Source organism: Shinella yambaruensis (assembly GCF_022899355.1).
Classification (GTDB): domain Bacteria; phylum Pseudomonadota; class Alphaproteobacteria; order Rhizobiales; family Rhizobiaceae; genus Shinella; species Shinella yambaruensis.
The window spans coordinates 275196-386845 of sequence record NZ_JALJCK010000005.1 but is presented as its reverse complement, the minus strand read 5'-3'; the positions used below and the strand labels follow the sequence as shown (position 1 = coordinate 386845).

The 111650-nt window shown below is 65.4% G+C and carries 111 protein-coding genes, 1 tRNA gene and 1 pseudogene (2 of these 113 cut by a window edge); 63 read left to right on the top strand and 50 right to left on the bottom strand.

Annotation, left to right across the window (positions count from 1 at the left end; translation table 11 throughout):
* Both MUU56_RS14525 and MUU56_RS14520 read left to right on the top strand, forming a co-directional pair.
* Positions 1-331 carry the 3' portion of a L,D-transpeptidase gene (locus tag MUU56_RS14525; protein ID WP_398432389.1) on the top strand. The gene continues 323 nt to the left of window position 1, outside the view, so only the last 331 of its 654 coding nucleotides appear in the window; the start codon falls outside the window, past its left edge; its stop codon occupies positions 329-331.
* 91 nt (positions 332-422) lie between these two features.
* The gene (locus tag MUU56_RS14520; RefSeq protein WP_244767988.1) at positions 423-1622 is read left to right on the top strand and encodes an amidohydrolase family protein; all 1200 of its coding nucleotides are present in this window, start codon (positions 423-425) and stop codon (positions 1620-1622) included.
* A 423-nt stretch (positions 1623-2045) separates the two neighbouring features.
* On the opposite strand, the gene MUU56_RS14515 is transcribed toward MUU56_RS14520, so the two are convergent.
* The 3 genes from MUU56_RS14515 to MUU56_RS14505 all read right to left on the bottom strand — a co-directional run bounded on the left by MUU56_RS14515 (position 2046) and on the right by MUU56_RS14505 (position 6481).
* Positions 2046-4607 (bottom strand): GcvT family protein, encoded by a 2562-nt coding sequence (locus MUU56_RS14515; RefSeq protein ID WP_244767987.1) that lies wholly within the window; start codon positions 4605-4607, stop codon positions 2046-2048.
* 170 nt (positions 4608-4777) lie between these two features.
* A complete protein-coding gene (locus MUU56_RS14510; protein WP_244767986.1) occupies positions 4778-5380 on the bottom strand; it encodes a glutathione S-transferase family protein in 603 nt (200 codons plus the stop codon).
* 96 nt (positions 5381-5476) lie between these two features.
* Positions 5477-6481, bottom strand: coding sequence for a GlxA family transcriptional regulator (locus MUU56_RS14505; RefSeq protein WP_244767985.1), 1005 nt, complete (start codon positions 6479-6481; stop codon positions 5477-5479).
* 107 nt (positions 6482-6588) lie between these two features.
* Between MUU56_RS14505 and MUU56_RS14500 the strand changes: the two genes are divergently transcribed.
* Positions 6589-7053, top strand: coding sequence for an SRPBCC domain-containing protein (locus tag MUU56_RS14500; RefSeq protein ID WP_244767984.1), 465 nt, complete (start codon positions 6589-6591; stop codon positions 7051-7053).
* Positions 7054-7055: 2 nt separating this feature from the next.
* Here MUU56_RS14500 and MUU56_RS14495 read toward each other — a convergent pair whose 3' ends face one another.
* From MUU56_RS14495 to MUU56_RS14485, 3 genes are read right to left on the bottom strand one after another with little or no spacing between them, the layout of a single operon-like run.
* Positions 7056-7475 carry a GFA family protein gene (locus MUU56_RS14495; protein WP_244767983.1) on the bottom strand — a complete coding sequence of 140 codons (420 nt, stop codon included), beginning with the start codon at positions 7473-7475 and terminating at the stop codon, positions 7056-7058.
* Positions 7472-7945 (bottom strand): SRPBCC family protein, encoded by a 474-nt coding sequence (locus tag MUU56_RS14490; RefSeq protein ID WP_244767982.1) that lies wholly within the window; start codon positions 7943-7945, stop codon positions 7472-7474. Before MUU56_RS14490 ends, MUU56_RS14495 begins: the two co-directional genes overlap by 4 nt.
* Positions 7946-7959: 14 nt before the next feature.
* A complete protein-coding gene (locus MUU56_RS14485) occupies positions 7960-8283 on the bottom strand; it encodes an ArsR/SmtB family transcription factor (RefSeq protein ID WP_244768119.1) in 324 nt (107 codons plus the stop codon).
* A 151-nt stretch (positions 8284-8434) separates the two neighbouring features.
* On the opposite strand from MUU56_RS14485, the gene chrA reads away from it, so the two are divergent.
* Positions 8435-9835 carry a chromate efflux transporter gene (gene chrA, locus MUU56_RS14480; RefSeq protein ID WP_244767981.1) on the top strand — a complete coding sequence of 467 codons (1401 nt, stop codon included), beginning with the start codon at positions 8435-8437 and terminating at the stop codon, positions 9833-9835.
* Positions 9836-9838: 3 nt separating this feature from the next.
* On the opposite strand, the gene MUU56_RS14475 is transcribed toward chrA, so the two are convergent.
* A complete protein-coding gene (locus tag MUU56_RS14475) occupies positions 9839-10408 on the bottom strand; it encodes a helix-turn-helix domain-containing protein (RefSeq protein ID WP_244767980.1) in 570 nt (189 codons plus the stop codon).
* 398 nt (positions 10409-10806) lie between these two features.
* Between MUU56_RS14475 and MUU56_RS14470 the strand changes: the two genes are divergently transcribed.
* Positions 10807-10953 carry a DUF1127 domain-containing protein gene (locus MUU56_RS14470; protein ID WP_244767979.1) on the top strand — a complete coding sequence of 49 codons (147 nt, stop codon included), beginning with the start codon at positions 10807-10809 and terminating at the stop codon, positions 10951-10953.
* A gap of 418 nt (positions 10954-11371) precedes the next feature.
* Here the strand turns inward: MUU56_RS14470 and MUU56_RS14465 are convergent, their stop codons facing one another.
* From MUU56_RS14465 to MUU56_RS14420, 10 genes are all read right to left on the bottom strand, one after another.
* Positions 11372-12082, bottom strand: a complete 711-nt coding sequence (locus tag MUU56_RS14465) for a ParA family protein (protein WP_244767978.1) — start codon at positions 12080-12082, stop codon at positions 11372-11374.
* Positions 12083-12204: 122 nt separating this feature from the next.
* Positions 12205-13293, bottom strand: coding sequence for a protein-glutamate methylesterase/protein-glutamine glutaminase (locus MUU56_RS14460; RefSeq protein WP_244767977.1), 1089 nt, complete (start codon positions 13291-13293; stop codon positions 12205-12207).
* Positions 13293-14126, bottom strand: coding sequence for a CheR family methyltransferase (locus tag MUU56_RS14455; RefSeq protein WP_244768118.1), 834 nt, complete (start codon positions 14124-14126; stop codon positions 13293-13295). Before MUU56_RS14455 ends, MUU56_RS14460 begins: the two co-directional genes overlap by 1 nt.
* Positions 14127-14160: 34 nt before the next feature.
* Positions 14161-14655 carry a chemotaxis protein CheW gene (locus tag MUU56_RS14450; protein ID WP_244767976.1) on the bottom strand — a complete coding sequence of 165 codons (495 nt, stop codon included), beginning with the start codon at positions 14653-14655 and terminating at the stop codon, positions 14161-14163.
* 2 nt (positions 14656-14657) lie between these two features.
* Positions 14658-16463, bottom strand: coding sequence for a methyl-accepting chemotaxis protein (locus MUU56_RS14445; RefSeq protein ID WP_244767975.1), 1806 nt, complete (start codon positions 16461-16463; stop codon positions 14658-14660).
* Positions 16464-16647: 184 nt separating this feature from the next.
* On the bottom strand, positions 16648-18345 hold the full coding sequence (locus MUU56_RS14440) for a methyl-accepting chemotaxis protein (protein ID WP_244767974.1): 1698 nt from the start codon (positions 18343-18345) through the stop codon (positions 16648-16650).
* 17 nt (positions 18346-18362) lie between these two features.
* Positions 18363-18875, bottom strand: coding sequence for a chemotaxis protein CheW (locus MUU56_RS14435; RefSeq protein ID WP_244767973.1), 513 nt, complete (start codon positions 18873-18875; stop codon positions 18363-18365).
* A complete protein-coding gene (locus MUU56_RS14430; RefSeq protein WP_244767972.1) occupies positions 18872-20866 on the bottom strand; it encodes a chemotaxis protein CheA in 1995 nt (664 codons plus the stop codon). The genes MUU56_RS14435 and MUU56_RS14430 overlap by 4 nt, the downstream gene beginning before the upstream one ends.
* Positions 20863-21231 (bottom strand): response regulator, encoded by a 369-nt coding sequence (locus MUU56_RS14425; RefSeq protein WP_244767971.1) that lies wholly within the window; start codon positions 21229-21231, stop codon positions 20863-20865. The genes MUU56_RS14430 and MUU56_RS14425 overlap by 4 nt, the downstream gene beginning before the upstream one ends.
* Positions 21231-21557: an STAS domain-containing protein gene (locus MUU56_RS14420; protein ID WP_244767970.1), complete on the bottom strand. Its 327-nt coding sequence runs from the start codon at positions 21555-21557 to the stop codon at positions 21231-21233. The genes MUU56_RS14425 and MUU56_RS14420 overlap by 1 nt, the downstream gene beginning before the upstream one ends.
* A gap of 365 nt (positions 21558-21922) precedes the next feature.
* Here MUU56_RS14420 and MUU56_RS14415 point away from each other — a divergent pair, with 365 nt between their 5' ends.
* From MUU56_RS14415 to modC, 4 genes are all read left to right on the top strand, one after another.
* Complete coding sequence (locus MUU56_RS14415; protein ID WP_244767969.1) at positions 21923-23647, top strand: chemotaxis protein; 1725 nt, start codon at positions 21923-21925, stop codon at positions 23645-23647.
* Between the two features lie 250 nt (positions 23648-23897).
* Entirely contained in the window at positions 23898-24671 is a 774-nt protein-coding gene (modA, locus tag MUU56_RS14410) for a molybdate ABC transporter substrate-binding protein (RefSeq protein ID WP_244767968.1), read from the top strand.
* Between the two features lie 168 nt (positions 24672-24839).
* Positions 24840-25541, top strand: a complete 702-nt coding sequence (gene modB, locus MUU56_RS14405) for a molybdate ABC transporter permease subunit (protein ID WP_244767967.1) — start codon at positions 24840-24842, stop codon at positions 25539-25541.
* On the top strand, positions 25538-26611 hold the full coding sequence (gene modC / locus MUU56_RS14400; RefSeq protein WP_244767966.1) for a molybdenum ABC transporter ATP-binding protein: 1074 nt from the start codon (positions 25538-25540) through the stop codon (positions 26609-26611). The genes modB and modC overlap by 4 nt, the downstream gene beginning before the upstream one ends.
* A gap of 3 nt (positions 26612-26614) precedes the next feature.
* On the opposite strand, the gene MUU56_RS14395 is transcribed toward modC, so the two are convergent.
* Together MUU56_RS14395 and aptA are read right to left on the bottom strand one after the other, a co-directional pair.
* A complete protein-coding gene (locus MUU56_RS14395; RefSeq protein WP_244767965.1) occupies positions 26615-26974 on the bottom strand; it encodes a winged helix-turn-helix domain-containing protein in 360 nt (119 codons plus the stop codon).
* A gap of 87 nt (positions 26975-27061) precedes the next feature.
* On the bottom strand, positions 27062-28399 hold the full coding sequence (aptA, locus tag MUU56_RS14390) for an omega-aminotransferase AptA (protein ID WP_244767964.1): 1338 nt from the start codon (positions 28397-28399) through the stop codon (positions 27062-27064).
* Positions 28400-28544: 145 nt separating this feature from the next.
* Between aptA and MUU56_RS14385 the strand changes: the two genes are divergently transcribed.
* On the top strand, positions 28545-29093 hold the full coding sequence (locus MUU56_RS14385) for a cupin domain-containing protein (protein WP_064328967.1): 549 nt from the start codon (positions 28545-28547) through the stop codon (positions 29091-29093).
* Positions 29094-29146: 53 nt separating this feature from the next.
* Here the strand turns inward: MUU56_RS14385 and MUU56_RS14380 are convergent, their stop codons facing one another.
* From MUU56_RS14380 to MUU56_RS14360, 5 genes and pseudogenes are all read right to left on the bottom strand, one after another.
* Positions 29147-29335, bottom strand: a complete 189-nt coding sequence (locus tag MUU56_RS14380; RefSeq protein ID WP_244767963.1) for a YegP family protein — start codon at positions 29333-29335, stop codon at positions 29147-29149.
* Between the two features lie 476 nt (positions 29336-29811).
* Positions 29812-31008: pseudogene (locus MUU56_RS14375) on the bottom strand (tyrosine-type recombinase/integrase).
* Positions 31005-31295, bottom strand: a complete 291-nt coding sequence (locus MUU56_RS14370) for a HigA family addiction module antitoxin (RefSeq protein WP_244767962.1) — start codon at positions 31293-31295, stop codon at positions 31005-31007. Before MUU56_RS14370 ends, MUU56_RS14375 begins: the two are co-directional and overlap by 4 nt.
* Before the next feature lie 11 nt (positions 31296-31306).
* Positions 31307-31588 (bottom strand): type II toxin-antitoxin system RelE/ParE family toxin, encoded by a 282-nt coding sequence (locus MUU56_RS14365; protein ID WP_244767961.1) that lies wholly within the window; start codon positions 31586-31588, stop codon positions 31307-31309.
* A gap of 63 nt (positions 31589-31651) precedes the next feature.
* Complete coding sequence (locus tag MUU56_RS14360; RefSeq protein WP_244767960.1) at positions 31652-32095, bottom strand: Arc family DNA-binding protein; 444 nt, start codon at positions 32093-32095, stop codon at positions 31652-31654.
* 182 nt (positions 32096-32277) lie between these two features.
* Here MUU56_RS14360 and MUU56_RS14355 point away from each other — a divergent pair, with 182 nt between their 5' ends.
* The 4 genes from MUU56_RS14355 to MUU56_RS14340 all read left to right on the top strand — a co-directional run bounded on the left by MUU56_RS14355 (position 32278) and on the right by MUU56_RS14340 (position 33603).
* On the top strand, positions 32278-32412 hold the full coding sequence (locus MUU56_RS14355; RefSeq protein WP_317633322.1) for a hypothetical protein: 135 nt from the start codon (positions 32278-32280) through the stop codon (positions 32410-32412).
* Complete coding sequence (locus MUU56_RS14350; protein WP_244767959.1) at positions 32409-32816, top strand: hypothetical protein; 408 nt, start codon at positions 32409-32411, stop codon at positions 32814-32816. Before MUU56_RS14355 ends, MUU56_RS14350 begins: the two co-directional genes overlap by 4 nt.
* A gap of 179 nt (positions 32817-32995) precedes the next feature.
* The gene (locus tag MUU56_RS14345; protein WP_244767958.1) at positions 32996-33208 is read left to right on the top strand and encodes a hypothetical protein; all 213 of its coding nucleotides are present in this window, start codon (positions 32996-32998) and stop codon (positions 33206-33208) included.
* Positions 33209-33312: 104 nt separating this feature from the next.
* On the top strand, positions 33313-33603 hold the full coding sequence (locus tag MUU56_RS14340; protein ID WP_244767957.1) for a hypothetical protein: 291 nt from the start codon (positions 33313-33315) through the stop codon (positions 33601-33603).
* Between the two features lie 414 nt (positions 33604-34017).
* Here the strand turns inward: MUU56_RS14340 and MUU56_RS14335 are convergent, their stop codons facing one another.
* On the bottom strand, positions 34018-34170 hold the full coding sequence (locus MUU56_RS14335; protein ID WP_244767956.1) for a hypothetical protein: 153 nt from the start codon (positions 34168-34170) through the stop codon (positions 34018-34020).
* Positions 34171-34380: 210 nt separating this feature from the next.
* Between MUU56_RS14335 and MUU56_RS14330 the strand changes: the two genes are divergently transcribed.
* The 5 genes from MUU56_RS14330 to MUU56_RS14310 all read left to right on the top strand — a co-directional run bounded on the left by MUU56_RS14330 (position 34381) and on the right by MUU56_RS14310 (position 40068).
* The gene (locus MUU56_RS14330) at positions 34381-36168 is read left to right on the top strand and encodes an AAA family ATPase (RefSeq protein ID WP_244767955.1); all 1788 of its coding nucleotides are present in this window, start codon (positions 34381-34383) and stop codon (positions 36166-36168) included.
* Between the two features lie 287 nt (positions 36169-36455).
* Positions 36456-37007: an alpha/beta hydrolase gene (locus MUU56_RS14325; protein ID WP_244767954.1), complete on the top strand. Its 552-nt coding sequence runs from the start codon at positions 36456-36458 to the stop codon at positions 37005-37007.
* A gap of 6 nt (positions 37008-37013) precedes the next feature.
* Positions 37014-37382, top strand: coding sequence for an alpha/beta hydrolase (locus MUU56_RS14320; RefSeq protein WP_244767953.1), 369 nt, complete (start codon positions 37014-37016; stop codon positions 37380-37382).
* 187 nt (positions 37383-37569) lie between these two features.
* On the top strand, positions 37570-39219 hold the full coding sequence (locus MUU56_RS14315; protein ID WP_244767952.1) for a hypothetical protein: 1650 nt from the start codon (positions 37570-37572) through the stop codon (positions 39217-39219).
* Between the two features lie 210 nt (positions 39220-39429).
* The gene (locus tag MUU56_RS14310; RefSeq protein WP_244768116.1) at positions 39430-40068 is read left to right on the top strand and encodes a thermonuclease family protein; all 639 of its coding nucleotides are present in this window, start codon (positions 39430-39432) and stop codon (positions 40066-40068) included.
* Positions 40069-40139: 71 nt separating this feature from the next.
* Here the strand turns inward: MUU56_RS14310 and MUU56_RS14305 are convergent, their stop codons facing one another.
* The gene (locus MUU56_RS14305) at positions 40140-40577 is read right to left on the bottom strand and encodes a hypothetical protein (RefSeq protein ID WP_244767951.1); all 438 of its coding nucleotides are present in this window, start codon (positions 40575-40577) and stop codon (positions 40140-40142) included.
* A gap of 16 nt (positions 40578-40593) precedes the next feature.
* Positions 40594-41022, bottom strand: coding sequence for a cupin domain-containing protein (locus MUU56_RS14300; RefSeq protein ID WP_244767950.1), 429 nt, complete (start codon positions 41020-41022; stop codon positions 40594-40596).
* 214 nt (positions 41023-41236) lie between these two features.
* On the opposite strand from MUU56_RS14300, the gene MUU56_RS14295 reads away from it, so the two are divergent.
* The 5 genes from MUU56_RS14295 (at position 41237) to MUU56_RS14275 (ending at position 45075) form a co-directional block, all read left to right on the top strand.
* Positions 41237-41623, top strand: coding sequence for a hypothetical protein (locus MUU56_RS14295; RefSeq protein WP_244767949.1), 387 nt, complete (start codon positions 41237-41239; stop codon positions 41621-41623).
* Positions 41620-41901, top strand: coding sequence for a hypothetical protein (locus MUU56_RS14290; RefSeq protein ID WP_244767948.1), 282 nt, complete (start codon positions 41620-41622; stop codon positions 41899-41901). Before MUU56_RS14295 ends, MUU56_RS14290 begins: the two co-directional genes overlap by 4 nt.
* A gap of 102 nt (positions 41902-42003) precedes the next feature.
* A complete protein-coding gene (locus tag MUU56_RS14285) occupies positions 42004-42363 on the top strand; it encodes a DUF1515 family protein (RefSeq protein ID WP_317633321.1) in 360 nt (119 codons plus the stop codon).
* Positions 42364-42580: 217 nt separating this feature from the next.
* Positions 42581-44464 (top strand): right-handed parallel beta-helix repeat-containing protein, encoded by a 1884-nt coding sequence (locus tag MUU56_RS14280; RefSeq protein ID WP_244767947.1) that lies wholly within the window; start codon positions 42581-42583, stop codon positions 44462-44464.
* 185 nt (positions 44465-44649) lie between these two features.
* Entirely contained in the window at positions 44650-45075 is a 426-nt protein-coding gene (locus MUU56_RS14275; RefSeq protein ID WP_244767946.1) for a hypothetical protein, read from the top strand.
* Between the two features lie 213 nt (positions 45076-45288).
* On the opposite strand, the gene MUU56_RS14270 is transcribed toward MUU56_RS14275, so the two are convergent.
* A tRNA-Gln gene (locus tag MUU56_RS14270) sits at positions 45289-45362 on the bottom strand.
* Between the two features lie 249 nt (positions 45363-45611).
* Here MUU56_RS14270 and MUU56_RS14265 point away from each other — a divergent pair.
* Genes MUU56_RS14265 through MUU56_RS14255 form a run of 3 tightly spaced genes read left to right on the top strand, consistent with a single transcriptional unit; the run spans position 45612 to position 48258 of the window.
* Positions 45612-47162, top strand: coding sequence for a Ppx/GppA phosphatase family protein (locus MUU56_RS14265; protein ID WP_244767945.1), 1551 nt, complete (start codon positions 45612-45614; stop codon positions 47160-47162).
* Positions 47159-47875, top strand: coding sequence for an RlmE family RNA methyltransferase (locus MUU56_RS14260; protein WP_244767944.1), 717 nt, complete (start codon positions 47159-47161; stop codon positions 47873-47875). The genes MUU56_RS14265 and MUU56_RS14260 overlap by 4 nt, the downstream gene beginning before the upstream one ends.
* The gene (locus tag MUU56_RS14255) at positions 47875-48258 is read left to right on the top strand and encodes a VOC family protein (RefSeq protein WP_244767943.1); all 384 of its coding nucleotides are present in this window, start codon (positions 47875-47877) and stop codon (positions 48256-48258) included. The genes MUU56_RS14260 and MUU56_RS14255 overlap by 1 nt, the downstream gene beginning before the upstream one ends.
* 485 nt (positions 48259-48743) lie before the next feature.
* Here the strand turns inward: MUU56_RS14255 and MUU56_RS14250 are convergent, their stop codons facing one another.
* Positions 48744-50153, bottom strand: a complete 1410-nt coding sequence (locus tag MUU56_RS14250; protein ID WP_244767942.1) for a DHA2 family efflux MFS transporter permease subunit — start codon at positions 50151-50153, stop codon at positions 48744-48746.
* A 305-nt stretch (positions 50154-50458) separates the two neighbouring features.
* On the opposite strand from MUU56_RS14250, the gene MUU56_RS14245 reads away from it, so the two are divergent.
* The 5 genes from MUU56_RS14245 to MUU56_RS14225 all read left to right on the top strand — a co-directional run bounded on the left by MUU56_RS14245 (position 50459) and on the right by MUU56_RS14225 (position 55198).
* Complete coding sequence (locus tag MUU56_RS14245) at positions 50459-51454, top strand: MBL fold metallo-hydrolase (RefSeq protein WP_244767941.1); 996 nt, start codon at positions 50459-50461, stop codon at positions 51452-51454.
* Positions 51455-51718: 264 nt separating this feature from the next.
* Complete coding sequence (gene guaB, locus MUU56_RS14240; RefSeq protein ID WP_244767940.1) at positions 51719-53215, top strand: IMP dehydrogenase; 1497 nt, start codon at positions 51719-51721, stop codon at positions 53213-53215.
* Positions 53216-53362: 147 nt separating this feature from the next.
* Positions 53363-53722 (top strand): hypothetical protein, encoded by a 360-nt coding sequence (locus tag MUU56_RS14235; RefSeq protein WP_244767939.1) that lies wholly within the window; start codon positions 53363-53365, stop codon positions 53720-53722.
* Positions 53723-53819: 97 nt separating this feature from the next.
* The gene (locus tag MUU56_RS14230; protein WP_244767938.1) at positions 53820-54239 is read left to right on the top strand and encodes an MAPEG family protein; all 420 of its coding nucleotides are present in this window, start codon (positions 53820-53822) and stop codon (positions 54237-54239) included.
* 83 nt (positions 54240-54322) lie between these two features.
* On the top strand, positions 54323-55198 hold the full coding sequence (locus tag MUU56_RS14225) for a dienelactone hydrolase family protein (protein WP_244767937.1): 876 nt from the start codon (positions 54323-54325) through the stop codon (positions 55196-55198).
* 21 nt (positions 55199-55219) lie between these two features.
* Here the strand turns inward: MUU56_RS14225 and MUU56_RS14220 are convergent, their stop codons facing one another.
* Complete coding sequence (locus MUU56_RS14220) at positions 55220-55792, bottom strand: GNAT family N-acetyltransferase (RefSeq protein ID WP_244767936.1); 573 nt, start codon at positions 55790-55792, stop codon at positions 55220-55222.
* Positions 55789-56742, bottom strand: coding sequence for a LysR substrate-binding domain-containing protein (locus MUU56_RS14215; protein WP_244767935.1), 954 nt, complete (start codon positions 56740-56742; stop codon positions 55789-55791). The genes MUU56_RS14220 and MUU56_RS14215 overlap by 4 nt, the downstream gene beginning before the upstream one ends.
* Positions 56743-57016: 274 nt before the next feature.
* Here MUU56_RS14215 and MUU56_RS14210 point away from each other — a divergent pair, with 274 nt between their 5' ends.
* Positions 57017-57313 carry a DUF1127 domain-containing protein gene (locus MUU56_RS14210; RefSeq protein ID WP_244767934.1) on the top strand — a complete coding sequence of 99 codons (297 nt, stop codon included), beginning with the start codon at positions 57017-57019 and terminating at the stop codon, positions 57311-57313.
* Between the two features lie 153 nt (positions 57314-57466).
* On the opposite strand, the gene MUU56_RS14205 is transcribed toward MUU56_RS14210, so the two are convergent.
* The 6 genes from MUU56_RS14205 to MUU56_RS14180 form a co-directional block, all read right to left on the bottom strand.
* Positions 57467-58312: a DUF937 domain-containing protein gene (locus MUU56_RS14205; protein WP_244767933.1), complete on the bottom strand. Its 846-nt coding sequence runs from the start codon at positions 58310-58312 to the stop codon at positions 57467-57469.
* Between the two features lie 83 nt (positions 58313-58395).
* Positions 58396-59769, bottom strand: coding sequence for a glutamate--cysteine ligase (locus MUU56_RS14200; protein ID WP_244767932.1), 1374 nt, complete (start codon positions 59767-59769; stop codon positions 58396-58398).
* 164 nt (positions 59770-59933) lie between these two features.
* Positions 59934-60671, bottom strand: coding sequence for a 16S rRNA (uracil(1498)-N(3))-methyltransferase (locus MUU56_RS14195; protein ID WP_244767931.1), 738 nt, complete (start codon positions 60669-60671; stop codon positions 59934-59936).
* Between the two features lie 10 nt (positions 60672-60681).
* Positions 60682-62178 (bottom strand): inorganic phosphate transporter, encoded by a 1497-nt coding sequence (locus tag MUU56_RS14190; protein WP_244767930.1) that lies wholly within the window; start codon positions 62176-62178, stop codon positions 60682-60684.
* Positions 62179-62422: 244 nt separating this feature from the next.
* Complete coding sequence (locus MUU56_RS14185; RefSeq protein ID WP_244767929.1) at positions 62423-62926, bottom strand: NUDIX hydrolase; 504 nt, start codon at positions 62924-62926, stop codon at positions 62423-62425.
* 80 nt (positions 62927-63006) lie between these two features.
* The gene (locus MUU56_RS14180; protein ID WP_244767928.1) at positions 63007-63801 is read right to left on the bottom strand and encodes a FadR/GntR family transcriptional regulator; all 795 of its coding nucleotides are present in this window, start codon (positions 63799-63801) and stop codon (positions 63007-63009) included.
* Between the two features lie 142 nt (positions 63802-63943).
* Between MUU56_RS14180 and MUU56_RS14175 the strand changes: the two genes are divergently transcribed.
* The gene (locus MUU56_RS14175) at positions 63944-65221 is read left to right on the top strand and encodes a DUF3422 family protein (protein WP_244767927.1); all 1278 of its coding nucleotides are present in this window, start codon (positions 63944-63946) and stop codon (positions 65219-65221) included.
* Positions 65222-65313: 92 nt separating this feature from the next.
* Here the strand turns inward: MUU56_RS14175 and MUU56_RS14170 are convergent, their stop codons facing one another.
* Positions 65314-65805, bottom strand: coding sequence for a hypothetical protein (locus MUU56_RS14170; RefSeq protein WP_244767926.1), 492 nt, complete (start codon positions 65803-65805; stop codon positions 65314-65316).
* Positions 65806-65969: 164 nt separating this feature from the next.
* Positions 65970-66866, bottom strand: a complete 897-nt coding sequence (locus MUU56_RS14165; RefSeq protein ID WP_244767925.1) for a LysR family transcriptional regulator — start codon at positions 66864-66866, stop codon at positions 65970-65972.
* Positions 66867-66970: 104 nt separating this feature from the next.
* Here MUU56_RS14165 and MUU56_RS14160 point away from each other — a divergent pair, with 104 nt between their 5' ends.
* The 3 genes from MUU56_RS14160 to glcF all read left to right on the top strand — a co-directional run bounded on the left by MUU56_RS14160 (position 66971) and on the right by glcF (position 71082).
* Complete coding sequence (locus MUU56_RS14160; RefSeq protein ID WP_244767924.1) at positions 66971-68407, top strand: FAD-linked oxidase C-terminal domain-containing protein; 1437 nt, start codon at positions 66971-66973, stop codon at positions 68405-68407.
* Positions 68404-69603, top strand: a complete 1200-nt coding sequence (locus MUU56_RS14155) for an FAD-binding protein (protein ID WP_244767923.1) — start codon at positions 68404-68406, stop codon at positions 69601-69603. The genes MUU56_RS14160 and MUU56_RS14155 overlap by 4 nt, the downstream gene beginning before the upstream one ends.
* 180 nt (positions 69604-69783) lie before the next feature.
* Positions 69784-71082, top strand: a complete 1299-nt coding sequence (glcF, locus tag MUU56_RS14150; RefSeq protein ID WP_244767922.1) for a glycolate oxidase subunit GlcF — start codon at positions 69784-69786, stop codon at positions 71080-71082.
* Positions 71083-71375: 293 nt separating this feature from the next.
* Here glcF and MUU56_RS14145 read toward each other — a convergent pair whose 3' ends face one another.
* Complete coding sequence (locus tag MUU56_RS14145) at positions 71376-72083, bottom strand: L,D-transpeptidase (protein WP_244767921.1); 708 nt, start codon at positions 72081-72083, stop codon at positions 71376-71378.
* Between the two features lie 131 nt (positions 72084-72214).
* Positions 72215-72955: a L,D-transpeptidase gene (locus MUU56_RS14140; RefSeq protein ID WP_244767920.1), complete on the bottom strand. Its 741-nt coding sequence runs from the start codon at positions 72953-72955 to the stop codon at positions 72215-72217.
* Between the two features lie 223 nt (positions 72956-73178).
* Here MUU56_RS14140 and MUU56_RS14135 point away from each other — a divergent pair, with 223 nt between their 5' ends.
* Positions 73179-73805: a DNA-3-methyladenine glycosylase I gene (locus tag MUU56_RS14135; RefSeq protein WP_244767919.1), complete on the top strand. Its 627-nt coding sequence runs from the start codon at positions 73179-73181 to the stop codon at positions 73803-73805.
* A gap of 158 nt (positions 73806-73963) precedes the next feature.
* Positions 73964-74182, top strand: a complete 219-nt coding sequence (locus MUU56_RS14130) for a hypothetical protein (RefSeq protein WP_244767918.1) — start codon at positions 73964-73966, stop codon at positions 74180-74182.
* 70 nt (positions 74183-74252) lie between these two features.
* Here the strand turns inward: MUU56_RS14130 and copM are convergent, their stop codons facing one another.
* Positions 74253-74630, bottom strand: coding sequence for a CopM family metallochaperone (copM, locus tag MUU56_RS14125; RefSeq protein WP_244767917.1), 378 nt, complete (start codon positions 74628-74630; stop codon positions 74253-74255).
* A gap of 61 nt (positions 74631-74691) precedes the next feature.
* On the bottom strand, positions 74692-75012 hold the full coding sequence (locus MUU56_RS14120) for a hypothetical protein (protein ID WP_244767916.1): 321 nt from the start codon (positions 75010-75012) through the stop codon (positions 74692-74694).
* A gap of 352 nt (positions 75013-75364) precedes the next feature.
* Between MUU56_RS14120 and hisS the strand changes: the two genes are divergently transcribed.
* From hisS to MUU56_RS14085, 7 genes are all read left to right on the top strand, one after another.
* On the top strand, positions 75365-76888 hold the full coding sequence (hisS, locus tag MUU56_RS14115; protein WP_244767915.1) for a histidine--tRNA ligase: 1524 nt from the start codon (positions 75365-75367) through the stop codon (positions 76886-76888).
* A 205-nt stretch (positions 76889-77093) separates the two neighbouring features.
* On the top strand, positions 77094-78227 hold the full coding sequence (locus MUU56_RS14110) for an ATP phosphoribosyltransferase regulatory subunit (protein ID WP_244767914.1): 1134 nt from the start codon (positions 77094-77096) through the stop codon (positions 78225-78227).
* Entirely contained in the window at positions 78224-78919 is a 696-nt protein-coding gene (hisG, locus tag MUU56_RS14105) for an ATP phosphoribosyltransferase (protein ID WP_244767913.1), read from the top strand. Before MUU56_RS14110 ends, hisG begins: the two co-directional genes overlap by 4 nt.
* A gap of 1 nt (position 78920) precedes the next feature.
* Positions 78921-79472 carry a class I SAM-dependent methyltransferase gene (locus MUU56_RS14100; protein ID WP_244767912.1) on the top strand — a complete coding sequence of 184 codons (552 nt, stop codon included), beginning with the start codon at positions 78921-78923 and terminating at the stop codon, positions 79470-79472.
* A gap of 75 nt (positions 79473-79547) precedes the next feature.
* The gene (locus MUU56_RS14095) at positions 79548-80255 is read left to right on the top strand and encodes a glutathione S-transferase C-terminal domain-containing protein (RefSeq protein ID WP_244767911.1); all 708 of its coding nucleotides are present in this window, start codon (positions 79548-79550) and stop codon (positions 80253-80255) included.
* Between the two features lie 93 nt (positions 80256-80348).
* Positions 80349-81566: an NAD(P)/FAD-dependent oxidoreductase gene (locus tag MUU56_RS14090; protein ID WP_244768115.1), complete on the top strand. Its 1218-nt coding sequence runs from the start codon at positions 80349-80351 to the stop codon at positions 81564-81566.
* Between the two features lie 185 nt (positions 81567-81751).
* The gene (locus MUU56_RS14085) at positions 81752-84550 is read left to right on the top strand and encodes a bifunctional diguanylate cyclase/phosphodiesterase (RefSeq protein ID WP_244767910.1); all 2799 of its coding nucleotides are present in this window, start codon (positions 81752-81754) and stop codon (positions 84548-84550) included.
* Between the two features lie 200 nt (positions 84551-84750).
* Here the strand turns inward: MUU56_RS14085 and MUU56_RS14080 are convergent, their stop codons facing one another.
* The 3 genes from MUU56_RS14080 to groES all read right to left on the bottom strand — a co-directional run bounded on the left by MUU56_RS14080 (position 84751) and on the right by groES (position 87783).
* The gene (locus MUU56_RS14080; RefSeq protein WP_244767909.1) at positions 84751-85197 is read right to left on the bottom strand and encodes a hypothetical protein; all 447 of its coding nucleotides are present in this window, start codon (positions 85195-85197) and stop codon (positions 84751-84753) included.
* 595 nt (positions 85198-85792) lie between these two features.
* Positions 85793-87433, bottom strand: a complete 1641-nt coding sequence (groL, locus tag MUU56_RS14075; RefSeq protein ID WP_244767908.1) for a chaperonin GroEL — start codon at positions 87431-87433, stop codon at positions 85793-85795.
* 53 nt (positions 87434-87486) lie between these two features.
* Positions 87487-87783 (bottom strand): co-chaperone GroES, encoded by a 297-nt coding sequence (groES, locus tag MUU56_RS14070; RefSeq protein WP_119254427.1) that lies wholly within the window; start codon positions 87781-87783, stop codon positions 87487-87489.
* 319 nt (positions 87784-88102) lie between these two features.
* Here groES and MUU56_RS14065 point away from each other — a divergent pair, with 319 nt between their 5' ends.
* From MUU56_RS14065 to MUU56_RS14040, 6 genes are all read left to right on the top strand, one after another.
* Entirely contained in the window at positions 88103-88951 is an 849-nt protein-coding gene (locus tag MUU56_RS14065; RefSeq protein ID WP_244767907.1) for a TIGR01459 family HAD-type hydrolase, read from the top strand.
* 14 nt (positions 88952-88965) lie between these two features.
* A complete protein-coding gene (locus MUU56_RS14060; protein WP_244767906.1) occupies positions 88966-89946 on the top strand; it encodes a bifunctional riboflavin kinase/FAD synthetase in 981 nt (326 codons plus the stop codon).
* Positions 89947-89978: 32 nt separating this feature from the next.
* Positions 89979-90239 carry a hypothetical protein gene (locus MUU56_RS14055; protein ID WP_244767905.1) on the top strand — a complete coding sequence of 87 codons (261 nt, stop codon included), beginning with the start codon at positions 89979-89981 and terminating at the stop codon, positions 90237-90239.
* A 125-nt stretch (positions 90240-90364) separates the two neighbouring features.
* Complete coding sequence (gene ileS / locus MUU56_RS14050; RefSeq protein ID WP_244767904.1) at positions 90365-93256, top strand: isoleucine--tRNA ligase; 2892 nt, start codon at positions 90365-90367, stop codon at positions 93254-93256.
* Between the two features lie 169 nt (positions 93257-93425).
* On the top strand, positions 93426-94040 hold the full coding sequence (locus MUU56_RS14045; protein ID WP_244767903.1) for a hypothetical protein: 615 nt from the start codon (positions 93426-93428) through the stop codon (positions 94038-94040).
* Between the two features lie 4 nt (positions 94041-94044).
* The gene (locus tag MUU56_RS14040) at positions 94045-94530 is read left to right on the top strand and encodes a GNAT family N-acetyltransferase (protein ID WP_244767902.1); all 486 of its coding nucleotides are present in this window, start codon (positions 94045-94047) and stop codon (positions 94528-94530) included.
* 55 nt (positions 94531-94585) lie between these two features.
* On the opposite strand, the gene MUU56_RS14035 is transcribed toward MUU56_RS14040, so the two are convergent.
* On the bottom strand, positions 94586-95029 hold the full coding sequence (locus MUU56_RS14035) for a nucleoside deaminase (protein ID WP_244767901.1): 444 nt from the start codon (positions 95027-95029) through the stop codon (positions 94586-94588).
* Positions 95030-95099: 70 nt separating this feature from the next.
* Here MUU56_RS14035 and MUU56_RS14030 point away from each other — a divergent pair, with 70 nt between their 5' ends.
* The 3 genes from MUU56_RS14030 to MUU56_RS14020 are packed head-to-tail and all read left to right on the top strand — an operon-like array spanning position 95100 to position 98465.
* Entirely contained in the window at positions 95100-96989 is a 1890-nt protein-coding gene (locus MUU56_RS14030; protein ID WP_244767900.1) for a pseudouridine synthase, read from the top strand.
* Positions 96990-96995: 6 nt separating this feature from the next.
* Positions 96996-97556 (top strand): 16S rRNA (guanine(966)-N(2))-methyltransferase RsmD, encoded by a 561-nt coding sequence (gene rsmD / locus MUU56_RS14025; RefSeq protein ID WP_244767899.1) that lies wholly within the window; start codon positions 96996-96998, stop codon positions 97554-97556.
* A gap of 42 nt (positions 97557-97598) precedes the next feature.
* On the top strand, positions 97599-98465 hold the full coding sequence (locus MUU56_RS14020; protein ID WP_244767898.1) for a patatin-like phospholipase family protein: 867 nt from the start codon (positions 97599-97601) through the stop codon (positions 98463-98465).
* Between the two features lie 205 nt (positions 98466-98670).
* Here the strand turns inward: MUU56_RS14020 and MUU56_RS14015 are convergent, their stop codons facing one another.
* On the bottom strand, positions 98671-100455 hold the full coding sequence (locus tag MUU56_RS14015) for a monovalent cation:proton antiporter-2 (CPA2) family protein (protein WP_244767897.1): 1785 nt from the start codon (positions 100453-100455) through the stop codon (positions 98671-98673).
* 110 nt (positions 100456-100565) lie between these two features.
* On the opposite strand from MUU56_RS14015, the gene MUU56_RS14010 reads away from it, so the two are divergent.
* From MUU56_RS14010 to lpxK, 6 genes are all read left to right on the top strand, one after another.
* Positions 100566-101912, top strand: a complete 1347-nt coding sequence (locus tag MUU56_RS14010) for a TldD/PmbA family protein (RefSeq protein WP_244767896.1) — start codon at positions 100566-100568, stop codon at positions 101910-101912.
* A gap of 4 nt (positions 101913-101916) precedes the next feature.
* Complete coding sequence (locus MUU56_RS14005; RefSeq protein ID WP_244767895.1) at positions 101917-102723, top strand: 3'(2'),5'-bisphosphate nucleotidase CysQ; 807 nt, start codon at positions 101917-101919, stop codon at positions 102721-102723.
* Positions 102724-102784: 61 nt separating this feature from the next.
* Positions 102785-103021 (top strand): DUF4170 domain-containing protein, encoded by a 237-nt coding sequence (locus tag MUU56_RS14000; RefSeq protein ID WP_244767894.1) that lies wholly within the window; start codon positions 102785-102787, stop codon positions 103019-103021.
* A 108-nt stretch (positions 103022-103129) separates the two neighbouring features.
* Positions 103130-104443 carry a lipid IV(A) 3-deoxy-D-manno-octulosonic acid transferase gene (waaA, locus tag MUU56_RS13995; RefSeq protein WP_244767893.1) on the top strand — a complete coding sequence of 438 codons (1314 nt, stop codon included), beginning with the start codon at positions 103130-103132 and terminating at the stop codon, positions 104441-104443.
* Between the two features lie 13 nt (positions 104444-104456).
* On the top strand, positions 104457-105191 hold the full coding sequence (locus MUU56_RS13990; protein WP_064329209.1) for an HAD family hydrolase: 735 nt from the start codon (positions 104457-104459) through the stop codon (positions 105189-105191).
* Between the two features lie 331 nt (positions 105192-105522).
* Positions 105523-106563 carry a tetraacyldisaccharide 4'-kinase gene (gene lpxK / locus MUU56_RS13985; protein ID WP_244767892.1) on the top strand — a complete coding sequence of 347 codons (1041 nt, stop codon included), beginning with the start codon at positions 105523-105525 and terminating at the stop codon, positions 106561-106563.
* A gap of 73 nt (positions 106564-106636) precedes the next feature.
* On the opposite strand, the gene MUU56_RS13980 is transcribed toward lpxK, so the two are convergent.
* Together MUU56_RS13980 and mutL are read right to left on the bottom strand one after the other, a co-directional pair.
* Positions 106637-106870 carry a DUF2093 domain-containing protein gene (locus tag MUU56_RS13980; RefSeq protein ID WP_244768114.1) on the bottom strand — a complete coding sequence of 78 codons (234 nt, stop codon included), beginning with the start codon at positions 106868-106870 and terminating at the stop codon, positions 106637-106639.
* A 206-nt stretch (positions 106871-107076) separates the two neighbouring features.
* Complete coding sequence (gene mutL, locus MUU56_RS13975) at positions 107077-108885, bottom strand: DNA mismatch repair endonuclease MutL (protein WP_244767891.1); 1809 nt, start codon at positions 108883-108885, stop codon at positions 107077-107079.
* Positions 108886-109192: 307 nt separating this feature from the next.
* On the opposite strand from mutL, the gene MUU56_RS13970 reads away from it, so the two are divergent.
* Positions 109193-110890, top strand: a complete 1698-nt coding sequence (locus tag MUU56_RS13970) for a response regulator (RefSeq protein ID WP_244767890.1) — start codon at positions 109193-109195, stop codon at positions 110888-110890.
* 140 nt (positions 110891-111030) lie between these two features.
* Positions 111031-111650 carry the 5' portion of a putative bifunctional diguanylate cyclase/phosphodiesterase gene (locus tag MUU56_RS13965; protein ID WP_244767889.1) on the top strand. It continues 736 nt past the right edge of the window, so the window shows 620 of its 1356 coding nt (coding positions 1-620); it begins with the start codon at positions 111031-111033; its stop codon lies off the right edge, out of view.

Below are 111650 nucleotides of genomic sequence, written 5' to 3'. Positions count from 1 at the left end.
CATCCAGTACAAGCGGCAATGGCCGCGCTGGACCCCGCCGGACGAGATGGTCGCCCGCCAGCCGGAACTGGAGCCCTACAGCATCGCGAACGGCGGCATGGAGCCGGGCCTGAAGAACCCGCTCGGTGCCCGCGCGCTCTACATCTTCCAGAACAACGAAGACACGCTCTACCGCATCCACGGGTCTCCGGAATGGTGGACGATCGGCAAGTCCGTCTCCTCCGGCTGCGTGCGCATGCTGAACCAGGACGTCATCGATCTCTACGACCGCGTGCAGAACGGCACGCCCATTCTGGTGCTGGGTGCTGCCGCCGTTGCCGCGGCCTATTGACTGCATACGATTTTCGCGCCTTATTGCGTACAATATTTGACCTGCCTGCAACCGGGCGGGTCAGGTCGTATGCAGATGGAGACGCGATGCCATGGCCGAGATCGAGACTCTTTTCACCCGTGCGACGCTGTCGGACGGTTCGCTGAACGATGTCGGCGTTGCCGGCGGCCGCATCGTCGCCATCCGGCCAGCGGGCACGCTTGCGGACGCGGCCCGGCAGGTGGACATTGCCGGCGCGTTGCTGGTGCCGGCCTTCGTCGAGGGTCATATCCACCTTGATACCAGCTTCTACGGCGACAAATGGATCCCGCACAAACCCTGCACCAACGGTTTTGACGTCCACGAGCGCGTCGCCTTCCAGGCTCAGAACATGGCAGAGGCCGCGCCGATGGACGAGCGCGCCCGCAAGCAGCTGGAACTCTGCGTCTCGAACGGCTCCCTCCAGATGCGCAGCCACGTCATGGTGGATGGCTCGGTCGGGCTGAAGTCGCTGGAGACGATCCTCGGCATCCGCGAGGAATACCGCGATGTCATCGACATCCAGCTCGTCGCCTTCCCGCAGAGCGGCATCCTGAAAAGCCCCGGCACGCCGGACCTGCTGGACGAGGCGATCGCGCTTGGCGCCGATCTCGTCGGCGGCCTCGATCCGGCGAGCTTCGACCGCGATCTCAAGGGCCATCTCGACGTCGTCTTCGGTGTCGCTGAAAAGCGTGGCGTCGGGGTCGATATCCACCTGCACGATTTCGGTTCGCTGGGCGCCTTCACGGTGGAGGAAATCTGCGCGCGCACCGTGGCGCTCGGCTTGCAGGGCAAGGTGGTGATCAGCCATGCCTATGGCCTCGGCGATCTCGATGCCGACGCCGCCCGCCGCATCGGCGCAAAAATCGCCGCCGCGGGCGTCTCGATCATGACCAACGCCCCGGGCGACCACGTCTTCCCGCCGGTTGCGCTGCTGCGCGCGGAAGGCGTCAACGTCTTCGCCGGCAACGATAATATCCGCGATTCCTGGTGGCCCTATGGGGACGGCGACATGCTCGCCCGCGCCATGATGATTGGCTACCGCTCCGGCTTCTACACGGACGATGATCTCACGGCCGCCTTCGACGTGGTGACCGCCGCGGGCGCGAAGGCCCTCGGCCTCGAAGGCTACGGCATCGCCCTCGGCGCCAGGGCCGATTTCGTGACGCTCGCCGCCGAGCATGTGCCGGAGGCCGTCGTGGCGGTGCCCAAGGGGCGGCTGGTGTTCAAGGCAGGGCGGCTGGTGGCGGAGAACGGGGCGCTGGTGCGGTAGAGCAGGTTTTCGCGCGGGCAGGGGGCGTGGAAGGTGGCCGACCGTCGCCCCCGTCTCCTCCGTTCTCCATGTTCGTGTCTGCCGCTGCACACCCCGCTATCCTGTCTCCCAAAATCCTACCGCCCTTCCTGGCCCGTCTGCCTTCTGCCGCCCGCATTCCATTGGTTCGCCCACCTCTCCTTCGTCATCCTCGGGCTTGACCCGAGGATCCAAGCGACACGGCGCGCCTTGAGTTTGGCACGTGGATCCTCGGGTCAAGCCCGAGGATGACGGGGAGAGGGCAGCGGGTGAAGATGAGAGCATAGGCAGGGGGCGGCGATGGAATGCGAAGAGACAAGAAGAGCCTCGCGTAGACCGACCAAGCAAAAGGGCGCGCCCGCTTTCGCCGGCACGCCCTTTCCTTTTTGACGTCCCCGAACCCGCTTACGTGCGCGGCTTCAGGTTCTCGGGATCATAGAGCGGCTTGTAGCCGATGCCGACCACCTCGACCGGGTAGGTCTCGGCGAAATACTCGATCTCGAGCTGGCGGCCTTCCTGGCAATAGGCGTGCGGCAGGTAGGCCAGCGCGATGTTCTTGCCGATCGTCGGACCGAAGGCGATGGAGGTCGTGTAGGAACGGCGGCCGAGCTCGTCGACCAGCACCTCGCCGGTTTCCGGGTCGATGACGGGCAGGTTGCCGAGCGGGTAGCGCTTGACGCCGTTCCTGTCGGTATTGTCCGTCATGACCAGCGTGCAGAGCATGGCGGGCTGATGGTCGCGTGCCTTGTATTCCAGGTGCTTCGCCTTGCCGCGGAAATCCGCTTCCTTGACCTTCGGGCGGGCAAGGTCGGCCTCGATGAGGTTGTACTGGGTGAGAAGGTCGGCGTTCTGGAGACGCAGGCTCTTTTCCATGCGGCGCGAATTGGCATAGGTCTCGACGCCGAAGGCCATGACCCCCGTTTCGCGCAGCGCATCCCAGACGGCAAGGCCGTCCTCGTATTTCATGTGCAGCTCCCAGCCCTGCTCGCCGACATAGGAGATGCGGAAGGCGGTGACCGGCTTGCCGGCGATCTCGATCTGCTTGATGGCGGCGAAGGCGAAGTTCTCCAGGTCGAGCCCGGCCGGGTCCGCCACCACCTTCTTCAGCGTCTCGCGGGCATTCGGGCCCCAGATGCCGATGGTGATGAACTTCTCCGAGACGTCGGTGATGGTGACGTCGAGCCCGCGGTCTTCGGCGACGCGCTTCATGTAATGGAAGTCGCGCGGGCCGGCATCGGCGCCGTTGACGAGGCGGCAGCGGTCGGCCATGCGGAAGACGGTGAAGTCGGCGCGCACCATGCCCTCGTCGTCGAGGAAGTGGGTGTAGATGCCCTTGCCGATATTCGCGTCGCCGCCGATCTTGGCCGCGCAGAGCCATTCCAGCAGTTCGACATGGTCGGGCCCTTCGATATCCACCATGTGGAAATGCGAGAGGTTGACGATGCCGCAATCCTCGCTCATCGCCAGGTGCTCGGCATTCGACACGCGCCAGAAATGGCGGCTGTCCCATTCGTTCTCGCGCACCGGCACACGGTCGCCGTACTTTTCCAGCAGGTGCTCGTTGGCCTTGTAGCCATGCGCACGCTCCCAGCCGCCGAGCTCCATGAAGTAGCCGCCGAGCTCCACTTCGCGCTCATAGAAGGGCGAACGCTTGACGTTGCGGCCCGTGGCATAGGGCTCGCGGGTGTGCACGGCCGGGAAGTAGATCTTCTGGGCAGCCTCGTAGGTACGGCCCTCGATGAACTTTTCCTCCAGCTGGTGCGGGTAGAAGCGGGCATAGTCGATCGAATTGTGGTCGACCTCGGTGCGGCCGTCCGTCATCCAGTCCGCGATCAGCTTGCCGTAGCCGGGGCCGTCCTTCACCCAGATGGCGACGCAGTACCAGAGGCCGCGCACCTTCTGGCTCTCGCCGCAGGAGGGGCCGCCGGCGGCGGAAACCTGCAACAGGCCGTTGAACGAATGACCCTCGTTGTAGCCGAGTTCGCCGAGGATCGGCGTCAGTTCCATGGCGCGTTCGAGCGGTTCGAGGATCTGCTCCATGTCGAGGTCGCGCTGCGAGGGGGAGAGGCGTGCCTCGTGCTTTTCGAGAATGTCGCGCGGATGGCACAGGCGCGGATTGGTGGTCTCGTAATAGCCCCACTCGATCTGGCCGCCCTCGGTGGTCTTCGGATCGCCCGTATCGCGCATATAGGCGGAATTGCCCTGATCGCGCAGAAGCGGAAAGCCGATCTCCTTGCCGGTGCCTTCGAATTCGTTGTACGGGCCGAAGAAGGTGAGCGGGTGATCGACCGGCATGACGGGAAGATCCTCGCCGACCATTTCGGCGATCAGGCGGCCCCAGATGCCGGCGCAGACGATGACATGGTCGGCCATGATCGTGCCGCGATGGGTGACGACGCCCTTGATGCGCCCGCCCTCAACGATCAGCGACTGGGCCGGCGTGTTGCCGTAGACCTGCAGCTTGCCGGATCTTTCGGCGGCGTCGACCAGCTTGCCGGCAACCGTCTGCGAGCGCGGGATGACGAGGCCGGCGTCCGGGTCGAACAGGCCGCCCATCACCTGGTCTTCCTCGATCAGCGGGAACTTCTCCTTGATCTCGGCCGGCGAGACATAGTGCGCGCGCGTGCCGAAAGCCCGGGCGGAGGAGAGCTTGCGCTTGATCTCCTCCATCCAGGCATCGTCGCCGGTGCGCGCGACCTCCAGGCCGCCGATGCGGGCGTAGTGGCCCATCTTCTCGTAGAAATCGATCGAATACTGGGTGGTCCAGACCGAAAGATAGTCGTGGCTCGTCGTGTAGCAGAAGTCCGAGGCGTGCGCCGTCGAACCGATATCGGTGGGAACGCCCGACTTGTCGATGCCCACGATGTCGTCCCATCCCCGCTCGATGAGATGATGGGCGATCGATGCGCCCACGATGCCACCCAAACCGATGATGACGACCTTCGCCTGTTGCGGAAACTCTGCCATGTGCTGGACCCCGATGAAATGTTGCTGCCGATTTTAGGGCCTGCTTTCCCGCCAGTGCAGCCTGTCTGCGACTCGCCAGCGACCAGTTCCGACAGTCGCCGGAACCGGACCCGTAGCAAGGCCCTCACGCCGGCGGATCGTCGGGCGGGCGCAACGCTTTTCCTCAAGGCTCAGGCGGCTCCGCCCAGTGGTGCGACACCCTCCTTCGCCAGCGCTGTCCTCACCGCCGGCCGCGCCTCTATCCGGCCCGCCAGCGCCTGCAGCGTCTCCGGCAGGGTGATGCCGCACATCGCGGCCCAGCGCGCCATCACGTAGAAGAAGGCATCCGCGGCCGAAAAGCGCGCGCCGAAGAGATAGTCGCCCTCGATGCGCGTGGCGATCCAGCCGAAGCGGCGGGTGAGCGTTTCGGTCAGCCAGGCCTTCTCCTCCTCGTTCTCGGTGAAGAACAGTCGCACGAAGGGCTTCTGCAGTTCCGTCGAGAGGAAGGCGAGCATCTGCAGGTGGCGCGTGCGGCCGAGCGGCCCGTCCGGCACGAGGCCGTCGCCGGCAAGGGCGATCCAGTCGAGCAGCGCGACGTTTTCCGTCAGGAGGAGGCCGTTATCGAGGCGAAGAGCGGGCACGTAGCCGTTCGGATTGACCGCCTCATAGCTGCTGCCGTCCTCCAGCGTGTGCTGGAAGATGTCGACCTTGTGCGGCCGGAAGGAAAGGTCCGCCTCGTGCAGCAGGATATGGGCGGCCTGGCTACAGGCGGTGGGGGCGTAATAGAAGTCCATGTCGCGTCTCCTCGTGTTCCGATGAGGCGAGTGTGCCGGCGACGGGGCTTGAAGGTCAGAGGCAAACGGGCTGGTTTCGGGGCAAACCGGCCATCGTCAGCCGAGGGTGCGAAGGCGGTTGCGCTGGCGGTACTGCGCCGGCGTGACGCCGACGCGGCGGCGGAAGAGCTTTCGGAAGAAGGTCGGATCGCCGTAGCCGACCGCAACGGCGATGTCCTCGATGGCGTCCGGCCCGGTCTCCAGCATCTGCTTGGCCTCCTCGATGCGCATGGCCTGCACATAGTCCACCGGCGCATAGCCGGTGGCGGCCTTGAACTGGCGCTTGAAGGTGCGCTCCGCCATGCCGGAGCGCGCCACCATGGCGGCCACCGGATTGGGGGCGGCATAGTTGTCGGCAAGCCAGGTCTGCACGTCGGCGATTGCGGCATTGCCGTGCTGGCGCGGCCGGGCCATGGAGGCGAAGGGGAGTTGCCCGTGGCCCCGGTCGCCGATCAGGAAGAGCCGGGCGATGCGCGTCGCTTCCTCGGCTCCGCAGAAACGGCCGATGAGGTAGAGCGCGAGATCCTGCCAGGACGTGGCGCCGCCAGTGGTGATCAGCCGCCCGGCGCGGCCGCTGTCGCAGAGAATGCGCTCCGGCCGGAAGGTGACCTTCGGATAGTGGTCGCGGAAAAGATCCGCCATGATCCAGTGCGAGGCGGCCTCCGTGCCGTCGAGCAGCCCGGCTTCGGCCAGCAGCACCGCGCCGCTGCAGGCCGAGCAGACCAGCGCCTCCGCCTCGATATGCCGCCGTACCCAGGCGATCTCCCGCCGCCAGCGGCCGGCCGGCGACAGGCCCGGATCGAGATGGATGTCGCAGACGACGACGATATCGGCAAGGCCGCCGGCAAGCCCCTGCTGCGGGGTCACGCTGAGGCCGCTGCCCGTCGCGTGGGTGCGGGTCTCCGCGGCGACGAGCACCGGATTGAGGGGACGCAGCGCCTTCGGGCCGCGGCCGGCCTCGCCGAGGATCTCGTGCAGGCCATAGGGTGCCATGGTGCCGCTTTCCGGCAAGGCGAGGATGGCGACGGTGAGGGGGCTGGTCGGCTTCGGACGTGTCGGCATGGCGCAAGATTGGCACATCCGCCCCGAAAGTGTCGAGAACGTCTCTACCGGCCGGGCCAGGAGCCGGCCATGCTCTTCCCCGTTCCACCAACAGGAAGGAGAAGACCATGTCCATCGAACACGGCACCGTCGATATCACCAGAACCTTCGCCGCGCCGGCCGCGGCGGTCTTTGCGGCCTGGTCGCAGCAGGCTGCGCAGGAGGCCTGGGGCGATCCCGGCCCGGACTGGCAGATGCGCTTCGAGCGCTTCGGCTTTGCAGTCGGCGAAAGCGATCTCTGCCGCTTCGGCCCCAAGGGCGGGCCCGTCTATCTCAACGAGAACCGCTATCTGCAGATCCGGCCGCAAGAGCGCATCGCCTATGCCAGCCTGCTCCGGGAGGACGGCACGCTCACCTTCGCCGGCACGGTCGTCGTGGCCCTCGAGGCGGTCCCGGACGGCACGCGCATGCGGTTTGTCGAGCAAGGCACCTATTTCGACGGCCGCGACAAGGCTGAAGACCATCAGGCCGGCTGGCAGGCCATGCTGGAGGCGATGGACCGCTACCTCCGGCAGCAGGCCCGCGCGGCGTGAGGTCAAAGATGGGCGTGGTGCGGCGGCGGGTTCTCGTAGTCGTCCACCATGCCGTTCTCGTAGATGACGGGCGCGGCGCTGAGGTCCCCTTCGGACACGTCGTCCAGCGTGCCGGCATTGATGCAGTAGAAATGCCCCATGAAGGTTTCATGGTAGCCGCGCGAGAAGGAGCGGACGCCGCAGTTCCCGCAGAAATAATGGTCGACATCGCCGTCCGGCCAGCTCGAATCGGCGGCGCGGTAGGTGAGGAGCCGGCCCTCGCCGGACAGCAGCTTGAAATCCTCGCGCTTCGTGAAGGTCTTCAGCATGCGCGTGCGCCGGCAGAAGGAGCAGTTGCAGCGCCTCAGGCCCTCGTCGAGGTCGAGCAGGCATTTGTAGCGGACGGCGCCGCAATGACAGCTGCCGTGATAGGTCCTTTTCATCGCTCTTCTCCTCCGCTGCGTTCTTGCAGGATGCAGGCGACCAGCCGGTCGAGGCATTCGCCCCAGCCCTCGGCATGGCTGTCGCGGGACTGGATGGTGTCGAACGGCGTCTGGGCGAAGGTCAGCCGGGTCTTGCCGGCAAGGTCCTTGAAGGTCACGGTCACCAGCGTGTCCGGCCCGTCCTCCGCCGTCCAGCGGAAGGTGAAGACGAGGCGGCGGTTTTCCGTGATCTCCCGGTAGACGCCGCCCATCGGATAGTCGTCGCCGTCCGGCGAGCGGATCACCGCCGACCACGCGCCGCCCGGGCGAAAGTCCATGCGCACCGCATGGGCCGTGAAATCCTTCGGCCCCAGCCAGCGGGCAAGGTGCTCCGGCGCGGTCCACAGCTTGAAGACGAGGGCGACGGGCGCCTCGATTAGGCGCTCGATGGAAAGGCCGATGGGCTCTGCGGTTCCGGCTGTGTGTTGCATGGTGGTCGTCCTCCTCAGCTCTTCTTGTCCGGCTCGCCGGTCTGCAATTGCCTGACGTAATCGTCGAGCCGGTCGAAACTCTGGTCCCAGAAGCGCCGGTAATGGGCGATCCAGCCGTTGGCCTCCTTCAGCGGCCCCGTCTCCAGATGGCAGGGGCGCCACTGGGCGGTGCGGCTGCGGGTGATGAGGCCTGCCGCCTCCAGCACCTTCAAATGCTTCGAAACGGCGGGCAGGCTCATCGCGAAAGGGGCGGCGATCTCGTTCACTGTCGCATCCCCTTCGGAAAGCCGTGCCAGGATCGCCCGGCGAGTCGGGTCCGCAAGGGCGGCGAACGTCATGCTCAGCGGATCGCTCACATCATTTATCCATAAGGTTAATTAACTAATGAGTTTAATAATGCCAGCATCCTCATCCGTCAAGCCCTCCCGCGCCTTGACAGGGCAGGGGACGGCTGCGATCGATCGCGACGGCAAGGGGGAAGGACATCCGATGAACGATCATGCGGCACCGCCGCCCCATTCGCCCGGCACCGAAGGGCACGGCGTCCCCCTCGGCGAGGCGCTCCGCGTCTGGGCGCGCGTGGCCGCGCTCAGCTTCGGCGGCCCCGCCGGGCAGATCGCCGTGATGCACCGCATCGTCGTCGACGAGAAACGCTGGATCGGCGAGAAGCGCTTCCTCCACGCGCTGAACTACTGCATGCTCCTGCCGGGACCGGAGGCCCAGCAGCTCGCCGTCTATATCGGCTGGCTGATGCACCGCACGGCGGGCGGCCTTCTCGCGGGCCTGCTCTTCATCCTGCCCGGTTTCCTGTCGATCCTCGCACTGAGCTATGTCTACGTCCTCTTCGGCGATGCCGGCGTGGTCGGGGGCCTGTTCTTCGGCCTCAAAGCGGCGGTGCTCGCCGTCGTCGTGCAGGCGGTGTTCCGCATCGGCCGCCGCGCGCTCGTCAATCCGGCGATGATCCTTCTGGCCGCCGGCGCCTTCGTCGCCATCTTCGCCTTCAAGGTGCCGTTTCCGCTCATCGTTCTCGTCGCCGCCATTGTCGGCTATCTCGGTTCGCGATCCGGCTCCCGCCTCTTCCGCACGGCAGGCGGCCATGCGGCGTCGGGTGCGCAGGTTTTGCGGGACGAGGATTCGCTGCTCGGCGAGGCGACGCCCGCCCATGCGCGGCCCCATCCCGGCTGGTCGCTGAAGATCTCGGCGGCGCTGCTCTGTCTCTGGCTCGGCCCCGTTGCGGCGATCTGGTTCTTCGCCGGCGGCAACGATGTCTTCGCGCAGGTCGGCATCTTCTTCAGCAAGATGGCGGTCGTCACCTTCGGCGGCGCCTATGCGGCGCTTGCCTATGTCGCGCAGGAGGCCGTTCAGCACTATGGCTGGCTGCGGCCCGGCGAAATGCTCGACGGCCTCGGCATGGCCGAGACGACGCCGGGGCCGCTCATCATGGTGCTGCAATTCGTCGGCTTCCTCGCCGCCTATCGCGATCCCGGCGGCCTCGATCCCTTGGTGGCGGCGACGCTCGCGGCGACCCTCACCACCTGGGTCACCTTCGTGCCCTGCTTCCTCTGGATCTTCCTCGGCGCGCCCTTCATCGAAAAACTGCGCGGCAATGCGGCGCTGTCCGGCGCCCTGTCGGCGATCACCGCCGCCGTGGTCGGCGTCATCCTCAACCTGGCGGTCTGGTTCGCCTTGCACACGCTGTTCGGGGAGGTCAGGGTTCTCGCCGCAGGCCCGCTGCGCCTCGAGCTGCCCGATCCGTCGACGCTCATCCTGCCGTCGGCCCTGCTCGCCGCCGCCGCGGCCTACGCCCTGTTCCGTCTCGGGGCCTCGGTGCTGCTGACGCTCGCGCTTTCGGCGCTCGCCGGCATGGCCTGGATGCTGGCGGCGGGATGAGGGTCAGGAGATCACGTTGCGCACGAAGCGCACGGGCACGGTGCCGGGATTGGCATAGGCATAGGCCTGGTCGGTCGCATAGATGGTGAAGCTGCCCGCGGCGAAATCCCTGGCGATGCCCGAAAGCTCGAGCCGCAGCGTCCCCTCGGTCACGAACAGCATTTCGTGCCAGCCGGTCGGGTCGGGTTCGGCCGCATAGCGCTCGCCGGGGCCGAGCGACCAGAGCCACATCTGAGCCTCCGCCGTCGCCGGCGCCGTGCCGAGCAGCACGGCGGTGCTTTGCGCATCGCTTCCCCGCCAGGTCACCTCGTTGATCTCCGCAGAGGGCGCGCGGGCCGGATCGCGCACGAGATCGACGAAGCGCACGCCCATGGCGGCGGCCAGCTTGTCGAGGCTCGACAGGCTGATATTGGCATCGCCCCCCTCGACCGCCACGATCATGCGCCGGCTGATGCCGGAGGCCTGCGCCAGCGCCGCCTGGCTGAGCCCGGCCGCCTGGCGAAGGCGGCGCAGGTTGCCGGAGACATGGGCGAGCACGTCGCCCCGTTCTTGACCCTGCAGATTGTCGCTCATGTCGTTCCGTCATCGAAAGGGCGGCGCTGCCGCGGGACGCCTTCTTAGAGCAAGTCCGGCAAAAGTGCGAAGCGCTTTTGCTGTGGAGATTTGCAAAGGACCGGGAATGGCAAGGGTAGGCATTTTCGACGCCCCGGACAGCGAAATGGGCCTCTTTCGGCCGGTTTTGCCGTGGCGCACGCCAAAAAATCGTATTTTTTGCAGAAAACAGCCTCGCATTCGCCCTCTGAGCTGCGTGCAACCTTAACAGAAGATGACCAGACCCATGCGCCGTTTGCATGGGTGACGTGCCAGCTTAGCGCTGTTCCGCATTGCAACATAAGCCTATAAGACGGTCATCGAAAGACGCGGCGCCACGGACCGGTGCCGAACAGAGAGCCTCCGGAAAGGGGATCATCATGAACATGGCACGTTCCTTCAGCAATTGGCGCAAGTACCGTCAGACCGTCAACGAACTCGACCGCATGACCGCCCGCGAACTGCGCGATCTCGGCATCGAGCGTTCGGAGATCAAGGCCGTCGCGCGCGCGGCCGTCGGCTTCTGAGCGACACGCCGCCAACCGGCAGAATTCGAAGACACCCGCCTCCGGCGGGTGTTTTTGCATGTGCGAAGAGAATCCGGCGCGAGCCGGCGGCCTGGCGATATTGAGACATACGCTACGCGCATAACGCATAGCTGCCTTGCAAAACGATGCCTATCAAATAATCAAGAATCAGCTATAGTCATACTTATCGAAGCAACGTACCTCCTCCCACGAAGCTTCGATGATTGCAGAAGGCCCACTCCTCCTCCCAGGGCCGACTGCGGGAATGGCGGCACTCCTCCTCCCAGTCGCCATTCGGTTCTATCGGAAAGCCTGCCGCACCTCCTCCCGCGGCAGGCTTTTCCATTTCTGGACCCCTGTTTTCTTCCTTATGAAAAAGGCCGCGCGATCCGCGGCCCCTGCAAAAGAGTGTAAAGCCTCAGGCGACGTTGCTCAGCCTCTCCGCCCCGGTCGGGCGCAGGGCCGCTGGGATCTGCTGGAGCACTTCCAGCGCAAGCGCCCTCGCATTCTCCTGCGCCTTGTCCAGATTGCTGACGCGCCGGCCGTCCATCGTATAGAGCGTGCCGCCGCAGCCGAAGATATCGCGGAACGCCGAGCGTTCGATGATCGGCGTCTGCAGGAGATGCACGCGGCGGGCGGCGAGCAGGTCCTTGACCGCATGCATGGCGCGCGTCGTCACCATGGAGTTGACGCGGGTGAGCACGACGGAATGGCGGATGCGGATATCGGCCTTGTCCTCCAGATACTGCAGGAGTTCGATGACATTCGCGCCGCCCTGCGCGTCCATGGCGGAACCCTGCACGGGAATGAGCACGTAGTCGGAATGGCCGACGGCCTTGGCGAGCAGCGAACTGCGCGAACCCGGCAGGTCGATCAGCACGAAATCGGCGCGCGCCTTCTCGTCGGCCAGCTGCCGGTCGATCGTGCCCATGGTGACATAGGGCACCACGCAAAGGCGGTTGCCGAGCACGCCTTCGGAATTCTCGTGCCAGCGGGTGATCCAGTGCTGCGGGTCGGCGTCGAGCACCGAGACGCGGAAGCCGAGGCGGGCAAGCTCGGTCGCAAGCAGCAAGACGGCCGTGGTCTTGCCGGCGCCGCCCTTGGTGTTGGCGAAGGTGATGACGGGCATGGGGCTCCCCGGAGCGGTTCTTGAGCCGGTCATCGCTCGCAAAGCACCCTCGCATGGTGCTTCGTCATCCTCGCCGGTCATGGTTAATGGCCGGTGAAAACACGCGAAAAACCGCGGCGTTTTCACCTCCGCCGGTCGGCGGCGAGGATCTCGCGGGCGATCTGGTCGAGCGGCAGGATCCTGTCGACGCCGCCATGGGCGATCGCCTCCTTCGGCATGCCGAAGACGACGGAGCTCGCCTCGTCCTGCGCCACCGTATGGGCGCCGGCCTGGTGCATCTCGTTCATGCCGCGTGCGCCGTCGTCGCCCATCCCTGTGAGGATGACGCCCATGGCATTCGCCCCGGCCGAACGGGCGGCGGAGCGGAAGAGCACATCGACGGACGGCCGGTGGCGCGAGACGAGGGGGCCTTCGCGCACGGCGACATGGTAGCGCGCACCCTGCCGCTCCAGCATCATGTGGCGGTCGCCGGGCGCGATCAGCACATGGCCGCGCAGGACGGGATCGCCATGCACGGCTTCCTTCACCGCCACCTCGCACAGGCTGTCGAGGCGCCTGGCGAAGGCCGCGGTGAACTTTTCCGGCATGTGCTGCACGATGACGATGCCAGGCGAATTGGCCGGCAGCTGCTCCAGCAGCACGCGCAGCGCCTCCGTGCCGCCGGTCGAGGCGCCGATGCAGGCGACCATCTCGGTCGTCTTGGCCATGGCGCGGCCGGAGGGCGGGGGCAACACGGCATCGGCGGTGAGCTTTGCGGTCGGCCCGCTTGCCGCCGCCGTGCGCCGGTTCTGGCCGAGGCGGGCGACCGCGGCGCCCTTGACGGCCTCGCGGATGCGCGTGCCGGATTCGGCGAGATGGTCGGCCGCGCCGATCTTCGGCTTCAGGATGATGTCGACGGCGCCGGCCTCCAGCGCCTGCATCAGCGTCTCCGAGCCCTCCTCGGTCAGCGAGGAGCACATGACGACGGGGATGGGCTTCTGCGCCATGATCTTGCGCAGGAAGGTGATGCCGTCCATGCGCGGCATCTCCACGTCGAGCGTGATGACGTCGGGGATTTCCTCCTGGATCTTCCTGGCCGCCATGAAGGGGTCGGAGGCCGCGCCCATCACCTCGATTTCCGGGTCCTGCTCCAGCACATGGGTCAGCGCCTGGCGCACGCTCGCCGAGTCGTCGATGATGAGTACGCGGATCTTCTTGCCGGGAGGGACCATCAGATCTTCTTGAAAACCGTGTTGGCGACCTGGCGCACCGGCAGCGAAATGCCGGTCACCGTTTCGGAATGGCCCACATAGAGGAAGCCGCCGGGCACGAGGCAGTCGCAGAGCCGTGACAGCACCTTGGCCTGCGTCGGCTTGTCGAAATAGATCAGCACGTTGCGGCAGAAGATCATGTGCATCGGCTCGCCCACCCTGTAGGCGCTGTCCATGAGGTTCATGCGGGCAAAGCCGATCGTCGAGCGCAGGCGCGGATGGATGCGCACCTCGCCGCGCCCGGCATCGCGCGAGACCATGACGTAGCGGCGCTGCATCTCCGCCGGCACGGGCTGGATCATGTCGCGCGGATAGACGCCGCGCCGGGCGGCGGCAAGCACGTCGGTCGAAAGGTCGGTGGCGAGGATGCGGTAGTCGAGGCCGGAGGCCGCATCGACGAAATCCTGCATCACCATCGCCATCGTATAGGGCTCGGCGCCGATGGAGCAGGCGGCGCTCCACAGCCGCAGCCGCTTGTGGCCGGCCGCCACCATTTCCGGCAGGCCGGTCGCGGCCATGTGGTCGAAATGCTTCGGCTCGCGGAAGAAGTCGGTCTTGTTCGTCGTCACGGCGTCGATGAGGAAGATCGCCTCCTTCTCGATGCCGCCATGCTTGAAGAGATAGTCGCAATAGTCGTTGAAGCTGGTAATACCGGTCGCCCGCAGGCGCCGGCGCAGCCGGCCCTCCAGCATCGTCAGCTTCGTGATCGGCATCTTGATGCCGCTATAGTCGTAGATGTAGCGCGACAGGGCCTCGAAGTTCCGGCTGCTCAGCCCGTCTTCCGCCCCTTGCATCCGCAATGCAGCTCCCACGCCGGTCCTCCCGAAACTATGCCGTCGCGGCAAGGCGACCCGCCGAGCCCATCATTGCCACCTCGGCGCCGGAGAACAGGCGCGCGAGGTCGACGATGACGACGAAGCCGCCATTGCGGCGCACGACGCCGGCAATGTAGTCGGACGGCCAGCGCACGCCGATATCCGGCGCGCCCTCGATTTCGTCGTCGCGGAAGGGGATGACCTCGAAGACCCGGTCGGCGACGAGGCCGAGGGTTAGGGTCTTCTCGCCGATCGGCACGTCGAGCACCAAAGCGCGCGTGTGCGGCGTCTTCTCGGTCCTCGTCATGCCGAGGCGAAGACGCAGGTCGATGACCGGCACGCCCTGGCCGCGCACGTCCCTGAGACCGAGCAGGTATTCCGGCCCGTGCGGGATCTTGAAGGCATCCTCGTGGTCGAGGATTTCCCGGACGACCGAGACGGGCACCGCAAAGACCTCGTTGTCGAGGCTGAAGGTGACGAACTGGGATTCGGAGGACGGACCGGCCATGATCAAGCGCTTTCCCTGAAATCGGCGTCGTCCGCATCCGGGCCGCCCATCGACATGTCGAGGGCAAAGCCGCGGGCGCGGGCCTGCTGGCCGTTGACGCTGTTGTCGGACTTGCGAAGCGGCGCGGCGGCTGCCTTGACGACCGGGCGCGAGACCGGTGCCGGGCGGCGCGGCTGCACGACCGGGGCACTCGACGCACGATCGACGCGGAAGAAGGCGATCGAGGTCTGCAATTCCTCGGCCTGGGCGGCAAGCTCTTCCGAGGTGCCGGACATTTCCTCCGAGGCGCCGGCATTCTGCTGGGTCACCTTGTCGAGCTGCTGGATCGCCTCGTTGATCTGCGAGGCGCCGATATCCTGCTCGCGGCAGGCGGCGGAGATCTCCGAGACCAGTTCCGCGGTCTTGCGGATATCGGGCACCAGCCGGTTCAGCATCTCGCCGGCTTCCGTCGCGACGGAGACCGTCTCGCCGGAGAGCGCGCTGATCTCGGCGGCAGCGGCCTGACTGCGCTCGGCGAGCTTGCGCACTTCCGAGGCGACGACGGCAAAGCCCTTGCCGTGTTCGCCGGCACGGGCCGCCTCGACGGCGGCGTTGAGGGCGAGAAGGTCGGTCTGGCGGGCGATTTCCTGCACGATGGAGATTTTCTCCGCGATGGTGCGCATGGCGCCGACCGCGCGGCCGACGGCCTCGCCCGACGCCTCGGCATCCTTGGCGGACTGGCGGGCGATCTTTTCCGTCTGGGCTGCGTTGTCCGCGTTCTGCTTGATGTTGGAGGCCATCTCCTCCATCGAGGCGGAGGCCTCTTCGGCGGAGGAAGCCTGTTCCGTCGCGCCCTGAGACAGCTGTTCCGAGCTTGCCGAAAGCTCCTGGCTGCCGGAGGAGACATTGTCGGCCGCCGAAAGCGCATCGGCGACGACGCCGCGCAGGCGCTCCACCATGCTTTCCAGCGACAGGCCGAGCGTGTCCTTGCCGGAGAGCGGTTTTGGCGTCACGGTCAGGTCGCCATTGGCGATCTGGTCGGCGATGGCGGCCGTTTTGCGCAGGTTGCCGGTCATCACGTTGATCGTGTCGACCAGGTCCTTGATCTCGTCGTTCGTCTTGATCTCGACCGTCTGGTCGAGATCGCCGACCGCGACAGCCTCCGCGACAGTCTTGATCTTCTTCAGGCCGCTGTTGATGCCGAGCGCGAGCCAGATGGCGGCACCGACGGCGAGCAGCAGCGCGGCACCGGCAATCGTCACGATCAGGTTGCGCGTATGGGCATATTGCGCGTCGGCGTCCTCTTCCGCCGTCACCAGCAGCGCCTTGTTGTTCTCGATGCGGGCGTCGATCGTCTCCTCGATCGCGTCCATCAGGCGGCGGCTCTCGGTCGTCGCAAGGCGGAGCGCCTCGGCCGAATTGCCGGAGCCGGCGAGCGCGCGGACCTGGTCGTCGATGCGGATGAGCTGCTTTTCCCTTTCGCCGATGGCCTGCCATTGCTGGAGGGCGGCCGGATCGCTCGACAGCCGGACCAGCGTGTCGAGGGTTTCCTCGAAGCCTTTGCGATAACGGTCGCCTGCCTCGATCGCGGTGGCGACGTCGCGGGGATTGGCGACGGTCGCGAGGTTCATCTGCGCCCGCGCCAGGCGGAGCTGGTAATTGGCGAGGTTTTGCGCGGCCTCGAGGCGCGCGGCGGGGCCGGCGATCAGGTCGGAGATCGCCTGGTTCAGCGAGGAAAGGCTCAGAATGGCGTAAACGGACGTGCCGGCCATCATCAGGATGATGACACCGAAGGCCGCCGCCAGCTTCAGTTTGATGGTTGCGCGCATCTTTGGGCTCCTTTGGTAGCAGATGCCGTTCGGGCAGGGCACCGGAAGCCGGGGCCCGTCATGCGAGAAGACCGATACACTCACCCTTTCGCGGGCCGCAGGCGGCCCTTGTGCCGGCGCCTACACGCGCCGGGTCGATCATGCGGCGCATCCGTTGCTGGATGCGCCGCGATCATTCGTTCGCTCAAGCGCTTTCGCGGAAGTCCGCGTCGTCGGCATCCGGGCCGCCCATCGACATGTCGAGGGCAAAGCCGTTGCCGCGCGTCGCCCTGGCGGCCGGGGCCGGGCGGTAGGCCGGCGCCGCAGCCGGGCGCTTGGCGGCAACGGGAGCGGCCATCTTCGCCGCGGTCGCGCGCAGCTTCTCGGCATGGTTCGGCTCCTTGCGGGCCGAATTCTCCACGCGGAAGAAGGCGATGGAGGCCTGCAGCTCTTCCGCCTGGGCGGCCAGCTCTTCCGACGTTGCCGACATTTCCTCCGAGGCGCCGGCATTCTGCTGGGTCACCTTGTCGAGCTGCTGGATCGCCTCGTTGATCTGCGAGGCGCCGATATCCTGCTCGCGGCAGGCGGCGGAGATTTCCGAGACCAGTTCCGCGGTCTTGCGGATATCGGGCACAAGCCGGTTCAGCATCTCGCCGGCTTCCGTCGCGACGGAGACCGTCTCGCCGGAGAGCGCGCTGATCTCGGCGGCAGCGGCCTGGCTGCGCTCGGCGAGCTTGCGCACTTCCGAGGCGACGACGGCAAAGCCCTTGCCATGCTCGCCGGCACGGGCCGCCTCGACGGCGGCATTGAGGGCGAGGAGGTCGGTCTGGCGGGCGATTTCCTGCACGATGGAGATCTTCTCCGCGATGGTGCGCATCGCGGAAACGGCGCGGCCGACGGCCTGGCCGGAGGCTTCCGCGTCGCGCGAGGACTGGCGGGCGATCTTTTCCGTCTGGGCCGCGTTGTCGGCGTTCTGCTTGATGTTGGAGGCCATCTCCTCCATCGAGGCGGAGGCCTCTTCGGCGGAGGACGCCTGTTCCGTCGCGCCCTGCGAAAGGGTCTCGGAGCTGGCCGACAGTTCCTGGCTGCCGGAGGAGACGTTGTCGGAGGCCGACAGGGCGTCCGCCACCACGCCGCGCAGGCGCTCGATCATCGTGTTGACGTGGCCGAGCAGGTCGCCGATCTCGTCCCTGGTGGAGATCTCGGCAAAGCGGGTAAGGTCGCCGTCCGCCACGTTCTGCACGACGCCGACGGCCCGGGAGATGCCGCGGTTGATCGACATGACGATCCACAGGGCCGCGCCCGTGGCGACGAGGAGCGCGATGGCCGCGACCGTCACCATGATCGTGCGGGTGCTCTGGTACTGGGCATCGGCCGCCAGCTCCGCCTCGGTCAGGCGGCTCGCCTCCAGCTTGACGACCTCGCCGAGCAACTCGTCGATCTCGTTGGTGGCAGCGCGCGCGTCATTGGTCGAAACGCGGGTCGCGCCCGCCATGTCGCCAGCAAGCGCCAGCACGCGGATGCGGTCGTCGTCGCGGCGGAAGTCCGTGGTGAAGCCGTCGAGCTTGTTCCACAGCACCTTGCCCTGTTCCGTCGCCTTGCCGAGAACCTCCTGGAAGGTCGCGTCGAATTCCTTGCGGGCCTCGTCGCTGAGCGCGATGTAGCGGTTGGTCTCGGTGGGGCTTGCCGAGGACAGCATGTTCTTCTGCTGGCGGATCTGCTGGAGCTGCAGGTTGTTCAGCGTCTGGGCGAGTTTCAGCCGTTCAGCCGGGCCGTTCAGTACGTCGCCGAGCGTGGTGTTGAGGCCGCCGAGACTCAGGATGCCGTAGGCCGCCGTGCCGACGAGCACGGCCAGCATGAAGGCGAAGGTCAGGAACAGCTTGAGTTTGATGGTAAAGCGCATGGGTCTCTCCTGGTGTCCTAGGTCGGCGCTTGTGCCGGGCGCTCTTTCTGGGAGGAAAAGATCGCGTGCAGGTTCGGGACGATGATGAACTCGCCGCCCCGCTTGACGAGGCAGCTGATGTAGTCGGCGCGCCAGCGCATGCCGACGCTCGGCGGCGGTTCGCTGGCGACCTTGGGAAGCGTGGTGACTTCGTTGACCTTGTCGGTGCGAATGCCGATCAGGGTCGGCTCGTCGCCGAGATCGAGCTCGATGACGACGATGCGGCTGTCGATGGTGGTTTCCGTCGCGTCCATGCCGAAGGCGAGGCGGATATCGGCGAGCGGGATCACCTTGCCGCGGAAGTTGATGACGCTGGAAACGAAGGGCTTGCTGCCGGGCACACGGGTCTCCGGCAGAAGGTCGAGGATTTCCTGCACGACGATCGCCTCTATGGCGAAGGTCTCGCCGTTGAGGTTGAAGGTAAGCACCGAGAGGTCTTCCTCCGCACCCCAGATCGCGTCGTAGTCGCGTTTTCGTACCGCTTCGCTCATCCTGCCGCCCGCAATTGCGCCTCCTGCTGCTGTCCGGCCGCGACCAGATGGGTGACGTCGAGGATCAGCGCCACGCTGCCATCGCCGAGGATGGTCGCGCCGGAGAACGTGTCGACGTCATGGTGCAGCTTGGACATGGATTTGATGACCGTCTGGTGGTCGCCGATGATCTGGTCGACGACGAGGCCGACGCGTTCCGATCCCGTCGAGATGACGACGACCTTCTGGTACGGGTCGGGCGGCGTGCCGGTGCGGAACAGTTCGCGCAGGCGCAGAAACGGCACCAGGCTGTCGCGCAGCGAGATGAAGCTGCGCCCGCGCGAGCGCAGGTCGTCTTCGAGCGAGAGTTCCAGGCACTCTTCCACCGCCGAGAGCGGGATGACGTAGCAGCCCTGGCCGACGCGTACGAGCAGGCCCTCGATGATGGCGAGGGTGAGCGGGATGCGCAGCGCCACGACCGAGCCTTCGCCCGGCTTGCTGGCAATGTCGATCGTGCCGCGCAGCGCCTCCACCGTCTTCTTGACCACGTCCATGCCGACGCCGCGGCCGGACAGGTTCGTCACCGCCTGGGCGGTCGAAAAACCCGGCTGGAAGATCAGCTGGAGCAGGTCCTGGTCGGAGAGCGTCGCGCCCGGCTGGATGATGCCCGACGCTTCCGCCTTGGCGCGCACCCGCTCGCGGTTGATGCCGCGCCCGTCGTCCTTGATGGTGATGATCACCTCGCCGCCCGTCTGGTGCGCGGAGAGGATGACCCGGCCCTTCGCCCCCTTGCCGGCGGCGATGCGCTCTTCCGGTTTTTCGAGGCCATGGTCGATGGAATTGCGCACGAGATGCACGAGCGGGTCGGCGAGCCGGTCGATGACCGTCTTGTCGACCTCCGTGCTCTCGCCCTCGGTGATGAGCTCGATCTCCTTGCCGGTCTCGCGCGACAGGTCGTGCACGAGGCGGCGGAAGCGGCTGAAGAGGCTGGCGACCGGCATCATGCGCAGCACCATCATCGTGTCGCGCAGCTCGCCCGAGAGGCGTTCGATTTCTTCGGAGACGGAGCGCAGGCCGAGATCGGTAGCCGTGCCGGCGAGCTGGGTGAGGCGCGACTGGGCGATGACAAGCTCGCCGACGCGATCCATCATCTCGTCCAGCCGCTCGGCCGGCACGCGCACGTTCTCCGCGGATTTCGCCTGTTTGGAATCATTGGCCGCCTGCACCGCGGGGGCGTCCCGCTCGGCAACGACCACGGCCTTGGCGATCGGTGTTACGGCGGGCTTTGCTTCGGCGGCGGGGTGTTCGACAGCGACCTCGGTGATTTCGAGCTCCATGTCGTCCATGACGAAGATGAAGACGTCCTCGATATCGGCACGCGGCCGCTCGGTCTTCAGCGTCACGTCCCAGCTGATATGGATGTCGCGCGGCTCCAGCGCGGAAAGCTCCGGCACCTTCGCCGTATCGGCGACGATCCGGCATTCGCCGAGGTCGCGCATCTCGTCGAGCAGGCCGAGCGGATTGGTGCCGTTCGCCATGGCATTCACCGGCAGGCTGAAACGGATGCGCCATTCGCTGAGGCCGCCGGCCGCCTCGGCAACCGGCGCAGCCGCAACGGCGGCCGGGACAGGAGAGCCCGCGCCGTTGACCGCCCGGTGCAGGCCGTCGAGCAGCGCGGCGCTCATCGCGTCATGGTCGCCGTTCGGCGTTTCGAGCAGCGCGCGCATGTGGTCCTGCGCGGAAAGAACCGCCGAGACCAGCTCGTGCGTGGCGGGCACGTCGCCCTTGCGCACCCGGTCGAAGGCGGTCTCGCAATGGTGGGTGAAGGCGGCGAGCGCGTCGAAGCCGAACATCGCGCCCGACCCCTTCAATGTGTGCAGGCCCCGGAAGACCGCATCGATCCGGTCGCGGTCGTCGAGGCTGCGGGTGAGGTCGAGGAGGCCGGACTCGATCTGCTCCAGCAGTTCGGCCGCTTCTGTCCGGAAGACGGAGATCGGGTCCGGGTTCGTCATTTTCCGAGGACCTTCCTGGCGATCTTGACGAGGCTTTCCGGATCGAACGGCTTGGTCAGCCAGCCGGTGGCGCCGGCGGCTTTCGCCTGCGCCTTCAGTTCGCCGTCGGATTCGGTGGTGAGGAAGATGACCGGAACGCCCGTATGGGCGGGCAGCTTGCGCAGCTCGCGGATCATCGTCAGGCCGTCCATGTTCGGCATGTTGAGGTCGGTGACGACGAGGTCGTATTCGCCGCCCTTCAGCTTGTTGAGGCCGTCGAGGCCGTCGACCGCCTCGGTCACGCTGTAGCCGGCATTGCTGAGGGTGACGCGCGTCGTCAGCCGGATGCTGGCGGAATCGTCGACGGTCAAGATCTTCGCGGTCATCAATTCTTCTCCTGGTGCAGCCAGAAATGCGCGGCGCCGGGTGTCATCCCGTCGAGAAAGCCGCCGCGTTCCAGCACGTCGTAAAGGTCGCCGGAGGCGGGCCGGGCAAGTAGAACGCGCCCGGCCCTGGCCTCGGCCTGTTTGCGGGCTGCCGTGACAAGCTGGACAAAGCTGAGGTCGACCTGCGCCGCCTCGTCGATATCCAGTACAATGGCAGGATTCTTGTTCAGGAAATCCAAGATCAACTCTTGAACGGACAATATAGTCTTGATGGTGAGCGTCGCAGGTAAGGTTAACGACGCGTCACCGGACAGGGTCGACGACATGGAGGCCTCGATAATCGTTTCGAGAGAGAGTATTTCCCGCGCCAGAATCGCCAGTCACGCTTAATGAAGAGTAAAGTGCGGTTGCTAATTTCATCCACTGGTAGTTCGGTCATCGTCGATACACTGCCTCACCCTACGACAGGAAATAGGGCTAAATGATTGTATGTAAACATTAATTTATACAATTAGATATAAGTGATATTATTTATAAATCCCTAATTCTAGGGATGTCTGCAGCCACGGGTGGTGGCGTTGGAATCGCCCTGGGTTTGCGGGATTTCATTACATGAGGAAGAGCGAATTTACTGCGCGTTACATTGTTGGCCCTAGGGTTCGGTCACGGGTTCTTGCAGATGGGGTATGGCGTGTCAGGAATAGCGGGCGCAGTGCGCGTGGAGCGGCAGACGGCGGAGATGGAGCTTGTTTCCCGCCTCGAAGGGGCCCGTTCCCGCATCGAGCAGCGGTTCCTCGATGGCGGCGTCGTGCTGCTTTCGGTGCTGGACGTGCTCAACCGGCTGGTCGCCTCGCTGGAGAACCTTTCCGGCTCGCTCGGCGACGAGGTGGCGGAGGCGACGATCGGCCGGCTCGTCGCCACCGTCGACCAGCTGACCGCGCTGCCCGGCATCGAGGAGCAGCGCCAGCAGCGTCTTGCCCATGTCGCCGTCACGGAAAAAACGCTCGGCGCCCATATCGCCGACATGCAGGAGACGCTGCGCTACCTGCGCACCTTCGCCACGACCGCCAAGATCACCGGCGCCGCCATTCCCGATTTCGCCGGCTTTGCGGAAGAAATCCTCGAGCGCATCCAATTCGGCACCGGCGAGGTCAATGCGCTCGGCGCGAAGATCGGCACGCTGGGTGCCGTCATCGGCACCGCCTCGGCCGGGGGCGGGGAGGCGCTGGAGCGCTTCCGCCGTTCCGTGCCCGACATTGCGGGCAATCTCTCGCGCAATGCCGCGGACCTGACGGCGCAGCGCCGCCACCTCTCGCAGCTTGCCGCCAAGGTGGGTGCGGCGGCGCGCGGCGTGCAGGGCAAGGTCGCCACGACGCTGTCGGCCATGCAGATCGGCGACATCACCCGCCAGCGCATCGAGCATTGCCAGTCCGCCTTCACCTTCCTCAACGAGTATCTTGATGCCGGAACGCTCGACGCGGAGGCCGCCGACCGCCTGACGGCGCTGGTCCGCCATCTCGTGCACGGCCAGCTCGTCGAGATCACCCGCGATTTCGCACGTGAATGCAGGACGGTGGTCGGCACGATCCGCAGCTTCGGGGCCGATATCGATGGCCTGATGGCGCTCTACGGTGACATGGACGCCGCCGACGGCCGCTCCGCCGACCGCGCCATGCGAACCCTGGAGGCCGACATCGCCGCCGCCCGTGCCGTCGTCTGCGATATCGAGCAGGCGGCCGACAAGGCCAACGTCCTGGGTGCAAGCACCGTCGAGACCGTGCAGGGTCTCCTGAAGGGCGTAAAGACGATCCAGCTCGTGCGCACCGACATCCACTACATGGCGCTCAACACCAACCTGCGCTGCAGCAAGCTCGGCGAAGAGGGGCGGGCGATCAATGTGGTGACGGCGGAACTGCGCCTGTTCTCCAGCCAGCTCGACGAGACGGCGGAGCGTATCCTTATCGCCCTGCAGTCGCTCGAAGAGGATGCCGGCAAGCTGCGCGAAGCGGGCACCGCCGCCGGCGGCTCGCTCGATGCGCACCTTGCCGAGGCGCTGGAGCATATCCGCCGGGCGGGCGACCGCATGGAGGAGGACATGACGGCCCTGCGTGCCTGCGGCGCGGATGTCTCCGCCAAGGCGGGCCGGACGGTCGCCGACCTCGATTTCAACGCCGAGCTCGGCGACGTGCTGGCCGATTGCTCCGCCGGCGCGGGCGAACTCGTCGGCCGCGACCTGCCGGATATGTCGGGCCTCGAGGAGGCGATGGCCGACCTCGGCAGCCGGATCGCGCGCACCTATACGATGGTCTCCGAGCGCGAGGTGCATGCCCGCGTCTTCGGCACAGCCCTGGAGGGGCCTGCGACAGCTGTGGCTGCGCAAAGCGACGAAGACCTCTTCGACGACGCGCTGTTCTAGGGTCACCGATATCCCGCTCCGCTGGCCTGCAAGCGCCTTTTGGGGCGCCGCCGTTTTCCGCAGGATCTGTGCGGGGTGCCGGTCGTTTCAGGGCCGCGCTCGGCCTGGCGTCAACGCCCCGCTCATTCCACGCGAATGGCCATCGTCTGTTTCCCTGTATTTTTGAAAATATAGCGCTGGCAAAGCCGCAAGTGCCGATATATTCAAGAGGATATCACGCTGCCTTCAGGCAGGAAAAGGGAGAACAGGAATGAACCGTCGTCTGCTTCTGAAACTCGTCGTCGCCGCCTTCGCGTCGATGCCGCTCGCCCTGCCGGCGGCGGCCGCCGAGAAGGTCACCGTCTTTGCCGCCGCAAGCCTGAAGAACGCGCTCGATGCGGCGAATGCCGCCTGGTCGAAGGAAACCGGCAACGAGACGACGGTCTCCTATGCCGCAAGCTCGGCACTCGCCAAGCAGATCGAGGCGGCCGCCCCCGCCGATCTCTTCATCTCGGCCGACCTTGCCTGGATGGACTATGTCGCCGAGAAGAAGCTGATCAAGGACGACACCCGCTCCAACCTTCTCGGCAACCGCATCGTGCTGGTCGCGCCGAAGGACAAGGCGTCCACCGTCGAGATCAAGGACGGTTTCGACCTCGCCGGCCTTGTCGGTGACGGCAAGCTTGCCATGGGCGCGGTCGACAGCGTGCCGGCCGGCAAGTACGGCAAGGCGGCGCTCGAAAAGCTCGGCGTCTGGTCCTCGGTCGAAGGCAAGGTCGCCGGTGCCGAGAGCGTGCGCGCCGCGCTCGCCCTCGTCTCGCGCGGCGAGGCGCCCTACGGCATCGTCTACCAGACGGATGCCGCGGCCGATCCGGGCGTCGCCGTCGTCGGCACCTTCCCGGAAGACAGCCATCCGCCGATCATCTACCCGGTCGCCATCCTTGCGGAATCCGAGAGCGCCGCGTCTGCCGCCTATCTCGACTTCCTGAAATCCGACAAGGCCGCGCCCTTCTTCACCGAGCAGGGCTTCACCATCCTGAAGTAAGGTAGGCCTCTCCCACCCGCGCCGTCATCCTCGGGCTTGATCCGAGGATCCAGGCGGCGCATGTGGCGTGGATGGCCGGGTCAAGCCCGACCATGACGAAAGAGAGGTCATCGGGCTTGTCAGCCCCGGTCTCGATGCCCGGGGTTTTCGCCTTTCAAAGGAACACGCGTGGACTGGCTTGCCTTGAGCAACGAGGAATGGACGGCGATCCGGCTCAGCCTTCGGGTCTCGGCGGTCGCGGTCCTCGTCAGCCTGCCGCTCGGCATCCTCGCCGCGCTGGCGCTGGCGCGGGGCCGCTTCTGGGGCAAGTCGCTGCTGAACGGCCTCGTGCACCTGCCGCTGATCCTGCCGCCTGTCGTCACCGGCTTCCTGCTGCTCATCCTGTTCGGCCGGCGCGGCCCCATCGGTTCCGTGCTGGATGAATGGTTCGGCATCGTGCTCTCCTTCCGCTGGACCGGCGCGGCGCTCGCCTGCGGCGTCATGGGCTTTCCGCTGATGGTGCGCTCGATCCGCCTCTCCATCGAGGCCGTCGACCGCAAGCTGGAGGAGGCGGCCGGCACGCTCGGCGCAAGCCCCGTCTGGGTCTTCCTCACCGTCACCCTGCCGCTCATCCTGCCCGGCGTGCTCGCCGGCATGATCCTTGCCTTCGCCAAGGCGATGGGCGAGTTCGGCGCCACCATCACCTTCGTCTCCAACATTCCCGGCGAGACGCAGACGCTGTCGGCCGCCATCTACACCTTCACCCAGGTGCCGGGCGGCGATGCCGGTGCGATGCGCCTCACCCTCGTCGCCATTGCCATCTCCATGGTCGCGCTCATCGCCTCCGAGGTGCTCGCCCAGCGCCTCGGCCGCAAGGTGCATCTCGAATGAGCCTTGTCGTCGAAGCCCGTCACCGGCTCGGTGATTTTTCGCTGGAGGCTGCCTTCACCTCGGATAGGGGGGTGACCGCCCTGTTCGGCCGGTCCGGCTCGGGAAAGACCTCGCTGGTCCGCATCATCGCCGGCCTGACGCGCCCGGCGGAAGGCCGCGTCCTGCTCGGCGACGAGGTGCTGGTCGATACCGCCCGCCGCGTCTTCGTGCCGGCCCACCGCCGGCGCTTCGGCTATGTCTTCCAGGAAGCCCGCCTCTTCCCGCACCTTACCGTGCGGCAGAACCTCAACTACGGCCGCTGGTTCTCGCCGAAGGGCGCGCGCACGGAAAATCCGGACCGCGTGGTCGACCTGCTCGGCATTGCCGGCCTGCTCGACCGTCAGCCGGCCAACCTTTCCGGCGGCGAGAAGCAGCGTGTCGCCATCGGCCGCGCGCTGCTCGCCTCGCCGCGCCTGCTGCTGATGGACGAGCCGCTCGCCGCGCTCGACGAGGAGCGCAAGGCGGAGATCCTGCCCTATCTGGAGCGCCTGCGCGACGAGGTCGGCATTCCCATCGTCTATGTCAGCCATTCGGTGGCCGAGGTCGCGCGCCTTGCCGACCGGGTCGTGCTGATGGCGGACGGGCGCATCGAGGCGATCGGCGCGGCATCGGACGTGCTGGGCGGCCCGCGCCTCTCCTCCGCCGCCGAACGCCGCGAGGCCGGCAGCGTTCTTGCCGGCCGCGTCGAGGCGCGCGATGCCGCGCACGGCCTCGCCACCATCCGCCTTGTGGGCGGCGCGACGATCCTCGTGCCGGATGCGGCCGTCTCGCCGGGCGAAACGGTGCGGCTGCGCATCCCCGCCCGCGACGTCATGATCGCGACGGTGCGCCCGGAAGGCCTAAGCGCGCTCAACATCCTGGAAGGCGCCGTCGAGGCGATCGAGCCGGACGGCGAGGGCATGGCGAGCCTGCGTATCGCCTGTGGGGGCGATGTCGTGCGCGCCCGCATCACCGCGCTTTCCGTCGAGCGCCTCGGCCTTGCACCGGGCCTGCCGGTGCATGCCGTCATCAAGACTGTGGCGCTGGAATAGGTCTCAATCGGCAAGGTTTTCGACGATCCAGCCGATATCCTCGGCCAGCGCCGCGCGCGCCTTTCCTTCCATGGCATGGTAGTGGGCGATCAGCGCCTCGCCGAAGGGCGTCACGACGGCGCCGCCGCCCTGTTTGCCGCCGCGCTGCGATTCCACCACCGGCGTGCGGAACAGCCGGTTCATCTCGTCGACCAGCAGCCAGGCCCGGCGATAGGACATGTCCATCGCCCGCCCGCCGGCCGAGATCGAGCCGGTCTCCCGGATATGCGCGAGAAGCTGGATCTTGCCGCGCCCGATCCTGCCCTCCGGCTCGAACTGGAGACGGAAGATGAGTTTCGGTTCGGTCTTGGCGGATGCTGACATGAAACTGGGCCCGTATGGATACGGGCCCAGATATAACAGCGTTTTCCGCGATGTGCAGTGCCAAGCCGCTTCCGGCAAGGCCCGAATTCAGGCGGCGCGCTTCAGCGCGTCGCCGAGGATCGAGACGATATCCTCGAAATGCTTCTTCTCGGCGATCAGCGGCGGCGAGAAGGCGATGATGTCGCCGGTGACGCGGATCAGGAGGCCCTTCTCGAAGCAATCGACGAAGACGTCATAGGCCCGCGCGCCCGGTGCGCCGTCGCGCGGGGCAAGCTCGATGCCGGCGATGAGGCCGATCGTGCGGATGTCGATGATGTGCGGCAGGCCCTTCAGCGAATGCATCGCGGCATGCCAGTCGTCCTGCAGCGCCGCGCCGCGGGTGAAGAGGCCCTCGTCGCGGTAGATGTCGAGCGTCGCGATGCCGGCGGCGCAGGCCACCGGATGGCCGGAATAGGTGTAGCCGTGGAAGAGCTCGATGGCGTTTTCCGGCCCGTGCATCAGCGCGTCGTGCACCTTGCGGCTGGCGAAGACCGCACCCATCGGGATGGCGCCGTTGGTGAGGCCCTTGGCGGTGGTCACGATGTCGGGCGTCACGCCGAAATAGTCGGTGGCGAAGGCCGCGCCGAGGCGCCCGAAGCCGGTGATGACCTCGTCGAAGATCAGCAGGATGCCGTGCCTGTCGCAGGTCACGCGCAGCTTTTCGAGATAGCCCTTCGGCGGAATCAGCACGCCGGTGGAGCCGGCGACCGGCTCGACGATGCAGGCGGCGATGGTTTCCGCGCCGTGCAGTGCCACCAGCCGCTCCAGGTCGTCGGCAAGCTCGGCGCCGTGCTCAGGCTGGCCCTTCACATAGGCGTTTCTCGCAAGGTCATGGGTGTGGCGCAGGTGGTCGGAGCCGGGAAGCTGCGGGAAGACGCGGCGGTTGTTGAGAATGCCGCCGACCGAAATGCCGCCGAAGCCGACGCCGTGATAGCCGCGCTCGCGGCCGATGAGGCGCGTGCGCGTGCCCTGGCCGATGGCGCGCTGGTAGGCAATGGCGATCTTCAGCGCGGTATCGACCGATTCCGAGCCGGAGCCGGTGTAGAAGACGCGGTCGAGCTTGGCGCCGTCGGGGCCGGGGGCGATCTCGGCAAGCCGCTCGGCGAAATCGAAGGCGACCGCATGGCCCATCTGGAAGGAGGGCGCGAAATCCATCTCGGTGAGCTGGCGCTCGACCGCCGCGGCGATCTGCCGGCGGCCGTGGCCGGCATTGACGCACCACAGGCCTGCGGTGCCGTCGAGCACCTGGCGGCCGTCCGCGCTGGTGTAATACATGCCTTCGGCGGCGGCGAGCAGGCGCGGCGCGGCCTTGAACTGGCGGTTGGCGGTAAAGGGCATCCAGTAGCTGTCGAGCACCGGTGCATTGGGCTTGTTGTGAACGTTCATGGCAGATCTCCTCTGGCTGGTGGGATTGACGCCATGATTTGCAATGCCGAACAAGTCCTTTTCTTCTTGACGTCAACTGATTGAAAATAAAGGATACGGAGAAGCCGGTTTTCGATATTTCGAACATCTAGAACAGGAAATAGCCATGTCGGTCGATATCGGGGGCAGGCTGCGCCATCTGCGCATGGCCCACAATCTCTCCCAGCGGGAACTTGCCAAGCGCGCCGGCGTCACCAATTCGACGATCTCGCTGATCGAATCGAACGCCTCCAACCCGTCGGTCGGCGCGCTGAAGCGCATCCTCGACGGCATCCCGATCGGTCTTGCGGAATTCTTCGCCTTCGAGCCGGAGCGCCCGAAAAAGGCCTTCTACCGGGCGGACGAGCTTGTGGAGATCGGCAAGGGCCCGATCTCGTTCCGCCAGATCGGCGAGAACACCTTCGGCCGCAGCCTGCAGATCCTGAAGGAGTGCTACCAGCCCGGCGCCGACACGGGCAAGGTGCTGCTGGTGCACGATGGCGAGGAGGGCGGCATCGTGCTCTCCGGCCGGCTGGAGGTGACGGTGGACGACGAGCGGCGCATCCTCGGCCCCGGGGATGCCTACTATTTCGAGAGCCGCCGTCCGCACCGCTTCCGCTGCGTCGGCCCGGTGCCCTGCGAGGTCATCAGCGCCTGCACCCCGCCGACCTTCTGACGTGCGAAGGCCCGCCGGCGGAACCGGCGGGCCTTCGCAAGGAATGGGACCGGTCAGGCCTGCGCGGTCGTGTTGTCCTCGACGGGCGCGCCGGGGCCGTTCTTCTTGATCGAATCGATGGCGTTCTGCGCGCTGGCCTTGCTGGAATAGCCTTCCGTGGAGAACATCACTTCGCTGTTGTACTTGAAGCGGACGCGAAACTCGCCGGCCTTGTCCTTGTAGATCTCGAACTTGTGCGCCATGGGCTTTCCTCCACGCAGATGGGAATCAGACAAAAGCAACGTGCCAGCCGGGAAAACCGCTGGCAAGAGGCGCCCGGCCTCCATCCGCTACAAAGCGACACCGGCCGTGCCAGTTGTAGCCGAGTTCGTTGACGAGCGTCGCGCGCAGGTCCCGCCGTAAATCTATAGCCAGAATGGCGGCAAGGCCTGCTCCGCCACTGGTGGGATCGCAGCAGGCTGCCGTTCGGCGGTGCGCAGACGGCGCGATCACGGGAAAGCCCGGAATGACGATGTGCACGATCCCGGCACTAAACATCTGCCGGATGTCTTCCAGGCAGCCGATTTACTGAGAAAGGGAGAATTGGCTGGGGAACCTGGATTCGAACCAAGATTAACGGAGCCAGAGGTTCTTACGGCTTTTGAATTTGTTAGCATTATTGGCGCCATGTTGCATCCATGTTGCTGACCAACATTTCAGGAATGCTTAATCCGACCTCTCAGACAGAGAAAAGCGCCTTCTCCGCGGCGGCCATTTCGGCTCCTTCGTCCGTCGATGGGAACAGGTGCCCGTAGGTGTCGAACGTCACCTGGATGGAACTGTGGCCCATCCGCGTCTGCACGGTTTTCGCCGGCAGCTCCAGCCCCCCCCATCTGACTTCCGATTGATCGACCAGCTTGCGTACCAATGTCTGAGCGCGTGGAAACCGGAATATTTCGGCACCATGATCGGCTCACCTTTCTCATCCTTTTTCCCGCTCGCCACCACCAACCCTGCCGACGCCTGCGTCGGCCATAAGCCCCTCTGGAGCATGTTCTGGTGATATTCGATATTGCCGGCTGAGTTCGGGAGCACCAGCCCCGCCTCGCTCTTCGGGCAAGCGAGCCTCCATTCCTTAGCGTGTTAACGACCATCGGGGGAAGAGGAACCGTTCTCTGCCCGGCCTCGCTCTTCGGCATACCCACCTCGCCGTAGCGATCAGCCCGCTGCCGGACGTGCAGTTGCGCCTTGGCGAGATCGACGTCTTCCCACCGCAAGCCGCGCGCCTCGCTCGCCCTGATCCCCGTGAAGACCATCGTCACCAGCAGCGGCCGATATCTGCCTTCGGCGGCGTCGAGTATTTGCCGGATTTCGGCATTCGTCGGGATGTCCACGCCGCCCCGGAGCTTTACCTTCGCGCGCTTCTCCGACTTCTTCGTTCCCGATCGTGCCTTTGACAACTCATGAACCGCGTTGCGCACGACGAGCCCGCGGCCTTGTGCATCCGCGAGGATGCTTCCGAGGCTCACGGTCACCCGCTTGATCATTGCAGGTGAACGACCTCCCTCCCGCAACTCATCCTGAAACGACCGAATCCACGGCACAGTCACCTTTGTGAGCTTCACCGCCCCGGCGACCGGGACGATGTGCAGCTCACGGTGCTGCCGGCGCTGGTCCATCGTTGTGCGCTCCAGCCCGGCGGCGTCTCCTGACTTCAGCCACAGTTTTCCCGCCTCGTGAAGGGTGATCGTCGCACTGTCCGCGACGTGGATACCCTCCCGCACCTCGACCGTCGCCGTCGCGGCGAACTGGTCGGCCTGCTTTTTCAGCTTGAAGGTCTTGAGGCGGCGCGTGCCGGTCGTGTCGACGTAGTCCACGACCCAGGCAGTCTTCTCTTCGCCCTTCGGCGTGGTCCAGGTGCCTTACGGACGCTCACGCAGCTTCCAGCGGGCGAATGTGCGACACGTCAACAACCTTGCTCGCCTCGGCAAGGTCATAGGCGCGCTGGAGGTTCAGCCAGAACTCCGGGGTATTGCCGAAGAAGGCAGCAAGACGCAGAGCGGTGTCAGCCGTGAGGGCAGTGTCGCCCTTCACGATCCGCTCAATGCGGGTGCGCGGTACATCGAGGCGCTTGGCGAGTGCCCCGGCGCTCATGTTCAGCGGCTTCAGGAACTCTTCATCGAGGATTTCGCCAGGGTGGATAGCGAAAGCAAGCAGGGTCACGGCTATCTCCTTCAGTGGTAGTCGACAAATTCAACGTCTTCCGCGTTGCCATCCACCCAGCGAAAGCAAAGGCGAAACTGGTCATTGGCGCGAATCGAATGCTGGCCGGCCCGGTCAGCCTTCAGGGCCTCAAGTCGGTTGGCCGGCGGAACACGTAAGTCCTCAAGGGCAGCAGCGTTATCGAGCATGACCAGCTTGCGCCGTGCCACCTTGAGCAGATCGGCCGGGAAACTCTTCGGGTTCTGTCCCTTCGCGACCTGCTCGGTCATCTTGTCCTTGAACGACCTTATCATGGGGGATTATGTATCATTCCATGATGCGGATTTCAAGGTTGAAACCATTGGGTTTGCGGAAGCTTATTGAGTCTTGCCGATATTTACGTCGGGTACGTCTGCAAAGCGCGCTTCAATGTCGGAGGCCATTTCATAGAATCTTTGGGCGACATCTTTTTCGGCATCCGACGGTTTCTCGTCGGCACGCCTGATGCTCACTGCAAGAGATATCGTCATCGCGCAGAGTGATTTAACGAGCGAATTAGCTCGCCCCACAGCCAGCTTCATGTCGTCAATCAAGGACATCTGTTGCGAGAACATTTTCTCAAGACGATTGAAAGACTGATGCTCCTCCTCGAATCGTCGCTTCCATTCAGCGACCTCAGCACGGCTACCGTGGCGCGAAGCATCTAATCTGGCAACAATCTCCGCATTAACTGAGCGGCTATTCGAGCGAGCAGCCTCGGTCAGCCATTCCTTCATTTCTTCGGAAACGCGAAGCTTAAGCTGCGGATCTTCTCTGCCCATTCGGTTCCCCTTCTAACCACGCGTCACCACCTATCACCACCGCGCATTGACAACAAGCCGCAATTCGGCAATGGTCCATATGTGGTTACGTATTGGTGAATAAAAGGTGAAAAATGAAACCGAAAATGGTGAATGATAAAAATGCTCTCGATCTTATTTGGGGTATCGCGGACATAGCGAAAGTGATCCATCGCACCGAACGGCAAGCCTACCACATGATCCAGAGCGGCCATCTCCCGATGGTGAAGCGGGTGGGCGAGCGCTATGTCGCGAGCCGCGCAAAGCTCGTCGCGTTCTTCACGGAGACAGTGGCATGAACATCGCCACCCGGAAAGCAAAAGGCCCGGCAGAGGCGGCAACCTCTCCGAGCCACGGTTCCACCAATCCTAGGAAGGAAAAGGAAATGAACGAGGTAACAAATAGCACGGCCGCACCGTCGGGACCAGACCCGTTACTGGTGGCCATCCGGCTGTACCAGCGCGGGCTGGCGGATTTCAACATTCAGGCCGTCGGCGACGCTGACTGGAATAAGGTGGCCGATGTCACTTATGGCCCTCACCTGTCCGCGCTTGCGGAATGGGATCAGCCGGCAAGTTCCTTTGAGGGTGCGGTGGAAGCACTCCGCATCTCATTGACCGAAGAGGATGGTGTGTACGGCTGCGATGCAGCCGATAGGATGGTGAAGGCCGCGTATGACTTCCTGAAGGGAGTTCGGGCATGACCGGCCGCTATCCCCCCGACCTGGGCGAACTCGAGTCCGACGTTCGCCACCTCTACCACCTTCATCGACACCCTCTGCGACCAACAGTTCGAGGGCGCCAACCACGAGCGTTGCGATGCCTTGCTTTGGATCGTTCGAGAGCAGGCACATAAGTGCAAGGACGTTTGGGAGGGCAAAGCATGACCAATGTCCTGTCCATCAAGACCGGCGACATCCTCGACCTGATCAACACCGCGCAGTACCTGAACGAGGCATTGCACATGGCGGCCTCCGACTCAGGATTGACGCAACCGGCCACCAACGCGCTCCAAGCTCTCTCTGGCGAAATCGACAATAAGCTACGGATCATCGAGGACCGCCTCAACGAGGTCAGAGAGCAGATCGCCGATTAGGAGAAAACACTTCTCGCCATTGGCCGTCACAGCGACGCTGCGGCCATTCTTGCCGCGGTTCAATCCGAGCAGGCACGTCGTAAGAAAGCAGAGGAGGACGCCGCATGAGCACTGGCCTCCAGCAAACCCGTGCCCGTTTGGAAACCAAGATAGAGGAGCTGATCGCGCTCCTCGACCTCCTCGACGGCGACGCCGACCTTGAAGACACGGGCGACGATGAGCCATGGATCGGTTCCTTTGGCGTAGTCGGACGGGACGGCGTCGAGCACGACCTCGAACAGGACGAGGATTCGGAACGCAGTCTCGGCTGGCCGAACCCGGAAGGTCCTCGCATTCATGTGCCGGAAGAGGCCGCGGAGTTCATGGGCGACCAAACTGACGGGATGGAGGGCTGAATGGCGATCCAATTCGAACCCGGCCAGCTCGTAGAATGCATCAATGATCGGCTAATCGTCGCGTCATCACCCCTATTGGTACGGTTCTGATTGACACCGCCACGGCGGTGTCGTTCGCGGCTGACCGCATGTTGCGTTGGTACGGTCTGCTCGGCGCATCAGGCGGGCAAATCAGCCTCTCCGGCTACGAGGTGTTTCTCGCTGGTTAGGCGGTGAGCCCCACCTCAATCTCATTAGTCCCGGCGTTCGATCACGCTCAGCAGCAGCTTCACGGCGGATGCACAGGGGAAAGGTCCAGCAAGAAGGATGGCCCGCGCATTGGTGTTTTGATTGAAACTATAGCTGCGAAGGTGCGGCGTTAGCTTTGAGGCTTCCCCCTGGATTATCCGGGCGGTCACGCTCAAGGTGAGTTCGTCAAAGAGGACTGCGCGGCATGCGCTGCGCAGTCATCCAGTCGGGCCAGTAGCCGAGATGTTCGATGGTGACGATGAGCGCGGCGAGGGCAGCGACGATCGCCATAACGTAGACATGCTGGCGCGAGGGCGGGCGGCGAAGCCAGTATGCCATTCTCAAGGCAAGTCGTGCGAATAGGTCCATTTGTAAAGTCTAGTTCGATCTATGCGTTCTGCAATGGCGGCGTGAAATTTGTGCTGAATTGGCCGCCCCGCAATCCTCCGCTGAGCAGGCGTGTTGCCCCCGCTTCCTAGACGTTCCGCCCGTAGCAAGGCGATTGAAAAAGTGGTTATATACTCGTGGTTATGCGCACCGGGGATTGAAATGATAGAGCTGCATTTGAACAATCCGTTGCCTCCGCTCCATCCCTTTGCCACCCTTCAACTTCCTAATTTTACTCTAATAACAGGGTTAAACGGCGCAGGAAAAACGCGCCTTCTTACCGCAATTCAAGAGGGCGATATTTCCGCGGACGTGGATGGGATCGATGCGCATTATAAAATTTTAATGCATAGCGGCATCAATATGACGCCAAGCGAACTGGCCCCCACTGGGATTGCCGCTCCGTCTGATGTGCGGCAAGAAGCGTGGCAGGAATTTTCGACAATGCGTGCGGAGCATCCTGAAATGCTCCCGAAAGACGGACCAGATGCCGTCTTTCATTTCGAGTCTCCCACTGGAGAATTGATCTCGTTCAAATTTGGAACCAGCGGAAAGACTATGGCGGAGATTACCCGCGAGGATTTCAACGCGGCATTTATGTACTATGCCCCTCAAATGGGAATGTTCCAACACTCCTTTGCGCACCTGTTTGTCGCCTGGAGGCGGATGCGCCACGAGGAGATTGTAAAGAGAGAGGAGGGGGCGCCGGCATTTACTCTGGAGGAGTTCTATGCCCGCTACGGACAGCCGCCATGGGACATATTGAATCGGCTTCTAACTGATGCCGACCTCAACATTGAGGTGGTTGGGCCCAATATGTTGGACATGGGAGATTATTACCCGTACATGCGGCGCCGCATTTCAGGCGAGCGTTTGACCATGCAAACTCTGAGTTCGGGCGAGAAGATAATGTTGTCTTTCGTAATTGCGCTATTCAACGCGAGCGAGAGAATGGTGAAGCTGTCTCTGCCTTCGATACTCCTCCTAGATGAACCTGATGCTCACCTTCATCCGGCCATGGCGCAACGAATTCTCAGGCTAATCCAGGAGGTGTTTGTCGAGAAACACGGCATCTGCGTTGTCGCCACTACGCACTCCCCGACGATGGTTGCTCTCGCTCCGGAAGAGTCAATCTATGTGATGGAAGCCGATCAGCCCGGCCTTCGGAAGGTTTCGAAGGCGGAGGCATTGAACGCGCTGACCGTTGGCGTTCCGACCTTGGCCATCGACTATGATGCTCGACGGCAGGTTTTTACCGAAAGCGACAAGGATCGAGTTACCTACGGAAAACTCTACACATTGCTGGAGACGTATCTGCCTCCTGGCCGCTCATTGGATTTTATTTCCACGGGCGCGAGTGGCGCGGAGGGCAAAGACAGGGTCATCAAATTGGTCGACTACCTGTCAAGCTCTGGCAACAAGACCATCTACGGGGTTGTCGATTCCGATCTTTCAAATGGAAAGACGAAGAGCGTTGCGAAAGACAGGATCATGGTCCTGGCCGATGGCGTAAGGGACGGCATGGAGAATGTCCTACTAGACCCGCTGCTCGTCGCGGCCTTGATTGTTCACTCCTCGCCTGTCTACCTGGAAAAAATAGGCCTTCCAGCAAGCGGTTACATGTTCGATGACTTTCGCAAGGCAACACATGAAACCCTGCAGAATGTCGTCGACAAAGTTACAAGGGCGATCTTCAATGACATTGGCGAAAAGGTTGCGTGCCAATACCTTGGAGGCTTTCAGCTGGAGATAGACCGGCGATGCCTTGAGACTGATGACCATGTCTACGAGCTTCAGGTGCGGTCGGCCTTTAACAACATTAAGGGCAATCTTCTACATGCGATCATCGACGGACCGCTCAGACAATACCCTGACATTCTGCCGATTGAAGCGCGAGATGTTCTGGCGCGCCTTCTCACGATAGAGACGACTTCGTCCGCGGCCAGCTAAGTCTGACTGTATCCTCGTGTCGCATCCCAGCTGTGCCGGCCCCCCTTTTTACCGCGCCGCGTTCTGAAGATCCATATCCCGCACACGCTCGATGAGGGGCCGGGACCAGATGGAGCCCAGTTCAACAGGTCCTGGCGTGCTCCCCCCGGGGGGCTATTGCCGAAACCAACTGCCGTAGCAGTGAGGGTTTATTAAGTATGAATCTAATCGATAAATTTGACCCCTATTTCTGCCCATGTGCCCATCGATGAGAAAAGCCATACCAGCGCTGCGCACGGAGACTTCTTTTGCGACAATTTTTTCTCAATACCTTGCTGATTGCCATCATCGCCAGCTCCAGCATCTTTGGTGCACCGCCGCAAACCTACGCCCAATCGACTCCTAAATCACAATTAGGAGAGGGGCGCGCGTACGAGATCATTGATAGTGAAGTCTGGGATGTGCCCGATCCGGTTTCCGGTCGCGATTACCAGGTTTTCGTTGCCTTCCCATCGTCTTACGCTGCGCAACCAAAGCGGCGCTACCCCGTACTTTATGTCACAGATGCCGACTACGCTTTCCCGATCATCCGACAGATTAGCCGCCGCCTCAACGTCGAAGGGCCTCAAATCGAGGAATTCATCCTTGTCGGCTTATCTTACGGAAAGGGCGAGGACGGCATGGCCAGCCGCCGTCGGGACTACACGCCTACAGCATACGGGCCACGAAGCGCACCAGCGAGTGCGGTCCACGGGCAGGGGCGAGCCTATCAGAAATATTTGGCCGATCAGGTGAAGCCATTCATCTCCGGTCGCTATCGGGTTGATGCTAGTAGATCGTTTTTTCTTGGCCACTCCTAGGGGGCATTGCTTGGCGCACAGATCCTTTTTACGGAACCTGGGCTGTTCAGCGGCTATATTCTCGGCAGCCCCTCACTCTGGTACGACAAACGCCATGCCTTTAAACTCGAGGCAGGTTACGCCGCGCAGAACCGCGACCTGCCGGCGAAAGTCTATTTGTATGTCGGTGCCTATGAAGCGCTGCGCAAAGGCGACCGCCGTTACAACCGGACCGTCGATCTGGTCGCCGACAACCGGGCTCTGGAAGCGGTATTGCAGAGCCGAAAGTATCCGAGCCTGCAATTGAAGTCGGTAGTCCTGGATGACGACGATCACCTCACCGTTGCACCGCGTGGCTTCACGCAGGGCTTGAAGTACCTTTTCACGGTGCGCTAGCCGCACCGCCAGTTCTGTTCTCGACGTAAAACTTGCCATCCACATTGACGAGGATGGTGAGATTTTCATCCGTACCCGTTGTACCGTCAATCTGGCGCGCGATGGCGATGTAGCCTCTTAAGTGCGCGGACGGACTTGATCGAGTTCGCGCGCGTGCCTCTAAGGCCGTCCAGAAAGGAAGACTGACATGATGTTCCTAGCAAAGGCCGATCTCGCAGCGGCGGACATCGCCGTCACGGTCAAGGCCGTACAGACGCAGTTCTACGCGCCGAACTTTGCAATTCCTGCCACCCTGGTTGGCGGCGCCGGATACTATCGCTGTAATTCTGAGCCGGATGTCCCGGCCGTGGCGAAGATCCGTTCTTTGGATCGATGGACAGCGGAAGGCAATTCGGACAGCGCAAACGGCGGTTGGTGGGTTTTGGCGGAAAGGTGCCCGCATGCCGATCATTTTGGCATCGTAGCGGACGGAACGGACGTTAGCGGCGCACTGAACGACGCGCGTCTTTATGCCTACAAAATGGGGGATCGCAAGCTCCGCCTCGGTGCCGGAACGTATGGTGTGGCTGACACTCTTTTCGTAGGCGGCGGTGCACCGGGCACCGAGAGTGCGTTTCAGAACTGTGCTCTGATCGGATGTGGACACTCGTATCTCAACTCTTCGAAATCGGCCACCACGATAAAGTGGGTAGGCGCCAGCGATGCCGACAAAGCAGTCGTCGATGTCGCCGGCCGGATTTCCGGCGTCGAGGTTGGCGGCTTTGTCATTGACTGCGACAAGAAGGCGCGCGACGGCCTCGTCGTCAAAAGTGCCTATGGCAGCCACTTTCACGACATCTGGGCAAAGAACTTCCGCCGCGACGGGGTCAAGATCGGAACGCAACTGCTGCCGTCCGCGTCGTGGTATTCGTCGTTCAATTGTTTTGTCGGGATCATCGCCACGACCGACCACGTCGAAACATCCGGTGCCTATGAGACCTGCGCATGGAACATCTCCGGCGCCGACGGCACGGCTGGAGCTTGGGGCAACACGTACATGGGCTGCCGGGGTTCCGTCTATAGAGATGCGACCAACACGGCTTGGCCTCGCGTCCTCTATTGCGGATACACCGACAGCTCGACGTTTCTGGAGTGCGATTTTACGCTGGCGTGGTCTGGCCTCGACGCCGAAGGCAACGTCGTGCCTGGCACGCCGGGCGCGCCCGCGGCGGCTCGGGGGCATGGCGTGGTCTATGACGGGATGGTCAAGCACCAATTCCCGCTCAACCTGTTTTTCTACGGCTGCAGCATCGTCGGTAATCAGGCAGTCATCGAGGTGCCCGGGACGAACGAAATCGGCTCTATCATCTACAACAACCAGCCGACGCGCGACTGGGAAGCCGCGCCGACCCATCCGAGGATCCGCGGGTTTAATGACAGGGGCTACTATTTCGGCGATATCCCTGTCGCGATCCGCGGAGATCACAACCGGCTGCGCTTCTACCAGCAGAACCTTCAGCGATGGGTCGATTTCATAATGAATTCCGACTCAAGCGGCAGTTTTTCCGAGTTCCTTATCCAGTACCACAACGCCGGCGGCGCCGACATTCCCGCCCTCGGTGTCAATGCCGGCGGTGAGGTGGTCATCCATCAGGGACTACGGTCGTTTCTGCACACGCTGGATCATGAGGCCGTCGTCGCAATAACGCCCGCGCGGACGGATGGGATAGTGTCGCTGACGAATGTTGGGGCGGGGCATCGATCGATCGATCATATTTTCGTACAGGGTGACCGGGACCCACGCAATCGCACAGATGGCAACCGGCGGCTCGGCGAATGTCGAAGTCACGACCGGTGAGTTGGTACCCGGCTCAACCAGCGGCACTTCCGGCAAAATCACCGTCTCGGTCTATGACGGCAAGATTTATCTGAAAAATCGAACTGGTGTTCCGGTAAACTCGCGCGGCACTTATCTCAGTTGATGACGGGCCTCCGTCCGGCCATGAGTTCATGATTTCGTAACGCCTCGCGCACCACTTTAAGGGGAGCTTGGAGGGTGCCGTTGGTTGTGGTGAGCTTTGAAGATGCAAGGCGCAAAGAGCGCCGGCGGTTCGTTGGGCTGGTGCTCTCGGCGTCAGTTGCCGCATTCGTCGGGGTGTTTGCTATCGGCGCTGGGTGGGGTCAGATTTCGGCCGCGTCGCAGTGGGCATTAAATGCCGGGCTATCCGTCGCATCGACATTGGAAGCATCGATCGCCGGCACGGTGGTGGACGATGTTGATCCGGCAGAGGTCGTCACAGCCCCTGAAGAGGTGTTTGCGGTTGCAAAACCACAGCGGAAGCAGCAGCGCGTGAACCAGGCATTCCCTCTTTGCAAGGGGGGAAAGCGCGTCACCTGTGTGGTGGACGGGGACACGTTCTGGCTGGAAGGACAAAAGGTCCGTATTGCCGACATCGACATGCCGGAAATCGGCAGTCTTCAATGCGCGAAGGAGCTCGCGCTCGGGGAAAAAGCCAAGCATCGCTTGCAGTCCCTGTTAAGCGCGGGACCGTTCGAGATGCATGCCCTTTCGGATAGGGACACCGATCAATACGGCCGAAGCCTGCGCATTCTGATCCGGAACGGCCAGTCACTAGGCGACAGGCTTGTGGCAGAAGGCCTTGCGCGAACATGGGAAGGCCAGCGCAAACCCTGGTGTGGCACTTAGCTAACGTATCATGGCACGCCGGCGCGCGAGTAGGCTGACTTGGTCGTCTACTTGCGCGCCGGTTCAATGTCTTACGCGTATGCGTACCTGCTAAAAATATAACAGCAGTGTATGATCACCCCTCTGCGGTAGCAATGAGGACAGATCGTCTCGCGTTTTTCCTTGGTGTCGACTGTCAACCAGTAGTCGTTGCCTTGGAAAAAGCTCGCCATTTCGGGGGCCGTGTGCTTTCCGGCCAGGAGAGCAGATGCGACGTGATCCGACAGGCTGAAAGCCGTGTTGCATTTCTCGCATGTCGCATCTCTCGTCGTTCCGGCACCTTTCCCCGGATCAGCTCCAATTAGATCTTCGATCTCACTCGCTTCTTTGGCGCCAATTTCTCGTGTCGACTGGCGCAGTTTTTCGCTAAAATGATCGAAGATATCCTTGCTGACTGAGAAAGTTCTGCCGGCATTGTTCGGATCGCTTCTGATCTTCTCAAAGGCCGTGAATGAATCCACCTTTTTCATTCTCGCCACCCGCGTCCTATGCGCAGCAGCATCGGTAGCAGTAGAACATCGACACGCCGCGCGGCCCGACGGTGAACTGGTAGGGTGCTCCAGCCTTCAGGTACATCCAGCCTCCCGCCTCGAGCTCCTTGTCTTCGTACATGATCGAGCCCGACATTATGACGCGAATTCCTGCTCCCTCGTCGTGCGAGTGAAGAGGGACCTTCACGTATGGACCGGCAGATGAGATGTAGAAAGTTGCCGGGCCGTCTGTGAAAAACGGAAGCATGATCTTGTTGAAGCCGCCCGGTACGTTGCTTACCGAAAGCTCCTTCGTCCGCCAGATATCCGGGAAATCGAGCGACGTGATGATTGCCTTGTCATCGAGGCCGCGTGCTTTACGGAAAGCCTCAAGTTCTGCAATGCATGCTGCTAAGGTCTTCGAGTTTGGATTGAATCCACTCATGTTACCCTCCCACGGTTGTTGAGTGCGCGATCATGCTAATACAACAATCGATAGAGTCGAGTCGTATTTGTTCATCACGCTAGGTTGAGTATTAAGTGCTGGATAATCTGGCGTCGCCGCCGGCAGGATCAGTTGCACTGAGTTCGGCAAGCGTCTGGCGCAGGAGTGGGCTTCCTTCCCGGTCCTTGCGCCAACCCAGGGGGCGCACCGCGACGTGCCGCGCGGCTCGTCCTATTACATGGGCGACAAGCTCAACAAGGCGCTCGTGGCGCCCGAGAAGGTTGAGGCTGTTCTCGACCAGGTGAGGGCTGCCGGCAAGGTGGTCGTCGCCGTTCCGGAGCCCAAGCCGGAGCCTGTGGTCATCGAGAAACCAGTGGTCGTCGATCCCGGCGAGCTCAAGACGCCGGCCAGCAAGAGCAAGACCGTCTGGACCTGGCTGTTGACCGCCATCGGCGCGCCCATCGCCGCCTTCGGCAATCTCGACTGGCGCGTCCAGCTTGCGATTGTCGCCGTCATCGTTGGATTCGCCATCTACGGCATCAAGCGCCGGGCCGATCTCGCCAAGGCGGTGCGCGATCTGAAGACGGAGTTCGGATCGTGATCGCCCTCATCGACGGCCTGAAGATCGGCGCAGGCGCGGTCCTCGGTGGCGTGGTGGTCTACGCCTATGTGCAGGCGTTCACGCTTCCAGCGGCCCGGCTGGAGGGCAGGGACCGCCTCGTCGCGGAACAAGCCGTTCAAACGCAAAAGGAAGAGCTGGAAAGGAAAGGCGACGATGCCAAACTTCAGCGCATGTCTGACTTTGATCTGTGTGTTGCTTACCTTGGCCGGGTGCCAGAGTGCGGCAGTCTCGTCGTGCTCCCCGTTCGCGAAGAATAACCTGTCGTCGGTCGGGACGGTTGCCCTGCTTCAGGCGGATCGGCCGGCCGTGGAGCGTGTCATTGGGAATGACCGGGCAGGGGCCAGGAAAGGATGCTGGGAATGACGCCACCAGAGATTGACGCGGCCGTACATCGCCAGCTGGGCGAGCTCGTTGCCGGCATGCACAGCCTGCAGGATTCAATCCGCCGCATGGAGGAAGCCGGAAGGAGGTCGGAAGACAAGTCCGAAGCGAGCCGAGCCGTCGTCCACCGGCGACTTGACGAGGTGGTGGATCGTGTTGGCAAAGTCAAGGCCTCCATCGTCACCGTGCGAGAAGAAGTGACGGAGATGAAGCCGGTAACCGACGATGTCCGGCGCTGGAAGCTCATGGGGATGGGGGCTCTCGGCATGATGGGCATCGGGGGGGGGCGCTCGGAGCCTCCTTCGCCGACGCGCTCAAGAGGATCGCCGGTCTGTTGATCGGACGATGACATCGCTCGATTTCGTTCCTTGCGACAGTGACCCGCTCATGAATCCAGATTCCTTGGCGATTTGGCGACGACGGTTTTTCGCACTGTTTGGCCGTTTCTATTGATTATTCGTCGGCGCCATTTCAACTTTAGCTGGCGAACATCGAATCAATACCGGCGTGGTGGCTAACGCCCCGCTTCGCTGCCAATTTTCTGGAGGAATACATATGGTTGACGCAATTGACGTAGCTGTCGCGCCTATTCCAGATCTTGCTGCTGCAAATGTGCAGGCAGCTTTGGAAGCTCTTAAAGCCAACGAGGCCGGGTTCGCAACATCAGCGCAGGGCGCAAAAGCGGATACGGCCTTGCAGCCGACAACCGGCGTGTTTCGCATTGCAACGTTCGTCACGGCGCCAACTGATCCTATTCCGTCCTCGGTGGACCGAGTTTTTGTCGAAGATCGCCGGGCGCATTTCGCAGAAACCGCAAGTGAGCCACCGCACGCGCTGAAGTTTCAGAATGGCGGGAAATGGTGGACTCTCGACGAGTTGGCCGTGACGCCCTTCATGGCGGGTGCCGTCGGCGACGGCGTGGCCGATGACACTGTGGCGGTCAAAGCTATCGTCGCCTTTGCCTATCTCGTGAAGGCAACCATCCATTGGCCGAATACTGATTTTTTCACGACGGAGAGCATCCCGAATTTCTGGCACGTCGTTCACACCGGCCCTGGGCGCATCCTGCGCGGCAGCGATGTATGGCGCATTACGCCAACCGGCAGCAACGTCAATATTGTTTATGTATCGGCGGTCGGGTCAGATTTAAATGACGGTCTGTCGGCCTCCCAGCCGGTCCAGACACTCGCCAAGGTAAGGAGCATCCTTTTCGGCACGACAGCCGATCAGCGTGACGGCAACTGGGAGTTCCGGTTCGCGGCCGGCACCTATCCGGATGCTACAAATTTCACTAATCTACCGCCTTTCAAGAACCCTATCAGGTTCATCGGGGCAGGCTCGGCTCGCGACCCGCAGACGGTTTTTGACGGTGCCTACGCGCTCTATCAGACTGCGGGGATGTATTTCCTCGGTCGGACTAATGTGTACCTGCAATATCTGAAATTCATAAACTTCTCATCTGGTTATGGCGCGCTCGCTGAGCGCAACTGTCAAATCGAATTGGAGGACTGCACCGCCGTAAGCTGTCTTACTGGATTCTCAGCAGGCTACTCGTCATTTATTCGCACAACGCGCTGTGAGGCTTATCTTTGCGGGACTGGCTTCAGGGCCGCCTCGAACGGACAGGGTAGCTTTACGCCAAGAACATGGTCTTTCGAGGATCATAACGGGGCCTATGAGTGCGGCATCGGGTTCAAGATTACGCGCGTAAGCTATGGCCACATCGATTACAATGAAATCGAAGACTGTGCCGTTGGCTTGAACATCGAGATACACTCGCGGACATCGGCCGAGGGCAATAATTTCAAGCGCAATACCGTGGCTGTCAGCGGTTGGACGGCTGGCCACATGTCCAGAAACAATGCTGTCCCGAATATCTTCAACCAATCCGACCCCACTGATCGCAACCAAGAGGTCTATCAGTGGCGCGGGGCGAGCGGCATCGTTAATGACCACGGTCAAATCGGGACTATCGACACGTCGCTGTACAAAAACATGACGCCGACCACCGTCACCGGCACGGGAAGCGCTACTCAAATCGGCGGCACCCTTTACACCGCCACCGCCGGCTGGTTCGTCAACAACACGAAACGTGTGAAGTTTCGGGCGTGGGGAACCGTCACGACGCCATCTGATGCCACGATTTCTTTGCAGTTGCGCCTTGCGAGCAACGCCGTCTCGGCGCTCTCGCTACCTGGCAGTATCTCGGCTCAACCGTGGGTGCTTGAGGTTGAGTGTATAGCAACGGCCGGCAACGCGCAGAAAACCTTCTCAAAGGTGGCATATAACGGCGGTGCCGCGATCACTGAAATCCAGACAGATGCGGTCGATTGCCTTTCTGCCAATAGAGCATGGACGTTCTTTACCGATGCTAACGGGGGCGGTGCAACAAGCGCGAGCATTACCGTGGAGTCGATGGAACTGGTCGTCTGCGGGTGATTGGAGTTCTGATTGAAACTATAGCTGCGGCGCTGCAACCGGCACGATCGGCATTCCGTTCATGCCTGAAGGCACCCCGTGGTACGGATACCTCGCGCTGTACGCCATAACCATCGGCCTGCCGGCGATCCTGACCCTACCTGACGCCGAAAAACGCGCCCTGACCAAGCATGCAGGAAGAGCGGATGACCGAGGAAAAGACCATGGGCATTACCCGTGCGCGAACGATGGAATGGAATCTCAACACGGTCATCCAGCTTATCACCCTCGCCGGGATGTGCATCGGCGGGGTGACGATATGGGTGGACAAGAGCCGCGATATCGAGGAGCTGCAGAACTGGCGTGGCGGCCATGAGACGCTGCACAAGGACCGCCTTGCCGAGGTGAAGACCAATGAGGCGCGCGTCGAGGAGCGCTTCAAGGGGCTGGAAGCCGACAGCCGCAAGGTGGCGTCCCAGGTCGATAACCTCGCCTACCGCGTGACGGTGACGGAACAGACGACCACGTCGACGGCGAGCGCAAGGAGAGCTTTTGCGCCTTGCCCGATCAGCCAGTCGCGGACCAGCCGTGCAAGGGCCTCCTCCCGGGATAGGTCCTCCTCCTTTGCGTAGCCGGCGAAGGCATCTTCGATGTCGGGCGCAAACATCATATCCCCTCCGAGTCATCGTCGTCCTCCATGTTGCAAAGCATGTCGCATGGATTTGCCGAGTGTGGCGGGAAACGACTGGAAATCAGGGTATTGGCGCGCAACAAGGCGCAACATGAAAATATGCGGCCTTCCCAGGCGGAGAAAGCTAAGCCATTGATATTTAGTTAGAAGTTTTTGGCTGGGGAACCTGGATTCGAACCAAGATTAACGGAGTCAGAGTCCGTCGTTCTACCGTTGAACTATTCCCCAGCAGGGGCGATACCGGCTTGGCCGGCGCCTGTGAGGCGGGCTTATAAACAAAAGGCGGCGAGATGCAAATGGTTTTTTTGGGAAAAATGCAGGCGCTGTGTGCATGGCCGGGTTTGCGGCGAGGTGTCGTCGGATCGTCATAAAAAGAATTTGGCGAACGGGCCGGGCGCTGGTAATGTCGCGGCAACGAAGATCGAGAGAGCGCCTGCTTGCAGCTTTGAAGCTTTGCGCGGCGCCATAGGCAGTAACGTGAACGACCCCGACAGCGGCGTGAAGCCGCCCGTTTCCGGGGCGCGAGATGCGGGCGATGCGGGGCGGCCGAAGCGGTCGCGCCGCCGCAAGGGCAAGCAGAAGGGCGCGACAAGTCCCTCTGCCGTCTCCCTGTCCGCAGGCCAGGCGGCCGGTTCGTCCGGATCGGCTGAGCGCCCCAAGGCCATCGACGGTGGCGATACCGCGCGCAGGAACAAGCGTCGCCGGCGTGGCAAGGGTGCCGGCGGCGAGAACGTGCGCCCGCTTGCGCCCGTCGGCCAGCGGGAAGCCCCCGGCGAGGACCAGCGCCAGGCGGAAGGCCGCAGGAACCGTCGCAAGCATCGGGGCCGGAAGACCGGCGCGCGCGCCGTGCCGGCGTCTGCCGAGGCGGCCGTCACGCATCCGGCGGCCGAACAGGCCGTCGAGGCGCGCGCCGTTCCCCACGTCCCGGAGCCGCGCCGCGAGATGCAGGCCCCCCTCCGTCCGGCCGAGCGCGAGGGATACGACGTGCCGCTCTATGCCGCGCTCGACCTCGGCACCAACAATTGCCGCCTCCTCATCGCCCAGCCGACCCGGCCCGGCCAGTTCCGCGTCGTCGACGCCTTTTCGCGCATCGTGCGCCTCGGCGAGGGGCTTGCGGCGAGCGGCCGGCTTTCCGACGAGGCGATGGACCGCTCCGTCGAGGCCCTGAGGATCTGCGCGGCCAAGCTGAAGAACCGCAACATCCGCCGCGCCCGGCTGATCGCCACCGAGGCCTGCCGCGCGGCGGCCAATGGCGAGGCGTTCCTGGAGCGGGTGCGGCAGGAGACGGGGCTCGACCTCGAGATCATCAACCGCGAGACCGAGGCGCGGCTTGCCGTGTCCGGCTGCTCCTCGCTGGTCGGGCGCGAGGCGAAATCGGTCGTGCTCTTCGATATCGGCGGCGGCTCCTCGGAAATCGCGGTCATCCGCATCGGCGAGAACCGCTCCAGCCGGCTTGCCAACCACATCACGCACTGGACCTCGCTGCCGGTCGGCGTCGTCACGCTGTCCGAACGCCATGGCGGGCGGGACGTGACGCCCGAGAGCTTTGCGGGCATGGTGTCGGAGGTCGAGGCCATGCTGGCGGATTTCGATTGCCCGGGCGATGTGGTGCGCGTGGCGCCGGAGGATTTCCATCTCATCGGCACGTCGGGCACGGTGACGACGCTCGCCGGCGTGCATCTCGACCTGCCGCGTTATGACCGGCGCCGGGTGGATGGCGTCTGGCTCTCGGACGACGAGGTGACGGCCATGCAGGCGCGGCTCCTCTCCTGGGATTTTTCCGCCCGCGCAGCCAATCCCTGCATCGGGCCCGACAGGGCGGACCTCGTGCTCGCCGGCTGCGCCATCCTGGAGGCGATCCGCAAGCGCTGGCCCTCGCGCCGCATGCGCGTCGCCGACCGGGGCCTGCGCGAAGGCCTGCTCACCGACATGATGGCCGACGACGGCGTCTGGCGCCGCGGCCGCCACCGTCGCAACCACCGCGGCGGTCCCCGCAACCCGGCGAAGCCCGAAGGACAGGCGTCATGACCAAGCCCCCCATCGGCCGAAAGCTCGGCCAGAAGGTCAAGAAGGGCAAGCTGAAGGCCTCCTCGCGCCGCTGGCTCGAACGCCACATCAACGATCCCTATGTGCAGCGCGCCAGGCTGGAGGGCTATCGCGCCCGCGCGGCCTTCAAGCTCCTGGAGATCGACGAGAAGCACAACATCCTCGCCGGCGCGAAGCGCATCATCGATCTTGGCGCGGCGCCCGGCAGCTGGTCGCAGATCGCCGCCAAGGTGACCGGCTCGACCGATGCCGATCCGCGCGTCGCGGCGATCGATTTCCTGGAAATGGACCCGCTGCCGGGCGTCACCATCCTCCAGATGGACTTTCTCGAGCCCGACGCGCCGGAGAAGCTGATCGCGGCGGTCGGCGGCACGCCGAACCTCGTCATCTCCGACATGGCCGCCCCGACGACCGGCCATCGCCAGACGGATCACCTGCGCACCATGCATCTGTGCGAGGTCGCCGCGCATTTCGCCGTCGAGGTGCTGGCGGAAGGCGGCCATTTCCTCGCCAAGACCTTCCAGGGCGGCACGGAGCGCGAGCTGCTGAACATGCTCAAGCAGAATTTCAAGCAGGTCATCCATGTGAAGCCCGGCGCCTCGCGCGCCGAATCGGTGGAGATGTTCCTGCTCGCCAAGGGGTTCAAGGGCCGCACGGCCAAGGACGGGACGGCCGGGGCGGAAGAGGAGGCCTGATGCTGCTCTACACCACCGTCGGCACGAACGATCTGGAACGCGCCGGCCGCTTCTATGACGCGGTGCTGCCGCCGCTCGGCTATCGCCGGCTGAAGCAGGTGCCGGGCGAGATCGGCTATGCGGCGGACAAGGATGTACGCTGCCGCTTCTGGGTCGTGGAGCCCTTCAATCGGGAGCCCGCCACCTTCGGCAACGGCGTGACCATCGCGCTTGTCGCCCCGACGCGTGCCGCCGTCGATGCCTTCCACGCCACGGCCCTTGCCGCCGGCGGCACCGACGAAGGCGCCCCCGGCCTGCGCCCGTTCCACGCCAGCTTCTACGCCGCCTTCATCCGCGACCATGACGGCAACAAGCTCGCCGCAGTGTGCGAAAGGCCGGAATAGGCCGCGCCGGGCCGAAGCGCACCGCCTCGGCAAAGATCCAGCCCATACCGGCGCCGGCCTTTTCCTCCCCGTTTCTGTGGGGAAGCGACGCGCGAACCCGTCGCCCCGCCCATGCGGCAACGGGTTTCAATCCACGCCTCCGCGAGGAGGCGACGGGGAAGCTGAAACGGTCAATCGGCTGGACCTGGGGTTTCAATCCACGCCTCCGCGAGGAGGCGACCGACGATCTCGAAGCCCGAGTCGAACTTGATCCGGTTTCAATCCACGCCTCCGCGAGGAGGCGACTGGGGTAGGTGTAATGCATTGTTCGCGCGGGCAAAAGGTGGGAGCCGGTGCGGGTCGGCGGGTAGGGTGCGCGCCTGGGAGGGCGTCGTGGTTTCCCGGAAAGGGGAGGTGAGGAATTTCAAGGGGATGCGGTGGGTGCGAACCGGCCGGGGATTTGCGGCACGCTTGGGGTTCGCGCCGATTCGCGGGACGGGGCGAGGTTATTTTACCGCCGCCGTTTCTTCCTCCCGCGCCGGCAGGCGGTGGCCGGAGACGGTGGCGCCGGCATTCCTCGCCATGGTGATGAACGGCAGGACAGCGGCGAGCGTCAGGGCGGAAATGATCATGAAGGCGATCTGGAAATCCCTGAGCTCGAGCGGCGAGCCGGTGAGCAGGGTTTCGATCTCCAGGATGGAGCCGGCGACGGCGACGCCCAAGGCCAGGCTGATCTGCTGAAGCACGGCGCTCATCGCGGTCGCCTTGCTGGCGTCGGCGTCGGGGATATCGGCAAAGGAGAGCGCGTTGACGCTGGTGAAGAAGAAGGAACGGGCGAAACCCGCGATCAAGAGCACGCCGGCCATGAACCAGAAGGGCGTCGCGGGCGTGAAGAGGCCGTTTACGAAGGTCAGGATCGCCCCGCAGATGCTGGCGACGATCAGTGTGGTGCGGAAGCCGGCGAAGGTCAGCACGCGCTTGGCGAGGAATTTCGTGGTGATGGCTCCTATGGCGCCCGTGAAGGTGACGAGGCCGGACTGGAAGGGCGAGAGGCCGAAGCCGACCTGCAGCATCAGCGGCATCAGGAAGGGCACCGCGCCGACCGAGATGCGGAACAGCGTGCCGCCGATGGCCGCGGCGCGGAAGGCATTGTCGCGGAACAGCGCGAGGTCGAGCAGGGGCGTCGGATGGCGGCGGGCATGGCGCACATAGAGCACGCCGCAAAGCAGGCCGATGGCGGTGGCGACGACGCCGATGACCGGCGGCAGGGCGGGCAGGCTGACGACCGACAGGCCGAACATCGTGCCGGAAGCGGCGACGGCGCTCAGGAAGAAGCCGAGCCAGTCGAGCGGCGGCGGGGCGGCGGCGCGGATGTCCGGCAGGTAGACGCCGGACAGGATGTAGCCGGCGATGCCGACCGGCACGTTGATCAGGAAGATCCAGTGCCAGGAGAAGTAGGTGGTGATGAAGCCGCCGAGCGGCGGGCCCGCGAGCGGGCCGACGAGCGCGGGGATCGTCAGCAGCGCCATGGCCGAGACGAGCTCGGAGCGCGAGGTGCTGCGCACCAGGACGAGGCGCGCGACCGGCGTCATCATCGCTCCGCCCATGCCCTGCAGGAAGCGGGAGACGACGAAGGCGACGAGGCTGTCGGCGATGGCGCAGAGGATGGAGCCGGCGACGAAGACGAGGATGGCGAGGCGGAAGACGCGTTTTGCGCCGAACCGGTCGGCCATCCAGCCGCTGAGCGGAATGAAGGTCGCGAGCGACACCATGTAGGAGGTGAGCGCCAGCTTGAGCGTGATCGGTCCCACGCCGAGATCGGCCGCGATGGCCGGCAGCGAGGTGGAGATGACGGTGGAATCCATCTGCTCCATGAAGAGCGCGACGGCAAGGATGAGCGGGACGATACGGTTCATCGGCAAATCGGGGTACGAGGCCCTTGCGCAGGCCCGCCTGTCTTCTGCGCTCCTTGCTGCGATCTGTCAAATCGCGAGGAAATCGCCTGCGACGCACGGGGCGCGAAAGTGTGCCGCGGCCGGCGTGCAGAAAGCGCGGGACCGGAGCGCGGGGCATGCCGAAGGTCGGCCGGCGCTTCGGCATCACAAGCCCGTGATGGCATGTGCCCGGATTGTGACAGCGCCCTAGATGGACGCGTGTCATCTTCATGCGGGCGCCGGCCGTCGTGCCGGCGCGGCAGCTTTTCACCAGAGAGGATAGAGCCATGGGCGACCCTTCGACAATCTCGCGCAGATCCCTGTTTCTCGCCGCCGGCATCGGCACGCTGGCCGCGCCCCTGGTGCTGAACCGCGCCGCCGCTCTTGCCCAGTCCGCAAGCGATGCCACCGATATGCGCGTGAGCCCGCTGGAGGCCCGCAGCTTCAAGCTCGGCAGCTTCCGCGTGCTGACGGTGCGCGACGGCATGCGCCCCTCCGGCGCGCCGAACGAGACCTTCGGCACCGACCAGTCTGCCGAGGCGGTCGGCGCGCTGCTGACGGAAAATTTCCTTCCGGCCGACAGCTTCGTCAACAGCTTCACGCCGACGCTCGTCGATACCGGCGCGGAGGTCGTGCTCTTCGATACCGGCATGGGGGAGGGTGGCCGCGAGGCGGGCATGGGGCGCCTTCTCGAAGGGCTGGACTACGCCGGCTACACGCCGGATCAGGTCTCCGTCGTCGTCATCACCCATATGCACGGCGATCATATCGGCGGTTTGATGGAGGGCGGCAAGCCGGCCTTCCCCAATGCGCGCTACGTCACCGGCCGCACGGAATATGATTTCTGGGTCAATCCCGAGCGCATGGGCACGCCCGCCGAACAGGGCCACCAGGGCGTGCTCGCCAAGGTGCAGCCGCTCGCCGAAAAGCTCACCTTCATCGAGGACGAGGGCGAGGTCGTGCCCGGCATCCGCGGGCTCAACGCCTTCGGCCATTCGCCGGGGCACATGATCTTCCGTGTCGAATCGGAGGGCAAGGCGCTGCTGCTGACGGCCGATACCGCGAACCACTACGTGCTCTCGCTGCAGCGGCCCGACTGGGAGGTGCGCTTCGACATGGACAAGGCGGCGGCCGCCGCGACGCGCAAGAAGGTCTTCGACATGATCGCCACCGACAGGCTCGCCTTCATCGGCTACCACATGCCGTTCCCGGCGGCGGGCTTCGTTGAAAAGGCCGGCGAGGGCTATCGGTTCGTGCCTATGAGCTATCAGTTCGATCTTTGAGGCCGGCGTTTCGACGACGGTCCCTCAAGCCCTTGACGCGACCTCCTGCCGCCTGCCGGAAGAAAGCGCCGGCAGGGGCGGGTCGCGCCGGCCTGCCGGCAAGCCGGGTGCCGACGCGATTGCGGGCTTTTTGCTATTCCCAATCCGTCATGAACGTGTTACCAGCCCTCGCCAACTTCCAAGAATTTCTTGCAAGCGACCGAGGCGGACAACTCCCAATGTTCCCCTTGGTGCGCAAGCTTTACCCTCAAAGGAACTTGGCCCATGGCGCGCATCATTGAAACGGCAACCGGTCTCGAAGCCCTGACCTTCGACGACGTTCTCCTGCAACCCGGCCACTCCGAGGTCATGCCGGGCCAGACGAACATCGCCACCCGCATCGCGCACGATTTCGACCTCAACCTGCCGATCCTCTCCTCCGCCATGGACACGGTGACGGAAAGCCGCCTTGCCATCGCCATGGCCCAGGCCGGCGGCCTCGGCGTCATCCACCGCAACCTGACGCCCGCCGAACAGGCCGAGGAAGTCCGCCAGGTGAAGAAGTTCGAGAGCGGCATGGTCGTCAACCCGGTGACGATCGGCCCGGATGCGACGCTCGCCGAGGCGCTCTCGCTGATGAAGGCGCACGGCATTTCCGGCATCCCGGTCGTCGAGAACGGCGGCAGCGGCAAGGCCGGCCGCCTCGTCGGCATCCTGACGAACCGCGATGTGCGCTTCGCCTCCGACCCGACCCAGAAGATCTACGAGCTGATGACCCGTGAGAACCTCATCACGGTGAAGGAAACCGTCGACCAGCAGGAAGCCAAGCGCCTCCTGCACCGCCACCGCATCGAGAAGCTGCTGGTGGTCGACGGCGACGGCCGCTGCGTCGGCCTCATCACGGTGAAGGATATCGAGAAGTCGCAGCTCAACCCGAATGCCTCGAAGGATGCGCAGGGCCGGCTCCGCGCCGCTGCCGCCATCTCCGTCGGCGATGACGGCTTCGAGCGCGCCGAACGCCTCATCGAGGCCGGCGTCGACCTCATCGTTGTCGACACGGCGCATGGCCATTCGCAGCGCGTCCTCGACGCCGTCGCCCGCGTGAAGAAACTGTCGAACTCCGTGCGCATCATGGCCGGCAACGTCGCAACGTCGGACGGCACCAAGGCGCTGATCGACGCCGGCGCGGACGCCGTCAAGGTCGGCATCGGCCCGGGCTCGATCTGCACCACGCGCATCGTCGCCGGCGTCGGCGTGCCGCAGCTTGCAGCGATCATGGCCTCGGTCGAGGCGGCGCAGGCTGCCGACATCCCGGTCATCGCCGATGGCGGCATCAAGTTCTCCGGCGACCTTGCCAAGGCGATCGCCGCCGGCGCCTCGGCCGTCATGGTCGGCTCGCTGCTCGCCGGCACGGATGAAAGCCCGGGCGAGGTCTTCCTCTACCAGGGCCGCTCCTTCAAGGCCTATCGCGGCATGGGCTCCGTCGGTGCCATGGCGCGCGGCTCGGCCGACCGCTACTTCCAGGCGGAAGTGCGCGACACGCTGAAGCTGGTGCCGGAAGGCATCGAGGGCCAGGTGCCCTACAAGGGCCCGGTCTCGGGCGTGCTGCACCAACTCGCCGGTGGCCTCAAGGCCTCCATGGGCTATGTCGGCGGCAAGGACCTCAAGGACTACCAGGAGAAGGCGACCTTCGTGCGCATCTCCGGCGCGGGCCTGCGCGAAAGCCATGCCCATGACGTGACGATCACCCGCGAAAGCCCGAACTATCCGGGCGCCGTCTGATTGTTCGCCGATTGCTGATATGCCTTTGAATGCCCAGCTTTGCCGGGCATTCCCGTCTTCCGGACCCGCGCGAATCCTGTTTTGTTTTTCCACGTATGCGCTAGGATTGGCGACCGGCAATCTCGCCGGTTTTCGCTGGGGGACAACATGAAGACGATACTGGCTGGCGCCCTTCTGGGCCTGGGGCTGGTCGTGCCTGCGCATGCGCAGACGGTCAATGCCGGCACCTACACTGTCGAAGGCACGAACCTCGACGGTTCGCCCTACAATGGCACCGCGACGATCGCGCTGACGAGCGAGACGACCTGCTCGATCGAATGGAACACCGGCGGGACCACCTCGAACGGCATCTGCATGCTTTATGACAACGCTTTCGCCGCCGGCTACGTGCTGGGCGATGCGGTCGGCCTCATCGTCTACCAGGTGAAGGACGACGGTTCGCTGGAAGGCGCCTGGACGATCAGCGGCAAGGACGGTTCGGGCACCGAAACCCTGACGCCGCAATAACACGCATCCTCCTTCGGCTTGTCGTGATGTCCTTTGCGGTTGAGGCTTCCGCCGGAAACCCCTAAACCGGTTCGAAACGACAAGTCGAAGGACGATCATGTCTCCCACGGAAGCCACGCTCTGGCCGATGATCGCGCATGTCGCGCTCGTCTTCTGCCTCTACCTGCTGCTCTCCACGCGCCGCATGCGCGCGGTCAAGGAGGGCAGGGCACGCCCGGAACAATTCCGCGAGAACCGCGAGGAGCCGGCCGAAAGCCTCCTCGTCAGGAACGCCATCGCCAACCAGTTCGAGCTGCCGGTGCTGTTCTATGCGGTGAGCATCCTTCTCTACCTCGTCGATGCCGACAATCCCGTGACCGTCGCCGGCGGCTGGTTGTTCGTGGCGCTGCGTTATGTCCATGCCTATGTGCATGTCACCAGCAACCGCCTGCGGTATCGCCGGCCGCTCTTCATTGCGGGGCTGGCGGTACTCGGCCTTCTGTGGATATGGCTGGGCGTCTGGCTCGCGCTCACCTGACGGGCCGGTAACGCAGTTGTGTTCGGCAGGTTTCGGTGCGGGGCCTATCTTATCCGGCGGAGAACACAGCCGGAGGATCCGCCATGGACAAGCCGCAGATCACGCAGGCGATGATCAACGCCTATGACGAATACACCCACCTGACGCTCGACCGCCGCCGCTTCATGGAGCGCCTGACCGCGCTTGCCGGCTCCGGTGCGGCCGCCGCCGCCATCGTTCCGCTGCTCGCGGCCAATTCGGCGAGTGCCGAGATCATCGCCTCGGACGACGAGCGCCTGGCCGCCAAGGATGTCGTCTATGGCGGCAGCTCCGGCGAGATGAAGGGCTATCTGGTGCGCCCGAAGGAGGCGACGGCTCCGCTCGGCAGCGTCATCGTCATCCACGAGAACCGCGGCCTCAATCCGCACACCCGTGACGTCGCCCGCCGCATGGCGCTCGAAGGCTTCATCGCCCTCGCCCCCGATTTCCTCTCGCCCGCGGGTGGCACGCCGGACAACGAGGACCAGGCGCGCGAGATGATCGGCAAGCTCGATCCGGCGCAGACGGTGGCCAATGCCGAGGCGAGCCTGCAGTTCCTCGCAAAGCTCGACGGCGCGAACGGCAAGGTCGGGGCCGTCGGCTTCTGCTGGGGCGGCGGCCTCGTCAACCGCTTCGCCGCCAGGTCGCCGGAGCTGAAGGCGGGTGTCGCCTATTACGGCGCGCAGGCCGCCGCGGAGGACGTGCCCGGCATCAAGGCGGCGCTGATGCTGCATTATGCCGGCCTCGACGAGCGCATCAATGCCGGCATCGAGGCCTATCGCAAGGCGCTGGAGGAGAGCGGCAAGACCTTCGAGATCCACATCTACGACGGCGTCAACCACGCCTTCAACAACGACACCTCCGCCGCGCGCTACGACAAGGCCGCGGCCGATCTCGCCTGGCAGCGCACGGTGGATTTCCTGAAGGCGAACCTCGCCTGAGCGTCCGAGGGCCTGCCGGGTTCATGCCTCCGGCAGGTCGAGGCGCATGGCGCAGCGCGTGTCGCGCTGGAGCCCGTGTTCGGCCTCCAGGTCAAGCACGTCCCTGAGGCGCGGCGAAAGCGTGGCCTCGTCCAGCGTGCTGAAGCCGAGCCGCTCATAATAAGGGCAGTTCCAGGGAATGGTGCGAAAGGTCGTCAGCGTCACCGCGGCAAGGCCGCGCGCCGCTGCCGCGTCGATCGCGTGCCGGATCAGCTTGCGGCCGATGCCGAAGCCCTGGTGCAGGTGATCGACCGAGATCTCCCAGATATGCAGGTCCTGCCCGGCGATCTCCGCGCTGAGGAAGCCGACCGGACGGTCGCCTCCGGCCGCCGCCACCCAGTTGGTCCCCGCCCCGATCAGCTCGCGGTGCCGCTCGGCGCTCTGCACGTCGCCGACGGCGAGCCAAGAGAAGGCCTCGATCAGGCGGAAGGCCTGCGCGGCCGAGCGCTCGATCTGGCACAGCGTCTCGACTTCGTCCTCTCGGGCCGGCCGGATCGTCACCGTCGACGGCCCGGCCTTGCCAGCGGGAATGCCGTCGAGGGGAAGCTGCGTCACCATCCGGGCAGGATATTGCCGGGCCGGAGCCGCGACAGGCGCGGGAAGACCTTGACCTCGGCTTCCGGCAGGTCGTCGACGGCCGTCAGCGGCGTGATGTTGTCGAGGCAGGCGCTGATATGGCTGGTGATGGCGTTGGAGAGCGAGGGCGAAAGGCCCGGGCGCCGCATGATGCCGATCTGTACCGGGGCGAGCGGCGGAAAACCGTCCGCCTGCGTCAGCACCTTCATGCCGGGACGCAGCGCCGATTCCGGCAGCACCGAAACCGCCATGCCCGCCATGACGGCCGCGGCGACGACGGTGGACGACCAGCTGGTGAACAGCACCTGGTAGTCCCGCCCGACGGAATCAAGCGCCGCGCAGGCGATCTGCCGCCACTGACAGTCGCGCCGGCCGACGGCGAGCGGCACCGGTGCGTTTTCCGGCAGCGGATGGTTGGCCGACATGACCCAGCAGAGCGGCTCCGTCCGCACGACGTCGGACTGGCGCTGGCGTGGATTGTGGGTGACGAGCGCGATGTCGAGCTCGCCCTTGGCCATCTTCTCCGCAAGGTCCACCGAGGGCTCGCAGACGATGAAAAGCTCGACATTCGGGTGGGTCTTGGCGAACCGCATGATGATTTCGGGCATGTAGCGGTCGGCATAGTCGTCCGGCGTACCGATGCGCAGCAGGCCCTCGAGGCGGTTGTCGTCGAAGGCGGCGATGGCCTCGTTGTTGAGGCGCAGCATCCGGCGGGCATAGTTGAGCAGGCGTTCGCCCTCGGCGGTCAGCCGGTTGCCCCGGCCGTCCTTCATGAAGAGCTGCTTGCCGATGCGCTCCTCGAGGCGCCGCATCTGCATGGAAACGGCCGACTGGGTCTTGAAGACCCGCTCTGCGGCGCGGGTGAAGCTGCCCGTATCGGCAATGGCGACGAAGGTCTGGAGCTGGTCTATGTCTAGCGGAGCGGACATAACGATATCCATAAGATTGTTTGATTGATACTATTAGAAACATTCGTTGGACTGATCAATGGCTTTCTGCGAAAAAGCAAGTGTCGAACGATTGCCCCTGCCGGCAGTCATCGTTCGGCGGGATCCGTTGCCTTCCCTCGACCTCCCGGCGATGGCTCTGCCTGAAACATGACCTTCGAACCGCCGCCCTGTCCCTGGGCGACGAACGATCACGGGTGCCGTGCGAAACCCCATCGAAGGACGATGGATCGCCGGGCCGGAAAGGAGAAATGCCATGCGCATGATCGACCGCAGACTGGAAATCGACAGCCTCGCAACGCGCCGTCCGGCTCCGAGCCTCTTCGCCCGCGTCCGCAACGCCGCCTACAGGTTCGTCCGCGCCTGGCAGAATCGCCGTGTGGTCAACCGGCTGAACGAGCTCGACGATCATCAGCTTCTCGACATGGGGCTGTGCCGGAGCGACGTGCAGGATGTCCGGACCGCGTCCTTCTTCGCCGATGCGGGCCTGCATCTGACGATCGCGGCGCGTGAACGCGCCCGCCGTCACCTGCGCAGCGGCCGTCTGGATTGATTTCTCACGGTGCCGACCTATCTCCCGGGTCGGCACCTGACTTCCCCGCAGGGTGAGAGCCAATAGCCCTGCTGCTTGCCCGGCGTGCGACTCCCAAAGTCCGCGCCGGGCTTTTTCGTGTGTCGATGGATGCGGCCGCGCTACGCCCCGTTCTCAGGCCTTCTTGCCGCCATCCGGCTCCATGCGGCTGCGGATGGTCTCGAAGATCGATTCCACGTTGCGCTGGTAATCCTTCTGCATTTCCAGCCCGGTATCGAACATCGTGTTGACGAAGGACTTGAGCGAATCGGCCGGGGAATCGGCCTGTTCGGCGGTCTTGCCGCTGCCCGCGGGCTGGCCGGCCATGCCCGCCACCATGTCCTGGAAGGCCTTGGCGAAGGGGTTGTCGGTGAACGGATTGGCCGGCGCCTCCTTCTTCGTACCGAAGAACTCCTGGGCGGCCTGCATGAAGGGGTTGTCGGTGAAGGGGTTTGCCGGCTCCCGTTTCCTGGCCATGCCCGTCGCTTCGGCCCATTGCTGCATCATGTCGGCAAAGGGGTTGGCGGGTGTCTTTCCGGCTTCCGCGCCGGGGAAGAAGGGAGCGAAGGATTGCTTGAAGAGGCCGCCCATCAGCGTGCTCGCCATGACGGGCAGCATCTGCTTGTAGATGTCCTGGCCGATGCCGGTCATCTGCGCCGCCTGTGCGGCGATGGCGCGGGAAACGTCCTTGTTGCCGAAGAGGTGGCCGAGAATGCCGTTGCCCTCGGCAAGGCCCTGCGGCGTGAAGGCCTTGCTGATGTCCTCGAAATACTTGACGTGGTCGCCGGATGTCAGCGCGGTCATGAAGGCGGCAAGATCATAGGGATTGGCGGCGTTGCGCTTGAAGCCCTCGGAAAAGGCCGGCATCAGCGCGGCGATGGCCTTGGCCGCCTGTTCCTGCGCCAGCCCGAATTGCCGCGCCATGGTCTCGACGGCATTGCCGTTCTGCGCCTGCATCATCATGTCGTAGAGCGAAAGCATAACGGACCCTTTCCCGTTGGCAGGCATGTGCCTGCACTATAACGGGAATCTTGGCCGCGCAAACCGCTTTTTGGTGCGGTGCCTCAGTACTGGTAGTCGGTGAAGACCGGCTCGACGGAGCCGTTCCAGCGGCCGTTGTAGAGCGCCAGCATGTCTTCGGCGAGCGTCGCCTTCTTCGCCAGGACCTCGTCGAGCGGGGCAAGGAAGATTGTCTCGTCGACGCCCTCGCCATTGATCCTGGCGCGGGCGGCAAGGCCCTGGCGGGAGATCGAGACCACTTCGCGGGCGATGTCGAGCAGCGGCTTGCCGCGGAAATCGGCCTTGAGGCCTTCCGCGGGCACGGCGTTGCGCAGCGCCGTCACCTCCTCGACCGTCCAGTCGCGCACAAGCCGCTCGGCGGCATCCAGCGCGCCGTCGTCATAGAGCAGGCCCACCCAGAAGGCGGGCAATGCACAGATGCGCCGCCACGGGCCGCCATCGGCACCGCGCATTTCGAGGAAGCGCTTCAGCCGCACGTCGGGAAACAGCGTGGAAAGGTGGTTCGTCCAGTCGCCGAGGTTCGGCTCCCAGTCGGCGAGCTCGCCCTTCAGCGCGCCGGCCATGAACTGGCGGAAGGTGATGTGCGTGCAGTCGTGGTACTTGCCGTCGCGCACGACGAAATACATCGGCACGTCGAGCGCCCATTCGACATAGTCGACGAAGCCGAAATCCGGCTTGAAGGCGAAGGGGATGAGCCCGGAGCGGTTGTTGTCCGTGTCGCGCCAGATGTCGCCGCGCCAGGAGAGCAGGCCGTTCGGCTTGCCCTCGGTGAAGGGCGAGGAGGCGAAGAGGGCGGTCGCCATGGATTGCAGCTTCAGCGAGACCTGCATCTTGCGGCGCATGTCGGTTTCGGAGGAGAAGTCGAGGTTCACTTGGATCGTGCAGGTGCGGTACATCATGTCGAGACCCTTGGTGCCGACCTTCGGCATGTAACGGGTCATGATCTCGTAGCGGCTTTTCGGCATGCGCGGCGTTTCGGCAAAGGTCCATTTCGGGCTGCCGCCCATGCCGAGGAAGCGGATGCCGAGCGGCTCGGCGATCTCGCGCAGCGTGGCGAGGTGCTGGTTGGATTCCTTGCAGGTCTGGTGCAGGTTTTCCAGCGGCGCGCCGGAAAGCTCGAACTGGCCGCCGGGCTCCAGCGAGATGGCGCCCATGCCGGAGGGTTCGGCAAGGCCGATGATGTTGCCGGCATCCATGATCGGGTCCCAGCCGGTCTTGGCCTGCATGCCGTTCAGCAGCGCCGAGATGCTCGCCTCGCCGAAATAGGGCACGGGGCTGTTGTCGGCCGTAAAGAAGACGAATTTCTCGTGCTCGGTGCCGATACGGAACTTCTCCTTCGGCTTGTTGCCGGCGGCGAGGTAATCCGCCATGTCCGCGACGGTGCGGATCGGCGTCTGGTCGGTGGTGTCACGGGCCATGGGCGTCTTCTTCTGAACGGATGGCGCCCTGCGGAACGCCGGGCCTTGGGAGGGTGCTTGGACCGGAATTAGATGCGGTGCAAGCAAATTCCTTTCAAGGCAGATTCAAAAAAACCCATTCGACATTTTTATCAAAGCGCTTTCTTGCTTTCGCGCAAATCCGCTCAGCGCCAGTCGCCGATCGCCGCCTGGATGACGGCCATCGCCGCCACCGCCGCGGTGTCCGCGCGCAGGATGCGCGGGCCGAGCGGGATCGGCGTCACGAAGGCGAGATTGCGCAGCAGCGTGCGTTCCTCGTCGGAAAAGCCGCCTTCCGGGCCGACGAGCAGGGCGAGCTTGCGCTCTTCGATCGCCTTGAGCGCCGGCAGCGGGTTCTGGCTGCCATGGCCTTCGTCGCAGAAGATGATGCGCCGCTCGCGTGGCCACTCGGCCAGCAGGTCCTCAAGCTTCCTCGGCGCCGTGACCTGCGGGATCGCCAGGATGCCGCACTGCTCCGCCGCCTCCACGGCGTTCGCCTGCAGCCGCTCGAGGCTGGTGATCTTGCCCTGCACATGCTGGGTGAGGACCGGCTGCAGCATGCCGGCGCCCATTTCCACGGCCTTCTGCACGATATAGTCGAGCCGGCCGACCTTCAGCGGCGCGAAGAGGTAGTGCAGGTCGGACGGCGCCGGCTGCGGCCGGGTCTGCTCGACCGGGGTCAGGACGAGGCGCTTGCGGGTCGGGAAGGAAAGGGTCGCATGCCACTCGCCGTCGCGGCCGTTGAAGAGCAGAACGGCATCGCCCTCCGCCATGCGCAGCACGTTGGCGAGGTAGTGGAAGTGGTCCTTCGACGCCTCGAAGGCCACGCCCGCGGCAAGGGCATCGCCGACGAAGAGGCGCTGCATCCGGTAATTGGCACGCATGGTCGGTCTCTCAGGTGAAAAGCGCGTTGAGGGCGAGGAAGACGATGGCCGAGAGGACCGCCGAGATGGGCAGCGTCACAATCCAGGCCGAAACGATCGTCATGAAGTGGGAGCGCCGCACGAGGTAGCGACGGCGCGTCTCGTCGAGGTTTACGGGCTCCTCCTCCGGGGCGATGCGGCTGCCGCGGCTGCGGATATAGTCGATGCGGCGCCGGGAGTTGCGCGTGTACCATTCGCGGAACAGGCCGACGCCGAAGACCGCGCCGACGGCGATATGGGTCGAGGAGACGGGAATGGCGAAGGCCGAGGCCGTCAGCACGGCGACGGCGGAGGACAGCGCCACGCAGAAGGCGCGCATCGGGTTGAGCTTGGTGATCTCGCTGCCGACGATGCGGATGAGGCGCGGGCCGAACAGCAGGAGGCCGAGCGAGATGCCGAAGGCGCCGATGACCATGACCCAGAGCGGAATTGCCGCCCCGCTTCCCGCGTCGGCATGCAGGGCCGAGACCACGCCATAGAGCGGGCCGACGGCGTTCGACACGTCATTGGCGCCGTGGGCGAAGGACAGCAGCGCCGCCGAACAGATCAGCGGGATGCGGAACAGCGTGCGCAGCGACTGGTTGCGGTTGTCGAGCCCTTCCGCATGGCGGCGGACGATCGGCCGGGTGGCGACATAGGTGGCGAGGCCGACGCCAAGGCCGATGAGGAGCGCCGCGCGGAGGGAGAGATCGAAGGCGCCGTTGGTGCCGCCATTGGCGATGAAGGCCGCGAAGGCGCCGGCCATGACCGCGACCAGCACCGGCACCCAGGTCTTCGCCGCGCCGATCTTGTCCTCGCGGTAGATGATGAATTCCTTGATGAAGAAGAGGAACGCCGCGGCGATCACGCCGCCGAGGATCGGCGAGACGGTCCAGCTCACGACGATGACGGCGATCGCGTCCCATTGCACGCTGTGGAAGCCGCTCGCCGCCGCGCCCGCGCCGATCACCCCGCCGACGATGGCGTGGGTGGTGGAGATCGGCGCATTGGCGAGCGTGGCGATGTTGATCCAGAGCGCGGCGGAGACGAGGGCCGCCATCATCGCCCAGGCATAGGTCTCGGGGCTGGGGAAGATCGACCGGTCGACGATGCCCGAGGCGACCGTCGCCGCCACGCCCTGGCCGGCCAGCAGCGCCCCGGCGATCTCGAAGACCGCGGCGATGACGAGGGCGACGCCAAGGCTCATGGCGCGCGCGCCGACGGCCGCGCCGACATTGTTCGTCACGTCGTTGGCGCCGATGTTCATGGCCATGTAGGCGGCGAGCGCCGCGGTGATGGCGACCAGCACGCCCGGCGTGCCGGTGGCGAAGCTGTTGGCGACGGCCATGGCGATCAGGAGGAAGACGAGGGCGATGCCGACGCCCGTCCACGAGCGCAGCACGAAATGCGTCGCCTGTTCGGTGAAGGTGAGTTTTTCCAGGTCCTTGTCCAGCGTCGGCTTGCGTAGCTGAACCTGTGAATTGGCCATTCCTGCTGCTCCGTTTTGGAGCCCCTGGCACGACCGCCGGGGTCTGTCTGCCGGTGCTTTCCGCCGTCCCTTTGTCACCGGACATCGCCGATGCCTGGGCATCGGCCGGGGCCGGTTTCTCGCGAGCGGACGAAATTCCCGCGGCAGCCTTCCGTCCGGAGGTCGCATCAGGGGCTCTCAGCCGACAGGCACTATCGTCTCAGGGCACCGGCGGCAATATGACAAGGGCCGATCGGGGGCGTTATCAGGCGTCGGGGGTGCCGTTCGGGCCGATTTCGGCGAGCATCGTGCGCTCGAAGGCGAGGATGAGGTCCTTGAGGCCGGGCTCCTGCACGCGGCGGGCGGCCTCCTGGCAGGTCACCCATTCGGCGCGCCGCTCGTCCTTCTCCGGAAAATTCTCGCTGAGGTCGTCGACGGAGAGCGGGAAGACGCGCACCCGGCAATCGACCTTCAGCCCGTGCGGCAGGCCTTTCAGGTAGTTGTAGCTGCCGATCGGTGCCGCGCGGATGCTTCCCCTGACGCCGGCCTCTTCCCAGGCCTCGCGCGCGGCCGCCGCCGCGGCGCTCTTGCCGTCCATCGGCCAGCCCTTGGGGATGACCCAGCGGCCGGTGTCGCGGCTGGTGATGAGGAGGATTTCGATCGCCGGCTTTTTCTTCCTCACCCGGTAGCACAGCGCGCCGTATTGTTCGCGCGCGGGCCGGCGGAACATGAGATGGACGTCGCTGACGATGCGGTTGAGAATGTTCAAGGTCTTTTTCGTTCCTCTTGTCGGACGGGCCGGTTGAGTCTGTATAGCCCATCTTGCTTGCGCGAGATTTGCGGCGCAAGTCAGGCTTGCGGGGGAAGCCCGCGCTTTTGCATGCGCAATTGCGAAATCCGCTGCCATTCGCCGCTGCGCTCGGCCTCGCGGATGGCGGTGGCGATGTAATCCATGTGCGCCTGGGCGGCCTTTCGCGCCGCAAGCCCGTCGCCGGCCATGATCGCCGCATAGATCGCCTCGTGCTGGGCGAGCAGGTGGCCGCGCGCGTCCTCGGAGGAGAAAACGAGGTGGCGGTGGAAAAAGATCCCTTGGGCCAGCAGCCGGTAACAGGCGCGCAGCGTGTGCAGCAGCACGATGTTGTGCGCGGCCTCGCCGATCGCGTTGTGCAGCTCCACGTCGGCCTCCAGCTCCGCATCGAAGGAGCCGCCCGCATGGGCCTCCCGCATCGCCTCCATGATGCGGGTCAGCATCTGCCGGTCGTATTCGGTGGCGCGGCGGGCGGCGAGATCGGCGGTGATGCCCTCCAACTCGCGGCGGTACTCGACATAGTCCTCCGTCGCGCGCTGGTGGCGGGCGATGAGGTCGACGACGGGGCGGGAGAACACCTGGCCGATGATGTCGGCGACATAGGTGCCGCCGCCGTGCTGGCTGATCAGCAGGCCGCGGGTCTCCAGCTCCTTCAGCGCCTCGCGCAGGATGGGGCGGGAGACGTCGAGCCGCCTGGAAAGCTCGCGTTCGCCCGGCAGCCGGTCGCCGTCGCGCAGCACCCCTTCGAGCAGCAGCAGTTCGATCTGCCGCACGACCTCGTCGGCAGTGCGGCTGTGGCTGATGCGGGCGAAAAGGTCGAAGGCGGTGTCGGTCACCGGTGAACACTAGCAATGTGGGTCGAAACTGGTCAACAATCTTGTCCAGTGGGGAGGAGCGGGCCTGCGTCAATGCGCCCTATCTCCAGGGGCCTGACATTTGTTAAGACTATGCTGTTGCACATGAGGGGACAGTGCAGACATGGCAAAAGGCAGCTTCGCCTTTCCGCAGGCGACCGCGCGTGCGCAGGCGCTGGGGGAAATTCACGCAAGACCATACGCGCTGGTGCCGTCGCCGCGCGTCATCTTCCAGCTCGCCTTCCTGACCGAAGGCGGCTCGGCGGTCGATCACGCCGTGATGGGGGAACTGTCGCGCTCGCGCGGCATCTCTCCGCCGGGGCGCGATTCCAGCCACCACGCGCTGAGCTGGGGGCAGGGCACGTTGCGCTGGGAGCGGCATACCGAGTTCTCCACCTATTTCTGGGATGCGCCGGCACCGGAAAAGTTCGGCGGCGAGGTTCCGGTCCATCCGTTCGGCGACAGCTTTTCGCCGCCCGGCACGCTGATCTCGGGCGTGCGGCTGGAAATCCGGCCGGACACGCCGGAAACCCGCGCGGCGATCTCCACCTTCGACCCGACGAGCCTCTGTTACAGCGAGATCAAGAACGGCCAGGGCGCGATCCTCACCGACTTCCGCCAGAACGGCGACGGGCTGACGCAGATCCTCGTCATCGACCGCGGCATGACCGAGGCCGGGCGCGGCGCGCTCGTCCAGCGCCTGCTCGATATCGAGACCTACCGCACGCTCGCCATGATGGGCCTGCCGCTCGCCCAGTCGCTCTCGCCGGACATCCGCCGCATCGAGGACGGGCTGACCGGCATCACCAATGCCATGAAGCAGCATGCCCGCGAGAAGGCCGATACGCTGCTGACGGAGATCACCCGGCTCGCCGCCGAGCTGGAGGCCAATGCGGCGCTCAGCCTCTACCGCTTCGGCGCCAGCCGCGCCTATTACGGCATCGTGCAGGAGCGCATCCGCACGCTCGCCGAGACGGCGGTGTCCGGCTACGAGACCCTCGGCTTCTTCCTGGAACGGCGCCTGGCGCCCGCCATGCGCACGTGTCAGTCGGTGGAGGAGCGGCAGGCGAACCTGTCGCGAAAGCTTGCCCGCGCCACGGCGCTTTTGAGAAGCTGGATCGACGTGGAGCTGGAGCAGCTCAACACGAGCCTGCTCAACTCCATGGACCGCCGCGCCAAGCTGCAACTGCGCCTGCAGCAGACCGTCGAAGGCCTGTCTGTCGCCGCGATCTCCTATTACGTGGTCGGTCTCTTCGGCTATGTCGCCAAGGCGGCGCACGGGCTCGGCCTGCCGGTCAAGCCGGAAACGCTGACCGGCATCGCCGTGCCCTTCGTCATCGCCGGCATGTGGCTGCTCGTGCGCGCCATCCGCCAGCGCCATGCAGAAGAGGACAAGCATTAGAGCAATGCCAGCAAAAGTGTGCAGCGGTTTTGCGTCCGGAATTGCGTAAAAGCAAAGAGACCGGGCCGTAAAGCGCAGCGGCCTGCCGCCGCTCAGGTCGACAGGTCGCACTGGTAGCGCGGCACGCCGTCGGTGACGGCAAAGCCGGTGTCCCAGCCGAAGCCGGTTTCGTCCTGTTTCGCGAGCTTTTCCTGTGCGGCAAGGCCTCGTTCCCTGAACGCTGCCTCGGCGGCCTCCAGCGCGTTGGGCGGAAAGATGATCGCCTGGTAGCTGAAGCCGCTGGCAAGCGCCGTGATGTAGACCTCGATCTCCTTGACCGGCACGCCGCGCCAGGTACCGCCCGTCACGGGCAGGACGATGTGCAGATACTCGTCCTGCGGCCGGACGGAGGGTGGACCGAAGACGGCCTCGTAGCCGGCCGGAATGGCGATCGCGCCTTCCTTGCGGGCGAAGGCGTAGCTCGATTGCAGGAGGCCGGCCAGCGCGTCGCTGTAGTCGCAAGCATCGTCGAAACCCTGGAGCAGGTTGTCGAGCGGCCTTGCGCCGGCCGCTGCCGGAAGCGCCAGACCGACCAGTGCCGCCATCATTGTCATCCTGCCGATCATCGCCGTCCTCTCCGCCATGGGCCTGCAGCTTAGAGCATTTCCAGCCGAAGCGAAGTCGCTTCGGCGTTGGATAACGCGGTAAAAGCAAGAATCCAGCGCAAGGGTCCGCCCGCGCCAATCGGCGCATGTGCGGTCGACGGTGCTCAGCGCTCCCAATAGGGCAGGGGGCCGTAGAGGTCGGCGAGATAGTCGATGAACAGCCGCACCTTGACGGGCAGGAACTGCCGGCTCGGATAGACCGCCGAGAGCACCACGTTGCGCGAGCCCTCGTATTGCGGCAGCACCTGCACGAGCGCGCCGCTCTTCAGCGCCGGCCCGACATCCCAGGTCGAGCGCAGCGCGATGCCCATGCCGGAGAACACCGCCTCCCGCACCACTTCGCTGGAATTGGTGTAGAGTTGTCCCTGCGGGCGATAGGTGACATTGCCCTCCGGCCCTTCCAGCCGCCAGACGTCCTGGGTGTGCGGCGGCAGGCAGACATGGGCGGGCAGCGCGTCGAGCGAGGCCGGCATGCCGTGGCGGGCGATATAGTCCGGCGAGGCGCACAGCACGCGCCGCACCGAGGCGAGCCTTCGGGCGACCAGCGAGGAATCGGAAAGTTCGCCGATGCGGATCGCAAGGTCGAACCCGCCGCCGACGATGTCGGAGAAGTCGTCGGTCAGCATCAGGTTGACGACGAGCTCGGGATAGGTGTCCATGAAGCCCTTGAGATTGGGGGCGATATGCATGCGGCCGAAGGAGGTGGGCGCGGAGATCCGCAGCGTGCCGCGCACGGCGCCGGAGCGCCCCGAGACGAAGGCTTCCGCCTCCTCGATGCCGGAAAGGATGCCGACGATGCGGTCATAGAAGCCCTGGCCGGCCTCGGTCAGCGAGATCTGCCGCGTCGTGCGCTGGAAGAGGCGGGTGCCGAGGCGTTCCTCCAGCCGCTTCACCCGCTTGGAGACGACCGCGGGCGACAGGCCGAGCGCCCGGCCGGCCGCCGACATGCTGCCCATGGCGATGACGCGGGAAAAGATTTCGAGGTCGCCGAGATTTGTCATTCCATCGCGTCCATTCTTGCCGAAACGGACAAAATGCTTAGCATTTGCACCCTGCAATAGGAAGTGGTAAAGAAAACAGACCACTTAGGGCGGGAGGCCAAGACATGGATCAGATCGGGTTCCTGGAGCCGCGGCCGGCGGTGCTTGCCCGCCGGCGGGAAATCGTCGCCGACCTCCTCGATCTGCTGCCGGAGGGCTGTCTGGTGCACGAGCCGCGCGAACTCGTGCCCTTCGAGACGGATGCCTTCGTGTCCTATCGCCGCGTGCCGCTCGCCGTCGCCCTGCCGGAGACGACCGCGCAGGTCGCCGCCGTCTTGAAATACTGCCATCGCTATGGCGTGCCCGTCGTGCCGCGCGGCGCCGGCACCTCGCTTTCGGGCGGCGCGATCCCGCAGGAGGATGCCGTCGTCGTCGGCCTCTCCAAGATGGCGCGCATCCTGGAGGTGGATTTCGCCAACCGCACTGCGACGGTGCAGGCCGGCGTCACCAACCTCGCCATTTCCGATGCCGTCACGGCCGACGGTTATTTCTACGCGCCCGATCCGAGCTCGCAGCTCGCCTGCACCATCGGCGGCAATATCGGCATGAATTCCGGCGGCGCGCACTGCCTGAAATACGGCGTGACGACGAACAACCTGCTCGGCGTCAAGCTCGTGCTCATCGACGGCACGATCGTCGAGCTCGGCGGCAAGGCGCTCGATGCCGGCGGGCTCGATCTCCTCGGCGTCGTCTGCGGCGGCGAGGGCCAGCTCGGCATCGTCACCGAGGCGACGGTGCGGCTCATCGCCAGGCCCGAGGGCGCGCGCCCGGTGCTCTTCGGCTTCGACAGCTCGGAGGAAGCGGGCGCCTGCGTCGCCGACGTCATCGGCTCGGGCATCATCCCCGTCGCCATCGAGTTCATGGACAAGCCGGCGATCGAGATCTGCGAGGCCTTTGCCGGCGCCGGCTATCCGATGGATGTCGAGGCGCTGCTGATCGTCGAGGTCGAGGGTTCCGAGGCCGAGATGGACGCGATGCTCGCCAGCATCATCGAGATCGCCCGGCGCCACGGCGTCAAGGTCGTCAAGGAAAGCCAGTCGGCGACGGAGGCGGCGCTGATCTGGAAGGGCCGCAAGTCCGCCTTCGGCGCGACCGGCCGCATCGCCGACTATATCTGCATGGACGGCACGGTGCCGCTCGGCCAGCTTCCGCACGTCCTGCGCGGCACGGCGGAGATCGTCGAGAAATACGGCCTGCGCGTCGCCAACGTCTTCCATGCCGGCGACGGCAACATGCATCCGCTGATCCTCTTCAACGCCAACGACCCGGAGGATGCCGCGCGCGCGGAAGCGGCGGGCAACGACATTCTGAAGCTCTGCGTCGATGCCGGCGGGTGCCTCACCGGCGAGCACGGCGTCGGCATCGAGAAGCGCGACCTGATGCGCCACCAATATGCCGATGTCGACCTTGCCCAGCAGATGGCCGTGCGCGCGGCGTTCGATCCGCAATGGCTGCTCAACCCGTCCAAGGTCTTCCCGCTCGAAGGGCGTCCCGCCGCATGACCCCCATCCACGAACCGCTTTCCGAAGAGGCCGCTGCGCGCCTCGTCCAGGTCGCCGCGCTGTCGCGCACGCCGCTTGCCATCCGCGGCGGCGGCACGCGCGGCCTTGCCGCCGCGCCGGACGGGGCCGAGACGCTCTCGACGCGCGGCCTTGCCGGCATCGTCGCCTATAATCCGGCCGAGATGACCATGACCGCCCGCGCCGGCACGCCGCTGGAGGTCGTGGAGGCGGCGCTTGCCGAAAAGCGCCAGATGCTCGCCTTCGAGCCCTGCGACCTGCGCGGCGCGCTCGGCTCTTCCGGCATTCCCACCATCGGCGGCGTCTTCGCCACCAATGCCTCCGGCCCGCGCCGCTTCGTCGCCGGTGCCGCGCGCGACAGCCTGCTCGGCGTGCGCTTCGTCAACGGCAGGGGCGAGGTGGTGAAGGCTGGCGGCCGGGTGATGAAGAATGTCACCGGCCTTGACCTCGTCAAGCTGCTCGCCGGCTCGCACGGTGCTCTGGCGCTCATGACGGAGGTCACCTTCCGCCTGCTGCCGGTGCCGGAAACGGCGACCACCATCGTCGTCTCCGGTCTCAACGACGCGGAGGCTGCCGCTGCCATGGCGACGGCTATGGCGATGTCCGTCGAGGTCTCCGGTGCTGCTCACCTGCCGGAAAGCGTGCGTGGCCGGTTCGCCGGCGGCGCACTGCCGGACGGGACGGCCACCGTGCTGCGCCTCGAGGGCCTCGCCGCCTCCGTCGCCGTGCGCAGTCAGAAGCTCGCCGCCAGCATGGCCCGCTTCGGCGCCGTGACGCATCTCGATGCGGAGACGACGGCGCGCCTCTGGCGCGAGATCCGCGACGTCGCGCCCTATGCCGATGGCACGCCCCGTCCGCTCTGGCGCGTCTCCATCGCGCCCACCGCCGGCCACCAGCTCGTCGCCGCGCTCCGCCTCGAAGCCGGCGTCGATGCCTTCTACGACTGGCAGGGCGGCCTCGTCTGGCTGCGCATGGAGGCCGATCCCGAGGCCGCGCTCTTGCGCCGCTACGTCAAGGCCGTCGGCGGCGGGCATGCGACGCTGCTGCGGGCGCGGCCGGAGGTGCTGGCGGCGACCGCCGTCTTCGAGCCGCAGGCCGAGGCGGTGGCGGCGCTTTCCGCAAGGGTGAAGGCGAGCTTCGATCCGGCGGGGTTGTTCGTGTCGCGAATGGTGGGGTGATCGGGAAATGATCGATGTTGTCACTGCCCCTCATCCCCCTGCCGGGACCTTCTCCCCGCAAGCGGGGAGAAGGAGGAAAACGGTGAGCCCATCCCTCCTCGCCCCGTTTACGGGGAGAGGATGCCGGCAGGCAGGTGAGGGGCTGCGCCACACAGGCCGGCATGAGAAGGACGCCCGCTGATGCAGACCAACTTCACTCCCGAGCAGCTTGCCGATCCGCATGTCGCGACATCGGAGAAGATTCTCCGCAAATGCGTGCATTGCGGCTTCTGCACCGCCACCTGTCCCACCTATGTGACGCTGGGCAACGAGCTCGACAGCCCGCGCGGCCGCATCTACCTCATCAAGGACATGCTGGAGAACGGCCGGCCGGCGGATGCGGAGGTGGTGACCCATATCGACCGCTGCCTCTCCTGCCTCTCCTGCACGACGACCTGTCCCTCCGGCGTCGACTACATGCATCTCGTCGACCATGCCCGCATGCATATCGAGGCGACCTACAGGCGCCCGTTCTGGAACCGGCTGACGCGGGGCGTCCTCGCGGCCGTGCTGCCCTATCCGGGCCGCTTCCGCCTGGCGCTGAAGGCGGCCGCGCTCGGCCGGCCCTTTGCCGGCCTGCTCAAGCGCTTCAAGCCGCTCGAACCCTTCGGCGCCATGCTGGACCTTGCGCCTCGCTCCCTGCCGAAGGCCGCGGGCGAGGCGGGGCCGGGCACGTATCCGGCCGCCGGTCCGCGCCGCGGGCGGGTTGCGATCCTCACCGGCTGCGCCCAGCCGGTGCTGAAGCCGGAGATCAACGCGGCGACGATCCGCCTCCTCACCCGCCTCGGCGTCGAGGTCGTGGCGCCGGCGGGCGAGGTCTGCTGCGGCTCGCTCGTCCATCATATGGGCCGCGAGGCGCAGGCGCTGGAGGCGGCGCGGCGCAATGTCGACGTCTGGCTCGGCGAGATCGAGAAGGACGGGCTCGACGCGATCATCATCACCGCCTCGGGCTGCGGCACGACGATCAAGGACTACGGCTTCATGCTGCGCCTCGACCCGGCCTATGCGGAGAAGGCCGCGCGGGTCTCCGCCCTTGCCAAGGACATTACCGAATATCTTACGACACTCGACCTGCCGCAACAGGAGGCGAGGGGGCTCACGGTCGCCTACCACTCGGCCTGTTCCATGCAGCACGGCCAGAAGATCACCATCGCGCCGAAGGTGCTCTTGAAGAAGGCGGGCTTTGCGGTGCGCGATCCGGCGGAAGGGCACCTGTGCTGCGGTTCGGCCGGCACCTACAACATCCTCCAGCCGGAGATTTCCGGCAAGCTGAAGGCGCGCAAGGTCAGGAACATTGAGGCGACCAAGCCGGACATCATCGCCACCGGCAATATCGGCTGCATCACCCAGATCGCGACGGGCACGGCCATCCCGATCCTGCACACGGTGGAACTCATCGACTGGGCCTATGGCGGAACGAAGCCGGCCGTGCTTTCCTGAGGCTGTCACGCGCGGAACAGCCGCTTCGCCCCCGGATTGCCAGAGCATTTCCAACCGAAGCGACTTCGCTTCGGTGTCGGATAATGCAGAAAAAACAAGAATCTAGAGCATTTCCGGTTTATCGTCATCCTCGGGCTTGACCCGAGGATCCACGCGCCACGGCGTGGCTTTGCTTTGTGGCATGGGTCCTCGGGTCGAGCCCGAGGATGACGGAAGAGAGGTTGGAGCAAGGTCTCCCGCCAAATGACGCCGGCGCAAGGCCGGCGTCCGGGCGATCTGCGGCGGGTGGTTGATCAGCCGCCGAAGCCGAAGAGGTTGCCGAAGAAGTCGACACCCTTGTCGTTGTAGCTCACGCTGCCCTGGCGGTTGCCGGGGCCGACGACGATGACCTTGGTGCCGATGTCGGCGCGGGCATAGAGATGCTCCACGTCCTTGTTCATCATGCGGATGCAGCCCGACGACATGTTCTGGCCGATCGTCCAGGGCTGGTTCGTGCCGTGGATGCGGAAGATCGTATCGCGGCCGCCCTTGAAGAGGTAGAGCGCGCGCGCGCCGAGCGGGTTGTCCTCGCCGCCGGCCTGGGTGACGGGCAGGATGCGGCCCTTCTTGGCCTCGCGGCGGCGCATCTCGGCCGGCGGCGTCCAGCTCGGCCATTCGGCCTTGCGGCCGACCTTCACCACGCCCGACCAGCCGAAGCCGTCGCGGCCGACGCCGATGCCGTAGCGTGTCGCCTTGTTGTTGCCCTCGACATAGTAGAGATACTTGTTGTTCGTATCGACGATGACGGTGCCCGGCGCCTGGTCGGTGACGAAGCGCACCTTGGTGCGCTTGTACTTCGCCGCGACCTGCTTCTTGCTCGGCTGGGCGACGAGCGTCACGTCGGAGGCCGTCTCGACCCGGTCGCCCGTGCGGGCCGCGGGGAAGGCATTCGCCGACGAGACCGGCATGATCGCCGTGGCCGCGACGGTCGCGGCCAGCAAGATCGATGCGTATTTCCGCATGGTATAGTCCCTCTCAATCCTCAATTCTGCGAGGCTAGCCGACTCTCGACCGATTTCAAGCCGGCTTGCGGACAGTAAGACGATTGTGAAGGCGGATTTCTTCGGGGCCTTGTGGCGCCAAGACCACAAAATCAGATCACGATGACCTTCGTGCCCACCTTCACGCGCTCGTAGAGGTCGACGACATCTTCGTTGCGCATGCGGATGCAGCCGGAGGAAACCGCATAGCCGATCGTCCAGGGCGCGTTGGTGCCGTGGATGCGGTAGAGCGTCGAGCCGAGATACATGGCGCGCGAGCCGAGCGGGTTTTCCGGCCCGCCTTCCATGAAGGCCGGCAGGTAATGGCCCTTGGCGGCCTCGCGGGCGATCATCTCCTTCGGCGGCGTCCAGCTCGGCCATTCGGCCTTGCGGGTGATCGTGTGGGCGCCGGCCCATTCGAAGCCCGGCTTGCCGACGCCGACGCCGTAGCGCCGCGCCTTGCCGTCCTTCAGGACGAGGTAGAGGAAGCGGTTGTTGGTGTCGATGACGATGGTGCCGGGCTTGTGCCCGCTTTCATAGTCGACGAGCTGCGGCAGGTACATCGGGTCGAACTTCGACTTGACCGGATTGCGCGCCGTGCCGGTCGCCGAGACCTGCTGCACGCGGGCCGCGCCCTCGCGGCGCAGGACGCGGCGCTGCTGCACCTTCTGGCGCTGGATGATGCGGCGGGTGTTGACGGCGGGCTGCACGCCCTCGCCGGTGAGCTGCATCAGCCAGGGCGCGGTAAGGTCGGGGCTGACGATGACCGGCGGTCGGCTCATGTAGCGCTCGCTCGCATGTGCCGCGGTGGTCGTGCACAGAAGGGTCGTTGCCAGGAGAACTCGTATCAACATCGGACGTACTCGCTACTGATCGTCACCGGGATGCGCCGCGAAACTCTGAAAATTCGGCGCGGGTTCGGCGGGAATGCTTGCACCCTGCGATGAAGCGAATGGTAAACGGACGTTCATTCGATATCGACGATGCCGATAAAGCTTTGGGTAGGGTTATTGCCGGCTTTCCAAATGTGGTTGATGAGTGGTAAAGCGGAACAAAAAGGAAACGGAGGGCGCGGTCATGGCAAAGGGACTTCTGGAAGGCGACGACGGACGGGTGCGGTGCGCCTGGCACGGCAATCTCGACGACTACCGCCGCTACCATGATGCGGAATGGGGCCATCCCGTCGTCAGCGACCACCGCCTCTTCGAGAAGATCTGCCTCGAAGGCTTCCAGTCGGGCCTGTCCTGGCTCACCATCCTGCGCAAGCGCGAGGGCTTCCGCGCCGCCTTCGCCGGCTTCGATTTCGACAAGGTCGCCGGCTTCGGCGACGACGACATCGTCCGCTGCCTTGCCGATCCCGGCATCGTGCGCCATCGCGGCAAGATCGTCTCGACGATCAACAATGCCCGCCGGGCGCAGGCGCTGCGCGACGAGTTCGGCACGCTCGCCCGCTACTTCTGGAGCTTCGAGCCGGGCCCGGACGAGCGGCCGGCGCGGGTCGACTGGGAGACGATCGTCGCCAACCCGACGACGCCCACCTCCGTCCGGCTTTCCAAGGACCTGAAGAAGCGCGGCTGGACCTTCGTCGGCCCCACCACCGTCTATGCCTTCATGCAGGCCATGGGCCTCGTCAACGACCATGTGGAAGGATGCTTTTGCCGCGCCGAAGTCGAAGAGAAGAGAAATCGGCTCGAACGGCCATAATTCGCGTCTTGCCGCCACAAATACAGCTTTGATTCTACAACGAATCATGTAGCTTAAGGTTGAGCGGCAAAATCATACATCGCAAGTTCTGGGGTCGGCGTACGCGTGCGTGGTCGTGAAGCGCCGCTTTGTGCTGAATGATTTGGCATGGGGGACAAATGGCGGCGAGCACACCTGCAATGGACGATTCTCGACTTGAAGGCTGGGCCTGTGACAAGGCGCAGGAGATCATGCTCCGGGAGGGCTTTCGCCTGATCCGGTCGGCAAGAAGCGGCAGCAACACCGAAATTCGCGAAACGACGCTGCTGATGGCCCGCGCCATCGCGGCCTCGCTGGTCGAGGCGTCGGCGGTCCACCGCAATCCGGCGGCCGAATAAGCGCAGATGAATGGGGATGTGCAGAGGCCCGCCGGCGTTCCGGCGGGCCTCTGCTGTTCTGCCGGCCGGTCTACTTGGCGTTCTTCGCCAGCCAGTCTTCCATCATCCGGATCTCGCCCTCCTGGGCGGTGATGATGTCCTCGGCGAGCTTGCGAAGGCTTTCGTCCTTGCCGTATTGCAGCTCGATCTTCGCCATGTCGATAGCCCCTTGGTGATGGGCGATCATGCCGCGCACGAAGTCTTCGTCGGCATTGCCGGTGAAGTCGATGGCCATGCCTTCATGCATTTTCGTGTTGGCCGCGATGAAGGCCTCGGTGGAGGGGCTTTGTCCGGCCGGCGTCTCCATCGCCATGCCCTGATGGGCGGAATGGTCGGCCTCCTGGGCTGTTGCCGGCAGGGTGACGGCGAGCGCGAGGGCTGCGCCGAGAAACAGGGTCTTTGCGTTCATTGTCTTTTCCAGTTCTGAAGGGTGTCGATAGCCGGGCGCGGGGCGTCCGGATAGGCGGGCGTCAGGACCGGGGAGGCGGATCGAGCGGCCGGTGGGCGAGGCCGGCAAGCTGCGGCACGACGGCGGACAACCGGTCCGAAACACCGACCGTGCGCGCCGCCGGCTCGAGGCGCACGGCCTCTATGGCGAAGCAGGCGGAACAGGCAAGCGGATGGGCGGCGCGCTTCGACGTGTCGTGGTCGCCGCCGGCCTCGTCGCTGCCCGACGTGTGCATGGCATGCAGGCCGGAAGGCTGCGCGCCATGCAGCGCCGCCGCGGCCACCGGCACCCAGCCGGAGAGCGCGGCGCCCAGAATGGCGAAGACGAAGAGGATCTGCCTCATGCGCCAACAGATAGGCGGCCCGCGAGCAAAAGGAAAGGGCCGGTCGGGAACGTCCGGCCCTTCCGCGTCCATTTGCTTGGCCGGCGCGCCACCGCGAGCGTGCCCCGGATCGGACCGCCGGCCGTCTCTGGCTGGCCGGGCGGGCGATCCTGGCGAAGCGGAAGGTCGCGTTGCCGCCGCCGCCTCTCCCAGCGCCTGCGCCGCCGCGGCATCCATGGCTTGCGCCGTCGTCGTGCGCGGTTGGGCCATGCTGTCGCCCCGGCCGGGATACCGGGGCGCTTCCGCCCTTGCCGCTGCCCGTCCAATCCGCTAGGGAAACCGCAACGGAAATACAGGAATTTCGGGTATCCCGATGAGCGAAAAGCAGAAAAAACCGCAGAAGCTGAAGGCCCGCCTGCCGCGCGGCTTCGTCGACCGTGACGCCGCGGACATCCGCGCCCTCACCGAAATGACCGCGAAGATCCGTGCGGTCTACGAGCACTACGGCTTCGACCCGGTCGAAACCCCGCTTTTCGAATATACCGACGCGCTCGGCAAGTTCCTGCCGGACAGCGACCGCCCGAACGAGGGCGTCTTCTCGTTGCAGGACGACGACGATCAGTGGATGAGCCTGCGCTACGACCTGACGGCGCCGCTTGCCCGCCATGTCGCGGAGAATTTCAACGAGATCCAGCTGCCCTACCGCACCTACCGCGCCGGATACGTCTTCCGCAACGAGAAGCCGGGCCCGGGCCGCTTCCGCCAGTTCATGCAGTTCGATGCCGATACGGTGGGCGCGGCCGGCGTTCAGGCGGACGCCGAAATGTGCATGATGTTCGCCGATACGATGGAAGCCCTCGGCATCGCCCGCGGCGACTACGTCATCCGCGTCAACAACCGCAAGGTTCTGGACGGCATGCTGGAGGTCGTCGGCCTTGGCGGCGAGGAGAATACGGCGCGCCGGCTGAATGCCCTGCGCGCGCTCGACAAGTTCGACAAGTTCGGCATTCCAGGCGTCCGCGAGCTTCTCGGCGCGGGGCGCAAGGACGAAAGCGGCGATTTCACCAAGGGCGTCGGCCTCGATCCCGCCGGCATCGAGCTGCTGGTCGGCGTGCTCGACACCTCGTCCTTCGGCGACAATCTGGAGACCGTCGCTTCGCTCGACCGTCGCTTCGGGCAGAACGAGCGTGCCCGTGAAGGCGTGCAGGAACTCGAGCAGATCGCGAAACTCGTCGCCAGCGCGGGCTATGATGCCGGCCGCATCAAGGTCGATCCCTCCTGCGTGCGCGGTCTCGAATATTACACCGGCCCGGTCTTCGAGGCCGAGCTGCAGTTCGCCGTCACCAACGAGAAGGGCGAGAAGGTCGTCTTCGGCTCCGTCGGCGGCGGCGGCCGTTATGACGGCCTCGTTTCCCGCTTCATGGGCCAGCCCGTGCCGGCCACCGGCTTTTCCATCGGCGTCTCGCGCCTGATGACGGCGCTGAAGAATCTCGGCAAGCTCGGCCAGGACGAGGTCGTCGCCCCCGTGCTCGTCACGGTCATGGACGGCGACATCGAGAGCATGGGCCGCTACCAGCGTTTCACGCAGGAGCTGCGCGCCGCCGGCATCCGCGCCGAAATGTACCAGGGCAACTGGAAGAAGTTCGGCAATCAGCTCAAATATGCCGACCGCCGCGGCGCCCCCGTCGCGATCATCCAGGGCGGCGACGAGCGCGCCGAAGGCCTCGTGCAGATCAAGGACCTGATCGAGGGCAAGCGCCTTTCCGGCGAGATCGAGGACAACATCGCCTGGCGCGAGGCCCGCGTGGCGCAGGTCTCCGTGCCGGAGGCCGAACTCGTCGCCAGGGTTCGCGAAATCCTCGACGCCCAGGCCGAAGACCGGGCGCGGGCCGGCTGACGGCGATGAGCGCGCGGTTCCACCCCCCTCTGGCCTGCCGGCCATCTCCCCCACAGGGGGGGAGATCAAATTGTTGCACCGTTTCGCCCATCTCTAACGCTTCACTTTGGGCAATGCCGATATGGCCAGCCGATCTCCCCCCTTGTGGGGGAGATGGCCGGCAGGCCAGAGGGGGGTGTGCCTCCCCACGACCGGAGGTGTTTCCATGCCTCTAGTCAACCTCCCCGCTTTCGCGCCCGATCTCATCGCCGATCTCGAACGTCTCGGTACGGAGCGTGTCGACACGCCGGTCATCCAGCCGGCCGAACCCTTTCTCGACATGGCGGGCGAGGACCTGCGCCGGCGCATCTTCCTGACGGAGAGCGAGACCGGCAAGAGCCTGTGCCTCCGGCCCGAATTCACCATTCCCGTCTGCCTGCGCCATATCGAGACGGCGACGGGCACGCCCAAGCGCTACGCCTATCTCGGCGAGGTGTTCCGCCAGCGCCGCGAGGGCTCGAACGAGTTCTACCAGGCCGGCATCGAGGATCTCGGCGAGCCGGACGTCGCAAGGGCCGATGCGCGCGCCGTGCGTGACGCGCTGACCGTCTTGAAGAATCGCCTGCCGGGCGTGGCCTTCTCCGTGGTGCTCGGCGACCAGTCGGTCTTCGAAGCCGTGGTGGCGGCCTGTGGTCTTCCCGCCGGCTGGCAGAAGCGGCTCGTCCATGCCTTCGGCAACCAGGCGCAGCTGCAGCGGCTGATGGACGACCTCTCCAATCCGGCGCGCGACGGCGTCTTCGGCCCGGAGGTCGACCGCCTCGCCATTCTCGGCAAGCTCGACGACGAGGCGACGCTGATCGCCCATATCGACGCGACGATGGAGGCAACCGGCTATTCCACCAATGCCAGCCGCAGCCCGGCCGATATCGCCCGGCGCCTGCGCGAGAAGATGGAACTGGCCAACACGCGGCTCGATGCCCGCACGCTGGCGCTCCTCAGGGAGTTCCTGGCGCTGGAGCTGAGCCTTGCCGAGGCGCCCGGGGCGCTCGCCGCCTTCGCCGGAAAGGCCGGCCTTTCGCTCGGCGCGGCGCTCGCGCGCTTCGAAAGCCGCGTCGCGGCGCTAAGCGCGACGGGCGTCGATCCGGCGACGATCACCTATCGCGCCGCCTTCGGCCGCCCGCTCGATTATTATACCGGCCTCGTCTTCGAGATCGCGCCGGCCGGGGAGAGCCTGGTGCTTGCCGGCGGCGGCCGCTTCGACCGGCTCTTGACCCTGCTCGGTGCGAGGGAGCGCATTCCGGCCGTCGGCTTCTCGCTCTGGCTCGACCGTATCGCGGGCGTGAAGGGAGCTGCCGCATGACCATCACCATCGGCCTTCCCTCCAAGGGGCGCATGAAGGAGGACAGCTCCGCCGTGCTCGCCCGCGCCGGTTTCTCCGTCGTCGCCGTCGGCAACGACCGCTCCTATCGTGGCCGCGTCGAGGGGCGCGACGACATCGAGATCGCCTTCCTCTCGGCCTCCGAGATCTCCCGCGAGATCGCCAACGGCACCGTCGATTTTGGCGTGACCGGCGAGGACCTGGTGCGCGAGGGGCTGGCGGAGGCGGATGCCCGCGTCGAATTCTGCGCCCGCCTCGGCTTCGGCCATGCGGATGTCGTCGTCGCCGTGCCGGAAATCTGGCTGGATGTCGACACGATGGCCGATCTCGGCGACGTCGCCCAGGATTTCCGCGCCCGCCACGGCCGGCGGCTCACCATCGCCACGAAATACTGGCGCCTCACGCAGCAGTTCTTCTCCGGCAACCACGGCATCCAGCTCTACCGCATCGTCGAGAGCCTCGGGGCGACCGAGGGTGCGCCGGCCTCGGGCTCGGCCGACATCATCGTCGACATCACCTCGACCGGCTCGACGCTGACGGCCAACCACCTGAAGATCCTCTCGGACGGCGTCATCCTCAAGTCCGAGGCCTGCCTCGTGCGCGCCCGCAAGGAAGAACATGAGGGCGATCCCGTCGTCGCCGAGATCGTCCAGGCGGTGCGCAAAGCGCTCTGAGATGGACGAGGCGGACCGCATTGCCGGCCTTTACGAGCGCCATGCGGACGCCTTCGACCGTATCCGCGGCCGCGATCTCTCCGAGAAGCCATGGCTCGACCGCTTCACCGCGCCGCTGGCCGCGAGCCTCATCACACGCGGCTTTGCCGTCACGGGCGTCGATGCATCGCAAACGCTGGTCGGCCTCTGCCGAGCGCGCCATCCCGCCCATGACTGGTACGTCGCCGACATGCGCGGCTTTGCCCCTGGCAAGACCTTCGCCGGCATTCTGGCCTGGCACAGCTTCTTCCACCTGACGCCGCAGGACCAGCGGGCGATGTTTCCCCGTTTTGCTGCCATGGCCGCACCGGGCGCGATGCTGCTGTTCACGTCGGGCCCATCGCAGGGTGTCGTCGTCGGCACCTTCCAGGGCGAGCCGCTCTACCATGCCAGCCTCGGCGGTGCGGAGTACCGGGAGCTTCTGGCGGCAAACGGCTTTGCCGTCGTGGAGCACCGGCGGGAGGATCCGGATTGTGGCGGCGCGACGGTCTGGCTGGCGCGGAAATCCGGATGATTCACCGCCAGGCTCCTGCTTGCGGGCAGGCGATACGGCTCCTATATCCTTGATCTAACTCAGAAGGAGCCCGCCTTGTCCGACCTTTCCGCCTTCCCCGTCACCAAGAAGTGGCCCGCCAGGAACCCCGATATCATCCAGCTCTATTCGCTGCCGACGCCGAACGGCGTGAAGGTGTCGATCGCGCTGGAGGAGCTCGGCCTGCCCTATGAGGCGCACCGGATCGAGTTCGGGCCCGAGGGCGTCAAGTCGCCGGACTTCATCTCGCTGAACCCGAACGGCCGCATTCCCGCGATCATCGATCCGGACGGCCCGGACGGCAAGCCGATCGGCCTCTTCGAATCGGGCGCGATCCTCGTCTATCTCGCCGAAAAGACCGGCAAGCTGATCCCGGCCGATGCCGCCGGGCGCTACGAGACGCTCGCCTGGGTCATGTTCCAGATGAGCGGCGTCGGGCCGATGTTCGGCCAGTTCGGCCATTTCTACAAGTTCGCCGCCGACAAGGTGGCCAACAATCCCTATCCTGCCGAGCGTTACCGCGACGAAGCCAAGCGCCTGCTCTCGATCCTCGAAGACCGCCTGAAGGACCGCCGGTGGATCATGGGCGACGAATACACCATCGCGGACATCACGACCTTCCCGTGGATCCGCGGCGCGGATGTCTTCTATGGCGGTCGCGAGGCGCTGGACTATGCAGGCTTCCCGGCCGTGATGGCCTGGCTGGAGCGCTGCCTTGCGCGCCCGGCGGCGATAAAGGGCCTCGAAATCCCCGCCAAGCCCTGACGCAAACGAAAAATCCGGCGGCGCGGCGATGAGTTGACGCCGCCGGTTCCGGCGCGCTACCTCTCGGAAAACAAGGACGGGACGGACGACATCGTGACGGGAAGACTGGTTGTTGCGGGCGGCGGTCAGGCCGCCTTTGCCCTGGTTGCCAAATTGCGCGCGCTGAAGGACGAGCGGCCGATCACCATCATCGCCGCCGAGGCGAGCCATCCCTACCAGCGTCCGCCGCTCTCCAAGAAATACCTGCTCGGCGAGGCCGATCTCGGCCGGCTGATGTTCCGCCCGGAAAGCTGGTATGCGGACAACAATGTCGAGATCCGCCTCTCGACCGAAGTCACCGCCATCGACCGCGCCGCAAGGACGGTGACGCTCAGCGACGGCTCGACGCTGCACTACGGCGTTCTGGCGCTCGCCACCGGCGCGACGCCGCGCCGCCTGCCGGCCGAGATCGGCGGCGACCTCGACGGCGTCTTCACCGTGCGCGACTACCGCGATGCCGATCGCCTCGGCCTCGAAATGCAGGAGGGCCGCCGGGCGCTCGTCGTCGGCGGCGGCTATATCGGCCTCGAAGCGGCGGCGGTCGCGCGGGGCAGGGGGCTGCATGTCACGGTCATCGAGATGGCCGACCGCATCCTTGCCCGCGTCGCCTCGCCCGCGACCGCCACGATCCTCAAGGCGATCCACACGGCGCGCGGCGTCGATGTGCGGGAAAAGACCGGCCTCGTCCGGCTCCTCGGCGAAAACGGCCGCGTCACCGGCGCGGAACTTTCCGACGGCTTCGTGCTGCCCGTCGACGTGGTGATCGCCGGCATCGGCGTTGCGGCGAACGACAGGCTTGCGCGCGATGCCGGGCTGGAGGTCGCAAACGGCATCGTCGTCGATGCCCATGCCCGCACCTCCGACCCGGCGATCTTCGCCATGGGCGACTGCGCGGTGCTGCCTTTCGAAGGCAACCGCGTGCGGCTCGAATCCGTGCAGAATGCCGTCGACCAGGCGGAGGCCGCCGCCGCGGTCATCGCCGGCGGCGATCTGCCCTACGAGCCGAAACCCTGGTTCTGGTCCGACCAGTATGACGTCAAGCTGCAGATCGCCGGCTTCTGCATGGGGTTCGACGATACCTTCGTGCGCCCCGGCGCGCGCGAGGGCAGCGTCTCCGTCTGGTACTTCCGCGCGGGCAGGCTGATCGCCGTCGACGCGGTCAACGATGCCAAGGCCTATGTGGTCGGCAAGAAGCTGATCGAGATGGGCCGCACGCCCGAGCGCGCCGCCCTGGAGGACCCCGCGACGGACCTCAAGGCCCTGACGCTCTGAGCGTGGTGATGCGCACAAGTTGAGCGGAATTTTTGTTACGGATTGGAACAGTTGTACTGTTTTGACTTTTGTTAAGTATGAACCGATGTAGGGTCTGGCGGCCCGGTATCGCCATATCTGAATTCACTCATTTTTTAGGGTTGTCCGGCTGAGTGGGGCCATCTCATTCCCACCGGTGACCTTTCATGCTCCGCATTCTGACCTGCCTGACCGTCGAGCACGACCTCCGTCTCGTCCTGCTCGCAGCCCTCATCTGCTTCCTGTCCTGTTATGTTGCGGTGACGCTGACGCAAAGGGCGCAGGCTGCCAAGGGCATGGCGCGCAATCTCTGGCTCGGGGCGGCCGGCACGTCGAGCGGCTTCGGCATCTGGGCAACGCATTTCATCGCCATGCTGGCCTACGACCCCGGCGTCGTCATGGGCTTCGGCATGGAGCTGACGCTGGTCTCGCTCGGTGTCGCGATCGTCGTGACGACGATCGGCCTTGCCATCGCCACCTATGTTCCCGGCAGGAGCGCGGCCGTCGCCGGCGGCCTGCTGCTCGGTGCCGGCGTCACCTCCATGCACTATATCGGCATGGCGGCGCTGGAAGTGCCGGGCACCCTCCATTGGGACCTCGCCTATGTGACGGCTTCGGTCGTTTGCGCCGGGCTCTTCGGGGCGCTTGCGCTGGTCTTCTGCATGCGCCCGCAGGCGCTGCTTCGCGACCGGGCGCTCGCCACCGTGCTGATGGCGCTCGGCGTCGTGTCGCTGCATTTCACCGCCATGGCGGCGGTGACGCTCACGCCCGGCCTGGTGCCGGTAAGCGACGACACGATCTTGTCCGTGGGCCTGATGGCGCCGCTGATCGCCGTCGTCGCCTTCTCGCTGCTCTTCACGGGCCTGACGGCGGCCGTCTTCGCGCGGCAGGCCGAGCTTGCGGCAAACGAGAGCATGCGCCAGTTCGCCATGCTGGTGCAGGGCGTCAAGGACTATGCCATCTACATGCTCGATCCGGACGGCCGCGTGGCCAACTGGAACGGCGGCGCCGAGCGCAACAAGGGCTACAAGGCGCACGAGATCGTCGGCCAGCATTTCTCGCGTTTCTACAGCGAGGAGGACCGCGCCGCCGGCGTGCCGGAGCAGGCGCTGGCGATCGCGCGGGAGGAAGGCAAATACGAGAACGAGGGCTGGCGCTATCGCAAGGACGGTTCGCGCTTCTGGGCGAACGTGGTGATGGACGCCATCTACGACACGGGCGGCACGCTTGTCGGCTATGCCAAGATCACCAAGGACGTGACGAAGGAAAAGGCCGATGCCGACCGTCTCGCCGAGGTGACGAAGAACCTTGACCTGGCGCTGGAAAACATGTCGCAGGGCCTCTGCCTGTTCGACAAGGACGAGCGCCTGCTGCTCGCCAACAAGCGCTACAGCGAGATCTTCGGCTTCCCGGAAGGCCGTATCCGCCCCGGCATGACGCTGCGCGAGATCGTCGACCAGGGCGTCGCCGACGTCTTCGTCGATCCCGAGGTCTGGCAGCCGCGGGCGCGCGACATGTATGCGCGCCGCCGCGCCGCCATCCAGGCCAATGACAGCGGCGTGATCGTCGAGAAGCTGGCAAGCGGCATTTCCGTGCAGCTGCGCTATCGCACACTGCCGGACGGCGCGTGGGTCGCCACCTATGAGGACGTGTCCGAGCGCCTGCGCTCGGAGGAGCAGATCTCCTTCCTCGCCCGCCATGACAGCCTGACGGGCCTGCCGAACCGCGCAAGCTTCAACAACCGTCTCGAAGCCGATCTCGATTCGGCGAAGCGCTTCGGCGGCAAGGTGGCGGCGATCGGCATCGACCTCGACAAGTTCAAGGAAATCAACGACACGCGCGGCCATGCCGCGGGCGACGAGGTGCTGATGACGCTTTCGAAGCGCATGCAGGCCTGCCTTGAGGCCGATGAGACGGTCGCCCGCTTCGGCGGCGACGAGTTCGCCGCGGCAAAGCGCTTCGAGGATGTGTCCGACCTCCACGATTTCATCCAGCGGCTGGAAGCCTGCCTCCACGAGGAAATCCGCATCGACGGCTACGATATCAAGCCGGGTGCCAGCCTCGGCGTGGCGATCTATCCGCAGGATGCCGACAATCTCGAGGCCCTGCTCAACAATGCCGACCTTGCCATGTATCGCGCCAAGGAAGCGCTGACCGAGCGGGTCTGCTTCTATGAGGTCTCGATGGACGAGGCCGCCCGCAGCCGCCGCCTCATCGCAAACGATCTGTGGCAGGCGGTGGAGCGCAACGAGCTCCAGCTCCATTACCAGGTGCAGAAGGCGGTCACCACCGGGGATACGATCGGTTACGAGGTGCTGCTGCGCTGGCACCATCCGATGCGCGGCACGATCCCGCCGGGCGAATTCATCCCGATCGCGGAAGAGTGCGGCGCCATCCTGCCGATCGGCGAATGGGTGCTGCGCGAGGCCTGCCGCGAGGCCGCGACCTGGGACAACGACCACAAGATCGCCGTCAACCTGTCGCCGGTGCAGCTCGGCAATGCCGACGTGGCCGACCTCGTGCACCGGGTGCTGCTGGATACGGGCCTCAGCCCGCACCGGCTGGAGCTGGAAATCACCGAATCGACCATCATCGGCGACAAGGAGCGGGCCCTCCAGACGCTCCGCCGCATCAAGGTCTTCGGCGTCACCATCGCCATCGACGATTTCGGCACGGGCTATTCCTCGCTGGAAACCCTGCGCGCCTTCCCCTTCGACAAGATCAAGCTCGATCGCAGCTTCATGAGCGAGGTGGAGGCGAGCCCCGAGGCGAAGGCCATCATCCGCGCCATCCTGGCGCTCGGCCAGACGCTGCGCGTGCCGGTTCTGGCGGAAGGCGTGGAGACGCGCAGCCAGCTCGACATCCTGCTGGACGAGGGGTGCGACGAGGCCCAGGGCTACTTCCTCGGCCGTCCGGTGCCGGTGGAGCGCATCCGCATGGGGCCTGAGGCGAGCGAGGCGGCGTGAGGCTTGGCAGCACCCCCCTCTGGCCTGCCGGCCATCTCCCCCTCAAGGGGGGGAGATCGGATGGAGAACCGCCTCGCCCATCACAAACGCTGCGGAAAAGGCAATGCCCTGCGTCTTGCTGATCTCCCCCCTTGAGGGGGAGATGGCCGGCAGGCCAGAGGGGGGTAGGCGTCCGTCGCAAACGGGGTCGCTGCCAACCCCTACTGCCGCTTGAAGCGGCGGCCGGCGAGGTCGATCTGGAAACGGGGGAAGATGAAGACGCCGATGATGGAGCCGGCATACTTCTCCTCCAGGCCCGTCGATTCCCCGACGCAGAACACCGGCTGGCGCGGTGCGCCGTCGAGATGGATGGTCGTTGAGAAGCAGAAGGATGACGAGGACGCGGCCGCCTGCTCGAAGAGTTCCAGCACGCGCGTGCGGTCGAGCGGCTCGTAGCAGCGGATGAGGTTCAGGAGGCCGCAGGTGCGCTGCGGCAGGCCATGCGCCAGCGCCGCCTTGTCGCCCAGCATGAAGAGTCCGTTGGAAAGATCGCCGGTCCAGCGCTCCGTCACGCAATATTGCGTGAGCAGTTCGTTGTCTGTTTCGTCGAACCCCATCGAGCCCGGCAGAAAGGGCGACGAGAGATCAGTCTTGATTATCTTGAACACCTACGACCTCAGGCAGTTGCTCGAATTTAGCCGACATGTCCCGCCCTTGACGGCGCAAGACATGCTAAAAAGCAGTCCCGGCTGACAACCATCGAAGCCCGCCGAACCACTTTCTTATGTACTGAACTGCATCCGGCTCCGTCTGTGCTATCGGATCGGACGTACGCGCGAAGACCGCCGCTGACCTTCATGCAGGTCTTCCGGCGGTTTCTTTCCAGTGCTTGGGGACATCCGGCTGCACGATAAATCGACTGTAGTCCCGTCGAGTTTCAGCGGCTGAATCCCCCGTGAATCTTTAAAGTTCACTTGGAGCGTCTTTATAGTTGGTTTTTTGATGCCATCAACGGCTTTTTGATAATTATTGTACAATTGGAAAAATTCTTTTCACGGCAACGATACAGATGCCGCCCGCCGTTCAAACGCAAAAGGGGCGGCCCGAAGACCGCCCCTTCCGAATTGAACCGGATGGCTCAGATGTGCAGGCTTGCGCCTGTCACATCATGTCCATGCCGCCAGTTCAGCGCGCTTGACGCGCTGAACCAACTTTAGTGCATGGGCGAAGCTTGATGGTCACGCTGCGATAGGCTTGCGCCTATCACATCATGTCCATGCCGCCCATGCCGCCCATGCCGCCAGGCATGCCGGCCGGAGCGTCCTTCTTCGGCAGCTCGGCGATCATGGCTTCCGTCGTGATCAGCAGCGAGGCAACCGAGGCGGCGTTCTGAAGCGCCGTGCGGACGACCTTGACCGGGTCGACGATGCCGAGCGAGATCAGGTCGCCGTATTCGCCGGTCTGGGCGTTGTAGCCGTAGTTGTCTTCGTTCTTGTCGAGGATCTTGCCGACGACGATCGAAGCTTCGTCACCTGCATTTTCCGCGATCTGGCGAACGAGGGCCTGGAGAGCCTTGCGCACGATGTTGATGCCGGCTTCCTGGTCGTCGTTCTCGCCCTTGGAGGCGATCTTGACGGAGGAACGCAGCAGGGCAACGCCGCCGCCCGGTACGATGCCTTCCTGAACGGCAGCGCGCGTCGCGTTGAGGGCGTCGTCGATGCGGTCCTTCTTTTCCTTCACTTCGACTTCCGTCGAGCCGCCGACGCGGATGACGGCAACGCCGCCGGCGAGCTTGGCAAGGCGTTCCTGCAGCTTCTCGCGGTCGTAGTCGGAGGTGGTTTCCTCGATCTGGGCCTTGATCTGCGCGACGCGGCCTTCGATTTCGGCCTTCTGGCCGGCACCGTCGACGATCGTCGTGTTTTCCTTGGAGATCGAGACCTTCTTGGCCTTGCCGAGCATGTCGAGCGTGACGTTCTCGAGCTTGATGCCGAGGTCTTCGGAGATGACCGTGCCGCCCGTCAGGATGGCGATGTCTTCCAGCATGGCCTTGCGGCGGTCGCCGAAGCCCGGAGCCTTGACGGCAGCGATCTTGAGGCCGCCACGCAGCTTGTTGACGACGAGGGTCGCGAGGGCTTCGCCTTCGACATCTTCAGCGACGATGACCAGCGGCTTGCCGGTCTGGACGACGGCTTCGAGCACCGGCAGCATGGCCTGGAGGTTCGAGAGCTTCTTCTCGTGCAGGAGAATGTAAGCGTCTTCGAGGTCTGCGACCATCTTTTCCGGGTTGGTCACGAAGTAGGGCGACAGGTAGCCGCGGTCGAACTGCATGCCTTCGACGACTTCGAGTTCCGTCTCGGCGGTCTTGGCTTCTTCAACCGTGATGACGCCTTCGTTGCCGACCTTCTGCATGGCTTCGGCAATGTCGAGGCCGACCTGCTTGTCGCCGTTCGCGGAGATCGTGCCGACCTGGGCGACTTCTTCCGAGGTGTTGATCTTCTTGGCCTTGGCCTGAAGATCCTTGACGACTTCGGCGACGGCGAGGTCGATGCCGCGCTTCAGGTCCATCGGGTTCATGCCGGCGGCAACGGCCTTGTGGCCTTCGCGAACGATGGCCTGAGCAAGAACGGTCGCGGTCGTCGTGCCGTCGCCGGCGATGTCGTTGGTCTTGGAAGCGACTTCACGGACGAGCTGGGCGCCCATGTTCTCGAACTTGTCGTCCAGTTCGATTTCCTTGGCGACGGAAACGCCGTCCTTGGTGATGCGCGGAGCGCCGAAGGACTTGTCGATGACGACGTTGCGGCCCTTCGGGCCGAGGGTTACCTTCACGGCGTCTGCGAGGACGTCGACGCCACGCAGCATCTTTTCGCGCGCGGTGCGGCCGAATTTGACTTCTTTGGCTGCCATTGTGAGAACTCCTGAAGAGGTGTCAGCTGAATTGGGAAAGGATTAGCGGCGGATCAGCCGATGATGCCCATGATGTCGGCTTCCTTCATGATCAGAAGGTCTTCGCCGTCGAGCTTGACTTCGGTGCCCGACCACTTGCCGAACAGGACGCGGTCGCCGGCCTTGACGTCGAGCGCGACGACCTTGCCGCTTTCATCGCGGGCGCCGGAGCCGACGGCGACGACTTCGCCTTCCTGCGGCTTTTCCTTGGCGGTGTCCGGAATGATGATGCCGCCCTTGGTCTTGGCTTCGGATTCGACGCGACGAACGACGACGCGATCATGAAGCGGGCGGAAGGTGGTGCTTGCCATTGTCTTATCCCTCGATCAAATGACATTGCGGATCGCGAGATGGATCCGGTGGATTGATGTTAGCACTCGTCTTTCGTGAGTGCTAGCGATGCCGAGATAGGCGGCTGGGCGTTTGGAGTCAAGAACGGCGCCTGCAAAATTTTTCGCCCGGTATGGTTACCGCAGCCGCCAGATGGGAGCGTCATCGCACGCCATCAAGACGGCGCGGTGAATTTTCATCCGTTTGCCCGCCGATGGGGCAAAAATGTGCGGAGAGGCTTGTTTTCTTGCCGTCGCTTTGCAATGTCAGCCGGGCTCGATCTCGACACGGGAATCCCTGATGGCTCACCGCATCCAATCCTTCCGCGACATCACGCAGCATTATGACGTGGTCCTTTGCGACGTCTGGGGCGTCCTGCACAATGGCGTCGAAGCCTTCTCCCATGCTTCCGAAGCGCTCGCCGCCGCCCGCGTGGCCGGGCTGACAGTCGTGCTGATCACCAATTCCCCGCGCCCGCATCCGGGTGTGAAAGTGCAGATCCGCGGCCTTGGCGTGACGGATGACGCCTACGACCGGATCGTCACGTCCGGCGACGTCACCCGCGCGCTGATCGCCGGGGGGCCGAAGAACATCTACTTCATCGGCGCCGAAAAGGACCTGCCGCTGCTCGACGGCCTCGGCGTCGAGCCGGTCGGGCTGGAGGAGGCCGGCATCGTCGTCTGCGCGGGCCTGCGCAGCGACGAGACGGAAACCGTCGAGGATTATCGCGCCGAGTTGACGGCGCTCGCGGCGCGGGAACTGCCCTTCATCTGCGCCAATCCCGACCTCGTCGTCGAGCGCGGCCACAAGCTCATTCCCTGTGCCGGCGCGATCGCCAAGCTCTATGAGGAACTGGGCGGAGCCACCCGGATCGCCGGCAAGCCGCACCGCCCGATCTACGAGAAATCGATCGCCGAGGCGCGCGAGGTGCGCGGCGATTTCGACCTCTCGCGGGTGATCGCCATCGGCGACGGCATGCCGACGGACGTGCGCGGCGCGGAGGCCTTCGGCCTCGACGTGCTGTATATTTCGGGTGGCATCCACGCGCAGGACTATGTCGAGGGCGGTCGCACGGACGAGGCGAAGCTGGAGGCCTTCCTGAAACGCGAGGGCGCCCACCCGAAATGGTGGATGCCCCGGTTGCAGTGACGGAGACGGTCGTCATGACGGTGTTTCACAGGAACGAGACGAGGGAGCCGCTGCCGAAGCACCTGCGCGGCGGCGTCGTCGCCATCGGCAATTTCGACGGCGTGCATCGCGGCCACCAGGCCGTTCTGCAGCGGGCGCTCGATATCGCCGCCGAGCGCGGCATTCCCGCCCTGGTGCTGACCTTCGAGCCGCATCCGCGCACGGTCTTCCGGCCCGAGCGCCCGGTCTTCCGCCTGACGCCGGCGCCGCTGAAGGCCCGCATTCTTGAAGGCATGGGTTTTTCCGCCGTCATCGAATACCCGTTCGACCGCAGCTTCTCCGAAATCTCCGCGCACGATTTCATCCGCACCGTCCTGATGGACTGGCTGCACGCGTCCGAGGTCGTCACCGGCTTCGATTTCCACTTCGGCAAGGGCAGGGAAGGCGGGCCGGCCTTCCTGATGGCCGCCGGCCAGGAAAACGGTTTTGGCGTCACGCTGGTCGATGCCTTCCGCGACGAGAACGCCTCGGTCATCTCCTCCAGCTTCATCCGCGCCCTGCTCGGCGAAGGCGCGGTTGCGGAAGCCGCCGGCCAGCTCGGCTACCGCTACACGGTGGAGGCCGAGGTCATCGACGGCAAGAAGCTCGGCCGCACGCTCGGCTATCCGACCGCCAACATGCAGCTTCCGCCGGAAGTGGAACTGCGCAGCGGCATCTACGCCGTGCGCTTCCGCCGGCCCGACGGAAGCCTCCACGACGGCGTCGCCAGCTACGGCCGCCGCCCGACGGTCGATGCGGACGGCGCGCCGCTGCTCGAAACCTTCCTCTTCGATTTCTCCGGCGACCTCTACGGCGAGGTCTGCGCCGTCTCCTTCTTCGGCCACCTGCGCGACGAACTGAAGTTCGACGGCCTCGATGCGCTCGTCGTGCAGATGAAGCGCGACGAGGAGGAGGCACGGGCGCTGCTCTCCGGTGTTTCGCCGCTTGGAGACATCGATCGGCGGCTCTGTTTCTGATCGCAAGCGACGGCATTACCGTCGGCAATTTGTTGACGAATCTTGCCCCATTCTCCTTCGTCATCCTCGGGCTTGACCCGAGGATCCATTTTTTTCAACGGCTTATGGATCCTCGGGTCAAGCCCGAGGATGACGAAGGAGAGGTCTGGCAGTCTTTGTCAGCGTCCCGCCGCGGCTTTGCCGCTCGTCATGTCTTTTCAAACCGCCCAAAACGCCGTAAGACCGCGCGCATGATGCTCGACCGGCTGACCATCGATCTGCGAATTAGTGGCCCGGCCTTCCGCGCGCTCTGAGCGAGGCCGGAAGGTCCGGGATTTCGGGCGTTTCGAAAGCGCCCCCGCCGTCAGTGCCCATTGCATGACCTGACACCTTCCCCGCATGCGCGAAAGATGCGCGCGACGAGACGATAGCCATACCCATGACCGATACGCCCGAAAAAGTCGATTATTCCTCCACCCTCTACCTGCCGCAGACGGATTTCCCGATGCGCGCCGGCCTGCCGCAGAAGGAGCCGGAAACGGTGGCCCGCTGGCAGAAGATGGGTCTCTACAAGAAGCTGCGCGCCTCCGCGGCCGGCCGCGAAAAATTCGTGCTGCACGACGGCCCGCCCTATGCCAACGGCAACATCCATATCGGCCACGCGCTGAACAAGATCCTCAAGGACGTCATCAACCGCTCGTTCCAGATGCGCGGCTATGACGCCAACTACGTGCCCGGCTGGGACTGCCACGGCCTTCCGATCGAATGGAAGATCGAGGAGAAGTACCGCGAGAAGGGCAAGAACAAGGACGAGGTGCCGGTCAACGAATTCCGCAGGGAATGCCGCGACTTCGCCACCGGCTGGATCAAGATCCAGTCGGACGAGTTCAAGCGCCTCGGCATCGAGGGCGACTTCGACAATCCCTACACGACGATGAATTTCCACGCCGAGGCCCGCATCGCCGGCGAACTGCTGAAGATCGCGAAATCCGGCCAGCTCTACCGCGGCTCCAAGCCCGTCATGTGGTCGGTCGTCGAGCGCACGGCGCTGGCGGAGGCCGAGGTGGAATATGCCGACGTCGAGAGCGACATGATCTGGGTGAAGTTCCCGATCGTGGAAGGCACCGCCGACCTTCAGGGCAACTATGTCGTCATCTGGACGACCACGCCCTGGACGATCCCCGGCAACCGCGCCATCGCCTTCTCCTCGCGCTATCCCTACGGCCTGTTCGAAGTCGAAAGCGCGCAGAACGATTTCGGCCCGCAGCCCGGCGAGAAGCTGATCTTCGCGACGCGCCTTGCCGATGAGGCGGCCGCGAAGGCGAAGCTCACCTTCAGGTTCGTGCGCGATATCGAGCCGGCCGAACTCGCCGCGCTCACCTGCGCCCATCCGCTGAAGGACCTCGGCTACACGTTCCCGGTCCCGCTGCTCGATGGCGACCACGTCACCGACGACGCCGGCACCGGCTTCGTGCATACGGCACCCAGCCACGGCCGCGAGGACTTCGATGCCTGGACCGCCAAGGCCCGGGAACTCGAAGCGCGCGGTATCTCCTCGAAAATCCCGTTCCCGGTCGACGACGCCGGCTTCTACACCGCAGACGCCCCCGGCTTCGAGGGCGCGCGCGTCATGGACGACAACGGCAAGAAGGGCGATGCCAACGAGCGCGTCATCAAGGCGCTCATCGCCGCCAACACCCTGTTCGCCCGGGGCCGCCTGAAGCATTCCTACCCGCATTCCTGGCGCTCCAAGAAACCGGTGATCTTCCGCAACACGCCGCAATGGTTCGTCTACATGGACAAGGAACTCGGCGACGGCACGACGCTGCGCTCGCGTTCGCTCGCGGCGATCGACGACACCCGCTTCGTGCCCGCCACCGGCCAGAACCGCCTGCGCGCCATGATCGAGAGCCGCCCGGACTGGGTGCTGTCGCGCCAGCGCGCCTGGGGCGTGCCGATCGCCGTCTTCGCAGACGAGAACGGCGAGGTCCTGGTCGACGACGCCGTCAATGCCCGCATCATCGAGGCCTTCGAGAAGGAGGGCGCCGACGCCTGGTTCGCCGAGGGCGCCAAGGAGCGCTTCCTCGGCAATGACCATGATCTGGCCAGGTGGACGCAGGTCATGGACATTCTCGACGTCTGGTTCGATTCGGGCTCGACGCACACCTTCACGCTCGAGGACCGCCCGGACCTGAAATGGCCGGCCGACGTCTATCTCGAAGGCTCCGACCAGCACCGCGGCTGGTTCCACTCCTCGCTGCTCGAAAGCTGCGCGACACGCGGCCGCGCGCCCTATAATGCCGTCATCACCCATGGCTTCACCATGGACGAGAAGGGCGAGAAGATGTCGAAGTCCAAGGGCAACGTCGTCTCGCCGCAGGACGTGATGAAGGAATCGGGCGCCGACATCCTGCGCCTCTGGGTGATGACGACGGACTACTGGGAAGACCAGCGCCTCGGCAAGACGATCATCCAGACCAACATCGACGCCTACCGCAAGCTGCGCAACACGGTGCGCTGGATGCTGGGCACGCTGGCGCACGACACGGGCGAGGAGATCGCCCATGCCGATATGCCGGAGCTGGAACGGCTGATGCTGCACCGGCTGTCGGAACTCGACGCGCTCGTGCGCGAGGGCTATGACGCGTTCGATTTCAAGAAGATCGCCCGCGCGCTGATCGACTTCTCCAACGTAGAGCTCTCGGCCTTCTACTTCGACGTCCGCAAGGATGCGCTCTACTGCGATGCCCCGTCCTCGCTGAAGCGCCGCGCGGCGCTCTGCGTCATCCGCAAGCTGTTCGAATGCCTCGTCACCTGGCTTGCCCCCATGCTGCCCTTCACGATGGAAGAGGCCTGGCTGTCGCTGAGGCCCGATGCCGTCTCGGTGCATCTCGAGCAGTTCCCGGCGGTCCCGGCCGAATGGCGCGACGATGCGCTCGAAGCCAAGTGGGAGAAGATCCGCGCTGTGCGCTCGGTCGTCACCGGCGCGCTGGAGATCGAGCGCCGCGAGAAGCGCATCGGTGCTTCGCTGGAGGCTGCCCCGGTCGTCTCGATCGCCGATCCGGAGCTGCTTGCCGCCCTCGAAGGCCAGGATTTCGCGGAGATCTGCATCACCTCGGCCATCAGCGTGGTTGCCGGCGAAGGCCCGGCCGAGGCCTTCCGCCTGGCCGACGTCGCCAAGGTCGCCGTCGAGCCGAAGCTGGCGGAAGGCCGCAAATGCGCCCGATCCTGGCGCATCACGACGGATGTCGGCAGCGATCCGGACTACCCGGACGTTTCGGCCCGCGATGCGGCGGCGCTGCGCGAGATCGGCTTCCGCCGCGCGGCATAAACGCCTCGGCTCTGTTGACGGCCGGCGCTTTCCGGCCGTCAATCTTCCCGGGTGAATTGCGCTTGCCGCCGTCATCCGGTAATGCTGCCTGAAAATGGTCGGATTTTTCCGCCATGGGACGGCGGCCGTGCCTGGGCCTTGGGCCGCCGGCCTTGCTGGAAGGGTATTCATGGGAATGACGCGAAATATTCGGGTGCGCACCGGCCTGGTCGGTCTCTTGGGCGCAAGCTTCGTTCTGACCGGCTGCATGGGGCCGACCTACGGCACGGGCAAGAGCACCGGCGAGCAGCTGGTGGAGGACCTCGGCAACGCCGCCATGTTCCGCCGCAGCAACGAAGAGGCGAAGAATATCCGTTACCAGCCCCGCGGCGGCCTAGTCGTGCCGAAGGACGCGGGCGCGCTCAGCGAGCCGCAGCAGTCCGTCGCCAACAAGGACAATCCGGCGTGGGTCGAGAGCCCGGAGGACATGCGCGAGCGCCTGCGCGCCGAGGCGGATGAAAACAGCTCGAACATCAACTACCGCTCGCCGCTCGCCTCGCAGGGCACGACGACCCGCAAGCTGTCCGCTTCCGAGCAGACGGCCGCCTACCGTGAGGCACGCCGCCTGCAGATGGGGGCCTATGCCGACAAGCGCCGCTACCTGAGCGATCCGCCGCTGGATTACCGCCGCCTTCCCGAGGAGGCCCAGGCCGATCTCGGCGAGCCGGAGCGTGTCAAGGAGCGCCGCCGCAAGAAGGAAGCCAAGGCGGCCAAGCAGAGCGGTTCCTCCTGGTGGCCGTTCTAAGTCCGTGACGGACTATCGCATTCGGGCGGCGTCGGCGGGCGATGCCGCGACCATCCTGCGTTTCATCCGCGAACTTGCCGATTATGAAAACGCCCTCGACGAGGTCGCCGCGACGGAAGAGACCGTCGCCGCCTCGCTGTTCGGCGAGGGGTCCGTCACCCGTGCGGTGATCTGCGAGACGGAGGAGGGCGAGCCGGCCGGTTCCGCCGTCTTCTTCAAGACCTATTCGACCTGGCAGGCGAAGAACGGGCTCTACCTCGAGGACCTCTACGTGACGCCCGCCCATCGCGGCGCCGGCGTCGGCAGGATGCTGCTGCGCCATCTCGCCCGCATCGCGGTGGAGGAGGGCTGCGGGCGTTTCGAATGGAGCGTGCTCGACTGGAACGCGCCGGCCATCCGCGTCTACGAGGCACTCGGCGCCGAACCGCAGTCGGAATGGATCCGCTATCGCCTCGACGGCGACAAGCTGGAGAAGTTCGCGGCCGGATGAGATATGGAGCGTTTTCGCAATTCTCAGGAAAAGCGGAAATGCTCCAAAAGCCCGGTCAGCGCCGCTCGGCAAAAAAATCCTTCAGGATCGCCGCCGCTTCCAGGCCGCCGATGCCGGAATAGACGTCCGGCGCGTGATGGCAGGTCGGCTGGGCGAAGAAGCGCACGCCATTGTCCACCGCGCCGCCCTTCGGATCTTCCGCGCCATAGTAGAGCCGGCGGATACGGGCGAAGGAAATGGCGGCGGCGCAGAGCGTGCAGGGCTCCAGCGTCACGTAGAGGTCGGCGCCGGCGAGGCGTTCCTGCCCGAGCTTGCCGGCGGCCGCGCGGATGACGGCGACCTCGGCATGGGCGGTCACGTCGTTCTCCGCCCGCGTGCGGTTGCCGGCGCGCGCGATGACCGCGCCGTCCATCACCAGCACCGCCCCGACCGGCACCTCGCCCCGCGCGCCGGCGGCGCGGGCTTCCTCAAGCGCGATCTCCATGAAGCGATTTGTCATGAGCGGCACGAATTCCTCTTAACCCCGGACGCCTGACCTGATAGGACACGGCAAAACGCAGGCAACACATATGACATCCAAAGACAAGCCAAAACGGCCGGGCGCCAAGCCCGCGGGCCGTGATCACAAGCCGCGCGGCGCATCGGCCGCAGCGGGCAAGAAGCCCTTTTCCGCCGGCAAGCCGTCGGGCGCCAAGAAGCCGTTCGCGGGCAAGTCCGCGCCGAGCGGCGGCAAGCCCGCCCGTGCCGCCAAGCCGGCACCGGCCGCACCCGCCAGCGCTGAGCTGGCGCCGGAGCGCATCTCCAAGCTCTTGGCGCGCGCAGGCGTCGCCTCGCGCCGCGATGTCGAGCGCATGATCATGGAGGGCCGGGTCAGCGTGAACGGCACGGTGCTGGACACGCCCGTGCTCAACGCCACGCTTGCCGATCATATCGAAGTGGACGGCGTGCCGATCCGCGGCATCGAGCGCACACGCCTCTGGCTCTACCACAAGCCGGCCGGCCTGGTGACGACCAATGCCGACCCCGAGGGCCGCCCGACCGTTTTCGAGAACCTGCCTGAGGACCTTCCGCGCGTCATGTCCGTCGGCCGCCTCGACATCAACACCGAAGGCCTCCTGCTCTTGACCAATGACGGCGGCCTCGCGCGCATGCTGGAGCTGCCGACCACCGGCTGGCTGCGGCGCTACCGCGTGCGCGCCCACGGCAAGATCGAGCAGGCCGATCTCGACAAGCTGAAGGAGGGCATCGCCGTCGACGGCGTGCTCTACGGCGCGATCGATGCGACGCTGGACAAGACGCAGGGCACCAATGTCTGGCTGACGCTGGGGCTTCGCGAAGGCAAGAACCGCGAGGTCAAGAACGTGCTCGGCGCGCTCGGCCTCGACGTGAACCGCCTGATCCGCATCTCCTACGGCCCGTTCCAGCTCGGCGAACTGCCGGAAGGCCATGCCCAGGAGATCCGCGGCCGCACGCTGCGCGACCAGCTTGGCCCGCGCCTCATCGAGGAATCCAAGGCGAATTTCGACGCGCCGCTGTTCGACCATGCGTCGGTCGACGTGGACGAGAAGCCGGCGCCGAAGAGCCGTAGCGAGGCTCCGGCCTGGGGCGAAAAGCCGGCCGGCCGGCGCGAGAAGCCGGAGGACCGCCGCGAGAAGGCGCGCGCCCGCCTCGACACCCGGCGCGACGACCGCTTTGCCGACAAGCCGCAGGGCGGCGGCCGTGGCCGCGACGAGGACCGTTTCGACGGCAAGCCGAAGCGCGAACCGGCCGTGCGCGCCCGCAAGTCGAATGTCTGGATGGCCCCCGGCGCCCGTCCCGTTGCCGAGAAGAAGGCGGAAGCCGCCGAGGGCGTGAAGCGCGAGCCGCGCGAGCGCCCCGAAGGCGCGCCGAAGACCAAGCGCTACGGCCGCACCGCCGATGGCGCGCTGACGCGCTCGGCCAAGAAGTTCGACCCGGACCGCAAGGGCCCGGCCCGCGGCCGTCCCGGCGACGACCGGGCGGAAAAGCCGCGCATCCTGAAGACGCGCGACGAGGACGGCGAATGGATCCGCGCCAGCGCGCCTGAAACCGGCGATCGTGGTGATGAGGGCCGCGGCGGTTTCGGCCGCAAGCGCTCCGGCGCCGGCGACGACCGCTCTTCCCGTGATTTCGGTGACCGCCCGCCGCGCGGCGATCGCCGGCCGCGCGCAGAGGGCGAGCGCTCCTTCGGGGACCGCCCGGCCCGTGGCGACCGCAAGCCGCGCGCGGAAGGGGAGCGTTCCTTCGGGGATCGCAAACCCCGCGCAGAGGGCGAACGGTCCTTCGGGGATCGCCCGCCGCGCCGCGATGGCGGCAAGCCGTTCGGCGGAAAACCCGGCGGCAAGTCCTTCGGCGGCAAGCCGGGTGGGCGGCCTTCGGGCGGCAAGCCCGGTAGTGGCCGTCCGGCAGGCGGCAGCCGCCCGCGCGGCAAGGGGAAGTAAGCGGCCGTGCGCATCGTCGGCGGTGAATTCCGCGGCCGGTCGCTGGCGACGCCGAAGTCGGACGATATCCGCCCGACGACCGACCGCACGCGCGAAAGCCTGTTCAACATCCTCTCGCACGCCTATCCCGAGGCGCTCGACGGCACGCGCGTGCTCGATCTCTTCGCCGGCACCGGCGCCGTCGGCCTCGAGGCGCTGTCACGCGGCGCGCGCGCGGTGCTCTTCGTCGAACAGGGCGTCGAGGGCAGGGGGCTCCTGCATTCCAACATCGAGGCGCTCGGCGTGATCGGCCGCGCGAAGATCTTCCGGCGCGATGCCACCTCGCTCGGCGGCGTCGGCACGATGGAGCCGTTCTACCTGCTCTTTGCCGATCCGCCCTATGCCAAGGGCCTCGGCGAGCGGGCGCTCGACGCGGCCGCCCGCGGCGGCTGGCTCGTCGGCGGCGCCCTTGCGATCCTCGAGGAGCGTGCCGATATTCAGCCTGCCGTCGTCGATGGCTACGAGCTGCTGGAGGTCCGCACCTTCGGCGACACGCGCATGCATTTCTACCGCTATCGCCCCGGCTGATCCTTTCGCCGGCGCTGCCGAAACGAACCGGAGACCTGAGCCATGACCGAAGCCCTCGTTTCCGCAAACCGGCCGCAAGCCGACAGCCCGACTGTCGCCATCGCGCTTGGCGGCGGCGGCGCGCGCGGGCTTGCCCATATCCATGTCATCGAGGTGCTGGACGAACTCGGCATCCGCCCGGTGCTGATCTCCGGCGCGTCGATCGGCGCCGTCATGGGCGCGGCAAGGGCGGCCGGCATGACGGGCCGGGAGATCCGCGAGCACACGCTGGCCGCCATCGGCCATCCGGGCCGCATCATGAATCGCCTCTGGAGCCTCCGGCCCACCCGCTTTTCCGAGGTCGTCGCGCGCGGCTTCCGCGTCGGCCAGTTCGACCTGGAGCGCATCCTCAAGGCCTTCCTGCCGGAAAGGCTGCCGGAGACCTTCGAGGGGCTTTCCATTCCCCTGAAGATCGTCACCGCGGATTATTACGCGCAGTGCGAATGCGTCTGCGACAGCGGCCTGCTCTTGCCGGCGATCGCCGCCTCCGCCGCGCTGCCCGCCGTCTTCCGCCCGGTGGTGATAGACGGCCGGGTGATGATCGACGGCGGCCTGTGGAACCCGGTGCCCTTCGATCATCTCCTCGGCAAGGCGGACATCACCATCGGCGTCGACGTCATCGGCCACCCGCCCGCCGGCACGGCCGGCATGCCCAACAGCATCGACAGCCTCTACGGCGCCACCCAGCTCACCATGCGCTCCATCGTCACGCTGAAGCTGGAAAAGGGCGCGCCGGACATTTTCCTCCGCCCCGATGTCGGCCGCTTCCGCGTGCTCGATTTCGTCAGGGCCGAGGAGGTGCTGGCCGCCTCCGCGGGCATCCGCGACGAGTTGAAACGGGCGCTCGACGAGAAGCTGTCGGCGTTTTGAGGCGACGGTCATAGTCCGCAGCCGGGATACCCCCCTCTGCCCTGCCGGGCATCTCCCCCTCAAGGGGGGAGATTGGATGGGGCGGTGTCTCGCCCATCTCCAGCGTTGCTGATCGAGCAGGTCTTTTGCGTCTTGCCGATCTCTCCCCTCAAAGGGGGAGATGCCCGGCAGGGCAGAGGGGGGCTTTCCGGGTGAAGGGCTGCCCTCAGGCGCTCTCCTCCTCGTCCAGCGCCAGCTTCCTCGGCTTGACCAGCGGCTCCGGCTTCACCGGCTTGCTGTGCAGCATGTGCCGGCCGGCGGCAAGGCCCTCGACGGCCTGCAGCTCCAGCCGGTCGAGGTCGCGGCGGCGGATGTCGTCGCCGATCGCCTGGGCGTCGTCCGGCTCCACGCCGAGCTCCTCCAGCGTTTCCCGGCCGAAGACGAGGGCGGATTCGAAGGTCTCGCGCACGTCGTGCTGCACGCCCCGCCCGCGCAGCGACAGCGTGTGCACCCGGTCGTAGGAGCGCACGAAGAGCGTGGCATTGGGATATTCCGACTGCACGAGGTCGACGATACGGTCCGTCGTCGCCTTGCCCTGGGTGCAGATGGCGACGACCTTGGCCCGTTCGATGCCGGCGGCGCGCAGCACGTCCTTGCGCGTGCCGTCGCCGAAATAGATGCGAAAACCGAAACTCGCCGCCTGACGCACGCGGTCGGTCGAATGGTCGATGACGGTGACCTCGCGCCCGCCGGCAAGAAGGATCTGCGCGGCGATCTGGCCGAAGCGGGAAAAGCCGATCATCAGCACGTCCGCGCCCGCGCCCTCGAAATCCTCCTCCATCTCCTCCTCGATGTCAGCGACGATGAGGAAGCGCGAGAGCGCCGCGGCGATCGGCGTCAGCGCCATGGAGATGGTGACGATGGCGATGAGCAGCGAGGCGAGGCCGCCGGAAAAGATGCCGGCGGCCGAGGCCGCGGTGAACAGCACGAAGCCGAACTCGCCGCCCTGCGGCAGCACGAGCGCGATGCGCACCGCGTCATTGTGCGGGGAGCCGGTGAGGCGGCAGAGGCCGTAGATGACGAGGCTCTTCACCAGCATCACGGCGGGCGTGGCGATGAGGATCGTCAGCCAGCTGGAGAAGACGACATCGAGATGCAGCGACAGGCCGACGGCCATGAAGAACAGGCCGAGCAGGATGCCGCGGAACGGCTCGACATCCGCCTGCAGTTCATGGCGATAGGAGGAATCGGCGAGCAGCACGCCGGCGAGGAACGCGCCCATGGCCATGGAGAGCCCGGCCATCTGAAGGAGCATGGCGGCGGCCAGCACGACGAAGAGCGCGGCGGCGATCATCGCCTCGCGCGCGCCGGTGCGGGCGATCACCTGGAACAGCGGGTTGAGAAGGTAGCGGCCGGCGGCAAACAGCGCCGCGATGGCGCCGATGGCGATGAGGAAGTCCTCGAAGGCCGTCGTCGTGTCCTGCGGCGCCTGCTCGGCGAGCAGCGGGATCAGCGCCAGCAGGGGCACGATGGCGAGGTCCTGCAGGAGCAGCATGGAAAAGGCCCGCTGGCCGTAGCGCGTGTTGGTGTCGCCCCGTTCGTCGAGGATCTGCATGGCGAAGGCCGTGGAGGAGAGCGCAAGGCCGAAGCCGATGATCAGCGCCCCGTCCCACCGTTCGAGGCCGAAGGCGAGCGTCAGGCCGGCCAGCGCAAGGCCGGTCACGACGACCTGCGCCATGCCGAGCCCGAAGATGTCGCGCCGCATCGCCCACAGGCGCGAGGGCTTCAGCTCCAGCCCGATCAGGAAGAGCAGGAAGACGACGCCGAGTTCGGCGACGCCCAGCAGTTCCTCGCCGTCGCGGATCTGGTGCAGGATCGGGCCGATCACCACGCCGGCGGCGAGATAGCCCAGAATGGTGCCGAGACCCAGCCGCTTGAAGATCGGCGCGGCCAGCAGCGCGCCGCCGAGCATCATGAGGACCTCGTTATACGGGCTGTGGGTATAGGCCATGCGGAGGGCTTTCTTCTGAAGGGGCGCCGGCAACGCGGCAAAAAAGGAGCGGCCTCCCTTGATGCCCGTGCGACTGCACAATAAATGGGGCAGCAAAGAAAGGCCAAGTCATGTCAGAGACGATCGATTCCGCAAGCCTTCTCGCGCGTGCCGGTGAACTCATCGACCGCGCCGTTCAAGCAGGGGCGGATGCGGCCGATGCCGTCGTCGTCCGGGGCCGCTCCTCCTCCGTCAGCGTGCGGCTCGGCAAGGTCGAGGGCACCGAAGCCTCCGAGAGCGACGACTTCTCGCTGCGCGTCTTCGTCGGCAGGCGCGTCGCCAGCGTCTCGGCCAATCCGGGCTTCGACCTGAAGGTGCTCGCCGAGCGCGCCGTCGCCATGGCCAAGGCCTCGCCGGAAGACCCCTATGCCACGCTCGCCGACAAGGCCGATCTCGCCAGGGACTGGCCGGACCTCGAGCTCTTCGACCCGACCGAGGTCTCGGCCGAGCAGCTGGCCGAGGCGGCGCTTGCCGCGGAAGCCGCCGCGCTTGCCGTCCCCGGCATCACCAATTCCGGCGGCAGCGGGGCCTCGGCCGGCATGGGCGGCCTGGTGCTCGCCACCTCGCACGGCTTTTCCGGCGCCTATAGCGCCAGCCGCTTCGGCCGCTCCGTCAGCGTCATCGCGGGCGAGGGCACGAAGATGGAGCGCGACTACGACTTCGATTCGTGCCTCTATTTCGCCGATCTGCGCGATGCCGGGGACATCGGCCGCCAGGCGGCCGCCCGCGCCGTGCGCCGGCTCAACCCGCGCCAGGTGCCGACGGCGAAGAACGTCACCGTCGTCTACGATCCGCGCGTTGCGCGCGGCATCGCCGGCCATATCGCGGGCGCGATCAACGGTGCCGCCGTCGCCCGCAAGACGAGCTTCCTGCGCGACCGCATGGGCCAGCAGGTGCTGAAGGCGGGCCTGTCCGTCACCGACGATCCGCTGGTCGTGCGCGGTTCGTCCTCGCGCCCCTTCGACGGCGAGGGTGTGCGCGGCCAGCGCCTCACGATGATCGAGGACGGCGTGCTCAAGCACTGGTTCCTCTCCACTTCGACAGCCAACGAGCTCGGCCTGAAAACCAACGGGCGTGGCGTGCGCGGCGGCACGGCGGTCAACCCGGCCTCGACGAACCTTGCGCTCGAGCCCGGCGACATTTCGCCGGAGGACCTGATCCGCTCCGTCGGCACCGGCTTCTATGTCACCGAGCTGATCGGCCAGGGCGTCAACATGGTGACGGGCGAATATTCCCGCGGCGCCTCCGGTTACTGGATCGAGAACGGCGAGCTGACCTTCCCCGTCTCGGAGGTGACGATCGCCTCCAACCTCGTCGACATGTTCCTGCGCATCACGCCGGCAAGCGACATCGACCGCTCGTTCGGCGTCGCCGCGCCGACACTTGCCATCGAAGGCATGACGCTTGCCGGGACGTGAGACCATGCCAAGCCCCGCCACCGCCTGGACCGCCGACCTCGATCTTCTCACCGGCGCCGCGCGGCTTGCGGGGGCCCGGGCGCTCGACTTCTTCCGCAAGGGACCGGAGGTCTGGTGGAAGAACGGCGGCCGTTCGCCGGTGAGCGCGGCCGATTTCGCGGCCAACGACATCCTCAAGAAGGAGCTGCTCTCCGCCCGGCCGAACTACGGCTGGCTCTCGGAGGAGACCGACGACGATGCCGGCCGGCTCGACTGCGAGACGGTCTTCGTCATCGACCCGATCGACGGCACGCGCGCCTTCATCGCCGGCAAGGACGTCTGGTGCGTCAGCGCCGCCGTCGTGCACAGGGGCCGCCCTGTCGCCGGCGTCCTCTTCGCGCCTGCGCTCGACGAACTCTTCACCGCGGCGGCGGGCGGCGCGGCGCTGAAGAACGGCCAGCCCATCCGTGCGACCGATCCCGACGCCGCCCGCCCGACGCGCATCGCCGCGCCGGAGGACATGGCGCACGGCATCGACCGCTACATGATCGGCGGCGTCCAGCGCATCTCCCATGTGCCCTCGCTCGCCTATCGCCTGGCCATGGTGGCGGACGGGCGCATCGACGCGACATTGGTGAAACGCAATTCGCACGACTGGGACCTGGCGGCCGCCGATCTCATCCTCGCGCAGGCCGGCGGAGCGCTTGTCATGCTCGACGGCGAGGCGCTGTCCTACAACCGGCCGACCGTCAGCCACGAGACGCTGGCCGCGGCCGGATTTTCCCGGCTTTCCGGGCTTGTCGAGGCCTCCCGGCACCTTGCCGGCCATTGACCTTTGGTGCGGAATACCGCAAACCCATTGCCGAAATCGGCATCATAAAAAGAGAGAAGACATGACCGAAAGCAAAGAACCGAAACAGCTCCTGCATCTGGTCTTCGGCGGCGAACTGACGACGCTGACGGACATGCAGTTCCGCGATCTCAACGATCTCGATATCGTCGGAATCTTCCCCGACTATGCCTCCGCGCTCGTCGCCTGGAAGTCGAAGGCACAGCAGACCGTGGACAATGCGCACATGCGCTATTTCATCGTGCACATGCACCGGCTTCTGGATCCGCAGCAGAACTGAGGCGCGTTTCCCGACACCGTTCCGCGCGGCTTGAGGCCGCGCCGAACCAGAGACCGGACCTTCCATGATCCCGAACAAGACGAAAGCCGCAACCAAGGGCACCTGCGCATGAGCCGGCGCCTCGCCCGTTTCGCGCTTTCGCTTTACCGCTGGGGCGGCGTCGCGCTCTATCCGATCGTCAGCCCCTATCTCACGTTCCGGGCCGCCAAGGGCAAGGAAGACCGCTCCCGCCGCCGCGAGCGCTACGGCTATGCCAGCGTCGCGCGCCCGCCGGGGCCGCTGGTCTGGTTCCATGCGGCCAGCGTCGGCGAGACCAACGCGGTGATCCCGCTCATCAAGGAAGTGCGCCGCCGCGGCATCGCCGTGCTCTTGACGACGGGCACGATCACCTCCGCCAAGGTCGTGCGCGGCCGCCTGGGCACGGATGTCATCCACCAGTATGTGCCGCTCGACCTGAAGCCGGCGATCAGCCGGTTCCTGGAATACTGGCATCCCGACCTTGCCATCATGGCGGAGTCGGAGATCTGGCCGATGACCATCCTCGAGCTCGGCAAGCGCCACATCCCGCAGGTCCTGGTCAACGGACGCATCTCGGATCGCTCCTTCCCGCGCTGGAAGCGGCGCCATGCCATCGCCGACGCCATCTTCGAGAATTTCGCCCTCGTCATCGCCCAGTCGGAGCTCGATGCCGACCGGTTCCGCACGCTCGGCGCCCTGCCGGTGCTGGTCTCCGGCAACCTCAAGGTCGACACGGACGCGCCGCCGGCCGATTCCGCCGTGCTGCGCAGCTATCTCGACCAGATCCAGGGCCGGCGCACCTGGGCGGCGATCTCCACCTTCGAGGGCGAGGAGGCGGCCGCCGGCGATGTGCACCGGGTGCTGAAGGAGCGTACGGGCCTGCTCACCATCATCGTGCCGCGCCATCCCGAGCGCAGCGACGCCATTGCCGACATGCTGGAGGCACGGAGCCTGAAGGTCGCCCGCCGTACGCGCGGCGACGCCTTGACGCCGCAGACCGACATTTTCCTCGGCGATACGATCGGCGAGATGGGCCTCTACCTCCGCATGACGGAGATCGCCTTCGTCGGCCGCTCGCTGTTCGCCGAAGGCGGGCAGAACCCGCTGGAGCCGGCCATGCTCGGCTGCGCGATCCTGTCCGGCGGCAATGTGCAGAATTTCCGCGAGGCCTACCAGCAGCTCGCCCGCAACGGCAGCGCCAAGATGGTGCGCGACACGGAGATGCTGGCCAAGGGCGTGCACTATCTCCTGATGAACGACGAGATGCGCAAGCAGATGATCGAGGCGGGGCAGGAGACCGTGCAGGAGATGCGCGGGGCGCTGCGCGCCACCATCAAGGGGCTGGAGCCCTATATCAACCCGCTCACCGTGAAGGCGCGCCTGCATCCGCGCCAGACGTCCTGACGAAAGGCGTGTCATGTCCAAGGCTGAGACCATTTCCGGCATCCTCTTCGACAAGGACGGGACCCTGCTCGACTATGCCAAGAGCTGGGTGCCGGTGAACTACGAGCTCGCGCGCATCGCCGCCGCCGGCGACGAGGCGCTGGCCCGCACGCTGCTTCTGGCCGGCGGCATGGACCCCGACACCGGCTATGTCACGCCCGACAGCCTGCTTGCCGCCGGCAACACGGTGGAGATCGCCGAGGGCATGGTCGCGGCCGGCGCGCCCTTCACGGTGGAGGCGCTGGCGACCCATTTCGACGGCCTCTTCGCCAATTCGGCCCAGCTCGCCGTCGCCGTCACGGACCTCGCGCAGTTCTTCGCCACCATGCATGCCCGCGGCTATTGGCTCGGCGTCGCCTCCAGCGACAACGAGGCCTCGATCCGCGCGACGGCGAAGCGCTTCGGTTTCGAGGGTTATCTGCACTATGTCGCCGGTTACGACAGCGGCTTCGGCACCAAGCCGCAGCCGGGCATGGTGCTCGGCTTCTGCGCCGCGACGGGCCTTGCGCCGCACCAGGTCGCCGTCGTCGGCGACAACAACCACGACATGCATATGGGCCGCAATGCCGGCGCGGGCCTCAACGTCGCGGTGCTGACGGGCACCGGCTCGCGGGAATCGCTGTCGGACGCCTCCGATTATTGCCTTGCCGATATCACCGAGCTCGTCCCGCTCCTGCCCGAGGCGGCCATCGCGCGTCCGGTGGCGTGAGCGGGTTGGGCTACCCCCCTCTGGCCTGCCGGCCATCTCCCCCTCAAGGGGGGAGATTGGATGGAGCAGCGCTCTGCGCGTCTTTAATGTCGCGAATGGAGCGAGGTTCACGCCGCTTGTCGATCTCCCCCCTTGAGGGGGAGATGGCCGGCAGGCCAGAGGGGGGTATGCGCCCATGTCATGACCTCTCGATTGTTCACAGGCGATCACTCCCCCTTTGCGGCGATAGGCTGTTATCGCGAACCGCACGCTCACAATCCCCCCGGTTGATTTTCCGCAACTTCTCGCGTTTGCTGCGACGAACCGGGTCGGCACGCCCGCGGGGGATGGAATGGTAAGTGAAGCGCCGCCTTTCTGGTGGACGAAGCCTGACTGGCGGGCCTATGCGCTCTGGCCGGTCTCGCGCCTTTACGGCCTGATCGCCGGCCGGCGCATGCGCAAGGGCCGCCGTGCCGAGGTGGCGGTGCCCGTCATCTGCGTCGGCAACTTCACCGTCGGCGGGGCCGGCAAGACGCCGACGGCGATCGCGCTCGCCCGCGCCGCCAAGGCGCGGGGCCTCAAGCCCGGCTTCCTGTCGCGCGGCTATGGCGGCTCGCTCGACGTGACCACCGTCGTCGATCCGCACCACCACCGCGCCCGCGCCGTCGGCGATGAACCGCTGCTGCTCGCCCGCGAGGCGCTGACCGTGATTTCGCGCCGGCGCGTCAAGGGCGCCCGCAGGCTGGTGGAGGAGGGCGCCGACCTCATCATCATGGATGACGGCTTCCAGAGCGCGCAGCTCACCTTCGACTATGCGCTGCTGGTCATCGACAGCCGCCGCGGCATCGGCAACGGCCATCTCGTGCCGGGCGGGCCGGTGCGCGCGCCGCTTGCCGAGCAGATGCGCCAGGCGAACGCGCTTCTGGCGATCGGCAACGGCAATGCCGCCGACGCGCTGATCCGCCAGGCGGCGCGCGCCGGCAAGGCGATCCACTCCGCCACGCTCGTCACCGTCGGCGCGGAAGACCTCGCCGACAAGGTCGTCATGGCCTGGTCGGGCATTGCCGACAACGAGAAGTTCTTCCGCACCGTCACCGAAACGGGCGCGCATCTCTACGTGACGCGCGGCTTCCCCGATCATCATCACCTCTCCGAGGACGAGGTCGCGGAGATCCTCGACCATGCCGAAGGGCTGAACTACCAGCTCGTCACCACGGCGAAGGACAGCGTGCGCCTTGCCGGCGAGCATGGCCGCGCCGAGGAGCTGAAGGAGAAGAGCCGGGTGATCGAGGTGGAAATCCGCTTCGACGATCCGAGAGGGCCGGATGCGATCATCGATGCGGCGATTGCCAGTGCAAGACGGCGCAAGCTGCAGCGGCCGGTCGGGAAATAGGGGGTAGGCATTAGGCAATAGGAATTGACGCCGCCGCACTCTCAGGCAGTCTCTACTGCCTCCTGCCTCCTGCCTACTGCCTCTTCTGCACCGGCAGCGCCCCGGCGCGCTTTTCGGCCTCGAGCGAGGCTTCGGCGCTGGCATAGGGCTCCTGCCGGGCGACGCTCCAGTAGCGCAGCTCGTCGACGGGCACCGTCTCGCCGGTCATCGCGCAGATGACGTGCGAGCCGGGCATCAGGATCTGGAAATCGCCGTCGAGATAGCGGATCTTCGCTTCGCGGCTGCCGCGTCCTTCAAAACGGTTCATCATCGATCTCAATATCCGTCTCATCCAGGGTCACGCGCCGGCTGCGCGGTCGATACCGTGCCATATCCCGGCAAGGCCGAAATTTCCAGCCTTTTCGCTGTCGCACCGGCCAAGGGGGCTCGCTTTGAAAGAATGGTTCACGCTCTGGATTCTTGTTTTCCCGCATTGTCCGACGCCGAAGCGACTTCGCTTCGGCTGGAAATGCTCTAGCTCCGGCCGAACAGTCGCTCGATGTCGGAAAGCTTGAGCTCGATATAGGTCGGCCGGCCGTGGTTGCACTGGCCGGAGCCGGGCGTCGCCTCCATCTGGCGCAGGAGCGCGTTCATCTCCTCCGGCCGCATGCGCCGGCCCGAGCGAACCGAGCCGTGGCAGGCCATGGTCGCGGCGAGGTATTCCAGCTTGTTCTTCAGGCCGCTCGCCGTGTCCCATTCGGCCAGTTCGTCGGCAAGCTGGCGCACGAGCCCGGCCGCGTCCATCTCGCCGAGCATGGCCGGCGTCTCGCGGATGGCTACGGCGCCCGGCCCGAAGCGCTCGATGCCGAGGCCGAGGCGGGCGAATTCCTCGGCATGGGAGACCAGCCGGTCGCAATCGTCCTCGGGAAGGTCGACGATCTCGGGGATGAGCAGGGCCTGCGCCGGCACCGGCCGGGCATGGAGGGCGTTGCGCATCGCTTCGAAGACCAGCCGCTCATGCGCCGCATGCTGGTCGACGATGACGAGCCCGTCCTCGGTCTGCGCGACGATGTAGTTCTCGTGCAGCTGCGCGCGTGCCGCGCCGAGCGGGTGGCGCTGCGGCGGCTCCTCGTCCCGCGGCGCGGTGGAGGGAGGGGCGAAGGCCGGCTCGCCGCGCGCCGAGGGCGCGGCGAAATCGGCAAAGCCGGCCTGTCTTTCGCTGAAATGCGGCGCCGCGGCGCCGGCCGTCTCGAAGGGGCGGTAGGGCGAGGCGGCCGGGCTCCAGGGCGTCTGCGGGCGCTGCGCCTCCGGCCGGAAGGCGCGCATCAGGCCGGCCGCACCGGTCGTTGCCGCCCGGTCGCCCTCCCGGGCGAGCGCCTCGCGGATCGCGCCGATGATGAGGCCGCGCACCAGGCCCGGATCGCGGAAGCGCACGTCGGATTTCGCCGGATGCACGTTGACGTCGACGAGCGCCGGGTCGATCTCGATCGCCAGCACCGCCACGGGATAACGCCCGTGCGGGATCGTCTCGGCATAGGCCGCGCGCAGCGCCGACCAGATCAGCTTGTCCTGCACCGGCCGGCCGTTGACGAAGGCGAACTGGTTGAGGCTGTTGCCGCGGTTGAAGGTCGGCACGCCGGCAAAGCCGGTGAGCCGGACGCCCTCGCGCGCCGCATCGATCTCGATGGCATTGTCGCGGAAATCGCGGCCGAGCACCTGGGCGATGCGGGCGAGCCTGTCGCTGCCCGTCGCGGGAAATTCCAGCGTCGTGCGGTCGGAGCCCGACAGCACGAAGCGCACATGCGGGAAGGCGATCGCCATGCGCCGCACCACGTCGGCAATGGCCGAGGCCTCCGCCTTCTCGCTCTTCAGGAACTTGAGGCGGGCGGGCGTGGCGAAAAACAGGTCGCGCACCTCGACCACCGTGCCGCGATTGGCCGCGGCGGGCCGCACCGGCTCCACCCTGCCGCCGGTCACGCTGATCTCCGCGCCCTCGCCGGCCTCCGCCGTGCGGCTGAGCAGCGAGAGCTTCGCCACCGAGCCGATGGAGGGCAGCGCCTCGCCGCGGAAGCCGAGCGTGCGGATGTCGAGCAAATTCTTGTCGAGTTTCGAGGTGCAGTGGCGGCGGATCGCCAGTTCCAGGTCGGCGGGCGCCATGCCGCTGCCGTTGTCGGTGACGCGCAGCAAGGTCTTGCCGCCGCCGGCCGTCGCGATCTCGATGCGCGTCGCGCCCGCGTCCAGCGCGTTCTCGATCAGCTCCTTGGCGGCGCTTGCCGGCCGTTCGATCACCTCGCCTGCGGCAATCTGGTTGATGAGGGTTTCGGAAAGCTGTCTGATCGTCATGCCGCCATTTTCGCGGATTCGGCGGGGGCTTGGAAGGGGCAAGTTGGCTTATCCCGCCTTGCGGCGCCCGGCGGCCGCAAATCGTTTAATCAGGCTTTAATAAAATGCTGCCAACGTGCGCGGACGCTTGTATGAACACAAGCCGGCCGGTTTTCCGGTGGACGATTTCAGCGTCGCTGGCCGCTGTCATTCCCGTATGTCCCAAGGTGCAAGACGCGCCGATCAGCATGTGTCCGGGAATGCCAGACAGGCGAGGTCTGCCACTATGAATGATGTAGCGTCGTCAGACGCGAACATCCGGTTGGGAATGTTTGAGGCCGCGTGCGATATCCTCGCCGCCGCCGTGATTGTCTACGACAAGAACGACTGCCTCGTCTTCGCCAGCCGCCAGGTCCTGCGCTACTTTCCCATTCCCGCCGATACGCTGAATCCCGGCACGCGGCTGCGCGACGTGCTCGGCGCCATCTTCGACAGCGGCGTGCGCTACGGCATTCCGCCCGAGCAGCGCCACAAGGCGGTCAACCGCGAGGAGTGGATTTCCACCCGCATCTCGGCCCATTGGCGCGAGCAGTACGATGCCGTCGAGCGGCTCGGCCGCGACCGCTGGATCCATTTCCGCAAGCGCCGCCTGCCGAGCGGCTACAATGTCACCACCCTGGTCGACGTTTCCGAGCAGAAGAAGCAGGAGGAGCAGTGGCGCTCGGACCTCGAGCGCATCGCGCTGACCGAGGAGATCCTCGAGACCCTGCCGTTCCCGGTCGTCATCAAGGACCGCAACCTCACCTATATCGCGGCCAACAGCGCCTTCTGCGCGATCTACAATGCCAATCCCGACGGCATTCTCGGCCGCTCGGTCTGGGACCTTGCCGATGCGGAGAATGCCGAGCGCATCGAGCGCTCCGACCGCGCGGTGCTGGAGACGGGCGAACCCTACAGCATGCCGGAGCACGTCATCCGTGCGGATGGGGCCGATCTCTACGTCATCACCCGGAAATACCGCATCGGCGCGCCCGGCCACCATGCCATCGTCACGGTGATGGAGGACGTGACCACGCTCGTCGCCGGCAACAGGGCGGTTTCGGACGGCGGCGACGTGGTGCTCAGCGTGCCGGGCGGTTTCGTCGAGGGGCAGAACTGCTTCGATCCGGTGCGCGACGCCGAACGCCGGCTGCTGCTGGGCCAGCTGAACGGCGAGGAGCTGCGGGCGCTTTCCGGCAAGCGTGCCCTGGTCGCCACGCCCAATCCGCGCATCGAGGAGATCCTGGTCGGCGAGTTCCGGGCGCGCGGGGCGGATTGCTGCGCGGTGCGCAGCGTCTGCGAGCACGATGCCTTCCTCGCGCTTGCCGCACGCGAAGGGCTCTCGATCGACCTCGTGGTGATCGACGACAACCTGCCGGACCACGAGCACATCCTTTCCAATGCGCACGGCATCGCGACGCGGGTGATCGCGCCCGACGGCATCGGCCCGGATTTCATGCGCGTGCTCGTCGAGGAGCACGAGCTGCTCTCGCAGAACGACTCGCCGCTCGGCGACATCATCACGCCGGTATCGCTGTCGGACGACTGGTACATCGCGACGGACATTTCCGCCATGCTGCCGGGCGCCGTCGGCGATATCGAGGTGCTCGTGGCCGAGGACAACCGGATCAACCAGTTCGTCTTCTCGCAGATCCTCGAGGGCATGGGCATCTCGCACCGCATCGCCGAAAACGGCGAGGAGGCGGTGATGCTCTGGCGCAAGCACCAGCCGCGCCTCGTGCTGATGGACATTTCCATGCCCGTGATGAACGGCATCGATGCGGCGATGGAGATCCGCGAGGCCGAGGAGCTGACGGGCACCCACACACCCATCGTCGCCGTCACCGCCCAGGCGCTCAATGTCGACATGCAGAACTGCATGGACGCCGGCATGGACGACTACATCACCAAGCCGGTCAGCCCGGACATGATCGAGGCGATCTACCGGCGCTATGCCGGCCGTCAGCCGGAGAAATCTGTCGCATAGGTTGAATGGGACCGGTCAACTCCCCAGATTTGGGGAGGCAGGTGGGCAGGAGTGACGATCGTTTGCTATGTTTTTGTTAACGATCATGCCTCATCGTGGAACCATCCTCGGAGGTCGCGTGCAAGTACGGGAAATCATTGATGAAGTCTGCTGATCCTGCAGCGCTGGATGTTTCCCAGACCGACCTCCATGCGATGGCCTATACGGACCCGCTGACGGGGCTCGGGAACCTCTACCGGTTGCGCGACAAGGTGCGCCAGATCGCCAAGGAGCGCGAGGAGGACCCCGCGCCGTTTGCCATCGGCATCGCCAATCTCGACGGCTTCAAGCCGATCAACGACCTTTTCGGCCCGCGCGCGGGCGATGAGATCCTCTGCCAGGTGGCCCATCGCCTGAAGGCCTGCATTCCTGACGGCGCCACCGTCACCCGCCACGGCGGTGACGAGTTCGCCTTCGTGCTGCCGCTCGTCTTCGAGCGCAAGGGCGCGGAGAAGATCGGCCAGATGCTGCGCGAGGTGCTGTCGGCCCCCTTCGATCTCGGCGACCGCAATGTGCGCCTTTCGGCCTCGTTCGGCTTTGCCATCTTCCCCTTCGCCGGCGCGGATTTCACCGAGCTCTTGAAGAGCGCGGATACGGCCCTCTACCGCTCCAAGCGCCGCGGCCGCGGCCAGATCACCGTCTATTCCCAGGAAATCGCCCAGGAGATGAAGCGCGCCACGCAGCTCGAGCAGGCGCTGCGCAATGCCATCATCGCCAACGA

Bases quoted from the DNA above. Each gene is read 5' to 3' on its own strand.
- MUU56_RS14425 (WP_244767971.1), bottom strand. From the start codon at position 21,231: ATGACCGCGAAGATCTTGACCGTCGACGATTCCGCCAGCATCCGGCTG.
- MUU56_RS14165 (WP_244767925.1), bottom strand. From the start codon at position 66,866: ATGACAAATCTCGGCGACCTCGAAATCTTTTCCCGCGTCATCGCCATG.
- MUU56_RS14140 (WP_244767920.1), bottom strand. From the start codon at position 72,955: ATGTTGATACGAGTTCTCCTGGCAACGACCCTTCTGTGCACGACCACC.
- modA (WP_244767968.1), top strand. From the start codon at position 23,898: ATGAACCGTCGTCTGCTTCTGAAACTCGTCGTCGCCGCCTTCGCGTCG.
- MUU56_RS14245 (WP_244767941.1), top strand. From the start codon at position 50,459: ATGGGCGACCCTTCGACAATCTCGCGCAGATCCCTGTTTCTCGCCGCC.
- chrA (WP_244767981.1), top strand. From the start codon at position 8,435: ATGAACGATCATGCGGCACCGCCGCCCCATTCGCCCGGCACCGAAGGG.
- MUU56_RS14275 (WP_244767946.1), top strand. From the start codon at position 44,650: ATGACCGAGGAAAAGACCATGGGCATTACCCGTGCGCGAACGATGGAA.
- MUU56_RS14495 (WP_244767983.1), bottom strand. From the start codon at position 7,475: ATGAAAAGGACCTATCACGGCAGCTGTCATTGCGGCGCCGTCCGCTAC.
- MUU56_RS14020 (WP_244767898.1), top strand. From the start codon at position 97,599: ATGACCGAAGCCCTCGTTTCCGCAAACCGGCCGCAAGCCGACAGCCCG.
- glcF (WP_244767922.1), top strand. From the start codon at position 69,784: ATGCAGACCAACTTCACTCCCGAGCAGCTTGCCGATCCGCATGTCGCG.
- MUU56_RS14255 (WP_244767943.1), top strand. From the start codon at position 47,875: ATGCTGCTCTACACCACCGTCGGCACGAACGATCTGGAACGCGCCGGC.
- MUU56_RS14000 (WP_244767894.1), top strand. From the start codon at position 102,785: ATGACCGAAAGCAAAGAACCGAAACAGCTCCTGCATCTGGTCTTCGGC.
- MUU56_RS14235 (WP_244767939.1), top strand. From the start codon at position 53,363: ATGAAGACGATACTGGCTGGCGCCCTTCTGGGCCTGGGGCTGGTCGTG.
- aptA (WP_244767964.1), bottom strand. From the start codon at position 28,399: ATGAACGTTCACAACAAGCCCAATGCACCGGTGCTCGACAGCTACTGG.
- MUU56_RS14435 (WP_244767973.1), bottom strand. From the start codon at position 18,875: ATGAGCGAAGCGGTACGAAAACGCGACTACGACGCGATCTGGGGTGCG.
- MUU56_RS14225 (WP_244767937.1), top strand. From the start codon at position 54,323: ATGGACAAGCCGCAGATCACGCAGGCGATGATCAACGCCTATGACGAA.
- MUU56_RS14485 (WP_244768119.1), bottom strand. From the start codon at position 8,283: ATGACGTTCGCCGCCCTTGCGGACCCGACTCGCCGGGCGATCCTGGCA.
- MUU56_RS14200 (WP_244767932.1), bottom strand. From the start codon at position 59,769: ATGGCCCGTGACACCACCGACCAGACGCCGATCCGCACCGTCGCGGAC.
- copM (WP_244767917.1), bottom strand. From the start codon at position 74,630: ATGAACGCAAAGACCCTGTTTCTCGGCGCAGCCCTCGCGCTCGCCGTC.
- MUU56_RS14195 (WP_244767931.1), bottom strand. From the start codon at position 60,671: ATGCGTGCCAATTACCGGATGCAGCGCCTCTTCGTCGGCGATGCCCTT.
- MUU56_RS14250 (WP_244767942.1), bottom strand. From the start codon at position 50,153: ATGAACCGTATCGTCCCGCTCATCCTTGCCGTCGCGCTCTTCATGGAG.
- MUU56_RS14065 (WP_244767907.1), top strand. From the start codon at position 88,103: ATGGCTCACCGCATCCAATCCTTCCGCGACATCACGCAGCATTATGAC.
- MUU56_RS14205 (WP_244767933.1), bottom strand. From the start codon at position 58,312: ATGCTTTCGCTCTACGACATGATGATGCAGGCGCAGAACGGCAATGCC.
- MUU56_RS14210 (WP_244767934.1), top strand. From the start codon at position 57,017: ATGCGCATGATCGACCGCAGACTGGAAATCGACAGCCTCGCAACGCGC.
- MUU56_RS14035 (WP_244767901.1), bottom strand. From the start codon at position 95,029: ATGACAAATCGCTTCATGGAGATCGCGCTTGAGGAAGCCCGCGCCGCC.
- MUU56_RS14230 (WP_244767938.1), top strand. From the start codon at position 53,820: ATGTCTCCCACGGAAGCCACGCTCTGGCCGATGATCGCGCATGTCGCG.
- MUU56_RS14450 (WP_244767976.1), bottom strand. From the start codon at position 14,655: ATGGCCGGTCCGTCCTCCGAATCCCAGTTCGTCACCTTCAGCCTCGAC.
- MUU56_RS14120 (WP_244767916.1), bottom strand. From the start codon at position 75,012: ATGAGGCAGATCCTCTTCGTCTTCGCCATTCTGGGCGCCGCGCTCTCC.
- groES (WP_119254427.1), bottom strand. From the start codon at position 87,783: ATGGCAAGCACCACCTTCCGCCCGCTTCATGATCGCGTCGTCGTTCGT.
- MUU56_RS14010 (WP_244767896.1), top strand. From the start codon at position 100,566: ATGTCAGAGACGATCGATTCCGCAAGCCTTCTCGCGCGTGCCGGTGAA.
- guaB (WP_244767940.1), top strand. From the start codon at position 51,719: ATGGCGCGCATCATTGAAACGGCAACCGGTCTCGAAGCCCTGACCTTC.
- MUU56_RS14440 (WP_244767974.1), bottom strand. From the start codon at position 18,345: ATGCGCTTTACCATCAAACTCAAGCTGTTCCTGACCTTCGCCTTCATG.
- hisS (WP_244767915.1), top strand. From the start codon at position 75,365: ATGAGCGAAAAGCAGAAAAAACCGCAGAAGCTGAAGGCCCGCCTGCCG.
- MUU56_RS14360 (WP_244767960.1), bottom strand. From the start codon at position 32,095: ATGGGCAGAGAAGATCCGCAGCTTAAGCTTCGCGTTTCCGAAGAAATG.
- MUU56_RS14340 (WP_244767957.1), top strand. From the start codon at position 33,313: ATGAGCACTGGCCTCCAGCAAACCCGTGCCCGTTTGGAAACCAAGATA.
- MUU56_RS14500 (WP_244767984.1), top strand. From the start codon at position 6,589: ATGTCCATCGAACACGGCACCGTCGATATCACCAGAACCTTCGCCGCG.
- MUU56_RS13990 (WP_064329209.1), top strand. From the start codon at position 104,457: ATGTCCAAGGCTGAGACCATTTCCGGCATCCTCTTCGACAAGGACGGG.
- MUU56_RS14350 (WP_244767959.1), top strand. From the start codon at position 32,409: ATGAACATCGCCACCCGGAAAGCAAAAGGCCCGGCAGAGGCGGCAACC.
- MUU56_RS14300 (WP_244767950.1), bottom strand. From the start codon at position 41,022: ATGAGTGGATTCAATCCAAACTCGAAGACCTTAGCAGCATGCATTGCA.
- MUU56_RS14135 (WP_244767919.1), top strand. From the start codon at position 73,179: ATGGCAAAGGGACTTCTGGAAGGCGACGACGGACGGGTGCGGTGCGCC.
- MUU56_RS14260 (WP_244767944.1), top strand. From the start codon at position 47,159: ATGACCAAGCCCCCCATCGGCCGAAAGCTCGGCCAGAAGGTCAAGAAG.
- MUU56_RS14190 (WP_244767930.1), bottom strand. From the start codon at position 62,178: ATGGCCAATTCACAGGTTCAGCTACGCAAGCCGACGCTGGACAAGGAC.
- MUU56_RS14015 (WP_244767897.1), bottom strand. From the start codon at position 100,455: ATGGCCTATACCCACAGCCCGTATAACGAGGTCCTCATGATGCTCGGC.
- groL (WP_244767908.1), bottom strand. From the start codon at position 87,433: ATGGCAGCCAAAGAAGTCAAATTCGGCCGCACCGCGCGCGAAAAGATG.
- MUU56_RS14155 (WP_244767923.1), top strand. From the start codon at position 68,404: ATGACCCCCATCCACGAACCGCTTTCCGAAGAGGCCGCTGCGCGCCTC.
- hisG (WP_244767913.1), top strand. From the start codon at position 78,224: ATGACCATCACCATCGGCCTTCCCTCCAAGGGGCGCATGAAGGAGGAC.
- MUU56_RS14315 (WP_244767952.1), top strand. From the start codon at position 37,570: ATGATGTTCCTAGCAAAGGCCGATCTCGCAGCGGCGGACATCGCCGTC.
- MUU56_RS14385 (WP_064328967.1), top strand. From the start codon at position 28,545: ATGTCGGTCGATATCGGGGGCAGGCTGCGCCATCTGCGCATGGCCCAC.
- MUU56_RS14005 (WP_244767895.1), top strand. From the start codon at position 101,917: ATGCCAAGCCCCGCCACCGCCTGGACCGCCGACCTCGATCTTCTCACC.
- MUU56_RS14170 (WP_244767926.1), bottom strand. From the start codon at position 65,805: ATGGCGGCACTGGTCGGTCTGGCGCTTCCGGCAGCGGCCGGCGCAAGG.
- MUU56_RS14285 (WP_317633321.1), top strand. From the start codon at position 42,004: ATGACGCCACCAGAGATTGACGCGGCCGTACATCGCCAGCTGGGCGAG.
- MUU56_RS14160 (WP_244767924.1), top strand. From the start codon at position 66,971: ATGGATCAGATCGGGTTCCTGGAGCCGCGGCCGGCGGTGCTTGCCCGC.
- MUU56_RS13980 (WP_244768114.1), bottom strand. From the start codon at position 106,870: ATGAACCGTTTTGAAGGACGCGGCAGCCGCGAAGCGAAGATCCGCTAT.
- MUU56_RS14490 (WP_244767982.1), bottom strand. From the start codon at position 7,945: ATGCAACACACAGCCGGAACCGCAGAGCCCATCGGCCTTTCCATCGAG.
- MUU56_RS14175 (WP_244767927.1), top strand. From the start codon at position 63,944: ATGGCAAAAGGCAGCTTCGCCTTTCCGCAGGCGACCGCGCGTGCGCAG.
- MUU56_RS14110 (WP_244767914.1), top strand. From the start codon at position 77,094: ATGCCTCTAGTCAACCTCCCCGCTTTCGCGCCCGATCTCATCGCCGAT.
- MUU56_RS14365 (WP_244767961.1), bottom strand. From the start codon at position 31,588: ATGATAAGGTCGTTCAAGGACAAGATGACCGAGCAGGTCGCGAAGGGA.
- MUU56_RS14060 (WP_244767906.1), top strand. From the start codon at position 88,966: ATGACGGTGTTTCACAGGAACGAGACGAGGGAGCCGCTGCCGAAGCAC.
- MUU56_RS14215 (WP_244767935.1), bottom strand. From the start codon at position 56,742: ATGTCCGCTCCGCTAGACATAGACCAGCTCCAGACCTTCGTCGCCATT.
- MUU56_RS14460 (WP_244767977.1), bottom strand. From the start codon at position 13,293: ATGGTCCCTCCCGGCAAGAAGATCCGCGTACTCATCATCGACGACTCG.
- mutL (WP_244767891.1), bottom strand. From the start codon at position 108,885: ATGACGATCAGACAGCTTTCCGAAACCCTCATCAACCAGATTGCCGCA.
- MUU56_RS14465 (WP_244767978.1), bottom strand. From the start codon at position 12,082: ATGCCCGTCATCACCTTCGCCAACACCAAGGGCGGCGCCGGCAAGACC.
- MUU56_RS14045 (WP_244767903.1), top strand. From the start codon at position 93,426: ATGGGAATGACGCGAAATATTCGGGTGCGCACCGGCCTGGTCGGTCTC.
- MUU56_RS14430 (WP_244767972.1), bottom strand. From the start codon at position 20,866: ATGACGAACCCGGACCCGATCTCCGTCTTCCGGACAGAAGCGGCCGAA.
- waaA (WP_244767893.1), top strand. From the start codon at position 103,130: ATGAGCCGGCGCCTCGCCCGTTTCGCGCTTTCGCTTTACCGCTGGGGC.
- MUU56_RS14030 (WP_244767900.1), top strand. From the start codon at position 95,100: ATGACATCCAAAGACAAGCCAAAACGGCCGGGCGCCAAGCCCGCGGGC.
- MUU56_RS14395 (WP_244767965.1), bottom strand. From the start codon at position 26,974: ATGTCAGCATCCGCCAAGACCGAACCGAAACTCATCTTCCGTCTCCAG.
- MUU56_RS14470 (WP_244767979.1), top strand. From the start codon at position 10,807: ATGAACATGGCACGTTCCTTCAGCAATTGGCGCAAGTACCGTCAGACC.
- MUU56_RS14085 (WP_244767910.1), top strand. From the start codon at position 81,752: ATGCTCCGCATTCTGACCTGCCTGACCGTCGAGCACGACCTCCGTCTC.
- MUU56_RS14100 (WP_244767912.1), top strand. From the start codon at position 78,921: ATGGACGAGGCGGACCGCATTGCCGGCCTTTACGAGCGCCATGCGGAC.
- MUU56_RS14475 (WP_244767980.1), bottom strand. From the start codon at position 10,408: ATGAGCGACAATCTGCAGGGTCAAGAACGGGGCGACGTGCTCGCCCAT.
- MUU56_RS14510 (WP_244767986.1), bottom strand. From the start codon at position 5,380: ATGGACTTCTATTACGCCCCCACCGCCTGTAGCCAGGCCGCCCATATC.
- MUU56_RS14335 (WP_244767956.1), bottom strand. From the start codon at position 34,170: ATGGCATACTGGCTTCGCCGCCCGCCCTCGCGCCAGCATGTCTACGTT.
- modC (WP_244767966.1), top strand. From the start codon at position 25,538: ATGAGCCTTGTCGTCGAAGCCCGTCACCGGCTCGGTGATTTTTCGCTG.
- MUU56_RS14420 (WP_244767970.1), bottom strand. From the start codon at position 21,557: ATGTCGTCGACCCTGTCCGGTGACGCGTCGTTAACCTTACCTGCGACG.
- MUU56_RS14145 (WP_244767921.1), bottom strand. From the start codon at position 72,083: ATGCGGAAATACGCATCGATCTTGCTGGCCGCGACCGTCGCGGCCACG.
- MUU56_RS14515 (WP_244767987.1), bottom strand. From the start codon at position 4,607: ATGGCAGAGTTTCCGCAACAGGCGAAGGTCGTCATCATCGGTTTGGGT.
- MUU56_RS14280 (WP_244767947.1), top strand. From the start codon at position 42,581: ATGGTTGACGCAATTGACGTAGCTGTCGCGCCTATTCCAGATCTTGCT.
- MUU56_RS14130 (WP_244767918.1), top strand. From the start codon at position 73,964: ATGGCGGCGAGCACACCTGCAATGGACGATTCTCGACTTGAAGGCTGG.
- ileS (WP_244767904.1), top strand. From the start codon at position 90,365: ATGACCGATACGCCCGAAAAAGTCGATTATTCCTCCACCCTCTACCTG.
- MUU56_RS14380 (WP_244767963.1), bottom strand. From the start codon at position 29,335: ATGGCGCACAAGTTCGAGATCTACAAGGACAAGGCCGGCGAGTTTCGC.
- MUU56_RS14345 (WP_244767958.1), top strand. From the start codon at position 32,996: ATGACCAATGTCCTGTCCATCAAGACCGGCGACATCCTCGACCTGATC.
- MUU56_RS14330 (WP_244767955.1), top strand. From the start codon at position 34,381: ATGATAGAGCTGCATTTGAACAATCCGTTGCCTCCGCTCCATCCCTTT.
- MUU56_RS14505 (WP_244767985.1), bottom strand. From the start codon at position 6,481: ATGCCGACACGTCCGAAGCCGACCAGCCCCCTCACCGTCGCCATCCTC.
- lpxK (WP_244767892.1), top strand. From the start codon at position 105,523: ATGGTAAGTGAAGCGCCGCCTTTCTGGTGGACGAAGCCTGACTGGCGG.
- MUU56_RS14305 (WP_244767951.1), bottom strand. From the start codon at position 40,577: ATGAAAAAGGTGGATTCATTCACGGCCTTTGAGAAGATCAGAAGCGAT.
- MUU56_RS14455 (WP_244768118.1), bottom strand. From the start codon at position 14,126: ATGCAAGGGGCGGAAGACGGGCTGAGCAGCCGGAACTTCGAGGCCCTG.
- MUU56_RS14520 (WP_244767988.1), top strand. From the start codon at position 423: ATGGCCGAGATCGAGACTCTTTTCACCCGTGCGACGCTGTCGGACGGT.
- MUU56_RS13970 (WP_244767890.1), top strand. From the start codon at position 109,193: ATGTTTGAGGCCGCGTGCGATATCCTCGCCGCCGCCGTGATTGTCTAC.
- MUU56_RS14445 (WP_244767975.1), bottom strand. From the start codon at position 16,463: ATGCGCGCAACCATCAAACTGAAGCTGGCGGCGGCCTTCGGTGTCATC.